This is a genomic window from Streptomyces kunmingensis (genome assembly GCF_039533535.1).
GTDB lineage: Bacteria > Actinomycetota > Actinomycetes > Streptomycetales > Streptomycetaceae > Streptomyces > Streptomyces kunmingensis.
The window spans coordinates 1-113,109 of the sequence record NZ_BAAATS010000028.1; the positions used below are offsets into that span (position 1 = coordinate 1).

The following is a 113,109-nucleotide window of genomic DNA, read 5'->3' on the forward strand; positions in this document are numbered from 1 at the left end:
TCCACACATCCAACATGCTCTTGATCAGCACAAACGGGAAGACCTAACGGAGTCCTAATAGTGCGTCACGTGGCAGGCCGGACCGTATGCCCCGGCTCACACAGCAGGCTCATTGATAAGGACTTGTCAGCAGTCCGACAGGTTCCCGACAGCTTCCGCCAGCCAAGCTCGGAACCCACCACTCGGAGTCCCCACCCCCGATCGAGGAGCTGCCGTCCTGTGACGACCGTCCAATCAGCCGCTGCGCCCCCCACGGCGATACGCCCCAGGGTGGTGGCCCGCACGGGCCTTTACGCGGTGCTCGCCGCCAACGTCGCCGTGGTCGCCTACTTCTTCGCCCAGGCGGGCTTCGCCTCCAACGCCCTGATCGTCATCGGCCGCCTCACCGGCCTGTCCAGCGCGCTGATCATGGCCTTCCAACTGGTCCTGGTGGCCCGGCTGCCCTGGCTCGACCGCCGCATCGGCATGGACCGGCTGACCAGCTGGCACCGCTGGACCGGCTTCAGCCTGCTGTGGACGCTGCTCGCGCACGTCGTCTTCATCAGCTTCGGCTACGCCGACGGCGCGGGCGTCGGTCCGGTCACCGAGCTCGTCGACCTCGCCGGGACGACGCAGGGTGTGCTGCGCGCGATCGTCGCGCTCGGCCTCATCCTCGTCATCGGCGCGGTCTCCGGCCGCTACGCCCGCCGCCGTCTCGCCTACGAGACCTGGCACTTCATCCACCTGTACGCCTACGTCGCCGTGGTGCTCGCCTTCACGCACCAGGTCGCGGTCGGTACGACCTTCACCTCGTCGTCCGCCGCGACGGCGTACTGGTACGGGGTGTGGGCCGTGGCCCTGGGCTCGGTCCTCCTCGGGCGCGTCGTCCTGCCGCTGTGGCGCAACACGCGGCACCAATTCAGGGTCTCGGCGGTCGTCCCGGAGTCCGACAACGTCGTCTCCGTCCACATCACCGGCCGTGACCTCGACAAACTGCCCGCCCAGGCCGGTCAGTTCTTCCTGTGGCGGTTCCTCACCAGGGACCGCTGGTGGCAGGCGAACCCCTTCTCCCTCTCCGCCGCCCCCGACGGCCGGAGCCTGCGCCTGACCGCCAAGGCGGCCGGGGAGGGCAGCGCGGCCCTGCGTCACTTGAAGGTCGGCACACGTGTGTTCGCGGAGGGCCCCTACGGCGCCTTCACCACCCTGCACCGCACGCGGGCCGAGTCACTGCTCATCGCGGGCGGCGTCGGCGTCACCCCGATCCGTGCGCTCCTGGAGGACCTCGACGGCCGCACGGTCGTCATCTACCGGGTCGCCTCCGAGCGCGACGCCGTCCTCTACGACGAACTCCGCGACCTCGCCCACGCCAAGGGCGCCGAGCTGCACCTGGTCACCGGCCCGCCCGTCCCCGACAAGCTGGCGCCGCACGAGCTGACCCGGCTGGTGCCGGACCTGGCGGACCGGGACGTCTTCCTGTGCGGGCCGCCGCCGATGATGAACGCCGTGCTGCGCACGCTGGGCGACCTCGACGTGCCCAAGCAGCAGATCCACTTCGAGCGCTTCAGCCTGGCGGGCTGAGCAGGACGAGGAAGACATCGTGAAGCGAGCCATCCCGCGAGCCGTACCCGTCGTCGCCCTCAGCATCGTGGGCCTGATCTCCGTCTGGCGCTACGAGCCGTCCAGCGGGGCCGTCGGCGATACGACGGCCACCGCCGAGCCGGCCCCGGCGCCCTCCGTATCCACGGGCGCCTCGGGCGGCTCCACCAGCACGGTCGTCAAGGGGCCGACCATCACGACGGAGAAGGGCCCGGTGCAGGTCCAGGTGGTCCTCGAGGGCGACGAGATCACCGCGGTGAAGCTGCTCCAGCAGCCGAACCATCCGCAGACGAAGGCGGCCGTGCCGAAGCTGGTCGCGCAGACACTGGAGACGCAGAACGCGGACGTCGACACGGTCACCGGCGCGACGATCACCAGCGACGCCTACAAGGAGTCCCTCCAGGCAGCCCTCGACGCGAAGGGAGCGTGACGTGCACCGCGTCGAGCACGTCATGGGGTTCCCGGTCTCCCTGCGTATCGACGACGACCTACCGCACCAGGCCGTGGAGCGGACCGGGGACGACGTATTCGCCTGGCTGCGGGAGGTCGACGAACGGTTCAGCCCCTTCAAGTCCCGCAGCGAGGTGTCGCGTCACGGCCGAGGCGAGCTGGCGCCGCACGAGCTGAGCACCGACCTCGTTGAGGTGCTCGACCTGTGTGAGCACTACCGGCTCGCCACGGGCGGCGCGTTCGACGTACGGCTGCCGGGGCGCGGGCTCGACCCCTGCGCGGTGGTCAAGGGCTGGTCGGTGCAGCGGGCCGCGCAGATGCTGCGGGCGGCCGGTGTCCGGCGGTTCTGCCTCAACGCCGGCGGGGACGTCGTCGCCTCCGGCGGACCCTGGCGGGTAGGAGTGCGGCATCCCGAACACGCCGACAAGCTGTGCGCCGCACTGGAGTTGACCGACGGCGCGGTCGCCACCTCCGCCCGTTACGAGCGCGGCGACCACATCATCGACGGGCGCACGGGGCGCCCGGCGACGGGACTCCTCAGCATGACGGTCGTGGCCGCGACCCTGACCGAGGCGGACTCGGTCGCCACCGCGGCGTTCGCGATGGGCCCCGAGGGCATCGAATGGGCCGCGTCCCTGGCAGGGTGCGAGGTGTTCGCGGTGGACGCCGGGGGCCGCGTGCTGCGGACGGACGGCTTCCCGCTCCTCGCGGAGTCCGCCGCCGTCCGGCCTCCCACCGAGGCGGAAGGCCGGACGGCGGCCGGGGGCGGTCAGACGCGGTCGGCCGCGATCAGCACGTACTGGAAGGAACCGTCCCTGTAGGAGTTGATGAACGCGTCCTCGATCCCCGTGACCAGCGACGAGGTGGCCCGCAGCTCCCAGTAGGGCAGCGTCTCGGGGGTGAGGTCGATGACGGTCTGCGGCACGAGACGGTTGTCGGCCATGGCGCGCAGGTACTCGCGGCGCGAGTGGATGTTGCACTCGAAGTGCGCGTTGATCTGGGAGACCCACTTCGAGGGCTGGCCGTACCGCGGGTTCCAGCAGCCGGTGATGGTCACATAGCGGCCGCCGACCGCGAGAACGCGGGAGTGCTCGGCGAAGAGGTCGTGCAGGTCGACGTACATGCTCGACTCGTTGTTCCACGAGGCGGCGGCCTGACCGGTCTCGAAAGGCGTGTCGAGCATGTTGCAGACGCGGGCGCGGACGTGGTCCTGGATGCCGAGTTCGGCGGCACGCTGGTTGGCGAAGTCGGCCTGCTTGGCCGACAGCGTGACTCCCTCGACCGTGCAGCCGAAGCGCTGGTGCGCCATCACCATCGAGCCGCCGCGGCCGCAGCCGGCGTCCATGAGGGTGTCGCCCCGGCCGATGTCGCCGAGGTTGCGCAGCAGGAGCTCGGCCTGCGCCGACTCCAGCCGGTGCAGCTCGGCGATCAGCTTCTGCTCGCTCTCGGCGCCGTCACCGTCGCCGAGAGCGGAGTGGTCCACCGCACCGATGCCGTAGTGGTGGTGGTACAGACCGTCGACATCGCCGAGCCGCAGGTTCACGGGCCTGGCCTCGCCGTCCCAGTACCGGGCGATGTCGCCCTGGTAGGGCGTGGCCGGGTTGGGGACGAACAAGGGGAGCTCGCTCGCGGGGGCGGTGAGTTCGGTGCTGGTCACTGATGAATCCAATCTCTTACCAGAAGTCGGGAAGGCTGTAGCGATAGGTGTTGTTCTGGTGCCAGTGGTGATTACCGTCGACCCACGCGGCGACGCCGCGCAGGAAGCGTTGGACGTTCGGCAGGGGACAGTTGCCGGCCAGGGCCGCGGCTTCGCTCTCGAAGGCGTGCATGAGGTCGTTGTGGACCTCGACCGACTTCAGATAGGCGTCCCGGTCGGAGAGGCCCTCGCGTTCCGCGATCACGACCGGCAGGTTCAAGTGCCTGCCGGGAGCGTCGAGTTCCTTCATGTACGAGTACAGGTCGTTGACGATGGTCGTCGCGTTGCCCGCCAGCGCGATGACCCTCTGCATGGCCGGGAGGGCGTGCAGATCCGCCGGCAGTTCGTAGCCGCCGACGGTGTCGGTGATGGTGGGGCAGGGGCGGAAGTTGTTGAACTGGCGCATCGCCAGGTACTCCCACACCTCGGGGACCTTGTCCTCCTGGGCCCAGGACGCCTCCGCGAGGTAGCCCATGTGCAGCCGGGCCATGTCGTGCCGGAACCGGTCGGCCTGGGACGGGCTGCTCGCCTCGGTGAAGTACTCCATGGCGGAGCGGTACGCCCGTCGCGGCGCGTCCGCGTGCAGCGACTTCGCCCAGTCCGGCTGGTACTCCTGCGTCGTGTGGAGGGGGTCGAGGGCGGTGTGCGCCAGCAGCAGACGCTCGCCGAGCCCGATGGGCGAGCCGCCGTGGTCCTCGCAGTAGCAGTCGTCCACCGCGTTCTCGGCCACCATCAGCCGGGTGGCGATCATCAGGTGGTCGACGGTGGGAGCGTCGGGATGGCAGCCGACCATGTAGCTGCCCACCAGGAAGCCGTCGAACTCCTCCTCCCAGTCGTCGGGGTAGAGGGAGACCTCGTCCAGCGCCCAGGACTTGATCCTGCGGCTGACCTCCTCGATCCGGACGGGATCGGGGTCGGGCACGGGGTGGTGGTACAGGCCGGGAATCGGCCTGCCCTTCCCGGAGGCGGCCGACTCCACGGTGGCCGAGGCCGCGGTGACCGGCGCCGCGGTGACCGGTGTCACAGGGGCCGACGCCACGGGTGCCGGCGGCTCCGCGTGCGGCGGTGGTTCCTGTCGCGGGCTCAGGCGCAGCCCCGACGTGCCGATGCCGCTGGGCCCGCTCAGAAGCCGCTCCAGGCCGGCGGCGGGCGGGGAAGGCTCGGGCGGATGCACGGGCGCGGGCGCGCAGAGCGGGCCACCGGTGGCGGCGCCGATGTCGCAGGCGCGGGCCGCGGCCTGGGTCAGTACGTGCTCCCCGAAGCGTGTGAGCGCTTCCGGCAGGCTCGACTGAGGAGGTGTCAGCTCAGGCGGGGGCATTCATGACTCCTTGCGGGCTCCTTGGTGGGGTGGGCGGCTGTCCCGAGGGGGCCGGACCCGCTACCTGGGCCAGTGGCTGATCTGCACGTTCTCCAGTACGCCGACCGCGTCCGGGACGAGGATGGCGGCGGAGTAGTAGGTGCTGACGAGGTAGGAGGTGATCGCCTTCTCGTCGAGGCCCATGAACCGGACGGAGAGCCCCGGTTCGTACTCGTCCGGCAGGCCGGTCTGCCGCAGGCCGATGACGCCCTGGTTCTCCTCGCCGGTACGCATCGCGAGGATCGAGCTGGTCCGTTCCTTCGTGATGGGGATCTTGTTGCAGGGCAGGATCGGGACCCCGCGCCAGGCCGGGACCTGCTGACCGCCTACGTCGACGTGGTCCGGATACAGCCCGCGCGCGTTGAACTCGCGCCCGATCGCCGCGATGGTCCGGGGGTGCGCGAGGTAGAACTTCGTCCCGCGCCGACGGCTGAGCAGGTTGTCCAGGTCGTCCGGCGTCGGCGGGCCGGAGTGCGTCTGGATGCGCTGCTTGAAGTCGGCGTTGTGGAGCAGACCGAACTCGCGGTCGTTGATGAGCTCGTGCTCCTGGCGCTCGCGCAACGCCTCGATGGTGAGCCTGAGCTGCTCCTTGGTCTGGTTCATCGGCTCGTTGTAGAGGTCGGCGACCCTGGTGTGGACCCGCAGGATCGTCTGCGCGACCGAGAGCTCGTACTGGCGCGGGTTCGACTCGTAGTCGACGAACGCGCCGGGCAGTTCGTGCTCGCCCTGGTGTCCGGCGGACATCGCGATCTCCGCCTCGCCGCGATGGTTCTGCCGCTGACGCGAGCGGGATTTGAACTTCTCGACGTGGTCCCGCAGGGCCGGCGCCGTGTCCAGGACGGCCGCGAAGTCGGCGCGCGACAGGGTGAGCAGGGTGCCCGGGGTCTCGGCGACCGCGGTCTGCTCCCAGTGGATACCGTCCTCCAGCAGGGCGTCGTCCCCGAACCGGTCGCCGTCGGCCAGGACGTCAAGAGTGATGTCGCCGCCGTACTCACCGACGGAGAGCTGGTTGACGCGTCCGTGGGCGATCAGATGAAGCTGTTCCGCCGGCGTTCCGCGCTCGACCAGCGTCTCGCCGGCCCGGAAGTCGCGTTGCACGCACCGGTCGGCGATGGCGGTCAGCACGTCCACGTCGTCGAAGCCGCGCAGCAGCGCCAGTTCACCGAGTTCACGGGGGACCACCCGGACGTCGGAGCCGTCCTGGATGAACTCCACGGTTCCGTCGCCGACGGTATAGGTCAGGCGGCGGTTCACCCGGTAGGTACCGCCCGTGGTCTCCACCCAGGGGAGCATCCGCAGCAGCCAGCGGGAGGTGATCTCCTGCATCTGCGGTGCGGACTTGGTCGTGGTGGAGAGGTTGCGGGCAGCCGCCGTCCCCAGGCTGGACTGCTGGGGCGGCTCCGGTCGAGCCTCCGGGGGCGTGTCAACGGTCATCGGGAGAGCTCTCCTTGGTCGGGCGGCAGCGCATGGGCCTGAGGGAGGGACGGGAGGAAATGCGGGTATACGGACGGGAATTCGTCCAGATGTCGTGAGAACAGTAGGGGTCGGCGTACCTGTCGGACCAAGCGAAGTCGGTGACATTAACTCGATCCGCTGATCACGGCCGTCGGATGTTTGCCGGGGCCACGGCGAAATTCGGCCCCGTTCTCGCCGGCCATGGCCGGGAGTCGGGCCCTCTCCCCGCTTGACGTGCGGGGGAGTCGTGAAGGGTTGGTGCACGGTTCTGGGGATCCGGTCGTGGGAGCGCGAAGGTCGGGAGTTCACCCGGTGCTCACGAACAGGTCGGGCGCCGGCCCATGCGACGGGAGACCCATCGACGATGTTCACTCTCATACCGCGCAGAGCGCGGACGGCCGCGCTCGCGTTCTCGGCCGCCGCGGCCCTCGCCCTCGGCACGACCGCCATGACCGGCGCTGCGGCCGCCCCCACCGCCGCCGAGGCGAAAGCGGGTCCGACCCCGGTGGCGTACGTCGAGGTGAACAACAACAGCATGCGCAACGTCGGCAAGTACACCCTCGCCAACGGCGGCGGCAATGTCTTCGACGTCGCCGTGATCTTCGCGGCGAACATCAACTACGACACGGGCACGAAGGCGGCCTATCTGCACTTCAACGAGAACGTGCAGCGCGTCCTCGACAACGCTGCCACCGAGATTCGCCCGTTGCAGCAGAAGGGCATCAAGGTCGTGCTCTCGGTGCTCGGCAACCACCAGGGCGCGGGCTTCGCCAACTTCCCCTCGCAGCAGGCGGCCGCCGGTTTCGCGAAGCAACTGTCGGACACCGTCGGCAAGTACGGCCTCGACGGCATCGACTTCGACGACGAGTACGCCGAGTACGGCAACAACGGCACCGGCCAGCCCAACAGCAGCTCGTTCGTGCACCTGGTGACGGCGCTGCGCGCGAACATGCCGGGCAAGATCATCAGCCTCTACAACATCGGCCCGGCCGCGTCACGCCTCTCGTACGGCGGCGTCGACGTCTCCTCCAAGTTCGACTATGCCTGGAACCCGTACTACGGCAGCTGGCAGGTCCCCGGCATCGGGCTGCCCAAGTCGAAGCTGTCGCCGGCGGCCGTCGAGATCGGCCGGACCTCGCAGAGCACGGCCGCCGACTTCGCCCGCCGCACCGTCAGTGAGGGGTACGGCGTCTATCTGACGTACAACCTGGACGGCGCCGACCGCAGCGGCGATGTCTCCGCGTTCACCAGGGAGCTGTACGGCAGCGACGCCGTGTACACGCCGTAGGGCGATCCGCCCCGGGTCGATCCGGCAGCTCACGCGGGGTGGTGTCCGGGTCGGGTGCGGACACCACCCCGCGGCTGTCAGAGGCAGGCTCTCAACCGCCCACCGTGTCCAGGGCGGTGCGCAGCGCCCACGGTGTGGCGGCCGCCCACGCCTGCGGGGAGCGGGAGTGCGGGTAGGGCACGGGCCCGGCCGAGTCCGTACGGGCATAGCCGCCCAGGACTTCGGGGAGCCGGTGGCCGTGCCGGGCCGCCGCGTCGAGGAGACCGGCGGCCACGCGGCGCAGTTCGCCGGCGAGGCCATGACGGGCCAGGCCGAGCGCGATGACCGCGTTGTCGTGCGGCCAGGCGCTGCCGCGGTGGTAGGACAACGGGTGGTAGGGCCGCTGGTCCGCGGCGAGCGTGCGGATCGCCCACCCGGAGAAGAAGTCCGGCTCCAGGAGGCGGCGGCCCACACGCCGGGCCCGGTCCTCGTCCAGGATGCCGGACCACAGCAGATGCCCCGCGTCGGAGGCGAGCGCGTCCACCTGGCGGCCGTCGCCGTCGAGGGCGAGGGCCGGGAAGTCGTCCCCGTCCATCCAGAAGTCCCGGGCGAACCGGGCCCGCAGCTCGTCGGCCAGCCGGTCCAACTCGCGGGCGTAGCCCGGGTCCTGCCACACCTAGTCGGCCAGGCGTGCCGTGCGGCGCAGCGCGTCGTAGGCGTAGCCCTGGGCCTCGGACACGGCGATGGGGCCGTGCGCCTGAGTGCCGTCCTTGTGGCAGACGGCGCCCGCGGAGTCCTTCCAGTTCTGGTTGACCAGGCCGCCCGGATCCGGCGTGTACACCAGGTATCCGTGTTCGGTGAGGCCGCCGTCGCCGCGCATCCAGTCGACCGCGGACCGTGCGTGCCGCTCAAGGCGGGCGGCCAGGGCCGGGTCCATGGTCGTCTCGTAGTGGGCGTGCAGCAGCACCAGGAACAGCGGCGTGGCGTCGATGGTCCGGTAGTAGCGGCCGTACGGGATCTGCCGGAAGTGGGCGAGTTCGCTGCCCCGGATCTCGTGCACGATGCGACCGGGCTGTTCGCCGCGGAAGGCGTCGTACCGCCGTCCCTGGGTGGCGGCGAGCGCGCTGAGCGTGCCGGAGGCGAGAGCGGGCCGGTAGGGAAGCATGAAGTACGAGGTGAGCAGCGAGTCCCGGCCGAACAGGGTCAGGAACCACGGCACACCGGCCGCCGGCACGGCGACGGCTTCGCCGTCCACTCCGGCGGCGGGGATCGTCAGCAGGCCGAGGTCGGTGAGGCCCTGGGCACAGGCCCGCCCCAAGTCGTCGTCGGCAGCGTTGAGTTCGGGCTCCTCTGTGCGGGGTGCGGCGGACTGCGGGCCGCCGTGCGGGTGCGCGGTGACGCGCAGCCGTACCTCGGCCCTGCCGTGCGGTGGGAGAGTCAGTCGCCACACCAGCCGGTGCGGGCCGTCGTCCGCGGCTCGTACGTCGTCGGGCGCGGGCTCGGCGACCACTGTGGTGCGGGAGTGCCAGTCGTCGCGGCGGTAGTCGAACTCCACGCCCGCGTCCGTGCGGCGGGTACGGCGTACCGCGCCGGGCTTGTCGTAGTGGCGGTCGTCCGTGCGCAGCTCGAAGGTGTCGGCGAAGTCGGCGTCCGCGGTGACGACGGCCTCGGCGACGAGCGGGTCGGGGCTGTTGCTGACCAGGCTCAGCACGTCGGTGAACTCGCCCGCTGTGACCGCCTGGTGGCGGAACACGGTGTACGCGGGTGGCGCGTCACGAGTGCCCTGAGGGGTCAGGACGCACTCGCCGGTACCGTCCCCGGCCGGTGTGAGCGGGGAGAGGACGGCGGGCGCGGTGCCGTCGACGGTGAGCTGCCAGCGGCTCAGGTGGCGGCCGTCCCGGACGAACAGGCCGTCGGGAGAGGTGCCGCGCGTGCCGGCGATGCCGCCGTCGGGATCGAGGTGCACGAAGGTGGCGTCGCGTACGAGTTGGACGCGCGGGGTGGTGCCGCTCATCGGTGTGCCTCCTCCTCGGGGGCTTCTTCGCGGGCGAGCAGGTCGAGGGCGAGCGCCGCCGTCCAGGAGAAGGCGCGGGCGCCGCGTCCCTCACCCGTGGTCGGATCGACGTACTCGGCGAATCCGGTCGTCCCGGCCGTCTCCAGGATCGCCGCGCGGATCCGGTCGGCATGGGTGTGCCGGCCGTGGGTACGCAGGCCGCGCTCGATCAGCCAGGCGGTGTTGAACCAGGCCGGGCCGCGCCAGTACCGCGTACGGTCGAAGGCCGGTCCCGTCAGGTCGTAACTGGGCACCAGCGTCGTGGAGTCGGCGTGGAAGCCGGGGCCGTCGAGGGTCGCGACCAGGGCGTCCACGACTGCCTCGGGCAGGCCGGGCACCAGCAGCGGCACGAGTCCGGCGACGCTGCGTTCCCGTACGAGGGCGCCGTCGACCAGGTCGCGGGCCAGGAACAGACCCGCTTCTTCGTCCCACAGCCGTGCCACGAGGGCTTTGGTGAGCCGGTCCGCCCTGGCCTCGTGCCGCGTCGCGTCCTCGCCGAGGTGGGCGGCGATCCCGGCGAGTGCCCGCTCGCCGGCGATCAGCAGGGCGTTGACACCGGGGTCCTCCAGGGCGAAGCGGTGGCTCGCGGTCCGGTCGTCATAGCCCGCGTCGCGGTAGTCGAGCGCGAGCTGGACGTAGCGGCCGTAGTCGAGGTCGGTGGGCCGGTCCGCGGGGTGTCCGTGGTCGAGGTCCGCGCGCCGGAAGCCGGTGGGGTCGGCGGGGGTGATCCGGGCCAGCGAGGCGTCCCAGCAGGGGCTGTTGTCCATGCCGGGCTCCCACGGGTGCACGACCGCCGTGAGGCCGCCGCCCAGGTCGCGGGCGGTCAGCAGATAGTCGTGCCAGGCGACGAGCCGCGGGTACAGCCGGTCGAGGAAGCCGCGGCGGCGTGACTCCCGTGGGTCGGCCCGGTGCGTGAGCCAGGCGGCGAGTGCGTGCACGGGCGGCTGGACGATGCCGGACGTCTCGCGTGCCCGGGGCGCCCCGGCGCCGCTGCCGGCCGTCGACGTCCGCCAGAAGTCGGGGCTCGGGAAGTAGGCGTCGTTGGGCACCGAGGGGTTGAAGACGATGTGCGGGACGCGCCCGTCGCCCCACTGGGCGGCGAACAGCGACTCCAGCTCGCGCTGTGCGCGGCGCGGAGACAGATGTCGCAGGCCGATCGCGATGAACGCGGAGTCCCAGCTCCACTGGTGCGGGTACAGCGTGCGCGAGGGCACGGTGCTGGTGCCCGTCCAGTTGCCGAAGAGGACGCGCGCCGCACCGCGCCGAAGGGTCAGGTCTTCGGCGACGGTGCGGGCGGGCCGGTCGAGGAGCGCCGTCACGCGCCGGACCCCCTGAGGAACGCGGGCACGGAGCGGACCGCCTCGACCGGGTCACCGGTCAGCCGGCACTCGGCGGCGAGGTATCCGTCGTAGCCGATGGTGTGCAGGGCGCCGAGCCAGGCGGGCCAGTCGAGGTGGCCGGCGCCGGGCTGGAACCGGTTGGAGTCCGACACCTGGGCGTGCCCGATGTAGGCGGCGTGGGCCACGATGGCGGCGGCCGGATCGCTCTCCTCGATGTTCATGTGGTAACTGTCGATGCCGATCTTCACGGAGTCGAGACCGACCTCCCGCAGCAGATCGGCCGCCTGGTCCAGGCGGTTGACCATGTGGTCCTCGTACCGGTTGAGCGGTTCGAGGTAGAGCGTGACACCTTCGGCGGCGGCGTGCTCGCCCAGCTCGGTGAGCCCGGCGAGGAGGATCTCGCGGTCCTGCTCCGGCGAGCGCGGCGGCTCGAACGGGGGCAGGCGGCGGGAGAACATGCCGTACGAGGCCGGGGTCTGGGCGCCGAGTCCGCCGAGTTCGCCGATAACGGTGAGCTGCGACTTCATCTGCTCGATGGCGTCGCGGCGCAGGTCGTCGTCGAAGGCGCCGAAGAAGTGCAGCATCTCGACGCAGACGGTCGGCATGACGACGCCGTCCTTTGCGGCCTGCTGCAACTCGGGGAGCCGGGAGGCGAAGTGGAGGTCGCCCTTGGCCCGCAGCTCGATGGCCGCGTAGCCGGCGGCCTGCGCGAAGTCCCACTTCTCCTGGAGGGTCTCGCCCGGCAGCAGCTGTTCTTGGGCAGCGGTCTTCAGCATGTTCGCGGTACCTCTCAGAATTCCAGGACGACCTGGAGGGCGTCGGCGGGGCGTTCGTCGAGCAGGACGTAGGCGTCGGCGGCGTCCGCCACCGGGACGACATGGCTGACCAGGCCGGCCACATCGACCTGGCCCTCGGCGACCAGGCGCAGGAACGTCTGCTGAAGCCGCTCCACCGTCCAACGGCCGGACAGCGGCGCGGGCACGCCACCGATCTGGGAGCAGACGATCTCCACGCGGTTGTGGTGGAACTCGTCGCCGAGCCGCAGGCCGATGCCGTCGCCCTGGTAGAAGCCGGAGGCGACGACGCGGCCGCCGACGGCCACCGAGCGGACGGCCTCGTGCAGCGCCGGGTAGGCGCCGGAGATCTCGATGGCGAGGTCCGCGCCGCGGCCCGCGGTGGCCTCGCGGATCCGGTCGGCCACCTCGCCGGAGCGGGCGTTCAGCGTGGTGTGCGCGCCGTACTTGCGGGCGGTCTCCAGGCGTACGTCCATCGCGTCGACCGCGGTGACGCGGGCGCCGCTGAGCTGGGCGAGGCGCGTGGCGATCAGGCCGATGACGCCCTGCCCGAAGACGGCGACGTCCTCGCCGAGGTTGATGTGCGCGGACAGGATCGCGTTGTAGGCGATGGCGCCGACCCGGGCGAACGCGCCGGCCAGCGGTTCGAGTCCGGCGGGCAGCGTGTGCCCGATCATGCGCTCGGCGGGGACGATGCCCTCGCTGCGGTGGCCCCAGATGCCCCAGACCAGGTCGCCGACGACGGGCATCCCCGGTGTGCCGGCCAACTCGGGGGAGAACTCGGTGACTTCGCCGACCTCGGAGTATCCCCAGCCGACCACGGGGTAGCTGATGCCGGCCTCGCCGTCGCGGAACAGCCGGGACCCGGCGTCCCAGGTGCGCGTCAGGTAGGGGTTCGTGCCGCGGTAGGCGGTGAGTTCGGTGCCCGCGGAGATGCCCGAGAAGCGGGTGCGGACCCGCAGGTGGCCGGCCGTCAGCTCGGCGCTCTCGTGCGGGGCCACCTCCACCTGGCGGGGACCTGTGAATTGAACGACGCGTTCCACGGACGACTCCGAAAAGGATGGTTCGGGTATTGGTTCCGTCGACAATATCCGCAACTTATGTCTTGTCAACATGCAAAAGTAGTGCTGAGATGCGTCTCGGATAGACGTAAGTCGGCGATGAGGCGATGAGGACAGGCAATGCGCACCAGGACCCGCTGGTCGAGGACGACCGCGGCCAGCGTCACGGCAGCTCTGGGCATGGGACTGCTCACCAGCTGCTCCGGCAGCACCGGACCGGGCACGCCGGACCGCGAGATCACCGTCTGGTCGCAGGAGAACCTGCCGGACCGGGTCGCCGCGACGCAGAAGATCATTGACAGGTTCGAGAAGAAGACGGGCGTCAAGGTCCATCTCGTCGGTGTCGACGAAGGGCAGATGCCGCAGCTCATCATGTCGGCCGCCGCCTCGGGACATCTGCCCGACGTGATCGGGGCCGCCCCGCTCGGCCAGACCTGGCAGATGTACACCAACGGTCTGCTGAACACGGACATACCTCAGCAGATCGTCAAGAAGTTGGGTGCCAAGACGTTCAACAAGAACGCTCTGGACCTGACCACCGACAACGGCGTGAACCTCGGCGTCCCGTCCGACGCCTGGCTCCAGCTCCTCGTCTACCGCAAGGACGACTTCGCCAAGGCCGGTCTCGGTACGCCGGACAGCTACGGCAAGCTGCTGAAAGCGGCGAAGAAGCTCAGCACGAAGGGCCACGACGGCATGTCCGCCGCGACGGACCCCTCCGACGTGTTCACCTCGCAGAGCTTCGAGAGCCTGGCCCTGGCCAACGACTGCCAGATGATCGACGACCGGCACGAGGTCACCCTGGACTCGCCGAAGTGCACAACCGCCTTCGACGCGTACGACAAGCTCGCCCGCCAGTACGGAGCGCCCGGCACCCAGACCGTCGACTCGACCCGCGCCACCTACTTCGCGGGCCGCTCCTCGATGATGATCTGGTCCTCGTTCCTCCTCGACGAGCTCGCGGGCCTGCGCAAGGACGCTCTGCCCAGCTGCGAGCAGTGCGGCAAGGACCGGCGGTTCCTCTCCGAGAACACCGGTGTCGTCACCGCCCTCAAGGGCACGGGCTCCGCCAAGGCCGCCCAGTTCGGCGAGGTCACCTCCTGGGTCACCACGAAGACCGCCGAGACCGCCGCCTCCCGCCAGTTCATCGAGTACATGATGGGCCGCGGCTACGAGTCCTGGTTCGGCCTGGCCCCCGAAGGCAAGATCCCGGTCCGCCGGGGCACGGCCCAGGACCCCGACAAGTACCTGGCGGCCTGGCGCCACAGCAGGATCGGCGTCGACACCCGCAAGCCGCTCGACGCGGTCTACTCGCCCGAACTCCTCGACCGGCTGGCCGACGGCGTCGGCGCCATCCGCCGCTGGGGTATCGAACAGGGCGAGGGCGCGCTCATCGGCGCCACCAACGGCGAACTGCCCGTCCCCAAGGCCATCGGCGCCATGACCAGCGGCCAGACCTCCGCCTCCGAAGCCGCCCGTGAGGCCCAGGACGAGGTCGCCGCCCTGAAGAAGTCCCAGCAGTAGCCGCGCGAGCAGCAGCCCCAGCCGTACGCCCCAGTTCTCACGAAAGCCGTGTCATGACAACCCCCACCACCAGCGCGGAGAAGCGCCCCAGCCCTCCGGACGGAGCGCCGGACCCGTCCGCGGGCAGCCGCCGCGCGCGCCGCCCGCTCACCATGAGCCGCCGCGAGGGCCGCGCGGGCCTCGCCTTCGTCAGCCCCACCTTCGTCGTCGTGCTCGTCGTCGTCGTGCTGCCGATCCTCTGGACGATCCTGCTCGCCTTCCAGCACGCGAAGCTCGTCGACATCCAGGGCATGGGCCTCTTCGGCAACTGGAGCCTGGCCAACTTCGAGCAGGTCTTCGACTCCGCCGGATTCTGGTCCAGCCTCGGGACCACGCTCCTCTACACCGCCGGCGCCACCTTCGGCTCCGTCGCGCTCGGTCTCGTCGCCGCGCTCGCCCTGCGCCGGCCGTTCCGCGGCCGTGGCCTGCTGCGCGCCGCGATGCTCCTGCCGTACGTGGCGCCCGTCGTGGCCGTCGCGTTCGTCTGGGAGACCGCGCTCAGCCCGCAGTACGGCATCGTCAACGACTGGGGGCAGCGCTTCTTCGGCTGGGACGACCCCATCGCCTTCCTGTCGACGCGCGAGTGCGAGGTCCACCTCCTGGGCCTGCACTTCGACATCCCCCTGGCGCTGCTGACCGTGATCGCCTTCGAATGCTGGCGGTACTTCCCGTTCGCCTTCCTGTTCATCCTGGCCCGCCTGCAGGCGGTGCCGGACAGCCTGGAGGAGGCCGCGCAGGTCGACGGTGCCACCCCGACCCAGCGCTTCCGGCACATCATGCTGCCGCAGCTGATGCCGGTGATCGCGCTGTTGTGCGTGCTGCGCTTCATCATGACGTTCAACAAGTTCGACGACGTCTACCTGCTGACCGGCGGCGGAGCGGGCACCGACGTCGCCGCCGTGCGCGTCTACGACTTCCTCACCTCGCGCTACGACATCGGCGCCGCGGCCGCCCAGGCCCTCGTCCTGGCGGTCGCCCTCATGGTCGTGCTCGGCCTGTACTTCAAGTTCTTCGGCAACAAGATGGAGGAGGAGTCGTGACCCGCAAGGCGGCCATGACGCGGGCCCAGTTCGAGGAGAGGTTCTTCGGCGCCGCGCGGTGGGTGGTCATCGCCTTCCTCGTACTGATCACCTGCGTGCCCTTCTACTACATGCTGCTGCTGTCGGTGAAACCCATCGACTCGCTGCTGCTCGACCCCGGCTCCCTGTGGGTGTCGGCCAAGCAGTTCACCCTCGCCACGTACAGCGAGGTGCTGCGCTCCACCGGCGACGGCGGCCAGGGATTCCTCCAACTCCTGCGCAACTCCGCCCTCGTGTCGCTCGGCACGGTCGCGCTGACCCTGCTCGCCGCCGTGCCCGGCGCGTACGCGATCAGTCGCCTGAAGTTCTTCGGCAACCGCCAGATCAGCGCCCTGTTCCTGGCCGTCTACCTGTTCCCGTCGACGCTGCTCGCCGTCCCGCTCTTCGTCATGTTCGCCAAGATGGGACTGTCCTCCAGCCTCGTCGGCCTGGCGATCGTCTACGTCGCGCAGACCGTCCCCGTGGCGATCTACATGCTCAAGAACTATCTGGTGACGATCCCTTACTCGATCGAGGAGGCCGCCGCCCTCGACGGCTGCAGCCGCCTGCAGACCCTGCGCAAGGTGATCCTGCCGGTGGCCCTGCCCTCGCTGATGGCGACCGGCCTGTACGTGCTGATGATCGCCTGGAACGAGTTCCTGTTCGCCCTGCTGTTCCTGGCCGCCGACCCGGACAAGTGGACGGTCTCCCTCGGCCTGGCCCAGCTGGCCAACGGCATCGAGGTCTCCAAGACCGTCCTCATGGCCGGATCCGTGGTGCTGACGATCCCCGTGGTAATCCTGTTCTTCGCCGCCGAACGCCTGCTCACCGAGGGGCTCACCGCCGGCGCGGACAAGAGCTGACCGACACGGAACAGCCGCACAGGGCACCAGGACCTCACGAGGGGAACGACGCGATGACGACGCCGAGTCCGGCGAGCGCCGGAGGGCTGCTGCAACTGATCCGCGGCGGCCGGGCCAACACCCGGACCGACCTCCAGCGCGCGACCGGCATGTCCCGGTCGACGGTGGGCCACCGACTCGACGAACTCAACCGGGCCGGCTGGCTGCGCCAGGACACCGGCACGTCGACCGGCGGCCGGCCCTCCCACCGGATCGTCTTCGACCCCGGCCACGCCGCCGTGATCGCGATCGACCTGGAGACCCGCTACGCCCGTATCGCCGTCCTCGACCTCGCGGGCACCATCCTGGCCGAGCACACCGGCGACCTGGACATCGGCGACGGCCCCGACCGGGTGCTCGACGAACTGGCCCGCCACTTCCCGGACCTGCTCGCCGCCGCGGGCACACCCGCGGAGAAGGTCTGCGGCATCGGCCTGTCCGTGCCGGGCCCGGTGGACTGGGACAAGGGCCAGATCATCCAGCCGCCGATCATGCCGGGCTGGGACAAGTTCCCGGTCCGGGAGCGGATGCAGGAGGCGTACGCACAGCATGTGGGCGCCTGCATGCAGGACACGCCCACCGGGGCCGTCCCCGTGTTCGTGGACAACGACGCCAACCTGATGGCGCTCGCCGAGCAGCAGGCGGGCCACCGCGACTGCTCCGCGTTCGTCCTCGTCAAGGTTTCCACCGGCATCGGCGCCGGCGTCGTCGTCAACGACGAGTCGTTCCGCGGCATCGACGGCGGCGCCGGCGACATCGGCCACATCCGCCTGCACGACCGGCCCGACGCCCTGTGCATGTGCGGCTCCTACGGCTGCCTCGCGGCCGTGGCCAGCGGCGGCGCCCTCGCCAGGGAACTGTCCGCCCAGGGACTGGACGTCACCTCCGCCACCGACGTCAAGGCGCTCCTGGAGCAGGGCCACCCCGACGCGGTCCGGCTCGCCCGGCAGGCGGGCCGCCGGGTCGGCGAGGTCCTCGCCACCGTCGTGACCCTGCTCAACCCCGGCGTCCTGATGCTCGCCGGGGACCTCGCCGGCATCCCCTTCATGACCGGCGTGCGCGAACTGCTCTATCAGCGCGCGATGCCACGTACCACCGCCCATCTGAACGTCGTCACCTCACGCCTCGGCGAACGCGCGGGCCTGATCGGCGCCGCCGCCATGGTGGTCGACGTCCTGTACGCGCCGCAGCGCGCCGACGCCCGGCTGCGGGCGCTCACCGAAGCGGCACCCACCGCCCCCACCGCACCGAAGCCCCAGGAAGACCAGTGACCGAAACCGCCGCATGGACCCACGACCCCGTCCGGGTCGGACTCGTCGGCGCCGGCCCGTGGGCCCGCGCCATGCACGCCCGGATGCTGGCCGCGGGACCCGAGACCCGGCTCACCGCCGTCTGGGCCCGCCGCGCCGAGGCCGCGCGGGAGACCGCCGCGCCCTACGGAGCACGAGCGGCGGCGAGCTTCGGCGAACTGCTCGACCACTGCGAGGCCGTGGCCTTCGCCGTGCCGCCGTCCGTCCAGGCCGAGTTGGCGCCGCTCGCGGCCAAGGCGGGCAAGGCGCTCCTGCTGGAGAAGCCGCTCGCGCTCGACCTCGCGGCGGCCGAGCGCCTGGTGGACGCCGTCGACGAGGTGGGCGTCGTCTCCCAGCTCGTCCTGACCAAGCGGTACCACCCGCAGACCCGGCGGTTCATCGAAGAGGCCCGCAAGCTCTCCGTCACGGGCGCACGCTCCTGCTACCTCCACGGGGCGTTCCTCGGCGGCGAGTTCGCGACCTCGTGGCGCCTGGAACACGGCGCCCTGTACGACCTCGGCCCGCACCTGCTCGACCTCCTCGACGCGGCCGTCGGTCCCGTCGTGGACCTTCGAGCCACCGGTGACTCGCGCCGCTGGATCGAGCTGACCTGCGAGCACGAGAACGGGGCCGTCAGCCAGGCGTCGCTGTCGGGCTCGGTCGCCCGCGAGCGGTCCCTGACCCGGGTCGAACTCTTCGGCCCCGGCCCCGAACTCGTCTACGACACGGCGGGGATCGACCACGACGAGTGCTGGCCCGTACTCCGCCGCGAATTCGCCGACGCGGTCAGGGCGGGCCGCTCGAGTGAGCTGGACGCCCACCGGGGCCTGCGGTTGCAACGGCTGCTGGCGCGGGCCGCGTAGGCGGGATCAAGGCCGGAGAACGCATGGGAACGCACGAGGAATTCCGGCAGTGGAAGCCTCGCCGCGGCGGGTGATTCCCGTTACCGGAGCGGCAGTTGACTACTCGTGTGCCCGCCGGACGGCACCCCTTGCTTGAAAGCTCAGCCATATGCCGCACCAGGGGGGTCGGCATATGCCAATCGCCCTTACGCTGACTATGTGTGATGTGCGGCACATCTAGACGCCGCCATGTGCCATGTGCCAGGTGCCAACGGGGGGCGCTGTGGAGTGGACGGTCGAATTCGAGGCGGACTGTGGCATCGACGAAGAGGAATGGGGAGGCATCCGCTCGGCGCTGTCGAACGTGCCCTCGGAAGGGGGCGTCGGGCACTGGCCGGGCGAGCTGCGGACGGTGTCGGTCGTACGCCGCCTCGCCGGCGGCCGGAGCGGGTCACAGGTTCTGGAACTGCGTCTGGAGCTGGCAGGTGCGCAGGACTCCCGGCAGCAGGTCGCCAAACTGTCCCCTCTGCAGGAAGCCGCGGAGGAGTGGCGCCGCGGGCGCGCCATGGACCCCGAGCGCGAGTACTCCACGCTCGTCCCGGTGGTGGCGGCCAGCCGTCAGGTTCTGGACCCGCCGCCGGACCAGGGCGGTTGGCCGCGCCAGGTCGTGGTGTACCAGCATGCGCAGGAGCGGGAGGGGGCCGGTCCGCGGGGGCTGCGGACGCTGGAGGACATCGTCCGTGCGGGCGTGCTGTCCGCCGACGCCACCGAGCAGTCGTGCCACACCCTGCGCAAGACGCTGGCCCGTCTGGCCGTCCATCTGCACCGCAACGCGCAGGCCCGTGACGCGAAGCTGGCCGGCAGCAATCGGTCGCTCGGCGTGGATGTCCACCTGCGTTATGAACGTGTCCGGCCCGACGACGTCGCGGTGGAACTCAGCGTGGGCTCTCCCGACGCGGAGGAACTCCGGCGGACGGAGCACGACGGTGAGAGTCTGCGCCGCGCGTCGACCGCTCCGCCGGGGCCGGCGAGGACTCTCGCCCCGGGTCAACGGATCGCCTTTCGCGTAGACCGTCCTGTCCTGACTCCGAAGGTGCTGGAAGGCACCGTGGACCATGTGGCCTCCGTGCGCGTGGTGGGGCACGGGGCCGGTGTGAACAGGGATCTGGCGCGTGAACTCGCCGACCTCGCCAGTGTTCGCCTGAGCGCCGAGGTGGTGCAGACGCGCTCGGCGCTGTGGTCACAGCGTCTGGTCGGCTTCCTGGACCTGTCGCAGGGCGACGAGACCGCCGAGCACCTGCGCCATCAAGGGCTCACGGTGGACCACCCGCTGCGCAGCCTGCACGGCATCCTCGCCGCTTCCCGGCGCAAGCGCGTCTTCAGCGTCCTGCACGGCGACCTGAACCCACGCAACATCCTCCTGGTCGACTCGCACGCCTACGTGATCGACTTCGCGAACGCGTTGAAGCAGGACGACGAGAACGCCCTCACGTTCAGCGATTACACCTGGCTCGAGGTCTGCCTGCTGCGCGAGCTGGAGGACGCGGGCCTGTCCTGGGAGCAACTGGTCGGCGTGCAGCGCAAACTGGCCGTGCTGTGCACACTCGCCGAGCACCAGGTCGCCCTGGACTGCCTGGACAAACTGGTGGCGTCCCTCGCCCACCAGGCCCAGGAATCCGACCGAGGCGCTCGCCTGCTGCTCGTGCTGTGGGAGGTGCGCCGGGCGGCGATGCAGCTGGCCGCCGGAAAAGACGCCGAACGCCCCGCGCGTCAACTGCTCGAGCACCTGACGCTCTCGGCGCTGCGGGCGCTGAAATTCCCCGACCGGGAGCAGAGCGCCCACCGCGTCCGGTCCTGCGCCGCCGTCGCCGGGGTGGCCGGCGAAGGACTACGGGAAGATCACCCCACCCTCTTCTCGACCTGGGACGACGAGCAACTGGCCCTGCTGCGGGCCGCTTTGCTGACTCCCCACACCCAGCATCACCCGCACGTCATAGATCTGCTCATCGCTGCCCAAGGCGCGCAGGAGGGCGAGACGGCGGGTTTTGATCCGCTGCTTCTGCAGGCCATCGTGGAGGGACCCGCGCGTGCGGAGCTGGCCGACCTGCGCCGGAAATGCTCGTTCACCTTCGCCTACATCCCGCTCACCGGCCGCTACCTGGAGGTGGGTGAGCCCCTGATCCCGCAGGGAGACGGGGCGCTGGACCCCACCCCGCGCGAAGCTCTGGACCTGCTGACGGGGCGGCGCCGGCACCTGGTTCTGGTGGGGGAGTGCGGGAGCGGGAAGACGACCGTCGTCTCCGAGCTCCGCGCCCGCCTGCTCAGCGGAGATCTGCACACCCGGGACGAGAACGGGGCCGGCGGCCCGAGCACACCCTGGCCGCTGCTGGTCAAAGCACTGAGTCTCCGTCAGCAGCTGCACACCGGCACAGGCCCGGCCGGGGAGGAGTTCACCCCGAGTGCCGTGGCGGAGTGCCTGCGCGCCTGCGGCAGCATCCCGGCCGAGATGTCGGACGCCGTGCTCACGTGTCTGCTCCAGGCGGGCGGCATCTTGCTCATCGTCGACGAGTTCCACCAGATCGACGCCGACGACAGACCGAGAGTCCTGGCCTGGATCAAGCAGGTGAGCCTGCGCTGCCCCTCCTTGCGGATCGTGCTGTGCCAGCGCGGACTGGACTACCAGCCCGACGCCCTGGGGTGGCAGGCGGTGGCCCTGCACAAGGTGCGCGCCGCTCAGGCGAGTGACTACATCGAGGACCACATCCGCCGGCAGAACCCGATCGGATGGCGACCCCGCGTGCGTGTGCTCTACGAAGCGATCTTCCAGGACGCGGGCGCGGTCAGCCTGCGCGACCTCGCCACCAAACCGCTCTTCCTGCACATGATGGTCAAGCACTACCTGGACGAGGACGACTTCCGCACCACCAACCCGGGGCGCCTCGTCGAGGAGTTCGTCCGCCGCCTGGTGCACAGCGACGAAGAGGGCGAGATCGACCGCCGTATGCGGTTCCTGCGCCGCCTCGCCTACGAGATGGACGAACACGGGGCGGCGCTCCCCTACGAACGGGCCCTCTCGCTCCTGAACAAGTTCAACCTGCACGACCCGGAGCGGACCTTGGACGCTCTGCTGCACTCCGAAGCCATCGTGCACGACCCCAACAAGGCCTGGGTCACCTTCGCCAACCCGATCATCCACGCCTACTGCGTGGCCGCCATGCTCCAGAAGAAGCAGCCGGACGACGTGTGCGACCGCATCCTGCACTTCCACTGCCGCGACGCGGCGCAACTGCTGGTCGCGAACCCCGACACCGACCAGCGAATCGTCAGCCAGGTGCTGGAGACGGCGCTGGACGTCAACATCGTCTACGGGACCTGGCTGTTGCAGGCAGCCCCGCCGAACTGCTTCGCCCCGCTGCGCGAACGGGTGCTGCAGACCCTGCGCGACACGCTCGGCGATCCCGGCACCGCCGCTCCGGTGCGACGGCAGACGATCTACGCGCTGGCCAAGAACGGCACACCGCAGGCGAAGGAGATCCTGGAATCGGCCGCCCTCGACGGCCCCGCGGCCGCCGACGCCCTCGACGGCCTGGTGATGATGCACCAGTGGTTCGTGCCGGAGGCCGCCGAGGCACTCAACCGCGTACTGACCGTCGTCTTCGACCGGCCGCCGTCCGAGGGCGACGACGAGGTGACGGTACGCGCCCTGCGCAGTGTCGCGGCCGTCGGACTGACCGGCCTTGCGGGCCACGTCTGGGACCGGGTCACGCCGGACGGACCCTGGGCGGTGGTCGCGCAGGCATGGCAGACACTCCGGCAACTGGACATCGTCCCCAGCCGGACACTGTCCACCGTCTACGCCGACGCCTGCGCGGAGCGACTGGCGCAGCTGGCCCGCCAACTGCGCGGCAGCAGCCATACCGAGACCGAGAGAGCGGCCGTTCTCCAACTCCACCGTGAACGCATGGATCTGCTGACGGCGCTGGCGGCCCACGGACGCGTGGACACCCTTCTCGAGCACCGCTTCGGTGCGGGATTCGCCGACGCCCCAGGATGGGACCGGCTCCTGGAGACGGCTGCCGAGCACTGCACCGCGCCCGACGAGCAGGGTGCGCGGGCCGCGCTGCTTCTCGCCGACGCACAGGACAACGACTGGCCGGCGCTGCTCGCCGGAGCCGGCGACCTCGACGCCGCCGTGGCAGCACACCGCATGCTCCAGCAGGGCGAGATGCCCGCCCGCGGAGACTGGCAGGACCTCGCCTCCGCGGCGAGCCCAAGGCGCCTGCTGACCCTGGCCAGCTTTGTCCACGGACTGCACAGGCACGAGCTCGCCGCCGTCGACGACGTCGTACGTATCCATGCTCCCGCCCTCGCGGACGGCTACCTCGAAGCGCTGTCCGCCCTGGTCGGCGCGGTCAGCAGCCTCGACACCCAGGCACGCCCCCGCGCGGCGCTCATGGTGGACGAGGAGCTGCGCAAGGGCGCCGCTCCGCACGCCCTCGCCTGGCCCTGGGCGCTCGCGTGGCGCCGTAGCGCACCCGACCACACCGAGAGCGCCCTCTTCCTCGACAGCCCCGGCCTCAGCACCGGCGAGAAACGGAAACTGATCAGCACGACCGACGTACTGATCGACGCGCCCTACTTCGAACCTGTTCCGCTCAGCGCCACCCACAGCGCGGCGCTGCAAGGCCTCAAGCCCCGGTCCACGGTCACCGGGATCGACGCGCACCGCTTCGTACTGATCGCCGCGAGCACCGGACTGCACCAGCAGAGCGACTACGTCCGTCAGGTCGCCTTCCACCCGGACAACGAGCACCACGTCATCCGGCACGCGCACCCCCTCCACGGGGCCGTCGACACCGTCGTCGCCGCACACGCCCTCGTCGCCCTGGCCTACCTGACGCGCCTGGAGGTCACCGAGCAACCCGACGCCGCGACCAAGGCCTACTCACTGCAGTACCAGCTCAAGGAAGTCACCTACGGCGCCGGCGCACACGAGAGCCTGCACCGGGCCCGGCTGATCGCCCTCGGAATCCTCGGCGACTGGAACACCCTCATGGAGCAACTCGACGCCGAGGAACCGCTGTTGCTGCATGCCGTGCTGAACATCGTGATGCACTGGCTCCCCGGCCCCTGCACGCCCGGCGGCCCCAAGCCCCGGCCAGGGGTGGTCACCGAGCCCGAGGCCATCGCAGCGGTGGCCGCATGGATCAACGACCGGCTCAGACAGCCGGGCATCGAAGCCCCGGCGCGAGCGGCACTCACCCACCTTCGCGACAGCGTCGAGACCAAGCTGGGCCGCTATGTGCGATGACATCGACGGCGTCAGAGGTCCTTCACCACAGACCCATCAGCTTCTGCGCGGCGGCCAGCACCGTACGCCGCCCCTGCGAAGCGCGTACCAACGCCTGATCCCGTACCGCCCCCACCCCGGCCTCCTGCACGGCGCGGTGCGCGCGCACCAGGGCCTCACCGGCCTTCACCACGTCCGCCCCGGCGAGGAGCCGCAGCCGGGTCAACTGCTGACGCATCTCCTCGTACTCCGCCGCCAACGCGGCGTGCTGCGCGTCCGACGCCTCGCCGCGCGCCGCGTCGGAATGCCGCCAACTGGACGCCAGAAACGCCACGAACGCCTCGGTCAGAGCCTCGCGCAGCCAGCGATGACGCTCCCGGCGGCCCCCCACCCACGTCGTCACGACCAGCGTCGCCGCACTGGTGACCGCGGCCGCCCACGCGGCCAGTCCACTTGCGTCCATAGAAGAGAAAGTGTGGACGGTTCACCGCTGTATCGCGCCCGAACGCGTAAATCGTCGCCACATGCCCTACCCAGCCACGGGTGCCGGCCCCACTATGGACCCGCACCGCGCCACGCACCGGCCGCCGACCCGCGGCGCACCGACCGGCTCCGCAGGAGTGATTCGTCATGACGGAACAGCAGCACACGACGGCCGGTACCGACCTCCTGGGCGACCCCGCCATTGCCGCGCTGATCAGAGCCATACAGCAGCGACTGGGCGCAAGCCCGCAGCTCAACACCCCCGAGGCCGCGCGCGACATGCTGTGGCGCGTCAAGAGCAGCCACCGCGACATCCGTCACGGCATCGACGCCTCGGCGTCCTACCGCACCCAGGTGCAGCAACTGCTCGAGCTGTGCGCCCGCGAGGTCTCCTGGGCGGAGGCGCTCGCGGGCGCCATCGAGCAGGTCACCCAGGATCCGGTGGCGGCCGCCCCCTTACGTACGCTCGCCGACTGGAGAGCCGCACAGAAATGGGTCACCGTCACGGAGCTGACCCATCTGCAACCTCTCGTCCAGGACATTCCCGAGGCCGACGCACTGTCCGCCGCCCGCGCCTGCCTGCCGCCCCTGTCGGCCGACCTCCCCCCGCACTGCACGCAGGCCTGGCCGACCGTCCTGCACCTGCTGCGGCGCAACATCCTGCCCAGCGGACTCCCGCCCTTCCTGGCCTTCCTGGAATACCTCGCGGCGTCCGCCCCGGACCAGCGCGGACGCCTTCAGCGATGGACCACCGGCAAGGCCGAGTCCTGGGGTCTCGGAAACCAGCTCCTCCAATGCCGGTCGGCGGCAGCCGACTTCGTCCTGCCCGAGCCGGGACACGCCCGCGTCATGTTCGTCCTCCTGCCCGACGGACTCAACGACGATCAGTACACCCTGCGCATGTGGCACCGGGACGGGATCGGCAGCACGTCCCCGGCGCTGCGCGACGAGGACTCCCGTGCCGTCAGGGGCGACGAACTGCGCGCCGCCGTCATCCAGCGGCTGAGCCAGTGGGTGTCGCAGACCACGCACACCGCCCAGCGTCCCCTCATCGAGTTCTGGCTTCCCCTGGCGCTCGTCAACCAGCCCGTCTGGGAATGGTGCACGGACTCCCGTCTTCCCGACCCGAACGCGCCGGTCGTCGTGCGCAGTCTGGACCGCCTCGAACTGCCCACCATCGAAGAGGCCTGGCGAGCACGCTGGGAGAGCCAGATCAACCAGCAGAGCGACGAGCCCGAGCCGCTCACACGTGTGACAGCGCCTCAACCAGCACCATCCGTACCCGTCACCGCGGAACCGGCCGCCCCGAGCGAGCCGGTCATCCTCCAGAACCCGCCCAGCAAGAGACAAGGACGCGCCGAGTTCATGGAAGCTCTGCGCACCGGCGCCCCGGCCATCCTCTGGCATCGCTACAACTGCTCCCCGGCCTTCCACACCCTCGCGCAACGCCTCATCGACGACGGCCCCCTGGACGAACTGCCCCTGCGCGTCAACGCGTTGCGTGCCGGCACGCTCTACGGCAGGCCGCCCAGCGACACCGCCCGCGACATCACTTTCATCTGGGACGATCCCGAGAACACCCTCCCCGCGGTGCACGATCTGGTGGCACCGGCCGAGGCCGGCCTCTCATGAGCGGCATCGCCGACACCGACTGGCTGATCACCACCACCCCGCAGGACAACCCCCACACGTCCTCCGACTTCCCCCTACGCGCCCTCCCGCCCCAGTCCATCTTCACGATGCCGCCCAAGGAATGGCCGAAACCGCAGGTCGAGCACGCCAGCCTGGCCGCTCGCGCCCTGCACACCCTGGACATCCTCGACGAGGACCAGCACTCGGCCAGGCCGCCCGCGCCCGTACCCAACGCACCGGGCGCCATGCCGCGCGCCCACCATCGCCGCTCCCACTGGGACCTCGTCCTCATCATCGACACCGGCGCCTCGATGGCCGCGTGGTACCCCACCGTCAACGCCTTCGTCACCAGCACCCACCGCATCCCGCTCTTCGCGGACATCCACGTCGTCAAGCTGCACAGCCAGGGCTACGACCCGCAGCGCTCCCTCTTCGACCAGGGCGCCCTCGCCAAGGCGGGACTCGGCAACGCCGAACGGCAGAAGATCGTGCTGCTCATCTCCGACACCGTGGGCCCCGCCTGGAACGCGGAGCCGCTCCACCGCCACCTCCGCGACTGGGCCCTGCACCACCCGGTCGCCATCCTCCACGTCCAGCCCCACGACGACTGGAAACGCTCCGCGCTGCGCACCACGACGCCCGTCGTCCTGCGCTCCTCGATCCTGGGCGGCCACAACCGCACCTTCGAGGTGAAGCCCACGGAGGCCGCGCCCCTCGACGCCTTGGACAGCACGCCGGAGCCCGCGGACGACGACGTGATCATCCCCGTCATGGAACTCAACAAGCGCTGGATCGAACCATGGTGCCGGCTGCTCTACTCCAGCGAATGGATCCACCAGCAGGCGTTACTCATACCTGCCACGCACCGGGCCAGACGCGATACGACCCCGCCCCAGGACATCCCGCAACGGCTCGTCGAGTTCCTCGGCACCACCCTCCCCGAAACGGCACGCCTGACAACGCTGCTCGCCGCCGCCCCGCTCAACCGCCACATCATGCAGCTCATAGCGGGCCTGCTCGCCCCCGGCACCGGCCCCCGGCACCTGGCGGACATCCTCAACAGCGGGCTCATCCAGGTCATCAACACCCACGACCCCGGCAACGCCCCGTACGACCAGGTGGTGTTCGACTTCCGCCCCGACGTACGCGCCGAACTCTTCTCCCGGCAGGGAAAAGGCCACAGCGACTGCGTCAACGTCGCCCGCATCGTCGAGGACCATCTGTCCCGCACCATTTCGGCGGTACAAGGTCTGACGCAGCGGATAGAAGACCTCAGCCCACCCGACCGCACCCAGGTCACCATCGAGAACCTGGCCTACTTGGAAGTGGAACGCGCCATCTTCGAGGCCCAGCCCCCGGGCGACCACAACCCGGCACTCAAACGAATGAGCGTCAACATCGACACATTCAAGAGCCGGCTCGGTACCAAACCCTTCCACGAATAAACCCCGCGACAACATCCACCCGGCGCGCGGAGCATAGGGGAGGACCCTGCAAGCCCGGCACGCGGACAACATCGTGCTGGCCGATCCCGAGGGCCATGAATTCTGCCTGTCCCCGGCAGGCTGTTGAGCACCGACGGATCGCCCCGGGCTCGCCGCCGAGGCCGTTGACGCTTCTCGGTGTTTCACCCCCTCGGGTGGCGGCACAGCGAACCGCACCTGTGCGGGGCCGGTGTGCGCGACTCTTCGTCGGGTGAACGATGTTGCCCCCAGGTCGCGCGTACGGCGGGCCGGGACGGTGTACCTGGTCCTGTTCGGCGGGGGCGTCCTCGGGGCGCTCCTGGTCGCCCCGAGGCTCGACGACCCGGCCACGGTCCTGGCCGCCCTGCTGCCGACCGGAGCCGGCGCCTACCTCGCCTGGTGCGCCTACCGGGCGGACCGGGCCGAAGCCGCGGTGGACGACCCCGGCGGCGTCGCCGACCGGCTCGCGATCGCCGTACACCGCCAATGGGAAAGCGAGGCACGGGTGCGACGGCTCGCGGAGCCGTATCCGCTGCCCGTCTCCTGGCGCTGCGCGGAGACGGACTTCGCCACCACCGCCGAGTCCGACCGGCTCGCCGGACACGGTGAGGAACTCGGCGCTCTCTTCACCGAGCACCTGCCCCACCGGCGGCTGCTCGTGCTCGGCGGGCCCGGCGCGGGCAAGACGGTCCTGCTCGTCCGGCTCCTCCTGGCCCTGACCGAGCGCCGCAACGCGGGCGAGCCCGTGCCGGTGCTCTTTCCGCTCGCGTCCTGGAATCCGGCCGACGAGGAACTGCCCGCGTGGATGGAGCGCAGACTCGTCCAGGACCATGCGGACCTGGCCGAAGCAGCCCCCGGCCCGTACGGGAACACCACCCTGGCCGGAATGCTGCTGGAGCGGCGGCTCGTCCTGCCGGTGCTCGACGGGTTCGACGAACTCCCCGCCAGATCCGGGGCCCTGGCCCTGCACCACATCGCCGCGGCCCTGCCGTACGGCTGCGGACTGGTGCTGTCGAGCCGCCCCCAGGAGTACCTGGCCGCACTGCGCCCGCCCACCGGAGTCCCGGCGCGACCGGCCGACCTGGCCGGCATCCATCTCGACCCCCTCGACGGCCGCAGCGTCGCGGACTACCTGGTGCACGACGCGGGCGGCGCAGGCACCCCCGCTGCGGAGCGCTGGACGCCGGTGGTGACCGCGCTCGGCAGCACCGACACCCCGGTGGCCCAGGCCCTCACCAGCCCGCTGATGGTGTCCCTGGCCCGGTCCGTCTACAACCCCCGCCCCGACGAGGGACACGGACAACTCCCCGACCCCGCCGACGTGCTGGGGCCTACGACACGGGCCGCGGTCGAGCACCATCTCCTCGACGCCTTCATTCCGGCCGCCTACCGGCGACATCCGCGCCGCCCCTGCCGGTGGACCGCGGACCAGGCCTTCGACACGCTGAGATTCCTGGCCCGACACATGGAGCACGGGCGCGACGGCGCGGCAGAAGTGGCCTGGTGGCGGCTGCACCACGCGGCCCCGGCGATGCTGCCCCGGGTGCTGGCCGGCGTCCTGCTCGGCGTACTCGGCTGGCTGGCCGAAGGCGTCACCATGGAACTGATCCACCACTTCGCCCCTCAACTGCCCGCTCCGGCCCGCTGGGACGAACGGGGCGGACTCGGCGTCGTCGCGGCGGGCATGTGCGGCGGCCTCGCGGGCGGACTCGTCGGAGGCCTCACGGTCACCATGCTCTGCGCGGCGGCCGCGGGCGCCGACGTCTCCGCCGAACTCGTGCTGCGCCGACTGGGCAACGGCGGTGCGCTGGCGCTCGTCGGCGTCATCATCGCCGGATTCGCCTACGGCCGACGGCCCGCGCCGCGTCGCCCCTCCGCCTGGAACCGGCGCGCCCTGGCCACCGGCATCGTGGCCGCGAGCTGCTACGCGCTGGCGTTCGGCAACGCCTGCGGCACGCTCCACGCGCTCCTCTACGGCGTCACGGCGGCAGCCACCGTCGGGGACGGACCGCGAAGCGAGACAGCCGCTCCGGCGGCCCGGGTGCGCTGGCACTGGAGCGCCGGGGGAGTGTGCCTGGGACTGCTGGGCGGAACGGTGCTGGGCGGCGGCGTACTGATCGAGGGCCTGTTGGCCGACGTACTTTCGGCCGGGTCGGACCGGATGTACATCGCGCCCGCCGATCCGGTCGCGGCGGCCTGGGCCGCAGGTCAGGTGGGTGCGGTCTTCGCGGTGGCCTGCCTGCTCCTGCACGCGCTGCGCACGGTGCCGGTCGACCTGGGCGCCGCCGTCGACGGGCGGGCGTTGCTGGCCAACGACCGCCGCATGATGGGTACATGTGTGGCGACGGCGGTGACCGTCGGCGCCGCCGTGATCGGCACCCAGGGCTGGTGCGCCGCGCTGTGGGGGTCGACGGGCGTATGGGGCGCGGACCCCGCCGAGGACCGGCTGTGGGTGTTCGCCGTCGGGCTGATGCCGGCCCTCCTGTCGGGCCTTGCGATCGGGATGCGGCAGGTCGCCTGGGGCCGGTACGCCGTCGCACGCTGCTATTTGACGGTCTGGGGCCGCCTGCCCCGCGATCTGATGGCCTTTCTCGCCGACGCGCACGAGCAGCGCGGGGTGCTGCGCCGGGTGGGGGCCGTCTACCAGTTCCGGCACATCGAGCTCCAGCACCGGCTGACGGAGTCGCCGGCTAGACCGGGCCCAGATCGGAGTACAGGAGGTGGTGGTCCGAGTACAGGCTGGGGCGCACGCGATGCGCGAGAGGAGTGATGCCACGCAGGAACACGTAGTCGAACTTGCTCTGCCAGTCGGTGGTCGTTTCGCAGGCGCCACCGGCGGGCGACGGGCGGCACTCCGGGTCGGTGTCCCTGGCCAGTGCCCACATCCCGCCGAGTTCGGGGGCGTCCGGCACGGCGTTGAAATCGCCGAGCACGATCGTACGGTCGTGCCGGGCGACCTCCGCGGCGAGTACGCGGACCTGCCGCGCCCGGACCTCCGGTTGCCGGCGCTCGGCGAGGTGGGTGTTGAAGACGCGGACGGGCCGGCCGCCCACCTCGGTGGTGACGGCCAGGTACCCGCGGTCCTCGGACCCGCCGTCGGGGTACTCCGTCTGCACGCGGTCCGTCATCGGTGCGGCCGAGAGAAGCGCCTGGCCGAACGCGCCGGGCCGCCACGGCAGTCCGCCGCAGCGGCTCCAGTTCCGCAGGACCGTCCCGTACTCGACGTGGTAGACGAGGCCGTAGAAGTTCTCCAGGTAGTCCCGGATCTTCTCGACATCACGTACGCAGGCCTCTTGCAGACCGAAGACCTGCGGCGCATACGTGGCGATCTCCGCGGCCCGGCCCACGTTGTGCCCGCTGCGGCCGCAGGGATTGCAGATGTTCCACGTCAGGACCCGGTTCGCAACGACCTTCTTCGCGGCGTACGACGGCAGCGCTACGGCGCTGGGGGCGCCGCTCGGGGCGCTCGGGCCGATGAGCACGATGCAAGCCGCGGTCATGAAGGCCGCGAGCAACCGCAACCGTGTGCCCCGTCCGAGCACCATCGCCTCCCCTGAAGTGGAGGGGCCTGCCCCTGTATGGGCAGGCCCTCACATGCCGTCTCCGTGCATGCCACACATGAGAGTAGAGCGTGCGCCCGGTCAGGGACGACTCAACCGCAGGGTCACGGCCGCCGTCCCGAGCGTCGGCACCTCGACCGGGATGACGCCGTCCGGTTCCGGGCGGAGTTCACTGGGGGCGAGGCCGAGGTAGTTGGTCCGCAAGGCCCCCGCGACGGCGAACGGGGTCGAAAGGCGGCAGGTGACAGGTGTGTCGGCCAGGGACTGGAGCCGGACCAGGAGTGTGTCCTCGTCCGGTGAGGTCAGCCCCACCAGACGTACCCGGGGGTCGTCCACCGTCAGGAACCGCAGCTCGGCCGGCGGTTCGGCTTCCCCGTGGGCGCGGGCGCGGACCGGCACGAGCGGGTGTGCGGTGACGGCCGCGGTACGCGCTGCCAAGTGCTCGCCGGTGACCGCGGATTGGGCTGCCTGCTCGGTGGCGGTGATGCCGACGCTGTAGCGGAAGACGTGCTCGAAGGCCTGCTGCGAGGGGAAGTTGGTGTCCCAGATGTTGTTGTGCACCCAGGAGAACACCGTGGCCGGTTCCTCCCGAGGCAGCGACGGCGGGTAGGGGACGTAGGGGATGGCGATGCCGCCGAGTTGGACGAGGGGTGCGTCGATGGTGGCCAGGGCGGCATGGTGGGCGCTGTCCGCGAGGCTGATCCAGCGCCGGACGGCGCGCATGTGCGGGGCGGACCCGGGCACGGTGTCGAGACCGGTGCCGGTGACGCCGCCGGTGGCCTCCATGCGCACGGCGGGGTCGTCCAGGGCGAAGGGGAAGGCGAAGAACGCGCTCTCCTTGGTCAGCGTCGCCGGCTTGTCGATGCGGTTCTCGATGTCGATACGTGCCGCGTCGTGCGGGAGGCGCACCGTCACACGGAGGCGGCGGGTGCCGGCCGGCGCGCACTCGTAGACCAGGGTGTGTCCGGTGGCGTCGGTGGTCCGGTCGACGAGCGCCGCCGGTGGTGCGGTGGTGCGCGAGGCGAGCAGGTGCATCGAGTCGTCGGCGACGGTCTTGCTGGACTGGTGGTTGAACCCGCCGGCCGTCGCGTACTCGTCGTACACGTAGCCGTTGAACCCGATGGCGGCGTCGTGCCGGACGAGTTCGCGGCCGGTCTGTTTGTCGACGATGGAGCCGATGCAGGCGCCCCGCAGGTCGACCGTGACGCGCAGGTGGTCGTTCTCCAGGACGGTCGGCTCCGGGACGGCCGGCTCCGCGGGCGCGTCGAAGCTGTCGGCGGTGGAGGAGTGCGCCGCGGGGACGATGTCCAGGCGCACGCTGCCGCACGCGGGCACCTCGGCCACGGGCACGTTCAGGAAACGGCCGGCGGCCCGGTGCCGTTCGTTGCTCTGGTCCTCCTGAGCGAAGGCCAGGCGGCTGCCGGTGCGGGCGTCGAGGACCTGGACCGGCGCGGTCAGCGCCACGGTGCTCTCGGGCAGGAAGAGACGGGCGGTCTCCGTCCGGTCCCAACTACAGGTGTTCACGACGTAGTAGGAGGCCAGGGCGGACGCGGCGGGTGCGAAAGCTTCGCCGAGCAGCGCGGCGGCGGAGTCCAGGAGGGCCTCCGCGTCGTCGTGGGCGCGCAGGGCCTGCGCGTACTTCCAGTGCCACTGCTTCTCGCCGGAACCGTGACCGTGTTCGCCGTGGGTCCAGGGGTCGCCCCCGCCCCAGGTGTGTTCGTTGAACAGGGAGGCGGCGCGGTAGACGGACGGCGCCGTCGTGGTGACGGCGGTGCTGCCGGGCACGCCGAGCAGGTGGGCGTAGCCCGCCACGGTCTGCGCCTCGGACAGGGCGGCCTGGCCGCGGCGCGTGGCGGCGAGCGGTACGGCGCCCGCGCCCACTCCGTCGACCCACCAGTCGGTCCAGTCGCCGTGATAGGTCTCGAGGCGGTCGCCGACCCGCTGTTCGGCGTCCTCGAAGAAGTCCTGGTTGCGGGAGGCCCGCAGTCGCGGGAACGCCCACTGCTCGTTCCAGCGGCGCACCGTGTCGGAGATGATCCTGCGCGGCGGGCCGTTGTCCGCGAACTTGCCGAGCACGCGCAGGTGCAGCACGTCCCACGGGTAGGGGTCGGCGGTGACGGTGTTGTCCAGGATGGGGAAGCCGGGGATCCCGCGCCCCTCGTGGGGGTAGGGGAACTCGGCCAGGGCGCTGAGGTAGGCGGGCAGCAGGTCGTCGACGCTGTCGTAGGACTCGTCGAAGCCGAGGACGGAGCCTTCCATGTAGGCCAGGCCGTGCGGGGTGTCGGTGCGCCAGACCAGGACGCTGTCGCCGCTGGGTGCCTGCCAGCGGAACAGGCGGGGGAGGTTCTCCCCGCCGACGAGGTGCGGTACGGCCCGCCCCGCCCAGTTGTGGGCGACGGAGAGGTAGCGGATGCCGTTGCCGGCCAGCACGTCGGGCAGACCGACGACCTGGCCGGGTACGTCCGTCTGCATGGCGGTGCGGATCTCGATGCCGTGGCGGTCCCGCAACTCGGTGACGGGGCGCAGGAGTTCATGCAGTTCGTCGGTGGAGCAGGTCTCCGTGTGGAGGTTGAAGGGCATCGCGGACAGTTCGATGCGGCCTTCGCGTACGCGGTCCAGGAAGGTGTCGATCTGCCGGCGGGGGCGGTTGGCCTGCCAGTCCTGGAAGGAGTGGAAGCCTTCGACGGCCCAGCGGAACCGGGCGTCGTCCGGCCAGTCGTCCGTGTCCCGGCACAGCTCGAGCAGGGAGTCGAGGTAGGCGCGGCTCTCGGCCATGACGCGGCCCTGCGGGTCGGTGTAGCCGATGTCGAGGTGGGAGTGCTGTACGAGGTGCAGGGTCCAGTGGCGCTGCGGGTGGGCCTCGAAGGGAAGCTGCGTGCCCTCCTGCAGGTCGGGGAGTTCGATCAGCAGGGGTGTGGGTGCGTCGACTTCCGGTATCAGGACGCGGGTGTCGTCGCCGGGGCCGGAGAGGATCTCGCAGTGCACGGGTGTGCCCCCGCCGGTCGTCACCCGGGCACGTGTGAGGCGCGGCTGCGGGTGTGCCGCGCCGGGGTGGTGGTGCACCCGCACCCGGATGGACTGGAGCAGTCCGCCCCGGCCGTCGCGGCGCAGCAGCGGTTCGCCCGCCAGCTGCACCCGCAGATCGCCGAGGCCGGCGGTGGTGGCCACCCGGTTCCGCAGAATGTCGCGCGCGAGGTCGGAGTCCCACCAGGAGGGCCGGGTCAGCGGTGGCTTGGGCATGGTGCGTGCGTGTCCTTTGCTTCGGGGGTGGGGCGGTGCGCGGCGCCCGGTCAGGAGGTGGCGTCGGCGAGGGTGGCGTAGATCTGGACCATGGCCGACTGCCCGAGGGTGGCGGCCGGTCGCGCGGCGTCGTAGTCACCGCCGCCGGAGGGCTGGAAGCGGTAGAGGCCGGTGGCCGGGTCCCGGTTGGACTTGTAGGTGCTGTCCGCGTAGGCGCTCATGGCCTTCAGGTAGGCCGGGTCGGGGCGGACCGCGTCCAGGGTGAGCAGGTCCTTGAAGTAGAAGGCGTTGAACACGGCCGGCTGGTCGTGCAGTCGGCTGCCCCGGGTCCAGTGGGCGAGGGAACCGTGGGCGTCCTCGACGGCCTTCTTCAGGTAGGCGCGGTCGCCGGTGCCGAGGTAGAGGGCGGCGGCGGTGCCGATCATGGCGCCCGAGTTGTAGGTCCACAGGGTCTCGTTGGTGCTGCCGTCGTCGCCGCGGTCGTTGGCGTACAGGCCCGGTGCCGTGCGCATGCAGGAGTACACCCAGCCGTACCACTTCTCGGCCTTGTCGAGGTAGGTGCGCTTGTGGGTGTGCGTGTAGAGGCGGGCGGCTAGCTGGGCGGAGAGCGCGGTGACATTGGTGGCGCGGACGGTGTTGTTCGGCGAGTCGAACCAGTCCATGCCGCCCGGGCACGCCTTGGCCGTGTCGTCGTCCCAGGCGCGGGAGACGATGGGGACGACCTGCTCGGCCTGCTTCAGGTAGCCGCGGTCCTTCGTCTGCTCGTACTGGTCGAGTTGGCTCAGGGCGACCACGGCGTTGTCGTCGTAGTACACGTCGCCGCCGGTGCCCAGCGGGGCGGGCAGGTAGGACTGGTAGCCCGGCCGGTCGGTGGCGCCGTTGTACAGGTCGACCGTGTCGAAGCGTTCCGCGGCGTCGCGCCGGTAGTGCGGACCGGTGCGGGGGAGTTGCTGCATGTCCACCGCGGCGGCGGCCGCCTCGCGCAGCGGCCACAGGAAGGAGTGCTCCAGGTCCGTGTCCTGGCGCGGGGTGTGTTCCAGGTAGAGGCCGTGGTGGTCGGCGCCCTCGTAGAGATGTGTCTGCAGGGCGTCGTACGCCTGGGTGGCGCGGTCGGCCCATCTACCGGAAGCAGAGGTCGAGTCGGTGGACTGTGCGTGGGCGGGAGTGACACTCCAGAGCAGGCCGGCGCAGACGGCGGTCACCGTGGCACGGCGGAGCAGCGATCGCATGGTTTTCCCTTCGCGGCGGTGGAGAGGGAGCGGAGCGCCCGCGGATCAGCGGGTGATTCGCAGGCTGCTGATGAAGAAGCGCTGGGCGGAGAAGAACAGCACCAGCGTCGGCAGGGACACCAGGAGGGCGCCGGCCAGCACGACCGGAGGGCCGACGTTGGAGTAGTTGCCCTGCAGGTCGGCGAGGGCGGCCATGACGGGCCGGATGTTGCGGCTCGTGGTGAGGGTGATGCCGAACATGAGGTCGTTCCAGACCGCCACGAACTGGAACACGAACACGGCGATCATGGCGGACCTGCTCAGCGGGACATGGATCTGCCAGAAGACGCGCCACCAGGACGCACCGTCCATGCGCGCCGCCTCGATCACTTCCCGCGGCAGCGTCAGGGCGTAGTTGCGCATGACGAAGAACGCGAAGGGGATCGCGATGGCCGTGTAGATGAGCACGAGGCCGAACTGCGTGTCGTACAGGGACGATTCGGCGTACGACAGGAAGAGCGGGCGGATGAAGACCTGGAGCGGCAGCAGCGTTCCGGAGTAGATCACCCAGAACCAGAGCACCCGCCGCTTCACCGGCATGATGATCGTGGCGAAGGCGGCGAACGTGGCGACCACCACGGCGGCCACCGCACTGGCGACGGAGTACACGAGGCTGTTGCCGAGCGCCGGTCCGAGGTGGGCCTTGTCCCAGGCCTGCGCCATGTTGGCGAACAGTCCGAAGTCCTGGGGCAGCCAGTGCGGGCTGCCGGAGTAACTCCCGGCGGGCACCAGGGCGTTGACCACGAGGAGCCAGGTCGGGACGAGCCACAGTGCGGCGAGCACCGCGACGGTGCCGTTGCGTACCACTCGGCCAAGGGTCATGGTCATTCGCCTTTCACGTCGAGCTGACGGCGCAGGTAGAGCCAGGACGCCGCCAGCACGATCACGGTGAGCACGACGGCGATCGCGGCTCCCGCGCCGGGCCGCAGCTCCAGGAAGGTCTCGTTGTACATGGACACCGCGAGGGTCTCCGTGGCCCGTCCGGGGCCTCCTTGGGTGAGCACCCAGATCAGGTCGAAGGACTTGAGCCCGTTGACCAGGCTCATGCCGATGACGATGATCGACACGGGTCGCAGCTGCGGCAGCACGATGTGGCGGAACTGCTGCCAGCCCCCCGCGCCGTCCAGCGCGCCGGCCTCGAGGGTCTCCGGCGGGATGGACTGCAGTCCCACCAGGAAGAGGATGACGGCGACCCCGGTGGCCTGCCAGGCGTTGGCGAGGATCATCACGACGCTGTTGCCGGGCCAGGTCAGCAGCCAGCCATGGGCCAGCGAGTCCAGGTTGAGGGCCATGAGGACCTGGTTGACGGCGCCGTCGGTGGTGAGCATGAAGTTCCACACCACCGCCACCGCCGAGCCCGACAGTGCGTAGGGCAGTACGACGCAGAGCCGGGCCAGGCGCGAGAAGCGCGAGGCGTTGGTCATGCAGGCGATGGCGAGGCCGAGCACGAAGGGCAGCAGAACCGTGCCCGCCACCCACATCAGCGTGTTCTGGATCGAGCGGAACAGCGCCGGATCGGAAGCGAACAGCGTGTAGTTGTCGAACCAGCTGAACGGCGAGGTCCGGGTGTCCCCGAAGAAGCTGCGGTAGACGGTCCAGGCGAACGGGGCCAGCAGGAAGACCGCGACCAGGAGCACGGCCGGAGCCATGAACCCGCCGGCCGTCAGCCGTTCCCGCTGCACGCGCCATGAGGGGGTCATGGGCGTACGCCGTCCGTCGCGCGGGGGAGTGGGGGCGCTGCCGCCGTCGGGTGCGGCGGTGCGTGCGTCGGTCGTTGAAGTGCTCATGCTTCGTCGCGCCTCCAGGCCGCCCATTCGTCTTGAGCCCGCTCCTGCATCCGGCGCAGGGTGGTGGCGGGCGAGGTCTGCCCGGCCATGAAGCCGCCCAGGTCATCGGTGTTGCCCTGGATGAGGCTCGGCGGGCTGGATTCCCAGTAGCGGATCAGCGGGAGCCGCCGTTCCTGTGCGACGTCGCGCTGCAACTGGGCCACGACCGGATTGCCCGAGCGCACCTTCGGGTTGGCGGAGCTGTCCTGAAGGAAATCGCTCCAGGTGCGCTGGACGGGCGGCGCGAGCCAGGACCCGACATTGGCCATGGCTGCCTCGTGCGAGGAGGCACGGCTGGGAACGGTGAAGACGCCCGACTCGGCGATCACACTCTTCGGGGTGGAGTCCCGCACGGTCGGCAGGATGAACGCGCCGTAGTCGACGTCCGGTTTCATGCCGGCGGCGGCGATCCCCTGGGCCTGCCAGGTGCCGTGGAGGAACATGCCGACGGTGCCCTCCTTCAGCGCGCCGGGCCCGCGCGCCTGGTCGAAGTCGGGTGACGTCATCCAGCCCTTGCGGATGAAGTCGTGCCAGATGTCCATCGCCCGGCGGGCCGCGTCGTCGGTGTAGGAGGCCTTGCCCGCGATCAGCTTCTGGTAGAAGTGCGGGTCGACCTTGGTGACCAGCTCCTGGAACCACTCGGTCGCGGGCCAGCCACCGCTCTGGCTGCCGAGAAACGGCGTGATCTTGTTGCGCTTGAGGACTTCGGCGCAGTCCAGCAACTGCGCCCAGCTGCGCGGGACGGACAGCCCCAGCCTCTTGAACACCGGCTTGCTGTAGAAGAGCACGTAGTACGACTCGTAGAGCGGGATGCCGTAGACCTTTCCGCGGTACGACACCGCGGAGCGCGAGGCGCCGCGCACCCAGCCCTTGGCCGCGTACGTGTCCCAGACGCCGGACAGATCGGTGAGCCCGCCCGCCCGCGCCAGGCGTTTGAGCTGGTACCCGGAGGCCCACTTGACCAGGTCGGTGGCTTTAGACGTCTGCAGAGTCATCTGCACGACCTGCTGGTACGAGGTCACCGAGGGGTTCGACAACGGCCGCAGCGCATAGCCGGTGATCTTCTCCAGTTCACGGCCGGCCGAGCGGTACCCGTCGTCCCAGGTCGCGTTGTCGTTGGAGATGCTCGTGGTCCCCGGCTGCGCGGACGTACTGTCCCCGCGCGCACATCCCGCCGCCGTCAGGGCGGCCGCACCGGCGGCCGCTCCGGCGAGGAAGCGGCGCCGAGCGAGCGCCGTGGCGGCGCTGCCGGTCCTGCCCGATGCTGCTGACATTGATCACCTTCACGAGCTCGGGCCACCTGCATTGCATGGCCGGATGTGAACCAGAGGGCACACGTGGACCCAGAAGGCACCCGGTATCGCCGAGTGCGCTTGGCGTGGAGGTTAACGACACCATCCGAGCGGTATCAAGGGTCGCGCGCGAAAACATCGCGGCCGTGGATGCAGATGCAATTGAATGCGCAGGTCAGAGGCGCAAAATCGGGCATATGTTGAGGACGTACAGAGGGCTGGACCGCTTCGGACAGGCGCTGTTATCGTTAACTAACCCGGAGCCGAGCAAGGAGCAGATGTGCCCGCGACGCGTACGTACGACCGCCACCCCAGCTATCAGCCCGCAGCGGGACAGGTGTCCGCCGACTGGCCGGCCGCGGTGGGCACACTGCCGCCCGGCCCGCTCGTCCTGTCCGTGGACGGTCCCGCCGCGCTGGACTGGGACGCCCTGGCCGGCGGTGTCACCGCCGCGCTGCGTGGGGCGGGCCGCCGGGCCGAGGTGCTGGACGTGCGCGAGCACTACGCGCCGTCGGCCGGCGAGCGGATGGCCGCCGAGCCCGTCCCGGCCGGCGATCCGTTCTTCACCCCGCTGTCCGAGGCACAGGTCGCGGACCTCTTCGACGCCGTCCCGCAGCCCGAACGGCCCCTGGGCGACACTGTGTTGCTGGTGTACGGGCCGGGCGCGTCCCTGTGCGGCCCCGATCTGCTGTGGTACGCCGACCTGCCGAAGCGATACGCCGAAGCCGCCGTGGCCCGGGGAGAGCTGCCGACGGGCGTCAATCTGGGCAGCCCCCGCGAGCCCGGCCGGCTGGTGCGCCTGTTCTACACCGACTGGCCGGTCCTGGACCGGCACCGCGACGCGATCGCGGGCCGCGTGGACCGGTGGATCGATGTGCAGGACCCGGCGGCGCCGGCCTCGCTGGACGGCGCCGCACTGCGCGCCACCCTGGCACACCTCGCCCGGGGCCCGGTGCGCACACGCCCGTACTTCAACTCCACCCCCTGGGGCGGACAGTGGGCGGCGAGCGAACTGGGCTTCACGCCCCAGGCCGGCAACACCGCACTGGGCTACGAGCTGATCGCCCCGGAGGCGGGCGTCCTCGTCGGCGGGGAGGGCGGGCCGCACATCGAGGTCCCGTTCCAGTTGCTGTGCGTGCAACACCCCCAGGACATGCTCGGCGAGGAGGTGCACCGCCGGTTCGGCACGTCCTTCCCGATCCGGTTCGACTACCTCGACACCATGGGCGGCGGCAATCTGTCCCTCCATCTCCACCCGCAGGAGCGGTACATACGGGAGGTGTTCGGCTGGCCGTACACGCAGCACGAGACGTACTACGTCACGGCCGCCGAGGAGGGCGCCCGGGTGCTCCTCGGCCTCACCGAGCACGCGGATGCCGACATCCTGCGCGGCCAGGTGGAGGATGCCATCACCGAGGGAACCCCCCTGCCGGTCGAGGACCATGTCCAGTCCCACGACTCCACGGTCGGCCAACTGTTCATGATCCCCGCGGGCACTCCGCACGCCTCCGGCGCGGGGAACCTGGTGCTGGAGGTGAGCGCGACGCCCTACCTGTACTCCCTGCGGCTCTACGACTGGCTGCGCAAGGACGCCTCCGGCGCCTCCCGGCCCCTGCCCTACGAGCACGGCTTCGCCAACCTGGACACCGCCCGGCGCGGCGACGACGTGACCAAGGACCTGGTCCAGCAGCCCCGCACGCTGCGCGAGGGGGAAGGCTGGCGCGAAGAGGTCATCGGCGCGCTGCCGGAGATGTTCTACGCGGTGCACCGCCTGGTCCTGGACCCGGACACGAGCGCCCCCGACGACACCGCCGGCCGCTTCCACATCCTCAACGTCGCCGCGGGCCGGGGCGCGGTCATCGAGACCCATGACGGCCGCACCCACTTCCTGGCGTACGCCGAGACCCTCACGGTGCCCGCCGCGGTCGGCGCCTACCGCATCCGGGCCGCGGGCTCCGACGAGGTGCACATCGTCAAGGCCCTGGTGGTCGAACAGTGACCACAGGCCACCCACCGGGGGACCGCACCCCCGTCCCGGTGCTCGACATCGGAGGCACGCACGTCACCGCCGCCCTCGTCGATCCCGTAGCGGGCCGCCCCCTCCCGTCCTCCGTGATCCGGCGGCGCCTGGAGTCGGACGCCGAGGCTCCGCACATCCTCGACACCGTCGCGCGGGCGGCTCTCGAACTGCCCGCCGGACACCGGCCGCACTGGGGCGTGGCCGTGCCCGGCCCCTTCGACTACGCCACCGGGATCGGCCGCTTCACCGGCGTCGGCAAGTTCGACTCCCTCGACGGCGTCGACGTAGGGGCCGGTCTGCGGCAGAGAATGGCGGACCGGGCCGAGCGGTTGTGCTTCCTCAACGACGCCACCGCCTTCGCCCTCGGCGAGTACCGCGCGGGCGCCGCCGCCGGTCACGACCGGGCCGTCTGTCTGACGCTGGGCACCGGGGTGGGGTCCGCGTTCCTGTCGGCCGGCCGGCCCGTCGACGACGGCCCGGACATACCGCCGAGCGGACACGTGCACCGGCTGACCCTGCGGGGGAGGCCGCTCGAGGACACCGTGTCGCGCCAGGCCATCCGCGCCCATTACGCCCGCCTCGCGTCGCTGACGCAGGATCACGAGCGGCCCGACGTCGACCGGATCGCCGCGCTGGCCACGGAAGGCGACGCAGCGGCGCGCGAGGCTTTCCGCTACGCTTTCGACGCCCTCGGCCGGGCCCTGGCCCCGTGGATCGACCGCTTCGAAGCCACCGCGGTGGTCATCGGGGGCTCCATGGCCCAGTCGTGGAACCTGATCCACCCCGCGCTCGGCACAGGGCTGACGCTGACCGACAGGACGCATGTGTCGCTCCTGCCGGCCCGGCAGCCCGCGGAGGCCCCGTTGATCGGGGCCGCCCATTGGGCCCAGCACACACCGGGCGCGCCACGAGGACCGGCGCACCGGCGCAGACCGGCACAGGAAGGAAGAGGCGCATGACCGCTCGCCGAGGCGGCGGGCCGACCATGCAGGACGTCGGGAGACTCGCACAGGTCAGCGCCATGACCGTCTCACGGGTGCTCAAGGACGATCCCGGCGTGTCCGAAGCCACCCGCGAACGGGTCTTCGCCGCGGTCGACCGGCTCGGGTACCGCCGCAACCAGACCGCGCGCAGCCTGCGCCTGGGCGGCAGCGGAATGATCGGACTCGTCGTCACCAACCTGGCCAACCCCTTCTATTCGCGCCTCGCGCTCGGAGTCCAGGAAGTCGCCACGGAGTACGGCTTCCGCATGCTGCTCAGCAACTCCGACGAACAGGCCGATAGAGAACCCGGCCTCATCGACGGCCTCATCGACCACCAGGTCGAGGGGCTCATCGTCGTCCCCTCCGGAAGCCGGCAGCAGCATCTGGCCGCGGCCATGCGCCACGTCCCGGTCGTCCTCGCGGCCCGGCCGCCCGCCGGCCTGGAGACCGACTGTGTGCTGGTCGAGGACTTCCACGGAGCCCGGGGGGCCACCGCCTGCCTCCTGGCGGAAGGGCACACCCGCATCGCCTTCCTCGGCAACCCGCCCGCGCTCTACACCGGGGCGGAGCGGCTGCGCGGGTTCTGGGCCGCCCATGAAGAGGCCGGGATCGAGCCGGAGAACGCCCTGATCCGGCAGGGCCTCGTCGACGCCGCGACGGCGGAGGCGGCGACCCTCGACCTCCTGCGCGGATCCGCGGGCCCCACCGCGCTGTTCTGCACCAACAACCGCATCAGCCAGGGTGCGATCCGTGCGCTCTACAAAACGGGCACCACCCTGCCCCTGGCGGGCTTCGACGACTTCGACCTGTCCGACGTCCTCGGGCTGCCCCTGACCCTCGTCTCCTACGACGCCGACGAGATCGGCCGCCAGGCCGCACGCCTGCTGCTCGATCGCCTCGGCCTCCAGGACGGCGATCCTCCCGCCCCGCGCCGCGTCACGGTCCCGACCCGCATCCTGCGCCACGGCATCGCGTAGGACGGGCGCCGAGCGCCCCAAGGCCGGCCGGACCGGCCGACGAAAGGCTGACGATGCAGTTTCCCACCAGCGTCGAAGCGAACCCGATCGTCCGGCAGGCGGTCCAGCGCCTGGACCGGCTCGGCGATCCACGATTCGGGCAGACACTCGTGCGCTGCCTCGACGACACCCTGGCCCGCACCATCCGCGCGATGCCCGACGGCACCGCGTTCGTCGTGACGGGCGACATCCCCGCCATGTGGCTGCGCGACTCGACGACACAGCTGATGCCCTACCTGGCACTCATGCGGCACGACATACCCCTGCAAGAACTCGTGCTCGCCGTGCTGCGGCGCCAGTTCCGGCAGATCGGCCACAACCCGTACGCCAACGCGTTCAACGCCGAGCCCTCCGGCCGGGCACACGATCCAGACGACCTGTGCGACGACCCTTGGGTGTGGGAGGAGAAGTACGAGGTCGACTCCCTCGCCTTCCCGCTCCTGCTCGCCCACCGCTTCTGGCGGGCCACCGGACGCACCGAACACCTCGCACGGGCGGCCGGCACAGCGCGTACGGCCATCGCGACATGGCGCACCGAGCAGGACCACGAACACTCCTCGTCCTACCGCTTCGTCCGGCTCACCGGCCCCGAGAGCGACACGCTGCCCGACGCGGGACGAGGAACTCCCGTCGCCCGGACCGGGATGACCTGGAGCGGCTTCAGGCCGAGCGACGACGCCTGCGCCTACGGATACAACGTGCCCGCGAACCTGTGCGCGGCCGCCGCCCTGGAGGGCGCCGCCGAACTCGCACACCAGATTGAGGACACGGCGCTGGCCAAGGACGCCCTCGAACTGGCGGCGGAACTACGCGCGGCGGTCGCACTCCACGGAACGGTCCGACACCCCGAGTTCGGCACGATCTACGCCTACGAGGTGGACGGGCGCGGCAACACGCTCCTCATGGACGACGCCAACATGCCCGGCCTGCTCTCGCTGCCTCTGGTCGCGAACATCCCCACCACCGACCCGCGGTACCTGGCGACCCGCAGCTTCGTCCTCTCCCCGTCCAACCCGACCTGGTACAGCGGGTCCGCGGCCACCGGGATCGGGAGCCCGCACACCCCCGCGGACCACATCTGGCCGATCGCGATCGCCGTACAGGCCCTCACCGGGAACGACGCCGGGGAACGGTTCACCGCCCTGCGCACCCTGACCGACACCACCGCCGGGACCGGCGCCATGCACGAGTCCTTCCACAAGGACGACCCGGGCCGCTTCACCCGCCCCTGGTTCTCCTGGGCCAACGCGATGTACGCCGAACTGGCCCTGGACGTGGCCGAATTGGGCACGCGCTCGCTGTGGAGCTCTCAGCCGTAGGGATCGCGGGGGTGAGCTCGTGCGGACCGCGCCGCCCCGAACGATCGACGGTGGCCGTGGCACCGGCGCACGGAGTACCGCACATGCTGACCCCCGCCTGCGTCGCGACACAGGCGGGGGCGGTTTCACGGTGCTCAGTGCGCGCCGTGGCGTACCGGCTTGGCGTTGACCAGCAGGGCCGCCGCGCAGCCGGCGAGGAGCATGGCGATGACCGCGTAGCCGATCGCGTGGGTGTAGCCGTGGACCACACCGGAGGCGACGACCTCCGCCCTCTTCGACGGGTCGGTCAGGTGGCTGGCGATGTACGTCGACGTGGCCGAGGTGGCGATGGTGTTCAGCAGGGCCGTGCCCAGCGAACCGCCGACCTGCTGCGAGGTGTTCACCATGGCCGAGGTGACGCCGGCGTCCTGCGGGCGCACGCCGTGCGTGGCCGTGGAGAAGACCGGCATGAACGTCAGCCCCATGCCGAGGCCCATGATGAGCTCGGCCGGCAGGATGTGCGTCGCGTACGCCGAGTCGACGTCGAGCCGGGTCAGGATCAGCAGACCGCACGCGGCGAGCAGCATGCCGGGCACCATCAGGGCACGGGCCTGGACGCGGGGCAGCAGCCGGGCCGAGACCTGCGTCGAACCGAAGATGATCGCGACGGACATCGGCAGGAACGCCAGGCCCGTCTTGACCGGCGAGTACCCGAGGATGCCCTGCAGGTAGTAGGTCATGAACAGGAACAGGCCGAACATGCCGATCGTGGCGAGGCCCATCGTGAGGAAGCAGCCGACGCGGTTGCGGTCACGCAGGATGCGCAGCGGCAGCAGCGGCGACTTCGCCCGGGCCTGCCACAGGAGGAACGCCACCAGCGCCGCGACGCCACCGATCAGCAGCGAGACGACGAGCGAGTCGCTCCAGCCGCGCGGCTCGGCCTCGGAGAAGCCGTACACGATGGCGACCAGACCGCCGCAGCCCAGGATGACGCCGGGCACGTCCAGCCGGACGTCCTTGTGGCCCGGACGGTCGTGCAGCAGGATCTTGGCGCCGATGACCGCGATGATCGCGATCGGGATGTTGACGTACAGGCACCAGCGCCAGTTCAGGTACGAGGTGAGGATGCCGCCGAGGAGCAGACCGACGGCGCCGCCCGCGCCGGCCAGCGCGCCGTAGATGCCGAACGCCTTGCCGCGCTCGCGCGGGTCGGTGAACGTCGTCGTCATCAGGGACAGCGCGGACGGCGCGAGCAGCGCGCCGAAGACGCCCTGGGCCGCGCGGGCGGAGAAGAGCATGCCGGAACCGGTCGCGGCGCCGCCGACCGCGGACGCGAGGGCGAAGCCGACCAGGCCGATCATGAAGGTGCGCTTGCGGCCGACGAGGTCGGCGACGCGGCCGCCGAGCAGCAGCAGGCCGCCGAAGGCCAGGGTGTAGGCGGTGATCACCCACTGGCGGTTGCCGTCCGTCATGCCCAGGTCGGTCTGGGCGGAGGGCAGCGCGATGTTCACGATGGTCGCGTCGAGCACCACCATGAGCTGGGCCAGGGCGATGATGACCAGCCCCCACCAGCGCCGGGGGTCGGGTGCCTCCACCGCGGCGGGGGAGTGGGAGGCCGGCGCCGTCCGCGTGGCGCCGGTGGATATGGAGTCGCTCATGTCGAGGACGTCGCTTCCTTGCTAAGTGTGTGGTGTGTGCTGAGTGATGCCTGAAGCGTGTGCTGCGTGTGCCGCGTCCTGCGGGACGGAGCCGGGCGCCGTACTGCGGCAGGTCGGGCCGCGGGCGCGATGGCGATGCAGACGAGAAGCTGAGGGAGGTGAAGTGCGGGGCCGGGGCGTCGGTGGCCCGGCGAGGAATCGTCAGTGGTGCTGATTATCAGGTAGAGGATACGCTATCAGGCATGACGGACGAAGTCGGACTGGCCGACCTGCTCACCCGACGGCTCGGTTACCTGATGAAGCACGCGTATCTGCGCCTGGCCGACCTGCTGGGCGAGGCGCTGGCCCCGTACGACGTGCACCCCAAGGAGCTGGGCGTGCTCTCCGTGATCGCGGCGGACGGCGCCGAGCGGTCGCAGAACGAGCTGGCGGCGGCGATCGGCATGGACCGGACGACGATGGTCGCCGTCATCGACGGGCTTCAGGGCAAGGGTCTCGTGGAGCGACACCGCAGCGTCCGGGACCGCCGCCGGAACGTCGTGACCCTCACCGAAGCCGGCAGCACCTGTCTGCGCGACGCCGACCGGGCCCGCGTCGAGGCGGAGGCGGCGTTCCTCGCACCGCTCGACGCGGACACCGCCGCGCGGCTGACCGCGGCGCTGCGCACCTTGTACGACGCGCACGAGACGGGTTCCGCAGCCGCGCGCGCCGTCGTCCCGGGGCAGGACGCGGCCGTCTGCTTCGGCGATCGGACGGGTGGCACGACACCGTCGGCTAAGCCCTGAAGCCCTGGATCCCTGAAGCCCGAAGTTTTGAAGTCCGAAGCCTTGGGGGCCTGAAGCTCGGGCGGTCGGGCCGCTTCCGCGAGGTCCTCAGGGTGCCGGATCGGTCTCCGGTGCCGGCGCGTCCGCGGTGTTCGGGGTCGCTGCGCGGGCATAGCGGGCGGCGAGTTCTGCGCATGCCGTGCGCAGTTGGGGCGGACCGATGATGTCGATGTCGGTGTCGAAGTGGCCGAGGGCGGCGGCGAGTCCGGTCCAGGACCAGGAACCGAGGGTGAGCCGGCAGCGCTGGGGCCCGAGTTCCTCGACGATCCCGTCCTGGGCGTAGGGCGCGACGTCGGCGGCCGGGAGCCGGAGGACGACTTCGCCCCGGCACGGCCAGTCGGTGGTGGTGCCGTCGTTGCCACGGAATCGGCTGGTGAGGAAGGCGGAGACGCTGTCGCCGGGGAGTTCGCGGGGCTCGAAGCGGGGGCCGGTGGGCGTGCGGGGCCGGAGGCGGTCGACGCGGAAGGTGCGCCAGTCCTCGCGGTCGAGGTCCCAGGCCACGAGGTACCAGCGGCTGGACCGGGTGACCAGGTGGTGCGGGTGTACGCGGCGGGGGCTGCCGGCCGAAGTGCCGCCCGGCCCCGGGGCGTAGTCGAAACGCAGTTCCTCGCGGGCGTGGATGACGCGGCTCAGGTCCACCAGGAGCTGCGTGTCGACCTGGGATGCGCCCTGGGCCGCGGGCGGTCGGACGGCGGTGATGCGCAGCGAGTCGATGCGGTGGCGCAGGCGGGAGGGCATGACCTGGCGGAGGGTGGCCAGGGCGCGGGCGGCGTCCTCGGCGACGGTGGCGTCGGCGGCCGCGGTCCGCAGTGCGACGGCCAGCGCGACCGCCTGACCGTCGTCGAACAGCAGGGGAGGCATGTGGGTACCGGCGTCCAGACGGTAGCCGCCGGCCGGTCCTTTGACGGTCGCGATCAGGTAGCCGAGTTCGCGCAGGCGGTCGATGTCGCGGCGCACGGTGCGCGAGGTGACGTCGAGACGTTCGGCGAGGTGTTCGCCGGACCAGTCACGGTGTGTCTGCAGCAGCGAAAGCAGCGCGAGCAACCTGGAGGACGTCTTCTGCACAGGGCCTCCCGAGTCTCCGGATCGCCGGGTCTCCGCTCGCCGAAGCTCCACGTCCCGCGGCGCAGTACAGGACACAACCTGTCCTTTACTCCCGCCATAGTGGCACACACGCCGACCGGGAGACCCGACGGCGAAGGCATCACCCCGACCGATCTGCCGCACACGGGCAAGGAGCACATCATGGCCGTCACGACCACCACCCACCTGAACTTCCGGGGCACCGCGCGGGAGGCGCTGGACTTCTACGGGTCCGTCTTCGGCGGACGCACAGTCGCTGTCACCTACAAGGACGCGGGTGCCGTGCAGAACGAGGACGAGGCGGACCGGGTGATGTGGGGCGAGGTGGCCGGCGACAACGGCTTCCACGTCATGGCCTACGACGTGCCCTCGCATCTGCCGTGGAACCAGGGCGAGAACCCGTTCTTCGTCTCCGTACGCGGTGACGACGCCGAGGAGATCAGCGCCCTGTGGGGCAGGCTCGCCGAGGGGTCGACCGTCGCCCGTCCGCTGGAGCCCGCGCAGTGGGCGCCGCTGTACGGGATGCTCACCGACCGCTTCGGCGTGACCTGGGTCCTCGACGTCACCGCCCCCTACAACGGCTGACCGGCGACCGGGACCTGAGGACGCCATGACCGTACTCGACAGCCGCGCTCTCAACCGCGCCACGCTCGCCCGCCAGCACTTGCTCACACGCTGCGACGTACGCGGTGGGGCGGGCGGCGACACACACGGCGGCACCTCCGTGCCCGGGATGGTGACCCACCTGTGCGGTCTGCAGGCGCAAGAGCCCCAGGAACCGTTCATCGGACTCTGGTCCCGCCTCGCCGGCTTCGAGCCCGGGCGACTGGACGCGGCGCTGACCGACCGCACCGTGGTGCGCACCCACCTCATGCGCCGCACCGTCCACCTCGTCGCTTCCGACGACGCGCTCGCCTGGCGAGCCCGCCACGACACCATGCTGCGCCGGCGCGTGCTGGGCACCTACCGGAGTGAACTGGCCGGCATCGACCTGGAGGAGGTCGCCGCCGCCGGCCGCGCGGCCATGGCCGACGAGAAGCCCCGCACCATGCGCGAACTCGTCCAGGTCCTCGAGGACCGCTGGCCCGGCCCACCGCGCCGGGTCCTGGGCGAACTGCTCGTCGCGGCCCTCGTCCCCATGGCCCAGCTCCCGCCGCGCGGCCTCTGGCAACGGACCGCCGGTGTGCGCAACCTGCCCCTGACCACCTGGCTGGGCCGGGACCTCGACCCCCTGCCCGCGCAGGCCGACGACCCCGTGGGGCAACAAATGCTGCGTCGCTACCTCGCCGCCTACGGGCCCGCCTCCACCGCGGACCTGCGCGCCTGGTGCGGCCTCGCCGGTCTTCCCGCCGCGGTCGGAGCGGTCCGGGAAGAACTCGTCGTCTTCCGTGACGAACGCGGCCGCGAACTGCTCGACCTGCCCGGGGCACCCCGCCCCGATCCGGACACCCCGGCACCCGTCCGCTTCCTGCCGGCCTTCGACAACGCCATCCTCGGCTACCGCGACCGCAGCCGAATCATCGACGACGCACACCTCGGCCTGTCCGTCGCGGGCCACCGTACGGTCCTCGTCGACGGCCGCGTCACCGCTTCCTGGACGGTACGCGACGACCGGCTACGCATCAGCCCCCTACGCCCGCTCACCCCACAGGAACAGGAGGCCGTCCACGCAGAAGCCCAGAACCTGACCGGCTTCCTGGACGAAGGCATCGAACACGTACACCTCGATCCGGCACTCTGACCCGCAGCCGGTCCTGCGCAGGCCGACGACGAGGTGGCTGTCCCTGACGGGGACGATGCGGAAGCTGCCCGGATCGGACGGGCTCGGCCCCAGGATCCGGCGTTGGGCCGGATCGGTCTTGTCGCACTTGATCTGCTGAAGACGGGCGCCGGGCCTCGTCGTAACCGGGATCGCCCCCGCCCCAGGCCTTGACGAGCCAGGTCGTCGCCGACCAGTTGTCCGGCAGCAGGCGGTCCGACGGGTCCGAGGCACGCGACGGTGATTGCGTCCGGCATTCCGCCAGGCGCATGTAAAGGCTGTCGCCGCAGCTGGAAATCCTCAATGGAGTGCGCGGTGTTCGTACGAGATGACTTCCCGGCGGGCGGCGGTGGCGTTCCCGCTGGGTAAATAGGCCATGTGGACCAGAAGAGATGCGGCCCCGCGCGTGGCGTTCTTTTGTGTAAGGGATCACCCGCTTTTTCCCCAGAAGGAGAGAACAGTGCTGCATCGCATCGCATCCGCCCTCGCACTCGCCACCGTCGCCGGATTCCTGGCGGCCGGCCCTGTCGCGGCCGCCGACGAACCCGACTTCAGCGGCGAGGGCAGCTACCACAGCGAGGGCCACCAGGCCGGGATGGCCAGCTCCAACGTGGGTGGCCCGCTGGGCGTCTCGCACCTCGCCGCGATGGAGAGTGACTACAGCGCGGGCGGCGCCTACCGCTTCGACCGTGACTTCGACCACGACTTCGGTTTCGATCACTGACGAAGAGCGCGCACGAAGTCCTTGGGCGGCTGATCACTCCGAACTACCCACAGCGGTAGTCGTGGTGACGGCCGCTCAGGCCGTTAGGGCCACCGGCGTACACGACAGCGCTTACGGGCGTCGAACCGTCCGGGCCGTCGGCGTGGCGGCGGGGAACCGTGACCAACCCGAAGCCCAGGGGGTTGAGCAGGCGACGTTCCGTCGTCCTCGAAGCAGGGAGAACCCCCACATGCGCATCCGTACCGCCACCGCCCGTGCCACCGGCGCCGTCGTCCTGGTCCTGGCCGCGTCCGTCGTCTCGTCCGCTCCGGCCCTGGCCGCCGACCCCGCACCGGCCACCGGCACGGTCGTGCTGTCGGACGAGGCATACGACCGCTTCGCCCACGCCGACCCGGGCGAGCAGGAGCTGATCATGACGAACCGGTCCTATCTCGAGGCGTGGCTCTTCTGCCTGCGCTCCGCGGAACCCAGCCACGTCGAACCGAACGCGTGGGGCCACGGGTACGTGTGCATCCCGGACGGGGCGGTGCAGTAGGCGGCGATACAGTCCAGGGAGCACTGGTCGGCAGGGGAGGGACCGATGACGGCGGCGGATGCAGGAGTTCCCATGGTCTTCGTCCACGGGACGCGCTTCAGCGCGGGCCAGTGGAGTGCGCAGCTCGCCGCGCTCCGGGACGAATTCCCGGTGGCCGCCGTCGACTTGCCCGGTCACGGTGAGCGCTCCGCCGAACCCTGGAGCCTGAGCGCCGCGACGGAGATCATCGCTTCCGCGGTGGACTCGCTCGACCGCGGACCGGCCCTGATCGTCGGGCACTCACTCGGCGGATATGCCTCCCTGGAGTTCGCCCGGCGCCGCCCCGGCCACCTGCGCGGGCTGGTCCTCGCGGGAGCCAGCGCCTCCACCCGCGGCCTTCGGGCGGCGCCCTACCGGTGGGGCGCCACGCTGGTCCCGCGCATCCCGGCCGAGCGCCTGACCCGGTGGAACGACCGGCTGCTGCGCCGGCTCTACCCCCGCGAAGTGGTGGAGGCGACCATCCGCTCCGGCTACGCCTTCCACACCCTGCCGGCGGCCTGGAACGAGGTGCTCGGCCGTTTCGACGCGAACGCGATGCGTCATGTGAAGGCCCCCGTCCTGATCCTGAACGGCGAGAAGGACACCGTCTTCCGGGCCGACGAGGCGGACTTCGCCCGCGCGCATCCGCAGGCGCGCGTCGAACTGATCCCGCGAGCACGACACCTCGCGAACTTCGACGACCCGGATGCCTTCACCGACGCCGTCCGCCGTTTCGCCCGTCACCTTCCCGCCGTCGACTGAGCGCGCCGCGGCCCCACACGCCGCCTGAGGTACGTGTCGGTCAGGACGCCTCGGCACCGCTGCGCAGGTATGCGCCGAGCCGCTCGATCGCCGACGGATTGCGCGGGCTCTCGACGAGATCGGCGTAGTCCAGCGTGTAGATCCGCTTGTGTTTGATCGCGGAGACGTTCCGCAGCGGCGGGTAGGAGAGCAGGAACTTCTTCTTCTGCTCCGCGCTCGTCGAGCCGTAGTCGTTGATGACGACGACGTCCGGGTTCCTCTTCACGACCGTCTCCCAGCCGATCGTCGTCCACGAGTCCTTGAGGTCGTGCAGGAGGTTGACGCCCCCGGCCTCGCTGATGATCTGCTCGGGCGCGGCGTAGCGGCCCGAGGTGAAGGGCTGGTCCTGTCCGCTGTCGTAGAGGAAGACCGAGGGCCTCTTTGCGCCCTTGGCCTTCGCGCGCACGTCGGCGACCCTCGCCTTGTACTGCTTGATCAGTTTCCGCGCGCGGTCCTCGACGCCGAAGATCCTGCCGAGGTTCTCCAGGTCCGTGTAGAGCGCGTCGAGCGGTGGCATGATGCCGCGCGAGGTGCTGGTGCGGGCATTGCGGCAGGATTCGGTGAGCAGATACGTGTCGATGCCCGAGGCGTGCAGCTCGTCGGGTGTGAGCGCGTTCTCGTTGAAGCCGTAGTTCCAGCCGGCGAAGACGAGGTCGGCGTGCGCGGCGAGGGCCACCTCCTTGGTGACGCGGTCCTTGGAGAGCCACTTCACCTCTTTGTACGCGTCCTTGTACGGCAGGCCTTCGAGGGAACCCTTGTCGGCGGGCATGACGTACCCGGCCATGCGGTTCTCCAGGCGGAGCGCGAACATGAGCTCGGTGATGCCGACATCGTTGGTGACGACCCGCTCGGGGCGTGTGTCGTAGGTGACCTTCTTGCCGCAGTTGGTGACGGTCACCGCCTGCGACTTCGCGGTCTTGTTGTCGGATGCGACCTCGGCGCCGCAGCCGGTCAGGGTGAGGGCGGCGGCGAGGCCGAGCGGGACGGCGGGCAGGAGCTTGCGCACGGGTGGCCTTTCAGGAGGGGTCGGGGCTCGGGGGTGTCAGGGGCTCAGGGGGTCGAAGAGGAACTGCGTGGTGCCGGTCCCGGGGTGGCGCACCCGATGGGCCCGGACGCCGAAGACGTCGGCGAGGAGTTCGGGGGAGAGGACCTCGTCCGGGCGGCCCGAGGCGATGACCCGGCCGCCGTGCAGCACGTGCAGCCGGTCGCAGTGGGCGGCGGCGAGGTTGAGGTCGTGCAGCGCCGCGAGCACGGTCGGCCCGCTGGTGCGGACCCGGCGCAGCACGTCGAGCTGGTGGGCTATGTCGAGGTGGTTGGTGGGCTCGTCCAGGACGAGGACGCGCGGCTCCTGGGTGAGGGCGCGGGCGATGAGCACACGCTGCTTCTCACCGCCCGAGAGCGACAGGAAGCCGCGCTCGGCGAGGTGCGCGACACCGGCCTGTTCCAGCGCTGTCCGGCAGATCCGCCGGTCGCGCGCGGCGTTGCGTTCGCGGTGCGGCAGGCGGCCCATCGCGACGACCTCGGTGACGGTGAAGTCGAAGTCCGCCGCTGTCTCCTGCGGCAGCGCGGCGAGCACGCGCGCCGCGGCCCGGGGCGTCATGCGGTGGACGTCCTCGCCCTCGACCCTGACGACTCCCGCGTCGGGGCGTCGCGCGCGGTAGACGCATCGCAGCAGCGTCGACTTCCCGCTGCCGTTGGGGCCGACGAGCCCCACGAAGGAGCCGGTGGGCGCGTCGAGCGTGACCTCGTCGACGAGCCGTGCGCCCGCCACCTCGACCGAAACACCTTCGACATCGAGTCGCACGTGTCTTCCTCTCAAGCCGGACTTCGGTACGTGTACGGGGCAGGTGATGCGGCGCGCGAACTCGGCGGCCGTGAACTCGGCGGCCGTGCATTCAGCGGCCCGTGAGCGCGAGTCCGCCGCGCCTCATGAGCAGCAGGAACGCGGGTACGCCGAGGGCGGCCGTGATCACGCCCACGGGAAGTTCCGTCGGCGCGAGCAGCATCCGCGACAGCACGTCGGCCCACACGAGGAGCACGGCCCCGGCGAACGGCGCGACCGCGAGCACCCGCGCGTGCGAGGCGCCCACGAGCATGCGCACGAGGTGGGGAACCATCAGCCCGACGAAACCGATCGCCCCGCTCACCGCGACGACCGTGCCCGTCACGGCCGCCGTCACGACGAACAGTTCACGCCGCAGCCGGTCGGGCGGCACGCCCAGCGCCGCCGCCGTCTCGTCCCCCATCGACAGCGCGTCCAGCGAGCCGGCCCGCAGCCGGAGCCACAGCCAGCCCGCGAGTACCGTCACGGCGGCGAGCGGCACCTTCGGCCAGGTCGCCCCGCCCAGGCTGCCGAGCAGCCACATCATCGCCGCGCGAGCTGCCTCACCCCGCTCGGCGCCGAAGACCATGACGGTCGTGACCGCCTGGAACCCGTAGGCGAGCGCGGTACCGGTCAGGACGAGCCGCAGCGGGCTGAGCCCGAGCGGGGACCGGGCCACCACGTAGACGACGAGAGTCGCGACGAGTGCGGACAGGAAGGCGGAGAGGGACAGCGCCCATACGCCGAGAGAGGCGAGGGCGCCGAACAGGATGACCGCGTTGGCGCCGACGGCGGCGCCCGAGGAGATGCCGAGGACGAAGGGATCGGCGAGGGCGTTGCGCACCAGCGCCTGTACCGCGACGCCGACCGCGGCGAGTCCGGCGCCCACCACGGCCGCGAGCACGACACGGGGGAAGCGGATCTCCCACACGATGGTGTACGCCGCGGCGTCGTCGGGAGCGAGACTCCCTCCGCTCAGGCCCGCCCACATGAGCCGCAGTACGTGCCCCCAGCCCATGCCCGTGGCTCCGAGTGCGACGCCGCAGGCGAGCGAGACGAGCAGGACGAGTGCGAGCCCGACGGCCAGTGGGGTGGTGGGTATGCGCCCGCGAGTGACACCCGCGGGGGCGGAGAGAGCGGTGGTCAAGGCGGGCGCACATCCTGCGGGCTGTGCCGCCGGCGGAACGTGCAGGGTGCCGGCAGGGCCCGGAGGCTCTGGGGTCCCTGCTCGCAGTCCACGGCGAGCGGTTGACGGGTTGCACGCCTGCCGTGGGTGATCGGACTTGGCGTGGCTCTGGACGAGCCACGTACACCGTTGCGGGACAGCGCCGGATTCGCACCGGCTTCCCCCACGGGAGGCATGCGCAGCGTAGCAAGCCGGAGTTGAGGGCTGCGGCCGGTGCTCGGCCACGACTTCTTGTCGTCCCCTTGACGACAAGAAGGCTCCTATTTAAAGTCATGATGACTCTAATCGAGGGGGTTCCCATGGCCGACATCACCAAGCGCTTCGGCTGGCGTCATCTGCGGACGGCGCCCACGTCCCACGTACGGCACCACCGCTCGGGGCGGCTCGCGCACGACGGTTCGGGGCTGAGCTTCTGGTTCCGTCCCCTGACGGCCGCGTTGTCGGAAGTGCCGGTGGACGACCGGGAGTTGGCGATGACCTTCCACGCCCGCACCGCCGATTTCCAGGACGTCGCCGTGCAGGCCACGGTCACGTACCGGATCGCCGATCCCGCCGTCGCGGCCGAGCGCCTCGACTTCTCCGTGGACCCGGACACGGGCGTGTGGCGCGGCGCCCCTCTGGAGCAGCTCGCCACGCTCCTGACCGAGAGCGCCCAGCAGCACGCCCTCGAAGTGCTCGCCCGCACCCCGCTGGCCGCTGCCCTCGCCGACGGCGTGCCCGCGGTGCGCGAGCGCGTCACCCAGGGCCTGGGCGAGGAGCCGCGGCTGCCCGCCACCGGCATCGAGATCGTCGCGGTACGGGTCATGGCGGTGCGCCCCGAACCGGAGGTGGAGCGCGCGCTGCGCACCCCCGCCCGCGAACTCATCCAGCAGGAGGCGGACCGCGCCACCTACGAGCGGCGCGCGGTCGCCGTGGAGCGCGAGCGCGCCATCGCCGAGAACGAACTGGCCAGCCAGATCGAACTGGCCCGGCGCGAGGAGCAGTTGGTCGAGCAGCGCGGTGCCAACAGCCGGCGCGAGGCCGAGGAGAAGGCGGCCGCCGACGCGGTACGGGTCGGCGCGGAGGCCGACCGGGCCGTCCGGCTCGCCCGCGCGGAGGCCGAGGGCGCCCGTGAGGTCGGCGAGGCCAGGGCCCAGGCACAGGCGGCCTGGCTGCGCGTGCACGGCGAGGCCGACGTGGCGACCCTGCACGCCCTGACCGGCACCCGGCTGGCCGAGAACCTGCCCCGCATCGACAGCGTCACCGTCTCCCCGGACGTGCTGACCGGGCTGCTCGCGCGCTTCGGGGCACAGCAGGAGCCGGGAGCATGAGCCTCGCGCCCCGCGCCGTCCTGGTCCATCGCACCACGGAGTACGAGGAGTTGGTCGCCCGGCACGGCACGCACGGGCAGGCCGCCTTCTTCCTCTCCTCGCGGGGCCGCTCCATCGACGAGGTCGTCGAACGGCACCACCGGGCCCGGCGCGCGCTCGCGCAGGTGTCGGCCGCGGTGCCGCTGAACTGGCGGCGCGCGCAGGTGGAGCGGGCGGATCTGGACCGCTTCCTGTTCGGTCCGCAGGACGCCGTGGTGGTGGTCGGGCAGGACGGGCTCGTGGCCAACGTCGCGCAGTACGCCGGGGATCAGCCGGTGCTCGGGGTCGACGCCGACCCCGGCCGCAACCCGGGCGTCCTGGTGCGCCACCGCCCGGAGGCCGTGGCCCGGCTGCTGCCCGCCGCCTTCTCCGCGTCGGCCGGCGCGGACGAGCTGACCATGGTCGAGGCCGTCACCGACGACAGTCAGCGTCTGGTGGCGCTCAACGAGATCTATGTCGGTGCGGCAGGCCACCGCACCGCCCGCTACCGCCTGGGCCTCGACGACGACAGGGGTGCCGTCGAGGCCCAGGCCTCCTCCGGGGTGTTGATCGGGACGGGAACCGGCGCCACCGGCTGGCTGCGGTCGGTGTGGCAGGAGCGCGCCGCGCAACCGCGGCTGCCGGGGCCGACGGACGACCGGCTCGCCTGGTTCGTACGGGAAGCGTGGCCGTCGCCTGTCACCGGGACGCAACTGAACGCGGGTGAACTCACCGCCGGCGCACGGCTGTCGGTGACCGTGGAGTCCGAGCGGCTAGTCGCCTTCGGGGACGGCATGGAGAGCGACGCGATCGAGCTGACCTGGGGCCAGACGATCCGCCTCGGCCTGTGCCCCACGAAGCTGCGGCTCATCGGCTGAAGGCGCACGCGGACCCGGAGCGTGCGGTCATGCCGTGCTTCCTTCAAGGGACACAGGGGGGTTGAAGCGGGAGAACTCCGGGGCGCTCCAGCGCAGGGGCGAGGCATGGTCGACGCGAACGGCCCGCTCGACGGTGAAGTCGACGACGCGCTGGGCCCCGGGCAGGGCTGCCGCGCGGTCCGGGTCCCAGTCCACGGTGGCCGTACCGGTGAGGTGGAGCAGGGTGCCCGTCGCCCAGTCGGGGAGCAGCAGGCCCGCCTTGGGATTGACCTCGAGGTTGCCGAGAGTGTTGAACATCGAGTTGCCGAGGTAGTCCGGCCAGCGCAGATGGGTCGGATCCACGGCGGTGAGAAAACCGGGGTGACCGCCGCGGTGGGAGGCGTCCGCGTTGCCCTCGAGGTCCGCCGTGGCGACGAAGAAGGTGTCCGTCGCATGGACGAACGCCATGTCCTCGGAGGTGAGTTCGCCGGCGTGCCGAGGCCGGCCGGGTGTGGCCGACTGCCATCGCGGCTCCCGTTTCTGGATGTACTTCGGGCAGTTGGCGTAGACCTGCTGAAGTTCGATGTCCAGCGTGTTCTCCGCGGTGCGGTGTGCGGTGCCGTTCATCCGCATGCGGCGTCGGGTGCCGGGGTCGATGGCGATCACGCCGACGCGGGCCGTGCCGGCGAGCGCCGCATGGAGGGGGTCGTACGGTCCAGGCGCGGCCCGCACGGTCAGCGACGAGGGGCCGGTGACGGTGATGAAGCCGGCCTCGCCGGTCAGGACCGAGGCCCAGAGGTCACCGCGGCTGTCGGCCGCCCCGATGACGATCATGGGCTGCGCCGCCAGGAACAGTCGGGCCGCGTCGGGGATGTCGGTTCTGACGATCGCGGCGACAGTGCCGGCCGCGTGACGCGAACCTGCCCGCTCCTGCACCGCCAGTTCGCCGTCGTGGTAGATGGCCATGATCTGCCTCGCTTTCTCACACGTCCGGTCGGGGGCGCGGTACGGGAGGTGTGCCGGGCATGACTCGCGGTCCAGCGGTCTAGAAGAAGCCGCAGGTGGGTTCGGCCCCGGCCGGGGCGGGTGCGCCTTCCGCGCCGGAGGGGACGTAGACCTCCAGGCGGATGCCGTCGGGGTCGTGGAAGAAGATCCCGCCGGACGCGGCGCCCTCGGCGTGCGCGACGACCCCGTCGTGGGCGAACTCGGCTCCGAGTTCGCGCAGCACGGCTTCCGTCGCGGCGAGGTCGGCTAGCGACTCGACCTGGAAGGAGAGGTGATGCAGGCCCGCCGCTGCGGTGGCGAACCCTCCCTCGCTCTGCTGCCACAGGGTGACGACGATCTCGCCGTCGCGGCCGAGGAAGGCCCAGCGCCGGTCGTCCGACGTGCCCTCGGCCAGGGTCTCGAAGCCGAAGGCCTTGGAGTAGAAGGGCAGCGACCGGTCGAGGTCGGTGACGCTGAGGCCGACGTGGCCCGTCCGGAGTGCGAGAGGGGCGGTGGAGGTGGTCATGCGGGGTCCTTCCGGAGAGCCGGCACCGGAGGCCGATCGGCCTAACCGGTGAAATGAACTTTAGGGGTTTGGTCCTGCAGGTGCAACCGGCTAAACTGATTTAGGCGGTTGTGGGTCGATCATGTGATGCCATGGACGCCGACACGAAGGGGCGCAGAGCATGAGCACACATCCCGTCCAGGCCGCCGGTGCGGACCCCCGCCCCCTCCTCGGGGAGCCCCTGCCGCTCGACCTGCTGAACACACGCTGGGTCGACGACGACGGCGCTCATGACCTGCTGGAACACCCCGACGGGCTCACGATCTGGCTCACCTCGGCCGGCCTCGCGGGGACCGCGCCGGACACCCGCGAGACGCTGGACGCGCTCCTGGTCACCCGGGACGCCCTCAGCGCGCTCACGCGGAGCGAGGGGCCCGACCCGGACCGGGCGCGGCAGATGCTCAACGAGACGCTCGGCCACGGAAGGATCCGCCGCCTCCTCGGGCCCGCGGGACCGGAGACCGTCATCGAGACCGACACCCCCGGCTGGCTCGCGGCCTGGCGCGCCGCCGAGCACTACCTGCGGCTGCTCGACGAAGGCCCTGCCCGCATCCGCGAGTGCGCCAACCCCGTGTGCGTCCTGCGGTTCTACGACATCTCCAAGAACGGCGGCCGCCGTTGGTGCTCGATGGCCGCCTGCGGCAACCGGGCCAAGTCCCGCCGCCACTACGCCCGGCACCAGGAACAGTCCCCGCCGCAGGGATAGTCCGGGGTGCCGTACCGGCCTCGTCCCGGATTCGTCACGGCCCTCTCCGGCCCCGCCCGGCCTGCACATACGGTGGAGCCCGTAAATTCGCCACCTCGAGAGGTTTCTGATGCCCGAGCTCCCCTCGGATCCCGCCGTCGCCCAGTTCGGACCGCAGGGGCTGCGCCGCATCAGCGTGCCTGCCTCGTACGGAACCGTGCCCGCCTCGGCCCGCACCCACCTCGCGCAGGTCGGTGTGCCGCTGCACGTCGGCCCGTACTTCATCGCGGCGGACGACACCGACGGGCCCACCCTCGGCATGTACACCGGACACCGCGGCGTCACGCTGGACGGCGACTGGGCGGAGTGGGTGCGGATCGGCACCGACCGGCTCGCGAGCCTGTGTGTCCGCACCGACGGCTCTGTACAGGCACTCTTCCTCGGCCGCGGCGAAGCCGCCCTGTTCGTCAACTCGGATATCGCCGCCTTCACCCACTGCGCCGCCGCCCTGGACCGCGCCCTCCCCGAGATCGCCGCGTCCGACGGACTCCAGGCCGCCGCCGAGGCGTTCGGCGCGCTGGTCCAGGAGATCCGGCAGATCGACCCGGAGGCCGTCGCCGACCGGGAGAACTGGTGGTCGCGGGTGCTCGACGACGTCCGTCACACCCTCAACTTCCCCTTCTCGTCGGCCTTCGAGTACGTCGGCAAGGACGGCGCGAAGCAGATCGTCACAGCCCAGGCCGGTCCCGGCCGGATGCACCCCGAGGAGCAGCTGTGGCAGCAGCTCTCCTCCACCGGGGTGGAGCCCGAGCAGGTCCGCCGCGTCTACTGCGAACTCGAACCGTGCATGATGCCGGGCCACTACTGCTCCGCCTGGCTCCAGGCCGTCCTCCCGCACGCCGAGTTCACGCACAGCTTCGACTACGGCGACACCGCGGAGTCCCGCGAAGAAGGCCTCAAGGAACTCATCACCCACGCCGCGCAGCAGGACCGTCAGTGACCGCCCGAACACCGCATCGACGAGGCACTGGACCTCATCGGGGTCAACTGGCCCAACGTCGACGAGGACGACTACTTCGAGATGGCGACGTCCCTGCGGGACTTCGCCGAGCAGTTCGAGGGCCGCGGCGGTGACGCGGACAAGGCCGTGACCCGGATTCTCAACTCCTCCGAGGGCTGGGCCGTCGAGTCCATGCAGAAGCACTGGTCGCACGTGAAGACCGGGCACCTGGACAAGATCCCGTAGGTGACGCGGCTGTTCGCGACCGCCTGCGACGGGGTCGGTGAGATCATCCGCGGCCTGAAGGTCAAGGCGGGCATCGAACTCGGTGTGCTCGCCGCCACCATCGTCGCCGAACTGGCCGCCGCCCCCTTCACCCTGGGGCTCTCCGCCGCGGCCGCCGCCGGTGAGATCGCGCTGATGCGCACCGTCGTGAAGCGGCTCATCGACGAGGCGGTCGAGCAGATCGTCGACGCGCTCATCACGAAGGTCACCGAGCCCGTCACCGGCAAACTCGCCGAACTCGTCTCGGACATGACCCTCGACCTGGCCGAGGGCGCCTTCAACCCCGGTGACAAGCCGGGTGGTGGCATGCACCTGGCCTCCGCGGGCGACGAGGCCGGCGGCTCCGGCCCCGGCGGCGCCGGCAAGAGGACGGTCATAGACCACCTCGAGTTCGAGGACGGCGCAGGCAAGGTCTCCCGGCACGGCACCGACCTGGGCAGCCAGTCCGGGATCCACCTCGGCAAGTCCAAGGGCGCCTTCGGCAAGACCAAGGGCAAGGACGCGGTGACCGAGTCCTTCGACAGCATCCTGGAGGGTGCGATCGACGGTCTGGAGAAGGCGTCGTTGAAGGTGACCAAGCACGTCACCGAGACCGTGCCGGACCGCGTGAAGGCAGCCTCCCGCCACCAGAAGCGCAAGGACCGCGGCGTGGGCGACGACGCCGAGCGGGTCGACGTCAAGAAGGTCAAGCGCGACGAAGGTACGCCCATGTACCTGCTCAGCGACGACGGTTCGATCAAGCAGCTGCATCACAACGGAACGACCAGCCCGGTCCCCTCCACCGACAAGTCCGGAGTCAACGACGTACTCGGTGACAAGGCCTGGTACCCGTGGAACAACACGGACAAGCAGAGCAAGATCAAGAACAAGAAGGGCGCCAAGAACGCAAAGGTCACGTCCACGAAGGTCGCCCCCGGCAAGACCGAACTGGCCCGCGCGGCCCAGCTCGGCCGCTACACCAACCGCACCGAGGGCCGCCCCTACGTCCCCGGAGGCAACTACGCCTCAGCCATGTACGACGACGGCAAGGGGAAGAAGTTCATCCTGGTCGGTGCCAGCGGCAAGGCCCGCTCCGAACGCTCCATCGGGCACCCGCTGATCAAGAAGGGGTATCAGGACCACGTCAGCGAGCTCTATGCGGAACGTGAGCCCTGCCAGAAGAATCCGAAATGCGACAAGTATCTGGCGAAGGCGTTCCCCGACCACCTGGACGTCACGCACAGCCAGAAGTACGACCAGCACGAGAAGAACCCCGACGGCACCGATGTCAGCGATTACAAGAAGGACCGCGAACACCGCGCCTACATCAAGTGGCTGCATGCCGAATGGGACAAGAAGGGGGTCGAGGGCGGGCGCACTGATACCGTGATGGACCTCTCTCCCTCGGACAACAAGTTCGTCCCCTAGAAGTCCCGCGGCGCGTATGCCGCCGCTGAGTTCGGAGTTCCGGCAGTGCTTTTCGACGTCACCCGCGGCGAACTCGTCGACATCTTCGGCGAGGACCGTCTCGTGACCTTGCCCGCCACCGCCTTCCCGCCCACCGCGGCGGACACGGAGGGCGCCCGTCGTCTGCAGACCGTCGGGGTCCCCACGGGGACGCTGCTGCTGCGTGAGCCCGATGAGGAGACCGGGCGGCTGCCGCTCGTCCAGGACGTCGTCGACACCGAGGACTTCGAGGACGCCCCGGGGGACGCCGGCGGATGGCCCGTCATCGGCTGGCTGCTCAACGACCACCTCGCCCTCGACCCCGCCTCCGGCAAGGTGTACGCCTTCGACGACGACGAGGAGACCGTGCAGGAACTGCACACGGACGTCTCCTCCCTCGTCCAGGTCACCGTCCGGTTCCAGCGCCTGCTGGAGGAGTTCACCTTCAACGGCGACGAGGACGACGAGGAAGCCGAGTTCGAGCGGCTGGCGGGTGAGGTGGAGCGGATCGCCGAGGAGACGACCGGCGTCGACCCGCTCCCGTTCCAGGACGACGAGACGATCTGGTCGGTGGTGGGCGAGGAGATCGCCGCGGGCCGGCGTTTCGAGAGCGACAGCCCGGGGGCGCGCTCGCTCTACGGGTGACCCGCCGGATTCCCGCCGGACCTCAGAGCCGGGTTCCCGCCGGACCTCAGAGCTGGGTGGCGGCCGACCAGAGAGTCACTGCCGCGAGGGCGGTGAGCGCGATGTTGAGGGCGATCCGGCGGTCCTCGCCGGTCAGATGAACGGCGATCGCGCCCAGTTGCAGGAGGACGAATCCGGCGGCAGCGGCAGCCGCCAGCCAGGGTGCGATGCCCGTCAGCGGGGGCAGGACCAGGCCGGCGGCGCCGAGTATCTCGACGAGGCCCAGTGCCCTGGTGGCGGGCAGCGGCAGGCGGTCGACCCAGGCCATCATCGGCCGGAGCTGATCGCGGCTGCGGATCACTTTCAGGACGCCCGAGTACAGGTAGAAGAGGGCGAGCAGTCCCGCGAGGACCCAATAGGCGATGTTCATGGTTCCCGTTCGTGGAGCTTGGCCCGGGCCGGGTGGCTTCAGGCGAGGTCGGAGGCGGGCTCGGTCGCATAGCGGCCCATGGCGTCGATGTTGGCCTGCGGCGACAGCGGCCGGCCCTCGGCGAGCACCTGTTGCAGGTCCCGGAAGTACTGCACGTAGAAATCCGGCGTGAAGGTGCTGAGCATGACGGCGGGCTCGTCCGTCGGGTTGGCAAAGGTGTGCGGAGTACCCGGCGGAACCATCACGAGCGTGCCCGTGGTGGCGTCGTGCTCCTCCTCTCCGACGGTGAAGCGGACCGTGCCGGACAGGATGTAGAACCCTTCGTCGTGTTCGGCGTGGCGGTGCTGCGGCGGTCCCTGGGTGTGCGGGGCGAGGACGGACTCGGCGATGGCGAGGCGGTGCCCGGTGCGGCTGCCGTCCTCCAGGACGCGCATACGTGTGGTGCCCAGCACGATCGTCTCCCCGGCGCCGGGGCCCACCACCGAGACGGCGGGGCCGGTCCGCGGATCGCCGCCCTTCGCCTCTACGCCGCTCGCCACTTCTGCTCTGCTCTGCACTTCTTCGGTACTCTTCGCCTCTTCGGTCATGTCCACGAGTCCACCGCCGCGACCACGCCCCTGTCCAAGACTTGTCCCACAGCGCCGATACCTCATGGGTATCGTTGCAGCGTGGAGCTACGAACCCTGCGCTACTTCATGGCTGTCGCCGAAGAACTGCACTTCGGCCGGGCCGCCAACCGGCTGCACATGAGCCAGCCGCCGCTGAGCCGGGCGATCAAGCAGCTGGAGGCCGACGTCGGGGCCCTGCTCTTCATCCGCGCCCCCACCGGCGTCACGCTCACCGCGGTGGGCACCGTGCTGTTCGAGGAGGCGCGGGCGCTGCTCGACCACGCCGACCGCGTCCGGATACGTGTGAGCGCGGCGGCCGGTGCCTCGACCATCACCGTCGGCATCCTGGGCGACGCCACCGACCCGGGTGTGTTCAGGCTGGCCGCCGCCTTCCGCCGCAGCCACCCCGGCATCGACATCCGCATCCGCGACGCCGACCTGACCGATCCGACGTGCGGGCTGCGGGCCCAACTCGTCGACGTCGCACTGACCAGGGCGCCGTTCGACGAGACCGCCCTGACGGTGCGGGCGCTGCGCACCGACCCCGTCGGCGTCGTCCTGCGGGCCGACGACCCGCTGGCCCGTCAAGGCCGGTTGCGGCTGGCCGAGTTGAGCGACCGCCGCTGGTTCCAGTTCCCGCAGGGCACCGACCCCGTCTGGCAGTCGTACTGGAACGGCGGCAGACCGCGCGAGGGGCCGGTGGTGCGCGCCGTCCAGGAATGTCTGCAAGCCGTGCTCTGGAACGGCACGATCGGCCTGGCCCCGCTCGGACACGACCTGCCCGCGGAGTTCGCCCTGGTACCGCTGACCGACATGGCGCCGAGCCGGGTGGTGGCGGTGTGGAACGAAGGGGACACCAACCCGTTGATCCGCTCGTTCGTCGAGACGGCTACAGCCGCGTACGGCCACTGAGCAACGGCTGCCTCCAGACTCGGCCGTCATCAACGGGACACCTCCTTGCGGGCCCCGCTCCCGCGCTCAGCAGCTCGCCTCGCCGCTGTGCACGTAGGAGTCGACATTGACCGAGTAGCCGGCTCCGGAGGGGAGGTCGGGGCGGCTCCCGTCGCCGTCCTCGGCACGGTCCTCCGCGAGGTCCTCGGCGAGGTCCTTCGCGAGGTCCTCCGCGGTCAGGAAGGCGACTCGCAGGGACATCTCCTCCTTGACGAAGCACAGGTCACCGGACGAGCCCCCGGGGTCCGGATCCCATCCGTCTCGCTTCGCCACCGTCCGGTAATGCGCGGCGACTTCGGCCCGCGTACCGGGGGAGACGTAGGTCCGGCCGGCGTACAGCGAGACATCGCCGCTGTCCGCCCAGCAGCCGGCGTCGACCTTTTCGGAACCTGGGGCGACGGTGGCGCCCGCGGGCCGGGAGTCGAGGATGTCGAGCGCCGCGATCTCCTTCACCCGGTCATCGGTCCCCTCGCAGTCATGGGCGAGTTCCTGCAGTCCGCAGCCTGTGAGCATGCCGGCCGCGGCCAAGGCCGCCAGGAGCAGGGATATCGGGCGGGCGATACCTGACCGTAAGAGCAAGACAGTCTCCAGGATGAAGTCCCTGGCGGAACGGGTCCGCCAGGCAGGACAGTTGTCCGTGCCGCTCTGGCGACCCGGCCCGGTTCGACCCGGGAGCCGTCATCCTCGCATCAGCCCGGCGCGGCTGACCGTTCGCGGCTGTTCGGCCTCGTGACCGACCCGCCCGAGAACCCGAATCGACGGTCGCTTCGTCTTGTTGATCGTGAAAGGCATGGCAGACCTCGACGAGGCAGAACTTGTGCGTCGCATCGCCCGCGGTGACCGGGTGGCGTTCGACGCGTTGTACCGGCGTACTTCGCCCTGGATGGCGGTGCGGCTGCGCCGCCGCTGCGCCGACGACGATGTCGTCGCCGACGTGCTCCAGGAGACCTATCTGGCCGTCTGGCGGGCGGCCGGCAGCTACGCAGGCTCCGTGACCGGAGGCAGCGCGGTCGGCTGGCTCTGGACGATCGCCGCCAACCGGCTCGTCGACGCGCTTCGCAAGCGGGCCCGCCACGAGCGGGTGCCGACCATCCCCCTGGTCGCGACGACCGCGCCCGCCGCCGAGGACGAGGTACTGGCGAACCGCGTCGACCAGGACCTCGAACAGGCGCTGCTGCGGCTGCCGGTCGAACTGCGGCAGGTGCTACAGGCGATGGTGCTCGACGGCCTGTCGGTCCGCCAGACATCAGTGCTGCTCAGCATGCCGGAGGGCACAGTGAAGACCCGCGCGCGGCGGGCCCGGATCGCGCTGCGGGAGGCGCTCTCATGACTCACCCCACCACCCTGGTGCTGGCTCGCTACGCGGACGGCGGGCACGGGCTCGACGACGCCGCGCTGTGGTCGATCGAGGTCCACCTCGACACGTGCGCGCACTGCCGTGAGCAACTGGCCGAGCACGCCGCACCCGCCACCACGGAGCTGCTCGACCGTGTCGCCCTCTCGCTCGACGAGGCGATCACAACGAGCCCGCTCCCGGCCCGGCGGCCCGCACGCACACGGACCGTGCACCGGCGCCGGCTGGTCCTGACGCTGCTGCCCTGGCTCGCGATGACCGTCGCGGTGCTGGGCTGCGGCGTGCTCCTCGACTCCGCCGAGCCGGACCTGCCCTCGCTCGTGCTGCTCCTGGCCCCGGTGGCTCCACTGCCCGGCGTCGCGGTGGCCTGGAGCCGACGCTTCGACCCGGCCGGGGAACTGATCGCCACCACACCCGCGGCCGGACTGGCCATGGTGCTGCGGCGCACGCTCGCGGTGCTCGTCGTCGTCCTGCCGGCGTTGCTGGTCGCGGGCGTGAGCACCGGAACGTCCCTGGCCCTCACCCTGCTGCCGTGCCTGGCCTTCACCGCGGCCGCCCTCGCGCTCGGCGCCTTCATCGGCGTACGGCGCGCGGCGATCGGACTCGGAGCGGCCTGGTCCGCTGCCGTTCTGCTGCCGAGCGTGGCGGCCCAGTCGCTGTCGCCGGTACTGCGGCCGGGCAGCGTCGCGGTCTGGGCGGTGGCCACCGTGGCGCTGGCCGCGGTCACCCCGCTTGTCGCCCCCTATTTCCGCCGCCTGACCAGCGGCCACTGAACCCCCACCCACAGGAGAGACTCATGCGAGCGGTGCGTACTGCCGAAACGGCCCCCACCCTTCATCCCTGGCTTGTCCACGCGGAAGGACTGCGCGTCCGGGCCGGCCGCCATCTGGCCGTCGACGGCCTCGACCTGTCGCTGCGGCCCGGCGTGCACGGAGTACTCGGCCCGAACGGCGCCGGCAAGACCACGCTGATGCGGGCGCTGTCCACCGTCGTCAAGCCGGCCGGCGGCTCGTTGACGCTGCTCGGCGCACCCGTGGAAGGCCGCGCCGACCTGCGCGCCGTGCGCCGCCGACTGGGCTATCTGCCGCAGCAGTTCGGCTTCTACCCACGGTTCAGCGTCCGCGAGTTCGTCGAGTACATGGCCTGGCTCAAGGAGATGCCCCCAACCGCCACAGCCGACGCCGTACAACGCGCGATCGACCGGGTCGGTCTCACCGCCAAGGCCGACGCCAGGATGAAGACACTGTCCGGCGGCATGCTGCGCCGGGCCGGCATCGCGCAGGCCATCGTCAACGACCCCGAACTGCTGCTGCTCGACGAGCCCACCGTCGGGCTCGACCCCGAACAGCGTCTCGACTTCCGCGACTTGTTGCGTGAACTCGGCGCCGACAGCTGTGTGATGGTCTCCACCCACCTTGTCGAGGACGTCGTCGCAGCCTGCACAGACGTCATCCTCATGAACGAAGGCCGGCTCCTCTTCCAGGGCACGCCCGACGACCTGATCGCGCGCGGCGGGCAGAGCGACGCGGGCGACAGCCCCGCGGAGCGCGGCTACTCCGCACTCCTTCGCCGACACCGGAGCAACGCATGAACCGTATCCTCGGCATCGAACTGCGACGGTCGGCCGCCGCGGGCGCCGCGCTGCTGATCGTCCTCGCGGGCTCGATCGTCCTCTACGCGACCGGCGGGCGATGGTCCTCCGGGTGGATGGCGCTGGCCATGACACAGCGCGAATACCTCGCGGTCCTCGCACCTCTCGCGATGGCGGCCGGCGCCTGGCAGTCCTATCGCGAGCACCGGGCGAACGTCGCCGAACTCTTCGGCAGCGCGCCCCGCCCGCGACCGCAGCGCATCGTGCCGATCCTGGCCACGACCGCGCTGGCGGTTCTCGTCGCGTACGCGGTCACGCTCCTCGTGGCGGCGCCACGGATCGCGGGCACGGCGCGGTACCTGCCGCCTGCCGCGTTCGCCGTCGTGGCCGTCGGGCTGGTCGCGATGGTCGCCTCGGTCTGGATCGGCCTCGCCGTCGGACGTCTGGTGCCGGCGCTCGCCACCGCACCCGCGCTGGCCGTGACCGGTTTCGCACTGCTGGTCTTCGCGCCCCACGCCCTCCCGGACGGCGGAATCGCGACGGCGTTCTCCCCGATGGGGACGAGCATGTTCAGCGACTACGACACCGTCGGCGGCCGGGTCAGTCTCGCCCAGGCGCTCTGGGTGGCCGCGGTCGCGGCGGCCGGTGTCGTGCTGCTGGCCGTCCACAACCGCAGGTTCGCCCTCGCCGCGCTGCTGCCCCTGGCGATCGGGGCAACGGCCACTGCTGTGGTCGTGCCCACCGGTGACGCCTACGCCCGCGGGACGCTCGATCCAATCGCCCAGGAACTCGTGTGCGCGGACGGCTCCCCTCGGGTCTGTGTCAGCAGGGCGCACGAAGGGCTGCTGCCCGAAGTGACCCCCAGGGCCCGGCACGCGCTGGGACTCCTGTCGATAACACCGGTCGTCGAGGCACACGAGGACACCACCACCTTCTCTCCTCCCACCTCACCCGCGCCGCGCTCCGACACCGCGCTGATGACGATCACGGTCGGCAAAGACGGTCACCTCGCCAACCCGGACCGATTCGAACTCACCCTGCTCATCAACGCCTTCACCGGTCCTGTGAACTGCGAAGTCAGCCCGGACTTCGATGTCGCCACCGCCGCGGCCTACTGGCTGCTCGACCGGGAGCCGACCATCGGCCTCGACGGCCTCGCACTCGAGAACCCGGATCCCGTCACACTCTGGAAGAGCCTGCGGACACTGCCACGGGCCGAGGCCGACGCCCGGGTGACGGCCGTCCACGAGGCCGCCCAGAAGTGCCAGGACACCACCGATCTGCTGACCCGGAGCAGCCGATGAGAGGGCTGACGCTCTACGTCCGCTCGCGCCGGGCGCCGGCAGCGTTCGGCGCGGCGCTCGCGGGCACCGTCCTCGCATGGCTGCCGGCGACCGTCTTCAGTGACAGGGGCGAGGTGGGCGGCCCCGTACTCGTCCTGACGGTGCTGCTCCTCGTCGCCGTCTCCACCACCACGCTCGGTGGCCCCGACGACACCCTGGACCGCACGGCGGCGAGGCCGTGGACCTGGCTGCGGATGTCCCATCTGGCCACGGTCCTGGGATGCGTGGTGATCCTCCTGGCGGCCACGCTGCTCACCGGCACACGGTTCGGCCCGTTCGGCTGCGTCGTCCGCGACGCGGCCGGACTGCTGGGCCTGACCGCCCTGGGGGCGGTCACGGTCGGTACCGCTCGGTCGTGGTTCCTGCCCCTCGGATGGACGCTCGGCGCGGCAGCGTTCCCGGGCACGGGCACCGTGGGGGCAGTGCTGACCTGGCAGACGCAGGCGCCCGACAGCCGGCCCGCGGTGGTCGTCGCGGCCGTGCTCGCCGCCGCCGGACTCGCCGCCTACGTGAGCCGCGGCCCGCGTCGTGCCTGACCGGCGCGGCGTGCCTGACCTGCGGAAAGACTGGTATCGACTGATACGGTTGCGAATGGATCGAACGCGGTAGTGTGGCTCCATGACCCCTGACGTTCCTCGTCCGCCCGCCCACGCCACCGACCGTCCCGGGGATGAATCACCCTTCGCCCTCGGCCTGTTGCTGCGCCGGGCGCACTGGCGGGCGGCCTCCGTGATGTCCGAGGCGCTGCGACCGCTCGGCATCGAACTGCGGCATTTCGCCGTGCTGCTCGTACTGGTCAACCGCGGCCCCACGGTGCAGCGAGACCTCGCGTCGGAGACGGGGACGGACAAGGCGGGGATCATGCGAGTCGTGGACGATCTGGAGCGCAAGGGGCTGGCCGTACGCAAGGCCGTCCCGGGGGACAGGCGGGTACGGGCCGTGGAGATCACGGCCGAGGGGCGGGAACTCTTCGACGCGGCACATGTGGCGGCGGAACCGCTGGCCGACCGGCTGGCCGCCGGACTGGGCCCGGACGGCTCGAAGCAACTGACAGCTCTGCTGACGCAGATGGCTCACGCGGCTGACAGCGGCGACATGTAAGGGTCGCGCCACTGCCGGAGGCGCGCGTGAAGGAGTTGTCAGGCGGCGCGGCAGCCGCCACGGGCATCGTCGTCCCCGCCGCGTCGGGCGTGACCGATGTCGATGCGGTCGTCGCGCGCCCTTCCGGGCGTGGACCAACTGGTGATCTGCCCACCCGCAGCGGCGCTCAGGGGATGCCCATGCCCGAAGAAGGTATCGAATGTGATGGTCGCGAGTGATACTATCGACTTCGTAACGAACTCAAGTTGTGGGAAGTCGGGAGGCGAGCGACTTGGACGTCTACGAGGCGGTCAAGAGCCGCAAGGCGGTACGTGGGTTTGCCGAACAGGCCGTTCCGCGTGGGGTGTTGGAGCGTGTGCTGGAGGCGGCAGCATGGTCGCCGTCCGCCTCGAACATCCAGCCGTGGCATGCGTTCGTGGTGACCGGTGAGCCGCTGGCGACGCTCAAGAAGCGTGCCAGTGCGCGCCTGGCCGCGGGGGAGCCCTGGGACGAGGCGGAGTACCAGCAGTATCCGCCGGTGCTGAAGTCCCCCTACCAGGAGCGCCGGTCGGCGTTCGGCGAGCAGCGGTACGGCTCGCTCGGCATAGCCAGGGGCGACCTGGAGGCGCGCCACAGGGCCGCCTCCGGCAACTGGGAGTGCTTCGGGGCGCCGGCCGCCCTGTTCTGCTACATCGACCGTGACATGGGCGTGGCCCAGTGGGCCGACGTCGGCATGTATCTGCAGACCGTCATGTTGCTGCTGCGCGGCGAAGGGCTGCACAGCTGTACGCAGATGGCGTGGGCGAAGTACCACAGGACCGTCGCGGAGGTCGTGTCACCGCCGGACGAACTCATGCTCTTCTGCGGCATGTCGATCGGGTTCGAGGATGTCGGGGTGGACCACACCCGCACGGGGAGGGCGTCGCTCGCGGAGACCGTCACCTTTGTCGGCTGAGCGACTGAGCGGCGAGCGGCTCACCGGCTGACGGGCGGCGCCCACACGTGTCACAGCCACATGGGTTGTCCGGTCCTTCTCGTGTAGACGGCATCATGACATCGACACGCTGCTGGAGCACACCGTGGACGCGAGCACGGAGGCCGCACGCGGCCTGACCGATATCGAGACGTTCCTGTACCGGGAGGCTCACCTTCGGGCAGCTCGCCGTCGCGTGACGGACTTCACCGCGCGGGCGCCCGGGCTGACCGAGGAACAGAAGAGCGGTATCGAACGGTGGTACCTCGAAGAGCAGATATACGTGGCCCGGATGGTCACGGACCATATCGCCGACAGCATCAGTGTCATGGAGGAGCAGCATCGGGGCCGCTTCGGCCGATGGCTGCGCGGAACGATGATCGCGATGGCCCTGATCACGGTGGTGGCAGGGCTGTGCGTCACGGTGGTCATCGGGTCGTTGCGCTGAACGCGGGCGGGTGTGTGCCCGCTCGCAGGAGGTTGCTCAAGTTCCGTCTTGCTGTGCGGAGTTCGGGAAAGGCACGGCCATGAGCCCCGTTGATGCCGCAGAAGCGAGACCACCCGACAGGGGGCCCCGCTTCTGCGGTGTGGGACGGCGCCTCCGTAGGCCCGTGACCCGGGAGGTCAGCCCTTGGCCTGCTGGCCCGCCTGGACGAGAAGCGCCTCCGCGTCATCGGCGGGCGGGTAGATCCACAGAGTGTTGATGTTCTGCTTCATGGCCTTGGCCTCGGGACCGGTCATCTGCACGGTCCTCTCCCAGCCCGCGGTGACCACGGCACCGGCGGACCCGAGGTCCAGGCATGTGCCGTAGGGGTCGGGACCGAAAGGCACCAGGTCCGTTCCCAGCAGCTCGGCGGCCGCGTTGTAACCGGCACACTTGCCCATGGGCTGCGCGTGCTGACAGCTCTGCGTGGTGTAGTGCTCGCCCTCCACGAGAGCCGCGGCCGTGTCACCGGCGGCGTAGACATCGGGAACACCCGGCACCCGAAGGTGCTTGTCGACCGGAAGGCGGCCCAGACGGTCCCGCTCCGCCGGTATCTGCGCGGTCAGGGGGCTGGCGATCATTCCCGCCGTCCAGACCACCGTGGCCGTGGAGATCACTTCACCGTCGGACAGCCGCACCTCGTCCGGAGTCACCGAGGCGACGGTGGTCCCCAGCCGGCGCTCGATCTTCAACTCGTCGGCCACAGCGTCGACGTGCGGACGCAGCCCCGAACCGAGTTCGGGGCCGAGGACGTCGGCACGGTCGACCAGGACGATCCGTATCTCGCCCGTGCTCTCCGGGCCGGCGATCACCCGGAGCCGGCTGTGCAGTTCCGTAGCCGCTTCGAGACCGGTGAACCCGGCGCCCACCACCACGACGGTGTACCGGCCGGCGGCAGAGGACCGCCGGGGCAGCTGACGAAGGTGGTGATCCAGGGCCGTCGCCGCGGGGAGGGTGTCGATGTCGAAGACGTGCTCGACACCGGGGAAGGCAGGGCGCACCAGCCGGCTGCCGGTGGCAAGGACGAGCTTGTCGTAGGAGACCGTCTGCCGGTCACCGGTCCGGTCGACGACCTGTACGGTGCGCGCGTCGGTGTCGATGCCGGTGGCCGTCGCCGCGACCCGGTGGACACCGATGGGGCCGAGGATGCGGTCCAACGGGATCCGCTTCCGCTCGGGGTCCTTCTCGTACAGGCGGGGGCGCACCACCAGATCGTCGCCGCCGCTCACCAGGGTGACACGCAGTTCCTCACCCGCACTGTCGGCGTCACGTGCGGCTCGGACCGCGCCCGCCGCGCTCCAGACACCGGCGAAGCCTCCGCCGAGGACCACTATGTGCTTCATTCGTACTCCCGCTCTCGTTCCTCATGCGTTCCCACTGACGACCGAGAAGCAGGCCCAGTTGTGACACGGTGTCGGAAAGAGAGTCGGTTTCGTGTTCCGCCGGTCGACCACCGGTCAGCGGCCGGTGATCTCCCCGCCGACCGGCGTCGCCCGGTCCAGGAGCGCAAGGGCGGTCTTCAACTCCGTGCGTCTCTTGATGTCGAGCTTCACGAAGACCTTGCGCAGGTGGTACTCGGCGGTGTGGGCGCTGATGAAGAGCCGGGCGCCGATGTCCCGGTTGGTGAGCCCTTCGCGGGCGAGACGCGCCACGTTGAGTTCCTGGTCGGTCAGCTGCGCCGTAGCCCCCCGCGCCTGCCTGCGCGGAGTTCCACCGCTTGCGCGCAGCTTGTCGGCGGCCCGCTGGGCGAAACCGTTCAGGCCGCAGGACGACAGCACCTCGTGCGCGTCCCGCAACTGCTCGCGCGCTTCGGCGTGCCGGCCCCGGCGGTTCAACTCCTCGCCGTACAGCAGGCGGCAGCGTCCCACCATGATCGGGATCCGTTCATGCTCGAAGCGTGTGATGGCGTCCTGGTAGAGGGCGCCGGCCTTGTCCCCTTCATGCAACTGCGCCTCGGCCATGGTCAGTACGGCACTCGCCCAGTTGGTTCCCACCGGACGTGTGACACTCGCCAGCTTCTCGACCGCGTGCTCGGCGAGGGCACGTTCCCCGGTGTGCGAGGCCGCTTCCACGAGTTCGAGCAGCGAGCGCATCGCGTGATTGAGCTCGTGCGTGTACGGCAGCTCGCGGCCGGCGGCGGCCACCGCCTCGGGGAAGCGCCCCAGACCGTTGTAGAGGACGGCCTCCGAGAAGTTGGCCGCGCTGAGTCCGTACCCCTCGCCACGGGCGTGCGAATCGGCCCGGATCCGCTGCGCCCACTCCTTGGTCTCCTCGACCCGGGCCTTGTGCGCCGCCAGGAAAAGGCGCCCGTACTGCGGCATCGGATGCCCGGTGACCTCCTTGATGGCGTCGATCTCGTCGCAGGACGCCTCGACCAGGTCCACTCGGCCGTCGACGGTCTGAGCCAGCATCAGCAGGCTCAGCGCGATCGGCAGAACCGTGACGACCCCCTGCGCACGGGCCATCTCGACCTGCCGCGCGGCCAGAGCCCGCAGCGCGCGGGCGTCCCAGAGGTCCTGCGCGGCGCGGGAGGCGAACCACATCCAGTGCAGGCCGAGCGAGTCCGGCGCGTCCTCGATCAGCGCCCGCTGGGCCCGGCGCAGCGTGTCGAGCGCGGCCTCCTGCCCTCGGGCGGCCAGCAGCGCCTGGCCGCGCAGGATCAGATCGCGCGCGGTGTCGGACTCCTCCGCGGAGGTCGCCTCCAGGATCGCGTTCGAGACGGCGGTCACCTGCTCGGCATCACCGAGCCGACCGCCGTAGACGGCGGCCTGCAACGCCTCGATGTAGGTCTCGCGAGCGAGGACAGGGTCGAGCCCTTCGAGACCCTGCGCCGCGGCGAGCAGGAGCCGCGGCCCGCTGCTGTCGCGCCGCAGCGCGTAACCGGCGCGGGCTCGCAACCGGGCGACCAGCGCTTTCTGCAACGGGGTGAGGGGCAGGCCCTGCGTGTTGTCGAGCAGCCGCAGGGCCGCTTCGGGAGCGCCCGCGTCGTGCTTGGCCTCGGCGGCCGCGATCAGCCGCTCTCCGCGGCCGACCGGAGCGGGCGTGAGCTCCGCCGCCCGTTCCAGGTAGGCGCCCGCGGCGGCGGCCCCACCGCGGGTCCGCGCCCGCGCCGCGGACCGTTCGAGATCGGTGGCGACCTCGTCGTCGGGCCGCAGTGTCGCACTGGCGCGGTGCCATGCCCGGCGGTCCGGGTCGTGCTCGGCGCTGGTCGCGTCCGCCAGCGCGGCGTGCACCCGCCGCCGGTCCTCGGGCGACGCCGCCCGGTACACCGCCGACCGCACCAGGGGATGGCGGAAGCCGACACGGGTGCCGATGACGAGGGCGTCCGCGTCCTTCGCCGCGTCGAAGGCCTCCGGTCCGAGCCCGAGCGCGGCGCTGGCACGCCACAGCAGTCCGGGGTCACCGGTCGGGTCGGCAGCGGCCAGGAGCAGCAGGAGGTGGGCCGGTCCGGGCAGCGGCCGGAGCTGGGCGGTCAGGCTCTGCTCGATCCGTTTCTCCAGCGGCGCAAGACCGCTGGACGCGCCGCCGTCGGCGACCTCGGCCGGGCCCATGGCCCGGGGGAACTCGCGCAGCGCCAGCGGGTTTCCGCGCGCCTCCGCGATGATCTGGTCGCGTACCCGCTGGTCGAGACCGCTGGGGACCGCGTGTCGCAGAAGCGCGCACGAGTCGTCGTGATCCAGCCCGTCGACGACCAGTTGCCGGAGCCCGGCGAACATCTCGTCGACCTCACGCATCGCCAGCACGACGGCGACGCCCTCCGTGTCCAGCCGCCGGGCGGCGAACGCGACGGCGCGGGCGGATGCCTGGTCGAGCCACTGCGCGTCGTCGACGACGCAGAGCAGCGCCCGGTCGCCCGCCGCCTCGGTGAGCAGACCGAGCAGCGCGAGCCCGACGAGGAAGGGGTCGGGCGCGGCTGCCTGGCGCAGGCCGAACGCCGTCTCGATCGCTTCGCGTTGAGGGGCGGGCAGGTGTCCGATCGCATCCATCATGTGGCTGCACAGCTGCTGCAGTCCTGCGTAGGCCAGTTCCATCTCGGACTGCGACGCGACGATGCGCTCGACGCGGATGCCTGCCGCGGAGCGCGCGATCACGTGGTGCAGAAGCGCCGTCTTGCCCACGCCCGCCTCGCCGGAGACGACGACGGCGCCGCTGTGACCTGCGCGGGCGCCGCTCACCAGCGTGTCGAGGAGCGCCGATTCGCGATGCCGTCCTCGGAACGGCGCGGTCTCGGTCACGGCGTCCGCCTCCGTCAGGTTCCAGCGCGTCATGTCCTACGGTTCCGGATCATATCGGGGGGCCGGAATCGAGCCACCGGGAGAACGGCCGCATCCGTCGGCGCGGAGGTCCGGAACTCCGACACGTGAGCCGGCCGTGACCGGAGTACGCGGCTGGACAACCGCGGCCGGAAATCCGCGCCCGGGATCCGCGCCCGGGATCCGCGACAAACATCCGTCAAACGCATGGGTCGGATGCACACGGTGTCACAACCGGTGCTCCCGTCCGGTCTTGGTCGGTATATCGAGGACCGCATCGGAGGTCGGCTTGTGAGCACCATCGCGTTTCTCAACATCGGCATGCACGGGCACGTCAATCCCACCCTGCCGGTCGTGGCCGAGCTGGCCCGGCGCGGCCACACGGTCACGTATCACACCTCGCCGGCGTTCCGTGCGGAGATCGAGGCCGCCGGCGCGACGGTCCACCTCTACCCCGGCGGCGACCAGCCGCTGCCCGAGCCGCTGATGCCGCTCACGCTGATGGAGGCGCTCGCCCGCACCGCCGTCCGGCTGCTGCCCGCCGTCCTGGCCGACCTCCGTGGGATCGGACCCGATCTGATCGTCCACGACAGCGCCTGCCCGTGGGGTGCGGTTGCCGCCCGTGAACTCGGGGTGCCGGCGGCGTCGTCGTACACGACGTTCGCCTACAACCGGCACGTACCCAGCCCCACCGGCGCCTCGCTGGACCTGCTGGCCGCGGCGACGGCCAGACCGCGCACCCTCCTGAACCATCTGCGCCGGCGCCTGGAACTGAGCCGTCGTTTCGACGCGCGCGGCGTGCCGTCGCTCGACCTGGGCAACACCCGGGAGCCGCTCAACCTCGTGTACACCTCGCGAGCGTTCCAGCCCGCCGCCCAGGACCTCGACGGGTCCTACCGGTTCGTCGGCCCGAGCCTCGGAGCCCGCCCGAAGGACCCGTCGTTCCCCGCCGGCATGTTGCGGGAGCCGGTGCTGTACGCCTCTCTGGGCACGGTCTTCGACGCGGATCCGCGGCTGCTGCGCTGCTTCGCCGCCGCGCTCGCGCCCTTGGGAGGCACGGTGGTCGTCTCCACCGGGCACACCGACCCCGCCGCGCTGGGACCGCTGCCCGCCAATGTCATCGCCCGCCGCTCCGTACCGCAGACCGAAGTCCTGGACCGTGCCGCGCTGTTCGTCACCCACGGCGGCATGAACAGCGTGAACGAGGCTCTGTACGCCGGGGTGCCGCTGCTGGTGGTCCCGCAGGGCGCCGACCAGCCGCTGGTGGCCCGGCGCGTCCGCGAACTCGGCGCCGGCCTCTCTCTCCGCACACGGGAGGTCACCGAGGAGTCCGTACGCGCTCTGGCCCGGCGTCTGCTGGGCGAGGCCAGATTCCGCGAGGCCGCGGCCACCCTGGCGGACGCGCAGCGAGCAGCGGGCGGGTACCGGCGTGCCGCCGACGAACTGGAGCGCCATCTGCGTACGGCCCGGCCGGTCGGCCGTCCGGCTGCCACCGGCCCGTCTCGGCGAGGTTGAGTCATGTCACCTGTCGTCGCTGTACTGCTGCTGCTCGCCGGGCTGTCGGAGGCCGCCGGGCGCATCATGCCGTTGCTGGTACGCCGGTCCGGCGTGGCACGGGGTCGTGCGGCCGGACCGTTGCTGATCGGTGCCGTCGTCGAGGGCACGGTGCTCGCGCTGTGGCCGCTGAGCGCGCTGACCCTCGCCGAACTGCTGCTGTCCCCACGACCGGGCGGCGAACTGGTGTGGAGCCCCGGCACGGTCGCCCCGCTCCTGCTGGCCGCCGTCCTTGCGTTTCCGCTGCTCGGCCCCCTGCTCCATCTGCTGCTCTTCCTCGGCGTCGGCGCCGGACTGGCCGGCCCGCTGGCCACGGCGACGGGGCTGGACCGGTGGACCGCCGCCGCGTGCGTGGCCGTGGCCGGGGTAGCGCTCGGGGTGACCGTGGAGGGCGTGCGGCGGCTGGCCGTACGGCTCACGGCGACCGGGACGGCGGAGGGGATCGTATGAACGACTTCCTGCTCTGGGCCGGTGTGCTGGGGCCGGTACTGCTCGCCGAGGGTCTGCTGGCCCGTTACGAGGTGATGGCCTATGGCGCGGGATGGCGCAGGCCTGCCACCGAACTCCCGGAAGGTGTGCCCTATGCGCGGGGCGCGGCCCCTGACGCTCCTCCGGAGGCCTATCTGGTGTACCTGGACGGCATCGGGAAACGCCGGTTCGGGGACAGCCGGGACGGCGGCCAACTGGTACGGGCCGTACTCGCCGGGGCTCCCGAACTGCGGGTGCTGGGGCAGGTGTTGCCCTACTCGCCGCTCGCCGACCCGCTCGCCGACCGTCCGGTGTGGGCGTGGCTGCGCCGGCGTGCCGGGCTGCTGCTGTTCCTGCACAACGTCATGCAGATCTTCGTGGCGGCCGACCGCCGGTACCGGCCGTTGTACAACCGGGCGGTCGGCTCCCAGATCGCCAACCAACTCCAACTGGCCGGCTACCGGCCCGGCAGCGGGATTCCCGTCGTGCTGCTCAGCTACAGCGGCGGGGCCCAGACAGCCACCGGGGCGGCCGAGGCACTGCACACCCGGCTGGGCTGTCCCCTCGAGGTCATCATGTTCGGCGCGTTCCACAGCGGCGCCAACGACCTCGCCCGTGTCGAGCACGTGCACCTGCTCACCAGCGCGAGCGACCGCGTCGAGCGGGTCGGTACCTGGATCTTCCCCCAGCGCTGGCGGCTGTCGCGGCGCAGCGCCTGGAACCGGGCCCTGCGTGCCGGGAAGATCACCGTGCACCGGCTCGACCCGGCGACCCATGTCGGTCCGCGCAGTTACATCAGCCCGAGCACGCGGCTGCCGGACGGCCGCAGCCACCTGGACCGGACCGCCGACACCGTGATCGCGCTCGTCCGCGCCCGCCGTGGCGTCGCCGGCGTGACGGAGGACCCCCGGCCTTGAGACCCTGAGCCGGCGGTTTCAGCACCCGATGAGGTCGACAGGCGCCGCCGGACAGTTGTCTTCAGCGCACCAGGAGACAGACGGCTGTCTTCAGCCGTTCGAGGTAGGCCTCCCGTGAGGTGACCTGGTGTTTGAGACCGATCGACGCGCTGATCATCGTCTGTGCGACAGGGGTGGCCGCGTCTCGTCCTGAAGCAGAGACGGCGATCGCGTCCGTGACCAGTTCCTCGAACCGTCGCCGCGTGGTCGCGGCGATCTCTCCGAGGAGGTGGGGGTTGTCCTCGATGACCCCCGAGACGTCGCCCGACAGAGGGCCGACATAGCGCCCCGCCCACTGGTCGAACGCTTCGACGAGGCGCCTTCGAAGAGGGCGGCCGGTGTCGGCCAGGATCTGTTCGACGGCTTCGATGTCCCGCTCCAGGGCCTGGGTGGCCGCGGCGCGGAACAGGGTCTCTTTGGACGAGAAGAGGAAGTAGAGCCCGGGCCGCGAGATGCGCGCCGCCCGCGCCACCTCCTCCATGGAGGTCTTCCGGTAGCCGAATCGCGTGAACGTGGCCATCGCGGAGTCCAGAACCATGGTCCGGCGGTCGGGATCGGCGACGGTCGGCGACGGACGGCCGGCATCGGGGCTGCTCATGGCACGAGCATACGAGCGTGCACCGCGCCACCAGACGCACTATGCAAATTGCGTCTGATCTGTATAGTCCGCGTCATGGTCACCCGCACACGCATCACCACACCCTTCACCGCCTCCAGCGCCGCGGACGAAGTGCTGCGAGGTGTCGACCTCGCCGGTCTCCGCGCGATCGTGACGGGAGGCTCCTCCGGCCTCGGAGTCGAGACGGCTCGCGCGTTGGTCTCCGCAGGGGCGGAGGTGACGCTCGCTGTCCGGAACCCGACCGCGGGAGACGCCGTCGCCGAGGGGATCGCGAAGTCGACCGGAGGGATCCGGCCTCGCGTCGTCCCGCTCGACCTCGCCGACAGGGCCACCGTCACGCGCTTCGTCGACGCGTGGGAGGGCCCGCTCCACCTGCTGGTCAACAACGCGGGCGTGGTCACCGGCGGCCTCGAACGCACGCGTGAGGGCTGGGAGTTGCAGTTCGCCACGAACCACCTCGGCCACTTCGCCCTGGCCACCGGCCTGCACGACGCGCTCGCCCGGGGAGCGGCCGACCGCGGCGGAGCCCGGATCGTCTCGGTCAGTTCGACAGCGCACATGCGTTCCGGCATCGACTTCGACGATCTCCACTTCGAGCGTCGCGGCTACGATCCGCAGATCGCCTACGCCCAGTCGAAGACCGCCAACTCGCTCTTCGCCGTCGAGGCGACCCGCCTCTGGGCGTCCGACGGCATCATCGCGAACGCGGTGAACCCCGGCGGTGTCGCGACGGGACTGCAACGGAACTTCACAGCACAGCAGAAGGCGTCGCTCGACGCGGCCGAGGCCGCCGGGGTCTTCACGTACAAGACGGTCGGGCAGGGGGCTGCCACCAGCCTCGTCGCGGCCGTGGCCCCGCAGTTCGCCCACTCCGGGGGCCACTACCTCGACGACGGACAAGAGGCCTACACCGTGCCGAACGACGCCGACCTCGCGCAGCACCCGCACGGTGTCAAAGAATGGGCGCTCGATCCGGGCACCGCCGAGCGCCTCTGGACGGTCTCCGCCGAGCTGCTCCGCGTCTGATCTTTCGGGCGGCGCCGGAAAGCACTGTCGGGGGAGTACTTACCCGGCGTCGGCCCCGCCTGCGCTCAGTCGGTGCTGCGGCGCAGGAGCTCGAAGAACGTATCGCCCCGGACGATCTCGAACGGGTCGCCGAGGAGCTCGGCCAGCTCCGCGATGTCGCTCGGGGTCCAGTTCCACGCGTTGATCGCGGCCGCGATGAACATCGGCTTCGATGCGTCGCGCCCCTCGATGTGCTTCACCAACCCGTCGCGGAACTCCGCCGCCTTGCCCTGCGGGTAGAAGTTGCCGATCACCGGGATCCCGGCCGGCCGGATCTGGAGGTCGCCGCTCTCCCAGGACTGGATGATCCCGCGCACTGGTGTGTTCTTGCGGTACGACGCCACGACCCGCTCGTCGAACGGGATCCAGCCGTCGTTGTCGGCGTTGCGCGGATTGTAGGCGTAGACCAGGTTCAGGCCGGTGCGGCGCAGGAACCGTCCGCTGAGCTCGGTGTACGCGTCGAGGTCCTTCTCCGGCCACGAACCCGGATACGTGTACCCGGCCCCGGACGGACCGGAGATGAGCAGGTCGTTGGGTGTGGCGGTGCGCTGGTAGTGGGCCAGGAGCGCAGGTCCGATGTCGGCGAGCAGGGGGCTGACGGTCCAGTTGACGGGCACAGTGCCGCGCTCGGGGTCGTCCCAGATGTCACGCATCCGCCGCTGGCAGTACTGGACGTTGTCGCCCTCGCCGACGGTCAGCGTGAGGTAGACGCGGTTGCGCAGGTCAGCCTCGGGCCGTGGGCGCACCGTGCCGGAGATCTTCGCCGGGACGCCGGCGTGCACGGTCGCGTTCATGTAGAAGTCGGCCGGGACGACCTCGATCCCGTGCTGCGACGCCCGGTCGACGCCGCCCCACTCGCCGGCCACGTCGTTGGAGAACCAGCCGGTGTACGGAGTGGTGGGCCGCAGGCCGGCGAAGACCTCGTCGAGCAGCTCACCGGTCTCGCCCGCGGGCGGCAGCCACAGCACCATGGCCCGGCTCGCCGTGACGTAGTCGCGGAAGTAGGGGAACGGCTCGACGCGGGTCGGCGCGGTCGTGGTGGCGGTGACCAGGTACTGGTTCCACAGGTCGACGTCGGCCGTGAGCTGCCGCGTGCCGTCGGGAGCGGTGAAGCGGTAGACGAAGTAGCCGCCGCCGTCGCTGAAGCGGTTGGACTTGTCGCCGACGGAGGAGTTGAGGCCGTCGAACAGGTACGGCTTCTCGGCGTCCGTGCCGGGCGTGAAGGAGGCGATCTCCCGGCCGTCCGCCTTCACCGTCACGGAGGCGACGGACGCGCCCCATCCGTCGTCGCCGAAGGAGTCCTGGAAGCGCAGGTAGACATCGTTGTCGTCGGCGGTCTCCGGGCTGAGGTCGAGGGTGCGTACCGCGCGGTTGGAGGTGTCGCGTATCCGTTCGGTCTCCCGGGCGACCTCGCGCCACCGCACGCCGTCGACGCGGACCGTGCGGGTGGGCGGGAGTCCGGCCAGCAGGGTGTGCGCGCAGTGCGGGAAGAGATGGTCGAACTGCCAGCGGTAGGTGGCCACGACGTCGTCCGGGTCGAAGCGGCCGCGCAGGTCCGCCACGGTCCGCAGGTTGTGTGCGCGGGCCTGCTCGGCGGTGGCGGCGACGGCGTTCTTCAGGCCGGCGAGCGTGGTGGCGACGTTCACCGAGTCGGGGACGTCGGGGTCGATCAGTACGGCGCCGCGCACTTCGCGGTGGTACTTGGCCACGAGGTCGAGGGCGTCGGTGTGCTGGGTGACGCGGGCGCCGGTGCTGGGCAGCCACCGCTGGTCGGTCTTGCTGGAGTCGAAGGTGAAGTAGAGGCGCGGGTCGCGCCGGTTCACGATGCCCTGGAGCGTTGTCAGGAGCAGTTGGTCGTGGCCGTCGAGGGCGCTGACGTCGGCGACATCGAGCCGGGCGGGGCGGCCGAAGGCCGGTAACAGGCGGGCCGCCTCCCCGGGTTGAGCGGCATCGGCCCGGCCCGGCAGGGCGAGCCCGAGGCCTCCGGCGGCGAGCGCCGCGCTGCCCGCCTGCAAGATGTTTCTTCGTGACACCATCGATGATCACTGCCCCTCGTCGAAAGCCAGACATCGTTGTCAACAGTCGGCGAAACTAGCGAGGGCGGTGCCGTGGTGTCCATGGGGCGTGCACGGTTTTCTCTGCGGAAGGGCTGATTCGGAGTGGTTGTACGGGTGAGGTGCCCTGCCCCGATTCCGGTGGTCGGCCGGGCCGGATGGCGCTTCGGCGGAACCGTCCAGCGGCCGTTCTGCTTGATGTTGCTGGATCGTCGCGTCCCGCAGGGCTGGGCGGTACGGATCGACGGTTCGAGCACCAACACCGCGCACATCAGCAACAAGGCCACGGCGCCGCAGGACCCGACCTCTCCCACTCTGACCGTCGTCGGACACCCGCGAGCCGGCCGCATCAAGATCAAGCAGACCAAAGGCAGATCAGTATCGTGGCCCGATGCCTGAACTGATCGCTCCCACCGCCCGCCTGCACACTGCTTGGATCGAGGCCCACGACGAGTGGGGCCCGGGCCTCCACGAGGACGGCTTCGGGCTGGCGCCGTCGGACGAGGTCGACTCGCCGTCCGGGTTCGCGGCCTGGGTGACGCGGCTGGCTGAGGAAGAGGAAGAGGACCGGGGAAAACCGGTCGGGGCCGGCCGGACCGCTCGTGTGTATCGATGGATCGTCGAGCGCGACCGCGTGCTCGGCGGCATCGCACTGCGAAACGAACTCAGCGACTACGTAATGCAGTTCGGCCACATCGGCTATGGCGTACGGCCCTCCGCGCGGCGGCGTGGGCTGGGTACGTGGGCGCTCGGCCGGATGCTCGACGAGGCGCGGGCACTCGGCCTGGACCGGGTACTCCTCGTCTGCGCGGCCGACAACCGGGCCTCAGTGAGGACGATGGAACAGCAAGGCGGCGTCTTCGAATCGGTTCGGGACACCGAGCACGGGCCGGTGCGGCGCTACTGGATCAAACTCTGAGCGGGCCAGGTGTGCGCGGAGTCGAGCGGCGCCCGGGCCGTTCTGAAAGTCGGCTCGCGGACCCGGGCGTGACGCGGGCGACGGCGACCGGGAATCGGCCTGGCCGAACCGTCGAAGCGCACTTACGTTGCGCCTATGGATGAGCTGCGCAAGCGCAAGTACGAGCGGTGGTTCCGCGCCGCGGACGTCGACGGCGACGACGCGATCACGCGGCAGGACGTCGTCATGATGAGCGAACGCTACCTCCAGGCCAGGGGCATCCTCCCCGACTCCTCTCAGGCACGGCAGATGCACGAGACCATGACCCGCTTCTGGGAGTCCGTGATCGCCCCCGGCGACGCCGACAAGGACGGCAGGGTGACCTCGGCGGAGGTGACGCAGGTGTTCGCCGCCACCTTCACCGACCGGGGACGCTACCCCGAGGAGCTTGCGCCGGTGGCCGACAACTTCTTCGATCTGGCGGACAGCAACGGCGACGACGCGATCAGCCGCACCGAGTTCACCCACATCTTCGGAAGCACGGGACGGGCCGCCGACGCCGAGTGTGCCGAGGTGTTCAACGCGCTCGACCTCGACGCCTCCGGAGCCCTGTCACGGGCCGAGTACCACAAAGCCGCGTCCGAGTTCTTCTACGGAGACGACCCGGAGTCTCCGGCCAACCACCTCTTCGGCCGTCTCGCGTAAGCGAGTTGTCCGCGCGGGCCGGTTGAGTACCCGTACTCACGAGGGGCGCGGGGTGCTCGCCGGAGACTACGCGTATGACACGAATCCGCGCCTCGGTCAGCGCGTTCGCCCCAATCCGGCGCACCCTCGTCACTGCCGCGCTGGCAGCTTTGGTGCTCACCGGCTGCGGAGGCGGCGAGCCGAGTGGCAGCCGAGCGGCCAGGGACGACGCCGACTCCAACGTGAGCGCCGCGCCGTCGACCCCGGAACAGGTGGCGTTCGCCGCGATGCTCGACAAGCTTGCGCAGCCGTGTTCTCCGACCGGTGCGGCCGCGTCCGGACCGACTGACCAGAAGCCGACCGGTGCGGAGGGAGAGCAGCAGACCCTCGCCCCTGGTGAGAGCCCTCCGACCGGCCCGATCGAGCCCGGCGCTCCTACCGAACCGGCGGCACAGTTGAACGACCGCGACCTGTGCGCGAGCGTCCAGCACGAACAACGCCTCATTGAGGCCCTGCAGACGGTTCCGGAGCCGACCCCGGCCGAGGTCCGCAGGATCCTGAACGGTCTCGGCTACATCGACGAACGCATCCATGGTCTCGAGCGGGACGGCAAGGCCACGCGCTTCTACCTGGACCTGCGCGAGAAGGGCGGCCGACTCTGCGAAGCGGGTCTGGCAGCGGGCGAGAAGACGGACGTCACCGTATGTACAGTCCCGGCCGACGGACCGTTCGCGGCTGAGGAGGTGAGGAGGTGAGGGGCGAGGAGTTCAGGGGCGAGGCGCCGCTCAAGTGATCAGTCCCGTAGTGCGTATGCACCAGGACGTGTGAGCGGCTGGTGCGGGTGCACTATGGGAAGCCGGATCCCGTGGACGATGCCCGGCGAGGCGCCGAAGGGAAGTGTGAGGGGAGCATGGTCCCGCGTATCTACCCGACCGACCCGAGCTGCCCGACCGCCCTTACCGGCCTTACCGCCCTCACCGGCCTTACCGACCGTGTCTGGAGCGATCACAGATGACGGCGCCCGACCGACCCGGACGGCGAGCCTTCCGGCGCCCCACGTGGTGGCGCGAAGGAGCGATCACAACGACGGCGTTCGCGCTCTGTCTGCTCGGCGGAGTGGTGCAGGTCGACAACACGCTCCAACCACCCCCTGCCGCCGCCTACTTCATTGCTGCGGCATCCTGCGCCATGCTGCCGCTGCGACACCGAACGCCCCTGACCGTCATGGCGGTCACGACGGCCGGCGGCCTCCTGGCGCCGCTCCTGGGCCTCCTGCTGAGCCCGCTCACCGTGGCCCCCACCGCGATCACCGCCTATTCCTGCTCGCTCACCGCGCGCACCGAACGGCGTGCGGCAAGCATGGTGCTGCTCGCCTCCGCGGCGCTGCTGGCCGTCGGTACACCCTTGTCCGGGGACCTCTCGTGGCAGGACGCGAGCAGAATGGGAGCGGTGGCGGCGTTCCCGCTGATGGCCGGTGTACTCGGGCACTCGGTGCGCAACCGGCGTGCATACCTGGCAGCCGTGGAGGAACGGGCGCAACGGGCCGAGGAGAGCCGGGACAGCGAGGCGCGTCAGCGCGTGGCCGAGGAACGGGTGCGCATAGCCCGGGAACTGCACGACCTCGTGGCGCACCAGATCACCCTCGCCAACGCGCAGGCCACGGTCGCCGCCCACCTCTTCGACGTCCGTCCGCAGCAGACCCGTAAGAGCCTGGACGAACTCGTCGAAACCACCGGCCACGCGCTCGACGAACTGCGGGCCACGGTCGGCCTGTTGCGCCAGTCCGGGGACGCGCCGGCGCCCGCGGAACCGGCGCCCGGACTGTCCCGGCTTCCCACGCTCCTCGAGTCGTTCCGCCGCGCGGGCCTGGAGGTGTCGGCGCACCACGAGGGCACGGCCAGGCCGCTGCCGCCAGGGGTGGACCTCACCGCCTACCGCATCATCCAGGAGGCTCTGACCAACGTGACCAAGCACGCCGCCACCGACAGCGCCCAGGTGCGCCTCGCCTGGAACCGCGATCGCGTGACCATCACCGTCACCGACGACGGAGGGGACGCCCGCACAGGACGGACCACACCCCAGGGCCCGGACGCCCCCGCCCCCGGGAACCGCCCGCCCGGTTACGGTCTGATCGGCATGCGTGAACGTGCCACCGCGGTCGGGGGACACCTTTCCACGGGCAGACGCCCGGAAGGGGGCTTCGTGGTCTCGGCCCACCTGCCCTTCCCGCCCACCAAGGATCCGGCTCCCACGGCCGACCGGGCAACGAACACCGACACAGAGGCCGGGGGCACTCCGTGACGCTCCGGGTGCTCCTCGCCGACGACCAGGCCTTGCTGCGCGACGCCTTCCGTATCCTTCTCGACAGCGCCGACGACATCACCGTGGTCGGCGAGGCCGCCGACGGCGCGGAGGCGGTGAGACTCACCCGGGAGCTGCGCCCGGACGTGGTGATCATGGACATTCGGATGCCCGGGACGGACGGTCTCACCGCCACGACACAGATCTGCGCGGACCCGGAACTGCGTGCCAGCCGCATCCTGATCCTCACCACGTACGAAACCGACGAGTACGTCGCTCAGGCGCTGCGCGCGGGGGCCGGCGGGTTCATCGGCAAGGGGATCGGGGCCGAGGACCTGCTGAACGCGGTACGCACGATCGCCGAAGGCGACACCCTTCTCTCCCCGGCCGCGACCCGTTCCCTGGTCGCCCGATTCCTGGCCACACCGGACGCCGCTCCGGCGCTCCGCTCCGAACAGCTCGACGTACTCACCCCACGCGAACGCGAGATGGTGGCCCTGGTCGCGACCGGCCTGTCCAACCCGGAGATCGCCGAGCGGATGTTCCTCAGCCCGTTCACCGTCCGCGCCCACGTGCAGCGCGCCATGACGAAACTTGAGGCCCGCGACCGGGCGCAACTCGTCGTCATCGCCTACCGGACGGGCCTGGCCCGAGCCGCCCCGGACGGTGACAGCGACCGCCCGTCGTAGCCCGCCCGTCGTAGCCCGCCACGGAAGGCGTGCACAGCCGGCGCCGCTTACGGCATCGGGGAGACATCGGGCAGCACCAGGGCCGTATGAGCCGGCCGGGCCGGGGCGGAGGGCAGGGTGCGGAGGCCGCGCAGCATGGTGTTGCGCTGCTCCAAGGCCCGCGCCGTGGTGGGAAAGAGCGTGGCCGCACCGTGATCGACCAATGCCTGGTTCATGGCTACGAAATCGCCCACGCCGCGTTCGTAGGCGGTGAAGGCCGCAGTGTGGTCCCGGCCCGTGGCAAGGGCGTCGGCGAGCATGTAGGCGCCGACGAGCGCGAGGCTCGAGCCCTGTCCTGTGAGGAACGAGGGTGCGTACGCGGCGTCTCCGACGAGCGCGACGCGGCCACTGGACCAATGGGGCATGCGGATCTGACCGGCCGTGTCGAAGAACAGGTCATCCGCGTCACGCAGGGCGGCGACCATGCCGGGGACCTCCCATCCCGCGTCCGCGAAAACCGCGGCGACCAGGTCGCGCTGACGGTCTGGATCCCGTAGGGCGTCGAACGGCGGTTCCGGTTGGTGGAAGTTGAGGAAGGCGTGCAGCTTGTCGTTGTCCCCGACGGCGTAGAGGGCCGCGGCCCTCCCCGGGGCGTTCCACATCAAGAGCTCGCGGGACAGGCCGAAGGTGTTCGGCATGGTGAAGAGGGCGAAGCAGTAGCCGAGGTAGCGGTGGAACTGTTCTTCGGGACCGAACACCAACTCCCTGGTACGAGAGTGCATCCCGTCGGCGCCGACCACCAGGTCATACGTGTGCTGGTGCCCACTGTGGAACGTGACGTCGACACCTTGCCCGGACTGGACGAGGGTGTCGATGGAGTCGTCGAACAGGAACTCCACGTCGTCGCGGACCTGTGCGTAGAGGGCCGCGGCCAGATCCCCCCGACGCACTTCGAGGTCCTGCCCCTCGACACTGCCGGCCACGGCGCTCGCGTCGACCACGGCCACTTCGCTGCCATCGGCGTTGAGGAACGTGAAACGACGCGAGTCGATGTGCGCGTCCCGCAGTTGCGGCAATATCCCCATCCGCCGGACCACTTCGATCGCGGTACCGCGGACGTCGATCGGGTAGCCACCGTCGCGCAGTGCGCCCGCCTTCTCCACCACGGTGACCGCGCATCCTGACCGGTGCAGCCAGTACGCCAGCGCGGGTCCGGAGATACTGGCCCCGGAGATCAGAACCCTGCGCTTCACCGGACCACGCCCGATTTCGCGGAGCGGACCACGAGCAGGGATATCGCGGAGATGAGGCCGGCGACGGCGAAGCCTGTGACGAAAGCAGACTCGGCGGGCAGGCCCGTCGCAGAGCCGGTCCCGGCGGCAAGGATCGCGCCGCCGATCTGGACGCCCAGGGCGACGCCGATCACGCGGGTCACCACGAGCAGGCTGGTCGCGATGCCGGTGTCCTCGGCCTCGACGGCGGTGGCGGTACGCGCAAGGAGCGCGGTGGTACCGACACCCGCGGCGAACGCGGTCAGCACCTTCGCGAGGACGAGCTGCCATGCGGCCGTGTGCAGCGATGCCAGGGCGAACATCGTGACCGCCGTGACGAGGGTGCCCACGAGGATCACGGCCCGTGAACCGAAACGCCGCGCCGCGATCCCGCCGACCGAGTCGCTCAGCGCGCCGGCGATGGCGCCGGGCAGCAGGAACAGCCCGATGTCAGTGGTGCTTGCTCCGAAGCCGTACCCGTCGCCCGGTATCGCGAACAGCTGGGGGAGGAGAAACAGCACCATGCCGAGGCTGACAGTGATGACGAGGGTGAGCACGCAGGCCTGCCACATGGCAGGCTTCGCCAGCATGCGCAGATCGACCATCGGCGAGGCCGCCCGGCGCTCCACGACAACCCATGCGGTCGCCAGAGCAACCGCGACCGCCGCGAGGGCACCGACCGCGAACGGGGGCAGGCCGCCGCTCGTCGCCGTGACGAGCCCGAGCATGAACGCGAGCAACGTGCCGCTCAGCAGAACCGCGCCGGCCCAGTCGATCCTGTCGACCGACCGGATCGGCGGATCATGCGGCATCAGTCGCGTCACGACCGACGTCGCCGCGATGATCGCGATCGTCGGCAACGCGAACATCCAGTGCCAGGACATTCCTTCCGCGATCGGTCCGGCAACCGCCGTTCCCACGATGCCGCCGCCGGTGAACAGCGCGACGACCAGCCCGATCGCCACCTGTGACGCACCGGTCGTGAGGTGTTTGCGCACCAGGATGAAAGACAGGGGCAGTGCGCCCACCATGACGCCCTGCAACACCTGACCGAGCAACAACACCGGCAGGTTCGGTGCGAGGCCCGCCAACAGACCACCGGCGGAAACCACGGCCATCAGCCAGACCAGTACCCGCTTCCCGCCGTAGCGGTCGCCGAGTTTGCCTGCGACAGGTGTGACGACCGCGCCCGTGATGAGCAACGTGTTGGCGACCAAGGCGCCTTCGGCTGGACTGACCCCCAACTCACGTTGCAGCAGCGGTAAGGCGGGTTCCACGACTGACTGCAGGGTGCCGAGGGCCAGCGCCAAGAAGCCGAGGGCGCCGATCGACAGCTTTCCGAGGCGGACGGAAGGTACGTGGGGTGCGGGTGACACTGGAGACAGAACAGCTTCGGACATAGACGTCCAATCCTGGCGAGGGTCGAAGAGGGTCGATGTAGGTCGACGAAAGGGCTGCGCGGGATCTGCGCGCCTCCAACACTTCCCTCTGGCGCCCCTCCGGGCATCGTCCCTCGTCGCTGTCTTCCTCTGGTGCACCCGGACCAGCCGCACACGTGCCCTGGTGCCGGCGCACCACAGGTGTGACCCCGGACAGCACAACACCCCACGGCCCTCTTGAGGGCCGTGGGGTGTCGAGTGGTCGTTCCTGGGCCGGGAGAGGCCGGAAGACCTGCTGACTGATCAGCTGTTGGGCTTGACCCAGCCCTTCTTGACCAGTTGGTCGCAGTGCCACTTACCGTAGGACGGGGACTCGCCCTTCGCCTTGGTGGCGGCCAGGCAGTCCTTGTAGGGGAACGGCGGTCCGTCCTTGGAGACGGGGGCAGCGCTCGCCATCGAAGTGGCCAGGCCGACGGCCGCGACGGCCGTGCCCAGGACAATGCTCATTCGACGCATGGAACTTCATCTCTCGCTCGGTACGGAACGTGCACAAGGGCCAACGATGTTGGTCGTCCTACGGCACGCTCTCGCTCCGGACGCCCACCCGGATGCAGGAACCGATCCCCTCTGTGAAGTGCCGCAACGCCAGATCGGCCACCTCGGCGGGCCGTTCGAGGATGACGAGATGGTCCGCGGAGTCGATGACGGTGAACTGACAGCCGTCGACGGACTCGGCGAAGGCGCGTTGCTGCGGCACGGGGGTGAGCGTGTCGTGCACGCCGCTGAAGACGAGGGTGGGCACCGACGGGAGGCGGTCCTGCGTGACGGCGATCTCGGCGTTCAGTGAACGCTGAAGTCCGACCATGGCATGGGGACTGTGCAGGTGTCGCAGCAGCGTGCGCCGCAGGCAGCGGTAGACCAGATCGCGGTGCGGTACCTCGACGTCGGGGTCCATGCACAGCATGATCTCCACCAGCAGGGTTGCGACCTTCGCCTTGTCTCCCTCCGCGATGGTCGCGGCGATCGCCTGTGCGTAGGGCTGTTGTTCCGGGGTGGCGCCCGTGGGCACGCCGCCGAGCATCAGGCGCGCGATCCGCTCGGGGTGGCGCAGCGCGTACTGGTGGGCGATGACGGAGCCGTAGGAGTAGCCGAGAAGGTTGATCCGGTCCGCCCCGAGGTCGTCCACGGCCTGCGCCACCGCCCGGCTCGCCTGAGCCGGTGAGATGTACTGGGCGGAGGCGCGGGTGCCGTCGCCGAGGTAGTCCAGGGTGATGACGTCGGCCTTCTCGTTCAAGGTCGTGTCGATGGGATGCCATCCGTGCAGCCCCTGGAACACACCGCCCAGAAGCACGATGGGTTCGGTCTCCGGTGCGGGCCGGCACAGCCTGCGGTACGCGTACTGGACGCCGTCTACGGTCAGGGTGCGGACCACCTCGTCCGGCATGGTTTTCCTGTTCTGTCGCGGGTTCGGGTGCGGCGGGGGCCGGTTCAGCCTGCGGTGGCCGGCCCGCCGGGTGAGGGAGGGCGCGATGGCTGCCTCATGCGGGGGTGCCTGCTCGGCTCATGCGCGGGTGAGCATGAGGGCGGCGTTGTGCCCGCCGAAGCCGAGGGAGGTGCTCGCCGCGCAGTCGAACCGGGCCGGCCGGGCCGTCCTGGTCACCGTCTGGATCGGTACGCGAGGGTCCTGCTGTCGCAGGTTCACCGTCGCGGGGACGACCTGGTCCTGGAGGGCCAGCGCGGTGAGGGCGGCTTCGATGCCGCCCGCGGCTCCCAGGGCGTGCCCGGTCATGGGCTTGGTGGACGTGACGAGCGGGCTGTCGCCGAAGACGCGGTGCAGGGCGGCGCTCTCCACGAGGTCGTTGAGGATCGTCGAGGTGCCGTGCGCGTTGACGTGCCCGATGTCGGCGGCGCTCAGGTCGGCGTCGGCCAGCGCGGCGCGCAGTGCCGTCTCGATGCCCGCGCCGTTCTCGTCGGGGGCGACGGAGGACGACGCGTCGTTGGACGACCCGTATCCGGCCACGTGGGCTCGGACTGCGGCGCCCCGGGCGCGGGCGTGGTCGGGGTGCTCCAGTACGAGGAGCCCGGACCCTTCGCCGACGACGAAGCCGTCCCGGTCGATATCGAACGGCCGGCAGGCGGTCGCGGGATCGTCCACGCGGGTGGAGAGCGCCCTCATCTGGCAGGCGCTGGCGAGGATGACGCGGGAGGTGAGGGACTCCGCGCCACCGGCCACCGCGATGTCGCAGCGTCCGGCGCGCAGCCAGGCCAGCGCGGTGCCGATCGCGTCGGTGCCCGAGGCGCAGGCCGTGCTGACGGCGAGGCTCGGGCCGCGGGCACCGAGATCCATGCAGACGCTGCTGACGGCGTTGTTCGGAACGCTCAGCACAGCGACCTTCGGGGAGACCCTGCGGGCGCCGCGCTCGTGAAGGATGGCCTGCTGTTCGTCGTAGAACCGCAGACCCCCGTGCGCCGAGCCGATCACCACGGCGACCCGGCTGCCGTCCCAGGTGTCGGGGTCGAGCCCGGCGTCGGCGACGGCTTCGCGTGCCGCGATCACCGCCAGCTGGGCGAAACGGTCCATCAGCCGGATCGCTCCGCCCAGGTGGGCGTCGACGTCCAGGCCGTCGACGGCGTACGCGAAGTCGCAGGGCAGTCCCTGCATGGACTCGGGCCGGCGCACGGACGACGGGACGGTGGCGCCGGTGATCTCGCTCCACGTCTCCTTGGTGTCCCGGCCGGCCGCCGTGACCAGGCCGATCCCGGTCACCGCCATCGGGGATTGTGCTGGTGCCGTACTCATCACCGCACCGCCGCTTTCTCACTCACCGCGGCCACCAGACGTCCCACGGTGTCCCGGGAGGTGAGCGGCACGTCCTCCAGATCGACGTTCAGCTCGTCCTCGAGTGCCAGTCTCACCTCCTCCAACGCCAGGCTGTCGATGCGCAGTTGATACAGCGGAACGTCCGGCTGCACCGTTTGCGCCGGGATCCGGAACATGTCGGTGAGCAAGCCGGTCACCTGTCCAAAGACGTCCACCCTGCTGCTCCTCAGTCAATACATGCTGAATGTTTCTATGACTGAACAACGGCGCCTCAGGTGGGGAGTTACGCCCACGCAAAGGTTTGTCTACCGGACGAACGAGCGAGCGTGCAGGGGCTCCGATGCCGGGTCTAGTCGCCGGTCGTGCCGTCGAGCAGCTCGCGCAGGATGTCCAAGTGGCCGTTGTGGCGGGCCGTTTCCTCGGTGAGGTGGAGGAGGATCCAGCGCAGGTCGACGTGCAGGCCGTTGCGGACGGCTCGCTCGGCTCGCCTGTCCAGGTCGTTCCGGGCGACGAGTTCGCGGTAGCGGGCGCTTTGTCCGGCGTATTCGTCGAGCAGTCGCGGGAGCGGGAAGTCGACGGCGATACGCATCTCGCGGTCGGGGTCCTCGTCGGTCCAGGGGCCCAGGTCCTCCTCGCCGAGGAGGACCACCTGGAACCAGTAGTACTCGACCCAGCGGAGGTGGTTGATCACCCCGCTCATGGTCATCAGCGGTGAGCCCGGCAGGAGCGCCTTGCGGGCGTTCTCCGCGGAGACGCCGTCGCACTTGGCGCGGGCGGTGTCACGTGCGTAGTCGAGAAACGTGGTGAGCTGGGTGCGCTCGTCCCACGCGGTGGGTGTGTCGTCGATTCTGGTCATCGCGCGAAGCGTCCCCGATCACCGCGGCCGGTGTCGAGGGATTTGTTCACGGACCGGAGCAGGTCAGATCAGGTCAGATCGGATCAGGTCAGATCGGGTCATGGGCCCGTCCGGGCGAGGACATCGGCCACGAGCGAGCGCGCGTACGCGGCGTCCAGTCCCTCCGGGCGGAAGAGGATGCGGTACATGATGGGCGCGACGACTCGGTCCATGACGGTCTCGACGTCGGGTGTCTCGTCCCCGTGTTCGGTCGCCCGGGTGAGGACGAGGCCGATCTGGTCGGCGGCGTAGGCCGAGCACTGTCCGGCGTTGCCGCCGTCCGGGTCGCCGAGCAGCGCGTCCCGGATGTAGGCGCGGCCCGCGGGAGAGGCCATCTCGTCGAGGAACTGTTCGGCCCAGGCCGTCAGATCGGCCGACATGTCACCGTGGACCCTGGGCGCGGTGTCGGGCCGCAGACGCTCGACCGCGACATCCGACAACAGCTCCTGGAGGTCCCCCCAGCGGCGGTAGATCGTCGACGGAGTCACGCCCGCACGCTGGGCGACCATCGGAACCGTCAGAGCGTCCCGGCCGACCTCCGACGCCAGTTCGCGTACGGCGGTGTGGACCGATTCCTGGACCCGGGCGCTGCGCCCGCCGGGGCGCACCATCTGCCTGCTCATGAGAGATATGTTAAAGCAAAATTATTGCGTCTAGCGAGGCGCGTGCGGGCGTCGGCCGGTGTTTGCTTCATGCCGCGCGCGCGAGCCGGCGGGCGGGCTGGGTCTGCTCGTAGGCGTGGCCGGTCCGCAGGAGCCGGCGCTCTTCGAGCGGTCGCCCGATGAGCTGCATGCCGATCGGCAGGCCCGCCGCATCGTGGCCCACCGGGACGGACAGGGACGGCAGCCCGGTGATGTTGGCGGGGGACGAGAGGCGTACGTAGGCGTCGGAGACACCCTCGACGGTGCCGTCGGCCCAGGTGATCGTGGACTGTCCGGCCCGGACCGCGGTGGTCGGGACGGTGGGGGCGGCGATCAGGTCGACCTCCCGCAGCAGGTGCGCCCATTCCTGCCGCATCCGGGTGCGGGCGCGCTGGGCACGAAGGTAGTCCCCTGCGGGCATGAGTTCGCCGGCTTCGAGGAGGATGCGGACGTCGTCCTGGTAGAGCTCGGGGGCCGTGCGCAGGGTGCTCTCGTGGTAGGCGGTCGCCTCGGGCACCATCAGGCCCCACTGGGTCGCCTGGATGTAGCGCGTCATGGGGATGTCGACGTCGACGAGCCGTGCGCCGAGGGCCTCGAGCCGGCCGATGGCGCGCCGGACGGCGCTCTCCACCTCGGCGTCGACGTGGTCGAAGTAGTAGGTGCGCGGCACGCCCACGCGCAGCCCCGTCAGGTCCGTGTCCGCGCCCGGCCGGTAGTCCACCGGGGGAGTCGTGAGGGACGCGGGGTCGTGCGGGTCGTGTCCGGTCAGGGCGGACAGGACCAGGGCCGCGTCCTCGACGGTGCGGGTGATCGGGCCCACGTGGTCCAGCGACCAGGACAGCGAGGTGACGCCGTGGCGGGGGACGAGGCCGTACGTCGGCTTGAGGCCGATGACGCCGTTGAGCGCGGCGGGCACCCGGATCGATCCGCCGGTGTCGGTGCCCAGGGCGAAGGTCGCGGTGCCCGCGGCGACGGCGACGGCGGACCCGCCGCTGGAGCCGCCGGCGACCCGGTCCGGGTCCCAGGCGTTGCTGGTCTGCGGGGTGGTCAGCCCGTAGGCGAACTCATGGGTGTGGGTCTTGCCGACCAGAAGCGCGCCGGCGGCGGCGAGCCGGGCGGCGACGGTGCTGTCGGCCTGCGCGCGGTGGTCGGCCCGGACGCGGGAGCTGGCCGAGGTCGCCACGCCGGCGACGTCGATCAGGTCCTTGAGGCCCATCGGGATGCCGTGCAGCGGCCCGCGGTAGCGGCCGGCCGCGATGTCGCTCTCGGCTTCGCGTGCGGCTCGGCGGGTCCGCTCGGCGGTGACGGTGACGTAGGCCTGAAGCTCCGGTTCGACCTGTCCGATGCGCTCCAGGACGGAGTCGGTCAGCTCTACGGGGGACAGCTGCCGGGTCCGGATGGCATCGGCGGCCAGGGCGAGGGGCAGTTCATACGGCTGCATCGTGGTTCTCCTGTTCGGCGCGGTAGGCGGAGGCGGGCGGGGTGTCTCCGAAGTCCAGTTCGCGCAGGACCGCGACGACGGAGTGGATGTGGTTGGCGGTGGCCGCGACCGCGGCGTGGCGCTCGGTGGGCAGGGGGAGCCCGGCGCGGGCGGCCCAGTGGGCCGCTTGCGGTGGGGTCAGTTCGGCGGAGGGCATCGATGGTTCCCTTCGAAGGCAAAAGCTAACCGTTTGCTTTAGGTGACTGTAGAGCCTACGGTGGCTTAAAGCAAACAGATTGCGTTTAGCGCTTGGACGCTAGTGGGTCACGTCCGCCACGAGACCGAAGGAACGAACGAGCATGAGCAATGCGCCGATGACCGACCCGATCGCCATCCCCGCCTGGACCGTGGGCGACGTCGCCGTCCATCGCGTCGACGAGGTCCCTCTGCCGCCCGCCACCGGCCCGTGGCTGCTGCCCGGCGCCACCCCGGATGTCGTCGCAGGACAGGACTGGCTGCGGCCCCATTTCGCCGACGACGATGGCGTCCTGCGTATCGACAGCCACAGCTTCGCGTTCACGGTCGACGGCCTGCGTGTTCTGGTGGACACCGGTATCGGCAACGGCAAGGAGCGGGCCAACCCCGCCTGGCACGACCTGGACACCGACTACATCGAGCGCCTCACCGCCGCCGGATTCCCCCCGGACTCCGTCGACCTGGTGATCCTCACCCACCTGCACGCCGACCACGTCGGCTGGAACACGCGGAGGGTGAACGGCGCGTGGGTGCCCACCTTCCCCCACGCCCGTTACCTCACCTCGCGCGTCGAGCGGGAGTTCTGGGCCGGGTACGACATGGAAGAGGCCCGCCGGCAGATGTTCCGCGACTCCGTGATCCCCGTGGAGGAGGCAGGGCTGCTCGACCTCGTCGACGTCCCCGCGGACGGCGTGGAGATCGTCCCGGGCCTGCGCATGATCCCGACCCCCGGGCACACTCCCGGCCATATCGCCCTCGAGCTGACCAGCCGCGGGGAGACGGCTGTGATCACCGGCGACTGCATCCACCACCCGGTCCAGTTCGCGCACCCGGCCATCGGGGCCTGCGTCGATATCGACCCCGAGCGGTCCGAGGCCTCACGCCGCGCACTGCTCGGCTCGCTCGCCGGCACGGACACCCTCGTCCTCGGCACCCACTTCGCACCGCCCACCGCCGGCCGTGTCGCCGCTCACCAGGGCGCTTACCGGCTCTCGCCCGTCGCCGCCGACTGAGCGCGCGAAGGCCGATATGTTGCGCCGCGGCACGCCTGCGCCCCCGGACCTGGTGACCCATGCGCATCTGGAGATCGCTGCTTTGCCACAATCCTTGCTACCCGGTCTCCACGGACGGGTGCACTCAGGAGCCGTCAGCCCGGGAGGATCGCCATGACCGCAGCATCCACGCAGGACGAACTCGCCGCCGTCCATTCCGAACTCGTCCGCCGCAACCCCGCACAGCCCGAGTTCCACCAGGCGGCGCGCGAGGTGCTGCAGTCGCTGGCGCCGGTCCTCGCGGCCCGGCCGGAGCTGGCGGAGGCCGCGCTGATCGAGCGGCTCTGCGAACCCGAGCGCCAGGTGGTGTTCCGGGTGCCGTGGCAGGACGACAAGGGCCGTACCCACGTCAACCGCGGGTTCCGTGTGGAGTTCAACAGCGCGCTCGGCCCGTACAAGGGCGGTCTGCGCTTCCACCCGTCGGTCAATCTGAGCGTCGTGAAGTTCCTCGGCTTCGAGCAGATATTCAAGAACGCGCTGACGGGCCTCGGCATCGGCGGCGGCAAGGGCGGCAGCGACTTCGACCCGCAGGGACGGTCGGACGCCGAGGTGATGCGGTTCTGCCAGTCGTTCATGACCGAGCTGTACCGGCACATCGGCGAGGGCACGGACGTGCCGGCCGGTGACATAGGCGTCGGCGGCCGCGAGATCGGTTACCTGTTCGGCCAGTACCGCCGGATCACCAACCGCTGGGAGTCGGGCGCGCTGACCGGCAAGGGCATCGGCTGGGGCGGCTCGGCCGGACGCACCGAGGCCACCGGCTACGGCAACGTCCTCTTCCTCGCCGAGATGCTCCGGCGGCGCGGCGAGGACCTGGCCGGGCGCCAGGCGCTGGTGTCGGGCTCGGGCAACGTGTCGATCTACACGGTGGAGAAGCTGCACGAACTGGGCGCGCTGCCCCTGACCGTGTCGGACTCCGGCGGCTACGTCGTCGACGAGAAGGGCATCGACCTCGAACTGCTCAAGCAGATCAAGGAGGTGGAGCGCGGCCGGGTGAGCGACTACGCGGAGCGCCGCGGCCGCTCGGCGGTCTATGTGCCGGGCGGGTCGGTGTGGGAGGTGCCCGCCGACGTCGCGCTGCCGTCGGCGACGCAGAACGAGCTGGACGCCGCCGACGCCACGGCCCTCGTACGGGGTGGAGTACGCGCCGTGTCGGAGGGGGCGAACATGCCCGTCACCCCGGAGGCGGTCCGGATCCTTCAGGACGCCGGGGTCGCGTACGGGCCCGGCAAGGCGGCCAACGCGGGCGGTGTCGCGGTCAGCGCGCTGGAGATGCGCCAGAACAGCGGCCGGGAGACCTGGCCGCGGGAGCGGGTGGACAACGAACTCGCCGCGGTGATGCGGAACATCCACGATGTCTGCTGGGAGACCGCGGAGCGGTACGGAAATCCCGGGGACTACGTGAGCGGTGCCAACATCGCCGGGTTCGAGCGGGTGGCCGAAGCGATGCTCGCGCAGGGGTTGATCTGATCCGCCGCAGAGTTGCGACTCCCTGAACCCGGGGGTCACGCCGACGAAGAACAGCACCTCACCGTGGGCCGAACAGGCCGTTGACGTCCGGGAAGGGGATGCCTTCGGCGAGCTCGTCGTAGCTGCCGGTGCCGTAGAGGGCTTCGGCGGCGCGGCGGGCCGCGGCGTAGGCGGCCTGGGCCACTCCTGGGCCGAGGCTGACGCGGGCCGCGCCGAGGGCGCCCAGTTCGCTCACTGTCGGTGCGCCGGGGCCGGCCATGAGGTTCAGGGGGACGGACAGCTCCGCCGCCAGCGCCGTGATGACGGCGGGGTCGGTGACGCCGGGGACGAAGATGCCGTCGGCGCCGGCCTCCACGTAGGTGCGGGCCCGCTCCAGGGTGTCCTTGAGGCGGGTGGCGGGCTCGCCCAGGCCGAACAGGTACGTGTCGATGCGGGCGTTGAGGAACAGGTCCACGCCCGCTCGCTCCGCCGCACCCCGGGCGGCCGCCAACCGGGCCGCGACATCGGCCGGCGGCCGAGTGCCGTCCTCGATGTTCACCCCCGCCGCGCCGGCCCCGATGACTGCGGTGACGGTCTCGGCGACGGCTGCCGGGTCCTGGCCGTAGCCGCCCTCTATGTCGGCGGTGACCGGTACCGCGACCGCGTCGACGATCCGTCCGACCAGGTCCAGCGCCTGCTCGCGGGAGAGAACGTCGCCGTCCGGGGCGCCCACCGACCACGAGTGGCCTGCGCTGGTGGTGGCGATCGCGGGCGCGCCCGCGGACTCGATGACGCGGGCGCTCGCGACGTCCCAGGCGTTGGCGAGCGCCAGGGGGCGGGCGGTGGTGTGGAGAGAACGAAAGAGCCGGACCCTGTCCGTCTGTGTGGTGCTCATGCGCTCAGCGAACCATGCACCAGGGGGAGTTGTCCGGCAGAAATCCGACATGGATGGCTGCCCCACCGAGCATGCACGCCTTCAGTAGGAACGCAGTCACGCGGTCAGGCGGTCGCGGGTGGGGCGTCCTTGACGGGCTCTGGCTCCTCTTCTGGCTCCTCTTCGTGGAGGGCCGGTTCGCGCAGAGCGGTGGAGAGCAGGATCGCGAGGATCGGCACGGTGGCGAGGACCATGAGCGCGCCCCGGGGTCCGTAGTGGGTGGCGACGATGCCCAGCAGCGGCATGAACAGTCCTCCGGCGCTGAGGGCGAGACCGAGGGTGACCCCGGCCGCGGTCCCGGGCCGGCTGGGCAGATAGTCCTGGCCGAGCTTGATGAGTACGGCGAACGGGATGTTCGAGATCAGTCCGACCAGCAACGCCAGCGGCAGCGCGTAGTACCTGTCGTCGCAGATCAGCATCAGCCACAGGGCGGGCAGCATGGCCGCGTTGCCGATCTGCACCGTGCGGACCATGCCGAGGCGGTCCGCGAGCCGCCCGCCGAGCAGCGTGCCGAGCACGCCGCCGCCGAGTTCGAGGGTCAGAGCGACACCGCCGAGGCCACTGCTCGCCTCCAAGTGGCGGATCCAGTACAGGGAGATGAACGTGTTGAGGCCGGTCGAGATGGTGGACCGCACGATCTCGACGGCGGTCAGCGCCGCGAACAGGCCGGGCCGGTCCCTGCCCCGGCGACGCACCTTCGTGGCCGTCGCGTCGGCGGTGCGGTGGTGGTGGCGCAGCAGGACGAAGCCCATGAGCACGGCCGGCGGGACGAACAGCGCGGTCGCGCCCATCCCGAGGGTGTCCAGGGCCGGGGTGACGAGCGCCGGGGCGACGAAGAAGCCGACGCTGCCCCCGGCGGCGAAGTAGCTCATCGCGGTCGCGCTGCCCCCGGCCGCGCGGCGCGCGTCGCGCCCGGCCGGCGGATGGAACATCGCGATGCCGACGCCCGCCAGCAGCAGGAGCGCGAACACCAGCGGGTAGGAGGGCACGAGCCCGGACAGGCCCGCACCGGTCCCGGCCAGGCTGATGCCCAGCGGCGACATCCACCGCATCCGGTACCGGTCGGCCAGCAGCCCGATCGGCACCTGCGGCAGCGCACTGCCCAGCGTCGCGGCGAGCGCGAGGCCGGACGCCTGTACGTAGCTGAAGTCGCGTTGCAGCACGAAGTACGGGACGGCGGCGGGCACGAGGCCCTGGTAGAAGTCGTCGACGGCATGGGCAGTGGCCCAGATCCGCATCCGGCGCCAGTGCCCCGGCGGGTCACAGGACAGGTGCGGAGCGCTCGTTCCCCGGATCGATGTCACTCCTCCACGATGGCCAGGAACACCTGTGCGCGCTTCCCGTATTCTGCCTGGTCATGTCGCAGATCCGCCATACGCCCGTCGCGCCGACCAGCACCCAGTTCCGCGACGGCGGCGACACCATCGACCGGCACCGCCACGACGACCACCAGCTCATCTACGTCAGCTCCGGCGTGCTCGCGATCACCACGGAACACGGCTCCTGGATCGCCTCGAACGACCGGGCCCTGTGGATCCCGGCGGACACCTGGCACGAACACCGCTTCTACGGACAGAGCCGCTTCCACACCGTCGGCTTTCCCGCCCGGGGCAAGGCGCCCCTGCTCGACACCGAGCGTCCGACGGTCATCGCGGTGGACCCTCTGGTTCGCGAACTCCTCATCGCCCTGACCAGCACCTCCCTCGCACCGCCCGAGACCCGGCACATCGAAGCGGTACTGCGCGACCGGCTGCGGCGCGTCACGGCCGAACCGGTCGCTCTGCCCGCGGCCCACGACCGACGGCTCGCCGACGCCTGCCGCCTCGTCGAGGACGACCTGCGCCGGCCCCGCACCCTCGCCCAGCTCGCCGTCCGGGTCCACACCAGCGAACGCACCCTCTCGCGGCTGTACCGCGACGAATTCGGGATGACCTACCCCCAGTGGCGCACCCGCGCCCGCCTCTTCACCGCGCTGGTCATGCTGGCCGAAGGCGCCGCCGTCACCGACACCGCGCACGCCTGCGGCTGGGCGACCACCAGCGCCTTCGTCCACACCTTCGCCCAGGCCACAGGCACCACACCCGGCGCGTACCGGGCCGGCGTACGGAGCCCGTAAGATCCAATTCCCGTGAGCAGCAACCTGATCCGGTTACCCGAGAGCACCCGCCGCACCGCCCTGGCCGTCCGTTGCCGTGCCGTCGTCGAGGCGCGCTGGTTCTCCGTCACCGTCTTCGCCCTGATCCTCGCCAACGCGGCCGTGCTCGGTATCGAGACGTACAGCGGGGTCATCGACCGCTTCGACGACGAACTGAAGCTGCTGGAGCACGCCTTCCTCGCCTTCTTCACCACGGAGATCCTGTTGCGCGCGGGTGCGCACGCCGATCGCTCGCGCGACTTCTGGCGCGACCCGTGGAACCTCTTCGACCTCGCCGTGGTCGCCTGCGCGTTCCTGCCCGTCGTGCGCGAGAACGTCACCGTGCTGCGGCTGCTGCGCCTGGCCCGGGTGCTGCGCGCCGCCCGCTTCCTGCCCCAACTGCGCATCGTGCTGGTCGCGGTGGGCCGCAGTCTGCCCGGTACCGTCAGCTTCCTCCTCGTGGGCGGACTGCTGCTGTACGTGTACGCGATGGTGGGCTGGGTCTTCTTCGGCACCGCCGACCCCGAGCACTTCGGCTCGATCGGCCGCGCCGTGCTCACCCTCTTCCTGCTCATGACCCTCGACGGACTCGGCGACGCGGTCCGCGCGGGCCTGGAGATCTCCCGCTGGAGCATCGTCTTCTACGCCTCCTACGTGCTCATCGCCTCCTTCGTCCTCGTCAACGTCCTCATCGGCGTCGTCATCACCTCGCTCGACGAGGCACGCGCCATGGAGGAGCGCGAGGAGCAGGACGCCCTGCCCGTGCCGGTCGAGGCCGTGCGTGTGCCGGAGGAGGACGTGCGGATCCGGATCGCTACGGCGCGCAGGGCGCTCGACGAACTGGAGGACAGCCTGGCGCGCGCCACTGTTCCGCCGGCGCCTCGCTAGCTGCCCGGACTACTCCCACGGCCGTATGCGAAGCCGATACGGGGCGCCTACGGTGAAGTCGTGACGACCTTCGACCGCTTACCGGCCCGTGTGCGGAAGCTGCCGCCGCAGTGGGTGGACGTGGGGGTCGTGGCCGTCGTGGGGGTGTTCACGGGGGCCGACCTGGCGGTGAACGAGCCCGGGTACCGGCAGGCCGACTGGTTCTCCTGGACGCTGTTCGCCCTGTCCCTGTGCGCGCTGCTGGGGCGCCGACGGTGGCCGGCCGCCGTGGCCGCGGCGACCGGGGCCGCGTGCGCGGCCTGGGCGCTGTACCAGCACATCGGTGAGCTGCTGAACCTGCCGGTGATCGTCGCGCTGTACACCGTCGCGGTCCGGGGCAGCCGGCGCCGCAGCGCCTGGGCGGCGTTGATCGCCGCGAGTGTGTCCGGGGTCGTCGCCCTGGCCGTGGGCAAGGACGTGGTCAATCCGCAGGGGCTGCCGGTCCTGGAGATGGTGTGGCCCCTCGTTCCCCTGCTGCTGGGCGAAGTGGTGCGCATGCGGCGGGAGTTGCTGGCCGAGTACGCGGCACGAGCCGTCCGCGCCGAGACCGACCGCGAGCGCGAGGCGGCACGCCGCGTACAGGAGGAGCGGACGCGCATCGCCCGCGAGTTGCACGACGTGGTGGCGCACACGGTGGCGGCCATGACGGTGCAGGCCGGTGTCGCACTGGACGCCTTCGACCGCAGACCCGAGATGGCGCGGACGGCGATGCGCACCGTGCGCGACGCGGGCAAGGAGGCCGTACGGGAACTGCGCGCCACGGTTTCCGTGCTGCGCGAACCGGACGGCGAGAACACCGCCCCGGCGCCCGGAGTCGACCGCATCGCGGACCTGGTGAACACGTTCGCGGGCGGCGGGACCGAGATCACCCTGCATCAGGACGTGCCGGATCCGACGGCCGTCCCGCGCATGGTCGATCTCGCCGCGTACCGGATCGTGCAGGAGGCGCTCACCAATGTGGTGAGACACGCGAACGCGCGGCATACGGCCGTCTCGGTCGGCAGGCGGGAGCGATGGCTGATCGTCGAGATCGTGGACGACGGCAACGGCCGGAGTCATGACGGCCAGGCAACGGGCGGCGGTTTCGGACTCGTCGGCATGCGCGAGCGGGCGTCCGCGGTCGGCGGCAGTATCGAGTACGGGCCCCTGCCCGGCGGCGGTTTCCGGGTGCGGGCCCGGCTGCCGGCCGACCCGACATCCGCAGAGGAGGACCGTCCATGACCGTGCGGGTGGTGCTCGCCGACGACCAGACCGTCGTACGTGCGGGCTTTCGCGCCCTGCTCGACCTCACCGACGACCTGGTCGTGGTCGCAGAGGCGGCGGACGGTCTGCGGGCCGTCGAAGCGGTCCGCAGCACACGCCCCGACGTGGTCCTCATGGACATCCGCATGCCCGGCGTCGACGGCATCGAGGCCACCCGCCGGATCGCCGCCGACCGCACCCTCGACCACGTCCGCGTCGTCATGCTCACCACGTACCGCGTCGACGCGTACGTCTTCGAGGCGCTGCGGCACGGGGCGGCGGGCTTCCTCGTCAAGGACCTGGAACCGGACGAGCTGCGCGCGGCGATCCGTACGGTCGCGGCCGGTCAGAACCTGCTGGCGCCGGCGGTGACCCGGGCGGTGGTGGAGGAGTTCGCCCGCCTCAAGGCCCCCGAGGCGGCCGGGGCCGAGCGGCTGGCGCCGCTGACGGAGCGGGAGCGCGAGGTCATGGCCCTGGTCGCGGCGGGTCTGACCAACGAGGAGATCGGCAAGGAGCTGATCATGAGCCCGCTGACCGCGAAGACGCACGTCAGCCGCGCCATGATCAAGCTGGGCGCCCGGGACCGGGCCCAGCTGGTGGTCCTCGCGTACGAGACGGGACTCGTGCGGCCCGGCGAACGGTAGGGGGTACTCCCGCGGGAGTATCGGCCGACTCCGCGCGGCGGATGTCCGAGGTGTCCGCGGTTCGTAGCGTCGAAGACATGATCGAAGCAACCGAACTGACCAAGCGATACGGCGACAGGACCGCCGTGGACGGCCTGTCCTTCACCGTGCGGCCCGGCCGCGTGACGGGCTTCCTCGGCCCCAACGGCGCGGGCAAGTCCACCACCATGCGGCTCGTCCTCGGCCTGGACCGCCCGACCGGGGGCCGCGTGACGGTGGCCGGCCGCCCGTACGCCGAACTGCGCGCACCTCTGTGCACCGTCGGCTCCCTGCTGGACGCCGGGGGAGTGCACGGCGGCCGGAGCGCCTACCAGCACCTGGCCGCTCTCGCGGCGAGCAACGGGCTTCCGCGCCGCCGTGTCGGGGACGTCCTGGACCTGGTCGGGCTGCCGCCCGCGACCGCCCGTAAACGCGCCAAAGGGTTCTCGCTCGGCATGGGCCAACGCCTGGGCATCGCCGCCGCGCTGCTCGGCGACCCGGAAGTCCTCCTCCTCGACGAGCCGGTCAACGGACTCGACACCGAAGGCGTCCGCTGGATCCGCGACCTGATGAAATCCCTTGCCGCGCAAGGCCGTACGGTCTTTCTCTCCAGCCACCTGATGAGCGAGATGGAACTGACCGCCGACCATCTCATCGTGATCGGCAAGGGCCGGCTCCTCGCCGACACCACGGTCCGCGACTTCATCGCCTCCCACTCCCGCGTCCACACCCGCGTCCGCGCCCCGGAGGCCGAGAAGCTACGCGCCCTGCTGGAGGCCAAGGGAGCCGACGTGAGCCTCGACCCGCGCGGCGGCTGGCGCGTGGACGGGCCCGACACCGCCGCCATCGGGGATCTGGCCCGTGATCACGGCCTCGCCCTGCACGAACTCGCCCCCGCCCACTCCTCGTTGGAGGAGGTCTACACGGCCCTCTCCCAGGACGCCCAGGAGTACACCGCGCACGCGACCACGGAGGTCCCGCGATGAGCACGACGGACAGCCTGTGCACCGAGCCGCCGGCCCGCACCCCGCGCGCCGCCCTGCCCGAGCAGACCACCTCCGAGTGGATCAAGTTCCGCAGCGTGCGCTCCACGGTGTGGACGACGCTCGCCTCGGGCCTGGTGCCCGTCCTGGGCGCCGTGTTCGTGGCGGCGAGCGGCAGCCTCCAGGCCGACGACACCGTGCTCGGCGGCAGCCTCACCCTCACCGTCGTCGCGCAGATGCTCGCTGCCGTGGCCGGCGCACTCGTCGTCACCGGCGAGTACAGCAGTGGCACTCTTCGCGCCACGCTGGCAGCCGGCCCTCGCCGCACCACGGTCCTGGCCGCCAAGGCGACGGTCCTCGCGCTCGTCACGTACGGTCTCGCCCTGCTGTCCTGCACCCTCGCCTACGGTGTCGGCGGCGCGCTGCTGCCCGACGGCAAGTACGCCCCCGGGGAGCCCTGGCCGGCCCTCTTCGGGATCGCCGCGTCGTTCTCGGTGGCGGCGTTGCTCGGTCTCGCCATCGGCACGTTGGTGAGGCACTCGGCGGGTTCCGTCGCCACGGTGATCGGAGTGCTGTTGCTGCCTTCGCTCTTCGGCCCGTTGTTGGGGGACGCCCGGCGGTGGGTCGCCGGGGTGTCGCCGACCGCCGCCCTGGAGAAGCTGACCCAGTCGTCGGACGCGAGCGCGGAGGCCGTCGGAAGCCTCGGCGCCTGGCCGTCGCTCGGACTTGTCGCCGGCTGCACCGTGGTGCTGCTCCTGCTCGCGGGGGCGGTGTTCCACCGGCGGGACGTGTGACACGGCTGAGACAGGGAGCCCACGTCAAGAGCGAGATCTCGACGCTCGCCGGTGGCTTTTGGCCCTTCTGCCGCCCGGGGGGTCGAAGCCGCCCGTGGGCGCCGGCCTCGACCATATTCTTCTACACGCTTGTAGAAGAATCTCGGCTCAGGAGGAATGCATGGCGACGATCGATCTCGACAAGGTGCTGGACAAGGCGTGGGTGGAGAAGAGCCTGCCGGAGATTCTGACCGCCCCGGTAGCGGCACTGAAGGGGGTCTCGGACCGGGACGGGGAGCTCCTCGACGAGGCGTTCGGGGTCAAGACCGTCGCCGACCTCGCCCAGCTCAAGTACGTGCGCTGGGCCCAGGCGCTGGCGGCGCTGGACGCCACTGCCAAGTAGAGCCGCCCTGCCCCGGTGCCGCGGACTCCGCCCCGGGACCGCGGCACCGGGGCACGGGTTCCGCTGCCCCGAAGCCGGACCAGTTCAACTGTGAAAGAAGGCCGGTGCATGTTCGACGCACTGAAGAATCTGAAGGACAAGGCGGAGGATCTCGCCGAGGAGCACGGGGACAAGATCTCCGGCGGGTTGGAGAAAGTGGGCAACTTCATCGACGACAAGACCGACGGCAAGCACAGCGACAAGATCGACGCGGCCGTGGACAAGGCCCAGGACTACGTCGGGAAGTTGGGCGAGCAGAAGGACTGAACGCCCTGTCCGCGCAATGGTGTCAGCGCAGGGGCGGTCGGCAGCGTTGGAGCTCGGAGGCCGGCCTGCCGGTCACGAGTTCGTCCGCGACCAGTCGTCCGACGGTGGGCGCCAGGGCGATCGCGGAGTGCATGGCCGCGACATAGACGGACCGGTCGTGGGTCACGTGGCCGATGAGGGGGCCGTTCGCGGGCATGGGGCGTCTGCCGACGCTGTAGCCCCGCAAGCGGCAACTGTCGCCCCCTCGGAAGTTCGTCCGCACGTGCTGGAGCGCGCTCTGAGCGGCCTGCTCGAACGATGCCGCTGGGCCCTCTACATGCGGCACGACCATCAGGAGGTCGCCGTCCCGAACCTCGCGGACCTCGAAATCCGGGAGGGCCACGATGGTCCTGACCAGGCCGGGCGGTGCTGCGATCCGTACGAGGGTGGCCGGGGAAGCGGCAATGGGCAGGTCCGCCGACAGCGGTGCGCAGAGCTCGGGGATGTCGGTCCCGGCCGTGAGCACGACGGTGGTGGCGGTGTGCAGGCCGGCCGAGGACAGCACACCCGTGACGCGTCCGCGGGTCACCTGGAGAGAGGTGACGGCGGTGTTGTACAGCACGGTCGCTCCGTGAGCGCGGGCGGCCGCAACGAGTGCGCGGGTGAGTGCTGTCGGGTCGACACCTGCGTCGCTCGGGATGTGGAGGGCCTGGCCGGGCGGGTTACGGAGGTTGGGTTCCAGGGCCGCGATGTCACCGCGTCCGACACGGAACCGGCCAGGCCCCGGCCGCGCGTCCTGAACCGGTGAGTCGGACCAGTTCAGTGACCCGGTCCGGCGGACGGTGACATGCGGCAGTTCGGCCTCCAGACGCCGGTGGTCCGTCAGGACGTACTCGCGCAGGTCCTGCGCTCCACCGGGCCAGTGCCCTCCCGAGCTGCTGATCCAGGCGAAGGCGGCTCCTGTGGCACCGCAGGCCGGAGCGAGTCCCTGTTCGAGCAGGGTGACGGGTCCGCCCCGACGGGCCAAGTGATAGGCCACCGAGGAGCCGACGATTCCCGCTCCGACGACGACAACGCCTGACATGAGGTCCTTTCGTGGCCGGAGACGGGGGGAGTGGTCATGGAGCGACGGCGGCTTCCACGGGTTTCGCTCGTAGCGCGAGGATCGTCGGGAGCAGGATGGTCACGAACGTCAGCGCCACCGCGGCGGCGACGATCGTCACGTAGATCCACCCGGGCCCGCTGGGCAGCAACGTACCGTCCAGAGCCAGCCCGAACGGGAGCAGTGAGCCGGCGGCGACGCCGGTGCCGAGCACGATCCCGATCACCGCGGTCACCAGGGCCTCGACGGACATCATCCACAGTACTTGTCGGCGGGTGGAGCCGATCAGCCGTTGCAGCGCGAACTCGCCCCGCCGCTCGGCGGTCGCCACGATCAGCGAGTTGACCAGTGCGATCACCGCGTAGCCGACCACCACGGCGGCCAGCAGGAAGCTCGCCACCCGGCCGGTCTCATCGCCCTGCGCGTGTGCCGCCTTCGCCTCCGAGCGGTTCGCGACCACGGCTCCGGGTACGCCGTCGGCCCGCTCGCGCAGCGCCGCCGTCAGCTCCCGGGCCGACACCCCCGGCTTCGCCTTCACCAGGATCTGCGACAGTGTGCCGCTCGTGGTGCGGGGCAGCAGCTCGGCCGCGGGCACCATCGCGTAACCGAACCCGCGCGGCGGGGTGAACGATCCGACCACCGTCATCGAGCTCACGTCGCCGTTGCCCCAGCGCAGTCGCACCCGGTCGCCGACCTTTCTGCCGCTGTCGCGCAGTACGTCCGTGGGCAGCACGATGCTGTCGCCGGTCAGCTTCCCGTAGTCGCCCTGCACCGCCGTGCGCGCGATGGTCTGCCGCGCCCCGGCGGCGGTGACCCCCTGAAGGTCGATCCGGGCCGGTCTGACGCGCGGCCCCGTCTTCGAGCCGCCGTCGCCCCCGCCCGAGTCGAGGAGGGTCTCCAGGCGGGCGTCACCGGACACCGAAGCGGACGCCCCGGCGACCTGGGGCAGCCGGGCGAGCGTGTCCACGAGCGACGGCGGGAGAGCGGCACCCCGGGTACTGACGATCGCGTCCGCCTTCAGTCCTTCGGCGAACATCCGGCTGGCGGCGTCGTCTTGACTGGTCTGCAGGTAGATCAGAGCCGTCGCGAGGCCGGTCGCCAGCATGATCGGGATGACCGCCGCGGCCAGCCGGACCCGGCGCACGGACGCGTTCAGCATCGCCAACTGCCCGGAGAGGCCGGTGAACCAGCCGACCGGCCACCGCAGCAGGGCCGCGAGCCAGCGGCACAGGGCCGGGGCCACCAGGGCGATCCCCACCGCCCACAGCATCGCGGCCGGCGCGGACGTGCTCGCCGCGACGGGCCCCGTCATCACCGTCCCCGTCACGATCGCGAGCGCGGTCGCGCCGCCGAGGAACAGGAACGCCAGGATCAGGCGGACGGGGCTGACCCAGCGGGTCTGCAGCGAGGCCTCCGCCATCGCCTCGGTCGGCCGGACCTTCGACACCCGGCGGGACGCGATGAACGCCGCGGCCAGCGCCGCGAACAGCGTGGCGCCGAAGCCCGCGAGCCGGGGGACGAACCCCTGACGGAAGACCATCTCCCCGGGGACCAGGTCCTGGTCGACCAGGACGTCGTACAGGAAGTGACCGAACGCGAGTCCGGGTACGAGGGACAGACCGGCCGCGAGCACCGCGGCCACCGCCGTCTCCGCCATCACCATGCGGCGCAACTGCCCCGGCGTGACCCCGGTCGTGCGGAGCAACGCCATCTCCCGGCGGCGTTGTTGCACCAGCATGCCCACGGTGCTGCCCACCACGAAGATCGCGACCATGGTGGCCAGACCGCCGAACGCGCCCGCGACCGGAATCAGGTTCTGTCTGCCGGCGATCGTGGCAGGGAACTCGGCGACCCCCCGGTCGTCGCCGTGCAGCACCCGCGCGCCGCGGCCCGCGACAGCGTCGCCGACCGCGTCGGCGAGCCGGACCGGATCGGTGCCCGGAGCGACGAGCACTCCGATGTCGTCGATCTTCCCGGGCCGGTCGTACAGGCGGAACGCCTCCTCGTCGGAGAAGAGCAGAACGGCCCGAGCGGACCGCCGGCTCTCGGCGATCCCGCTGACACGGAAGACGTGCGGGACACCGCGCACCGACGCCTTCAGTCGCGCGCCCGGCCGCACACCGGTCTTCCTCGCGGTGGCACTGTCGACCACGACGTCGCCGGACGCGGCCGGTTCGGCACCCGCCACCAGTTCGTACGGCGAGAGCGACGCACTGGACCAGCTGTGCCCGGAGGCCTCGGCCGGCCGGCCGGCCAGTGCGGTGACCGGCATGGACACGTCCGGCACCGCCTCGGCCACACCGGGTACCGCGGCCACCGCGTCCACCAGGTCCTCGTCCAGCAGCACCCGCTCGGTCATCCCATCGGTCGCGGTGCCGACCGCGGTGCCGGGATAGTCCTGGCTGCCGGTCACCACGACGGGCGCCCCGGCCAGCCGCTCGGCCTTGACGTCGGCCCGGATACCGGTCTCCAGCAGGCTGCCGCAGCCCTGCACGACGACGGCGCCGACGAAGAGCGCGATCAGCGACGCGAGGAAGCCGCCCTTGCGGAACCGCAAAGTCTTGAGCGCGAGACGCAGCACTAGATCCCCCGCTCCGCGCCTACGGGCCGCTGCGCCCGGGCCCACGCGCCGAGCTGGGTCATCCGGCTCGCCACCTGCTCGACGGTGGGCCGTTCGAGTTCGGCGCTCACCCGGCCGTCGACGAGGAACACCACACGGTCGGCATGGGAGGCGGCCACCGGGTCGTGCGTCACCATCACCGCGGTCTGCTCACCGGAATCCACGGCCTCGCGCAGCAGCCCCAGGATCTCCAGCGCGGTCTCGGTGTCCAGGGCGCCGGTCGGCTCGTCCCCGAACAGCAGGTCCGGCCTGGTGACCAGGGCGCGGGCGATCGCTACGCGCTGCTGCTGACCGCCGGAGAGCTCGCCCGGCCGGTGCTTTCGGCGGTCCGTCAGCCCGGTGCGCTCGATGACGTCCGCCACCAGTCTGCGGTCGGGCCGTCTGCCCGCCAGTCGCAGCGGCAGCGTCACGTTGTCCACCACGGTCAGCGCGGGCAGCAGATTGAAGCTCTGGAAGACGAACCCGATCCGGTTCCTGCGCAGCTTGGTCAGCGACCGTTCGTTCATCGCCGTCAGATCCTGGCCGTCCAGGAACACGCTGCCGGACGTCGGACGGTCCAGGAGGGCGGCGCAGTGCAGGAAGGTGCTCTTGCCCGAGCCGGAGGGGCCCATGACAGCGGTGAAGGTGCGGCGTCGGAAGCCGAGCGACACTCCGGCGAGTGCTGCCACTTGATTGCGTGAGCGCCCGTACACCTTGTGGACGTCCTGTAAGCGCAGCAGTTCGTCGGACTCGGGCCGCTCTCGCCTCGGACGCATGACATCTCCTGATCTCGGGGCTCCATGGGTTCGACCCCGCACACGGAAGGCGTCGACACGCGGGAGAGTACGAACACGCTGTGCTGCGGATCAGTACTTTATGGACGCTCCCCGCTCCGCGACATGGGGCTACCCCCACCTTCGATACGGTGGAAAACCCCTGACAGCCCGGCACCCATCAAGGAAGACCGGGGGGATTGACCCGGGATTCGGTCACGGCTTCTCCCGTCAGGTGCCAGCGTTTGACGGCTTTGCCGTAAGTGCCGTTGCCGATCAGTTCGTTGACCGCCCGGGCCAGAGGGGCGGCGAGCCCGTTGTCCTTCTTCATGGTGGCGGCGATCCAGCCTTCGCGGTCGGGGCCCGCCCCGGAGTAGGTACCGACGATGTCGGTCTGTCCGGCGTCGGCGACGTGGTAGGCGACCGACGGGTTGGAGCCGAGGTAGAGGTCGATGCGGCGCGAGCGCAGGGCCAGATAGACGTCGCTCTGGGTCTGGTAGTACTTGACGGCGACCGGCTTCCTGCCCGCCCGTTCGTTCTCCTCGCTCCACTGCGTGATCAGCTTTTCCTGGTTGGTTCCGGGGTGCACGGCGACGGTGAGACCCGCCACGTCCTTGGGGCCCCTGACCGTCAGACTGCTGCCCTGCAACGCCTCGAAGGCCACCTTGTCCTGGCGGTAGGAGGCGAAGTCGTACTTGCGTTTGCGCTCTTCGGTGTCGGTGATGTTGGCGATGGCCACGTCGTACTTGCCGCTGTCCAGGCCGACGAACATGTTCTCCCAGGAGACGGTGTGCAGTCGGGGCTCGAGGCCCAGGACGTCGGCGACGAGGCGGGCGAGATCGGGCTCCATGCCGATGACGGTCTTGTTGTCGGTCGCGTAGAAGCTCAACGGCGGTGCCAGACCGGCGAACGTCACGACCTCCAGCGTTCCTCGGTCCCGGACGGCCTGCGGGACCTGCGCGGCGATCTCGGCGACCCGCTTCGCACGTACGCGGTTCTGGCCGGCTTCCTTGCTGATGCCGCCCGCGCCGTCGGACGCCGTACCGGCGGGGGAGCCGGCGTCCGGCGGGTTGGCGCAGGCGGACAGGGTGAGTGCCGCGACGCAGAGCGACAGAGATACGGCCAGTGAGCGTACGGGGCGGTGACGGGACACACGTATTCCTTGGGGGTGTGAGTGAGTGGTACGGGGGTGGGGAGTACAGGGGTGGGAAGTGCAGGGCGGGGGATCACAGGACTTTGGAGAGGAAGGCGCGGGCTCGCGGGTGTTTCGGGTGGTCCAGGACCTCGGAGGGCGGCCCCTGTTCGACGATCACGCCGTCGTCCATGAAGACGACCGTGTCGGCGACCTCGCGGGCGAACTCCATCTCATGCGTGACCACGATCATCGTGGTGCCGGCGCGGGCCAAGTCCCTGATGACGTCCAGTACTTCGTCGACCAGTTCGGGATCGAGCGCCGAGGTGGGCTCGTCGAAGAGCAGGACCTTCGGTTTCAGGGCGAGCGCCCGTGCGATCGCCACCCGTTGCTGCTGCCCGCCGGACAACTGGCGTGGATACGCGTCGGCCTTGTCCGAGAGGCCGACCCGCGCCAGCAGGGTGTGCGCCTGCGCCAGCAGTTCTCCGCGAGGTGCCCGTCTGGCGGCGAGGGGCGCCTCGACGAGGTTCTCCAGGACCGTCAGATGCGGGAAGAGGTTGAAGTTCTGGAAGACGAAGCCCACCTGCGTGCGCTGGCGCAGGACTTCCTTCTCCTTGAGCTCGTGGAGTCGCGTACCGGACCTGCGGTAGCCGATCAGTTCGCCGTCGATGGTGATCCAGCCACGATCGGCCCGCTCGAGCTGGTTCACCACCCGTAGCAGGGTCGATTTGCCCGATCCGGACGGGCCGAGTAAGGCGGCCACCTCCCCGGTGCGTACCTGGAGGTCCACACCGCGCAGGACCTGGAGCGGGCCGAAGCTCTTGTGGATGCCGCGTACGTCCACGGTCACGTCACTCATCGGGCACTCCCGGCCGGCAGGGCGCTCTCGCGGTTCTGCCGGGAGGAGAGGTCGCGCAGCACGCGCCGGGCGCGTTGCAGGGGCGTGGGTGGCGGGGTGCGGTCGAGGCCGCGGGCCAGGCGTCGTTCCGCGTAGTACTGGGCCACCGACAGGACGGACGTCAGGGCCACGTACCAGGCGGTGGCGACGAGCAGGAGCGGGATCACCCGGCTGTTGCGGCTGTAGATCACCTGCACCTGGTAGAACAGCTCGCCGATGGCCATGACATAGACCACCGAGGTGCCCTTGAGGAGGCTGACGATCTCGCTGACAGCGGTGGGGAGCAGGGAGCGCATGGCCTGCGGCAGGATGATCCGGCGTATCTGCCGCAGCCGGGGTATCCCCAGGGCGGCAGCGGCCTCCCACTGTCCGCGGTCCACGGCGAGGACGCCGCCCCGCACGATCTCCGCGCAGTAGGCGGCCTGGTGCAGGGAGAGTCCGATGATGGCGGCTCCCATCGTTCCGATGAGCGTGTTGCTGTCCACCGAGGCGAACACCGGGCCGAAGGG

The 113,109-nt window shown here is 70.8% G+C and carries 105 protein-coding genes, 1 pseudogene and 1 riboswitch (1 of these 107 only partly in view); of the genes and pseudogenes, 60 read left to right on the forward strand and 46 right to left on the reverse strand.

Annotation, left to right across the window (positions count from 1 at the left end):
- Positions 1-219 precede the first annotated feature (219 nt).
- The 3 genes from ABD366_RS30845 to ABD366_RS30855 are packed head-to-tail and all read left to right on the forward strand — an operon-like array spanning position 220 to position 2,846.
- On the forward strand, positions 220-1,557 hold the full coding sequence (locus tag ABD366_RS30845; protein WP_324773278.1) for a ferredoxin reductase family protein: 1,338 nt from the start codon (positions 220-222) through the stop codon (positions 1,555-1,557).
- A gap of 31 nt (positions 1,558-1,588) precedes the next feature.
- The gene (locus tag ABD366_RS30850) at positions 1,589-2,005 is read left to right on the forward strand and encodes an FMN-binding protein (RefSeq protein ID WP_324773286.1); all 417 of its coding nucleotides are present in this window, start codon (positions 1,589-1,591) and stop codon (positions 2,003-2,005) included.
- 1 nt (position 2,006) lies between these two features.
- On the forward strand, positions 2,007-2,846 hold the full coding sequence (locus ABD366_RS30855; RefSeq protein ID WP_324773276.1) for an FAD:protein FMN transferase: 840 nt from the start codon (positions 2,007-2,009) through the stop codon (positions 2,844-2,846).
- On the opposite strand, the gene ABD366_RS30860 is transcribed toward ABD366_RS30855, so the two are convergent.
- Genes ABD366_RS30860 through ABD366_RS30870 form a run of 3 tightly spaced genes read right to left on the reverse strand, consistent with a single transcriptional unit; the run spans position 2,795 to position 6,512 of the window.
- A complete protein-coding gene (locus ABD366_RS30860) occupies positions 2,795-3,682 on the reverse strand; it encodes a geranyl diphosphate 2-C-methyltransferase (RefSeq protein ID WP_324773274.1) in 888 nt (295 codons plus the stop codon). The genes ABD366_RS30855 and ABD366_RS30860 overlap by 52 nt on opposite strands.
- Positions 3,683-3,698: 16 nt before the next feature.
- Entirely contained in the window at positions 3,699-5,039 is a 1,341-nt protein-coding gene (locus ABD366_RS30865) for a family 2 encapsulin nanocompartment cargo protein terpene cyclase (RefSeq protein ID WP_324773271.1), read from the reverse strand.
- Between the two features lie 60 nt (positions 5,040-5,099).
- Positions 5,100-6,512, reverse strand: a complete 1,413-nt coding sequence (locus ABD366_RS30870; protein WP_324773269.1) for a family 2B encapsulin nanocompartment shell protein — start codon at positions 6,510-6,512, stop codon at positions 5,100-5,102.
- Positions 6,513-6,897: 385 nt separating this feature from the next.
- Here ABD366_RS30870 and ABD366_RS30875 point away from each other — a divergent pair, with 385 nt between their 5' ends.
- Positions 6,898-7,821 (forward strand): endo-beta-N-acetylglucosaminidase H, encoded by a 924-nt coding sequence (locus ABD366_RS30875; RefSeq protein WP_324773266.1) that lies wholly within the window; start codon positions 6,898-6,900, stop codon positions 7,819-7,821.
- 91 nt (positions 7,822-7,912) lie between these two features.
- Here ABD366_RS30875 and ABD366_RS30880 read toward each other — a convergent pair.
- From ABD366_RS30880 to ABD366_RS30895, 4 genes and pseudogenes are all read right to left on the reverse strand, one after another.
- A pseudogene (locus ABD366_RS30880) lies at positions 7,913-9,814 on the reverse strand (amylo-alpha-1,6-glucosidase).
- Positions 9,811-11,172, reverse strand: a complete 1,362-nt coding sequence (locus tag ABD366_RS30885; RefSeq protein WP_324773264.1) for an MGH1-like glycoside hydrolase domain-containing protein — start codon at positions 11,170-11,172, stop codon at positions 9,811-9,813. Before ABD366_RS30885 ends, ABD366_RS30880 begins: the two are co-directional and overlap by 4 nt.
- Positions 11,169-11,969 (reverse strand): sugar phosphate isomerase/epimerase family protein, encoded by an 801-nt coding sequence (locus tag ABD366_RS30890; RefSeq protein ID WP_324773262.1) that lies wholly within the window; start codon positions 11,967-11,969, stop codon positions 11,169-11,171. Before ABD366_RS30890 ends, ABD366_RS30885 begins: the two co-directional genes overlap by 4 nt.
- A 14-nt stretch (positions 11,970-11,983) precedes the next feature.
- Positions 11,984-13,030, reverse strand: a complete 1,047-nt coding sequence (locus ABD366_RS30895) for a zinc-dependent alcohol dehydrogenase (RefSeq protein ID WP_324773260.1) — start codon at positions 13,028-13,030, stop codon at positions 11,984-11,986.
- 138 nt (positions 13,031-13,168) lie between these two features.
- Here ABD366_RS30895 and ABD366_RS30900 point away from each other — a divergent pair, with 138 nt between their 5' ends.
- From ABD366_RS30900 to ABD366_RS30925, 6 genes are all read left to right on the forward strand, one after another.
- The gene (locus ABD366_RS30900; RefSeq protein WP_324773258.1) at positions 13,169-14,572 is read left to right on the forward strand and encodes an ABC transporter substrate-binding protein; all 1,404 of its coding nucleotides are present in this window, start codon (positions 13,169-13,171) and stop codon (positions 14,570-14,572) included.
- A 53-nt stretch (positions 14,573-14,625) separates the two neighbouring features.
- Positions 14,626-15,651, forward strand: a complete 1,026-nt coding sequence (locus ABD366_RS30905; protein WP_324773255.1) for a carbohydrate ABC transporter permease — start codon at positions 14,626-14,628, stop codon at positions 15,649-15,651.
- A 14-nt stretch (positions 15,652-15,665) separates the two neighbouring features.
- On the forward strand, positions 15,666-16,532 hold the full coding sequence (locus ABD366_RS30910) for a carbohydrate ABC transporter permease (protein ID WP_324773284.1): 867 nt from the start codon (positions 15,666-15,668) through the stop codon (positions 16,530-16,532).
- A gap of 53 nt (positions 16,533-16,585) precedes the next feature.
- Positions 16,586-17,842 carry an ROK family transcriptional regulator gene (locus ABD366_RS30915; protein ID WP_324773253.1) on the forward strand — a complete coding sequence of 419 codons (1,257 nt, stop codon included), beginning with the start codon at positions 16,586-16,588 and terminating at the stop codon, positions 17,840-17,842.
- Positions 17,839-18,723, forward strand: coding sequence for a Gfo/Idh/MocA family protein (locus ABD366_RS30920; protein WP_324773251.1), 885 nt, complete (start codon positions 17,839-17,841; stop codon positions 18,721-18,723). The genes ABD366_RS30915 and ABD366_RS30920 overlap by 4 nt, the downstream gene beginning before the upstream one ends.
- A gap of 262 nt (positions 18,724-18,985) precedes the next feature.
- Positions 18,986-24,013, forward strand: coding sequence for an AAA family ATPase (locus ABD366_RS30925; protein ID WP_324773249.1), 5,028 nt, complete (start codon positions 18,986-18,988; stop codon positions 24,011-24,013).
- Positions 24,014-24,035: 22 nt separating this feature from the next.
- Here the strand turns inward: ABD366_RS30925 and ABD366_RS30930 are convergent, their stop codons facing one another.
- Positions 24,036-24,455, reverse strand: coding sequence for a hypothetical protein (locus ABD366_RS30930; protein WP_324773247.1), 420 nt, complete (start codon positions 24,453-24,455; stop codon positions 24,036-24,038).
- A 167-nt stretch (positions 24,456-24,622) separates the two neighbouring features.
- Here ABD366_RS30930 and ABD366_RS30935 point away from each other — a divergent pair, with 167 nt between their 5' ends.
- The 3 genes from ABD366_RS30935 to ABD366_RS30945 all read left to right on the forward strand — a co-directional run bounded on the left by ABD366_RS30935 (position 24,623) and on the right by ABD366_RS30945 (position 30,340).
- Positions 24,623-26,107: a VMAP-C domain-containing protein gene (locus ABD366_RS30935; protein WP_324773245.1), complete on the forward strand. Its 1,485-nt coding sequence runs from the start codon at positions 24,623-24,625 to the stop codon at positions 26,105-26,107.
- Positions 26,104-27,552, forward strand: a complete 1,449-nt coding sequence (locus ABD366_RS30940) for an SAV_2336 N-terminal domain-related protein (protein WP_324773243.1) — start codon at positions 26,104-26,106, stop codon at positions 27,550-27,552. Before ABD366_RS30935 ends, ABD366_RS30940 begins: the two co-directional genes overlap by 4 nt.
- A gap of 250 nt (positions 27,553-27,802) precedes the next feature.
- Entirely contained in the window at positions 27,803-30,340 is a 2,538-nt protein-coding gene (locus ABD366_RS30945; RefSeq protein WP_324773241.1) for an NACHT domain-containing protein, read from the forward strand.
- On the opposite strand, the gene ABD366_RS30950 is transcribed toward ABD366_RS30945, so the two are convergent.
- The 6 genes from ABD366_RS30950 to ABD366_RS30975 all read right to left on the reverse strand — a co-directional run bounded on the left by ABD366_RS30950 (position 30,261) and on the right by ABD366_RS30975 (position 38,738).
- Entirely contained in the window at positions 30,261-31,115 is an 855-nt protein-coding gene (locus ABD366_RS30950; RefSeq protein WP_324773238.1) for an endonuclease/exonuclease/phosphatase family protein, read from the reverse strand. The two genes, ABD366_RS30945 and ABD366_RS30950, sit on opposite strands and share 80 nt — an antisense overlap.
- Before the next feature lie 96 nt (positions 31,116-31,211).
- Positions 31,212-34,370 (reverse strand): glycoside hydrolase family 38 N-terminal domain-containing protein, encoded by a 3,159-nt coding sequence (locus ABD366_RS30955; protein ID WP_324773236.1) that lies wholly within the window; start codon positions 34,368-34,370, stop codon positions 31,212-31,214.
- Positions 34,371-34,420: 50 nt separating this feature from the next.
- On the reverse strand, positions 34,421-35,599 hold the full coding sequence (locus tag ABD366_RS30960; protein WP_324773234.1) for a glycoside hydrolase family 76 protein: 1,179 nt from the start codon (positions 35,597-35,599) through the stop codon (positions 34,421-34,423).
- 45 nt (positions 35,600-35,644) lie between these two features.
- Positions 35,645-36,466, reverse strand: coding sequence for a carbohydrate ABC transporter permease (locus ABD366_RS30965; RefSeq protein ID WP_411293835.1), 822 nt, complete (start codon positions 36,464-36,466; stop codon positions 35,645-35,647).
- Positions 36,463-37,425, reverse strand: coding sequence for a carbohydrate ABC transporter permease (locus ABD366_RS30970; RefSeq protein ID WP_324773229.1), 963 nt, complete (start codon positions 37,423-37,425; stop codon positions 36,463-36,465). Before ABD366_RS30970 ends, ABD366_RS30965 begins: the two co-directional genes overlap by 4 nt.
- On the reverse strand, positions 37,422-38,738 hold the full coding sequence (locus ABD366_RS30975) for an ABC transporter substrate-binding protein (RefSeq protein WP_324773226.1): 1,317 nt from the start codon (positions 38,736-38,738) through the stop codon (positions 37,422-37,424). Before ABD366_RS30975 ends, ABD366_RS30970 begins: the two co-directional genes overlap by 4 nt.
- 298 nt (positions 38,739-39,036) lie before the next feature.
- Between ABD366_RS30975 and ABD366_RS30980 the strand changes: the two genes are divergently transcribed.
- Genes ABD366_RS30980 through ABD366_RS30995 form a run of 4 tightly spaced genes read left to right on the forward strand, consistent with a single transcriptional unit; the run spans position 39,037 to position 44,094 of the window.
- Positions 39,037-40,755 (forward strand): class I mannose-6-phosphate isomerase, encoded by a 1,719-nt coding sequence (locus ABD366_RS30980; protein WP_324773224.1) that lies wholly within the window; start codon positions 39,037-39,039, stop codon positions 40,753-40,755.
- Positions 40,752-41,735: an ROK family protein gene (locus tag ABD366_RS30985; protein WP_324773222.1), complete on the forward strand. Its 984-nt coding sequence runs from the start codon at positions 40,752-40,754 to the stop codon at positions 41,733-41,735. Before ABD366_RS30980 ends, ABD366_RS30985 begins: the two co-directional genes overlap by 4 nt.
- Positions 41,732-42,736, forward strand: a complete 1,005-nt coding sequence (locus tag ABD366_RS30990; RefSeq protein WP_324773220.1) for a LacI family DNA-binding transcriptional regulator — start codon at positions 41,732-41,734, stop codon at positions 42,734-42,736. The genes ABD366_RS30985 and ABD366_RS30990 overlap by 4 nt, the downstream gene beginning before the upstream one ends.
- A gap of 53 nt (positions 42,737-42,789) precedes the next feature.
- Entirely contained in the window at positions 42,790-44,094 is a 1,305-nt protein-coding gene (locus ABD366_RS30995) for a glycoside hydrolase family 125 protein (RefSeq protein WP_324773218.1), read from the forward strand.
- A gap of 134 nt (positions 44,095-44,228) precedes the next feature.
- Here the strand turns inward: ABD366_RS30995 and ABD366_RS31000 are convergent, their stop codons facing one another.
- A complete protein-coding gene (locus ABD366_RS31000) occupies positions 44,229-45,731 on the reverse strand; it encodes an MFS transporter (RefSeq protein WP_324773216.1) in 1,503 nt (500 codons plus the stop codon).
- 242 nt (positions 45,732-45,973) lie between these two features.
- Between ABD366_RS31000 and ABD366_RS31005 the strand changes: the two genes are divergently transcribed.
- Positions 45,974-46,516 (forward strand): MarR family winged helix-turn-helix transcriptional regulator, encoded by a 543-nt coding sequence (locus ABD366_RS31005; protein ID WP_324773214.1) that lies wholly within the window; start codon positions 45,974-45,976, stop codon positions 46,514-46,516.
- An 87-nt stretch (positions 46,517-46,603) separates the two neighbouring features.
- On the opposite strand, the gene ABD366_RS31010 is transcribed toward ABD366_RS31005, so the two are convergent.
- Positions 46,604-47,620 carry a helix-turn-helix transcriptional regulator gene (locus ABD366_RS31010; protein WP_324773212.1) on the reverse strand — a complete coding sequence of 339 codons (1,017 nt, stop codon included), beginning with the start codon at positions 47,618-47,620 and terminating at the stop codon, positions 46,604-46,606.
- Positions 47,621-47,800: 180 nt separating this feature from the next.
- On the opposite strand from ABD366_RS31010, the gene ABD366_RS31015 reads away from it, so the two are divergent.
- The 5 genes from ABD366_RS31015 (at position 47,801) to ABD366_RS31035 (ending at position 51,436) form a co-directional block, all read left to right on the forward strand.
- On the forward strand, positions 47,801-48,223 hold the full coding sequence (locus ABD366_RS31015) for a VOC family protein (RefSeq protein ID WP_324773282.1): 423 nt from the start codon (positions 47,801-47,803) through the stop codon (positions 48,221-48,223).
- A gap of 25 nt (positions 48,224-48,248) precedes the next feature.
- Entirely contained in the window at positions 48,249-49,379 is a 1,131-nt protein-coding gene (locus ABD366_RS31020) for a winged helix DNA-binding domain-containing protein (RefSeq protein WP_324773211.1), read from the forward strand.
- Positions 49,380-49,857: 478 nt separating this feature from the next.
- The gene (locus ABD366_RS31025) at positions 49,858-50,121 is read left to right on the forward strand and encodes a hypothetical protein (protein ID WP_324773209.1); all 264 of its coding nucleotides are present in this window, start codon (positions 49,858-49,860) and stop codon (positions 50,119-50,121) included.
- Between the two features lie 229 nt (positions 50,122-50,350).
- Positions 50,351-50,656, forward strand: coding sequence for a hypothetical protein (locus tag ABD366_RS31030; RefSeq protein WP_324773207.1), 306 nt, complete (start codon positions 50,351-50,353; stop codon positions 50,654-50,656).
- A gap of 45 nt (positions 50,657-50,701) precedes the next feature.
- Positions 50,702-51,436: an alpha/beta fold hydrolase gene (locus ABD366_RS31035; protein ID WP_324773205.1), complete on the forward strand. Its 735-nt coding sequence runs from the start codon at positions 50,702-50,704 to the stop codon at positions 51,434-51,436.
- Between the two features lie 40 nt (positions 51,437-51,476).
- Here ABD366_RS31035 and ABD366_RS31040 read toward each other — a convergent pair whose 3' ends face one another.
- The 3 genes from ABD366_RS31040 to ABD366_RS31050 form a co-directional block, all read right to left on the reverse strand.
- A complete protein-coding gene (locus ABD366_RS31040; RefSeq protein ID WP_324773203.1) occupies positions 51,477-52,481 on the reverse strand; it encodes an ABC transporter substrate-binding protein in 1,005 nt (334 codons plus the stop codon).
- Positions 52,482-52,517: 36 nt separating this feature from the next.
- A complete protein-coding gene (locus tag ABD366_RS31045) occupies positions 52,518-53,279 on the reverse strand; it encodes an ABC transporter ATP-binding protein (RefSeq protein ID WP_324773201.1) in 762 nt (253 codons plus the stop codon).
- Between the two features lie 91 nt (positions 53,280-53,370).
- Positions 53,371-54,444: a FecCD family ABC transporter permease gene (locus tag ABD366_RS31050; protein ID WP_458860728.1), complete on the reverse strand. Its 1,074-nt coding sequence runs from the start codon at positions 54,442-54,444 to the stop codon at positions 53,371-53,373.
- 104 nt (positions 54,445-54,548) lie between these two features.
- A riboswitch (cobalamin riboswitch) is annotated at positions 54,549-54,669 on the reverse strand.
- 113 nt (positions 54,670-54,782) lie between these two features.
- Between ABD366_RS31050 and ABD366_RS31055 the strand changes: the two genes are divergently transcribed.
- Together ABD366_RS31055 and ABD366_RS31060 are read left to right on the forward strand one after the other, a co-directional pair.
- Positions 54,783-55,793, forward strand: a complete 1,011-nt coding sequence (locus ABD366_RS31055) for an SPFH domain-containing protein (protein ID WP_344442887.1) — start codon at positions 54,783-54,785, stop codon at positions 55,791-55,793.
- A complete protein-coding gene (locus tag ABD366_RS31060; protein WP_324767994.1) occupies positions 55,790-56,689 on the forward strand; it encodes an NAD(+)/NADH kinase in 900 nt (299 codons plus the stop codon). Before ABD366_RS31055 ends, ABD366_RS31060 begins: the two co-directional genes overlap by 4 nt.
- Before the next feature lie 27 nt (positions 56,690-56,716).
- Here the strand turns inward: ABD366_RS31060 and ABD366_RS31065 are convergent, their stop codons facing one another.
- A complete protein-coding gene (locus ABD366_RS31065) occupies positions 56,717-57,634 on the reverse strand; it encodes a pyridoxamine 5'-phosphate oxidase family protein (RefSeq protein ID WP_324767995.1) in 918 nt (305 codons plus the stop codon).
- A 79-nt stretch (positions 57,635-57,713) separates the two neighbouring features.
- The gene (locus ABD366_RS31070) at positions 57,714-58,178 is read right to left on the reverse strand and encodes a VOC family protein (protein ID WP_324767996.1); all 465 of its coding nucleotides are present in this window, start codon (positions 58,176-58,178) and stop codon (positions 57,714-57,716) included.
- A 160-nt stretch (positions 58,179-58,338) separates the two neighbouring features.
- Between ABD366_RS31070 and ABD366_RS31075 the strand changes: the two genes are divergently transcribed.
- The 5 genes from ABD366_RS31075 (at position 58,339) to ABD366_RS31095 (ending at position 62,257) form a co-directional block, all read left to right on the forward strand.
- A complete protein-coding gene (locus ABD366_RS31075; RefSeq protein WP_324767997.1) occupies positions 58,339-58,923 on the forward strand; it encodes a CGNR zinc finger domain-containing protein in 585 nt (194 codons plus the stop codon).
- A 109-nt stretch (positions 58,924-59,032) separates the two neighbouring features.
- The gene (locus ABD366_RS31080) at positions 59,033-59,902 is read left to right on the forward strand and encodes a nucleic acid/nucleotide deaminase domain-containing protein (RefSeq protein ID WP_324767998.1); all 870 of its coding nucleotides are present in this window, start codon (positions 59,033-59,035) and stop codon (positions 59,900-59,902) included.
- A 27-nt stretch (positions 59,903-59,929) separates the two neighbouring features.
- Positions 59,930-60,148 carry a WXG100-like domain-containing protein gene (locus ABD366_RS31085; RefSeq protein WP_486388820.1) on the forward strand — a complete coding sequence of 73 codons (219 nt, stop codon included), beginning with the start codon at positions 59,930-59,932 and terminating at the stop codon, positions 60,146-60,148.
- Complete coding sequence (locus ABD366_RS31090; protein ID WP_324768001.1) at positions 60,149-61,594, forward strand: nucleic acid/nucleotide deaminase domain-containing protein; 1,446 nt, start codon at positions 60,149-60,151, stop codon at positions 61,592-61,594.
- Positions 61,595-61,639: 45 nt separating this feature from the next.
- Entirely contained in the window at positions 61,640-62,257 is a 618-nt protein-coding gene (locus ABD366_RS31095; protein ID WP_324768002.1) for an SUKH-4 family immunity protein, read from the forward strand.
- A 46-nt stretch (positions 62,258-62,303) separates the two neighbouring features.
- Here the strand turns inward: ABD366_RS31095 and ABD366_RS31100 are convergent, their stop codons facing one another.
- On the reverse strand, positions 62,304-62,666 hold the full coding sequence (locus ABD366_RS31100) for a DoxX family protein (RefSeq protein ID WP_324768003.1): 363 nt from the start codon (positions 62,664-62,666) through the stop codon (positions 62,304-62,306).
- A gap of 38 nt (positions 62,667-62,704) precedes the next feature.
- Positions 62,705-63,253, reverse strand: coding sequence for a cupin domain-containing protein (locus tag ABD366_RS31105; protein ID WP_324768004.1), 549 nt, complete (start codon positions 63,251-63,253; stop codon positions 62,705-62,707).
- 81 nt (positions 63,254-63,334) lie between these two features.
- Between ABD366_RS31105 and ABD366_RS31110 the strand changes: the two genes are divergently transcribed.
- Positions 63,335-64,186: a LysR family transcriptional regulator gene (locus ABD366_RS31110; protein ID WP_324768005.1), complete on the forward strand. Its 852-nt coding sequence runs from the start codon at positions 63,335-63,337 to the stop codon at positions 64,184-64,186.
- Positions 64,187-64,252: 66 nt separating this feature from the next.
- On the opposite strand, the gene ABD366_RS31115 is transcribed toward ABD366_RS31110, so the two are convergent.
- Positions 64,253-64,804 (reverse strand): hypothetical protein, encoded by a 552-nt coding sequence (locus ABD366_RS31115; protein WP_324768006.1) that lies wholly within the window; start codon positions 64,802-64,804, stop codon positions 64,253-64,255.
- A 211-nt stretch (positions 64,805-65,015) separates the two neighbouring features.
- Here ABD366_RS31115 and ABD366_RS31120 point away from each other — a divergent pair, with 211 nt between their 5' ends.
- The 9 genes from ABD366_RS31120 (at position 65,016) to ABD366_RS31160 (ending at position 71,014) form a co-directional block, all read left to right on the forward strand.
- Entirely contained in the window at positions 65,016-65,555 is a 540-nt protein-coding gene (locus tag ABD366_RS31120) for an RNA polymerase sigma factor (RefSeq protein WP_324768007.1), read from the forward strand.
- Positions 65,552-66,352, forward strand: a complete 801-nt coding sequence (locus ABD366_RS31125) for a hypothetical protein (protein ID WP_324768008.1) — start codon at positions 65,552-65,554, stop codon at positions 66,350-66,352. The genes ABD366_RS31120 and ABD366_RS31125 overlap by 4 nt, the downstream gene beginning before the upstream one ends.
- Positions 66,353-66,375: 23 nt before the next feature.
- The gene (locus ABD366_RS31130) at positions 66,376-67,170 is read left to right on the forward strand and encodes an ABC transporter ATP-binding protein (RefSeq protein ID WP_324768010.1); all 795 of its coding nucleotides are present in this window, start codon (positions 66,376-66,378) and stop codon (positions 67,168-67,170) included.
- Positions 67,167-68,474, forward strand: a complete 1,308-nt coding sequence (locus tag ABD366_RS31135; protein ID WP_324768011.1) for a hypothetical protein — start codon at positions 67,167-67,169, stop codon at positions 68,472-68,474. Before ABD366_RS31130 ends, ABD366_RS31135 begins: the two co-directional genes overlap by 4 nt.
- The gene (locus ABD366_RS31140; RefSeq protein ID WP_324768012.1) at positions 68,471-69,049 is read left to right on the forward strand and encodes a hypothetical protein; all 579 of its coding nucleotides are present in this window, start codon (positions 68,471-68,473) and stop codon (positions 69,047-69,049) included. Before ABD366_RS31135 ends, ABD366_RS31140 begins: the two co-directional genes overlap by 4 nt.
- A gap of 82 nt (positions 69,050-69,131) precedes the next feature.
- A complete protein-coding gene (locus ABD366_RS31145) occupies positions 69,132-69,614 on the forward strand; it encodes a MarR family winged helix-turn-helix transcriptional regulator (protein WP_324768013.1) in 483 nt (160 codons plus the stop codon).
- 26 nt (positions 69,615-69,640) lie between these two features.
- On the forward strand, positions 69,641-69,832 hold the full coding sequence (locus ABD366_RS31150) for a hypothetical protein (protein ID WP_324768014.1): 192 nt from the start codon (positions 69,641-69,643) through the stop codon (positions 69,830-69,832).
- Between the two features lie 53 nt (positions 69,833-69,885).
- On the forward strand, positions 69,886-70,548 hold the full coding sequence (locus ABD366_RS31155) for a nitroreductase (RefSeq protein WP_324768015.1): 663 nt from the start codon (positions 69,886-69,888) through the stop codon (positions 70,546-70,548).
- 124 nt (positions 70,549-70,672) lie between these two features.
- Complete coding sequence (locus tag ABD366_RS31160; protein ID WP_324768016.1) at positions 70,673-71,014, forward strand: hypothetical protein; 342 nt, start codon at positions 70,673-70,675, stop codon at positions 71,012-71,014.
- 176 nt (positions 71,015-71,190) lie between these two features.
- On the opposite strand, the gene ABD366_RS31165 is transcribed toward ABD366_RS31160, so the two are convergent.
- Together ABD366_RS31165 and ABD366_RS31170 are read right to left on the reverse strand one after the other, a co-directional pair.
- Complete coding sequence (locus tag ABD366_RS31165) at positions 71,191-72,393, reverse strand: NAD(P)/FAD-dependent oxidoreductase (RefSeq protein WP_324768017.1); 1,203 nt, start codon at positions 72,391-72,393, stop codon at positions 71,191-71,193.
- 114 nt (positions 72,394-72,507) lie between these two features.
- Positions 72,508-75,318, reverse strand: a complete 2,811-nt coding sequence (locus tag ABD366_RS31170; protein WP_324768018.1) for a LuxR family transcriptional regulator — start codon at positions 75,316-75,318, stop codon at positions 72,508-72,510.
- Between the two features lie 276 nt (positions 75,319-75,594).
- Between ABD366_RS31170 and ABD366_RS31175 the strand changes: the two genes are divergently transcribed.
- The 3 genes from ABD366_RS31175 to ABD366_RS31185 are packed head-to-tail and all read left to right on the forward strand — an operon-like array spanning position 75,595 to position 78,242.
- The gene (locus tag ABD366_RS31175; protein ID WP_324768019.1) at positions 75,595-76,818 is read left to right on the forward strand and encodes a macrolide family glycosyltransferase; all 1,224 of its coding nucleotides are present in this window, start codon (positions 75,595-75,597) and stop codon (positions 76,816-76,818) included.
- Between the two features lie 3 nt (positions 76,819-76,821).
- Positions 76,822-77,307, forward strand: coding sequence for a hypothetical protein (locus ABD366_RS31180; RefSeq protein ID WP_324768020.1), 486 nt, complete (start codon positions 76,822-76,824; stop codon positions 77,305-77,307).
- The gene (locus ABD366_RS31185) at positions 77,304-78,242 is read left to right on the forward strand and encodes a hypothetical protein (protein ID WP_324768021.1); all 939 of its coding nucleotides are present in this window, start codon (positions 77,304-77,306) and stop codon (positions 78,240-78,242) included. The genes ABD366_RS31180 and ABD366_RS31185 overlap by 4 nt, the downstream gene beginning before the upstream one ends.
- A gap of 61 nt (positions 78,243-78,303) precedes the next feature.
- On the opposite strand, the gene ABD366_RS31190 is transcribed toward ABD366_RS31185, so the two are convergent.
- Positions 78,304-78,879, reverse strand: coding sequence for a TetR/AcrR family transcriptional regulator (locus tag ABD366_RS31190; protein WP_324768022.1), 576 nt, complete (start codon positions 78,877-78,879; stop codon positions 78,304-78,306).
- Positions 78,880-78,954: 75 nt separating this feature from the next.
- Here ABD366_RS31190 and ABD366_RS31195 point away from each other — a divergent pair, with 75 nt between their 5' ends.
- Positions 78,955-79,926 carry an SDR family NAD(P)-dependent oxidoreductase gene (locus ABD366_RS31195; protein WP_324768024.1) on the forward strand — a complete coding sequence of 324 codons (972 nt, stop codon included), beginning with the start codon at positions 78,955-78,957 and terminating at the stop codon, positions 79,924-79,926.
- A gap of 65 nt (positions 79,927-79,991) precedes the next feature.
- Here the strand turns inward: ABD366_RS31195 and ABD366_RS31200 are convergent, their stop codons facing one another.
- Entirely contained in the window at positions 79,992-82,001 is a 2,010-nt protein-coding gene (locus ABD366_RS31200; protein WP_324768025.1) for a GxGYxYP domain-containing protein, read from the reverse strand.
- Positions 82,002-82,217: 216 nt separating this feature from the next.
- On the opposite strand from ABD366_RS31200, the gene ABD366_RS31205 reads away from it, so the two are divergent.
- The 6 genes from ABD366_RS31205 to ABD366_RS31230 all read left to right on the forward strand — a co-directional run bounded on the left by ABD366_RS31205 (position 82,218) and on the right by ABD366_RS31230 (position 86,591).
- The gene (locus tag ABD366_RS31205) at positions 82,218-82,418 is read left to right on the forward strand and encodes a hypothetical protein (protein WP_324768026.1); all 201 of its coding nucleotides are present in this window, start codon (positions 82,218-82,220) and stop codon (positions 82,416-82,418) included.
- Complete coding sequence (locus ABD366_RS31210; RefSeq protein WP_324768027.1) at positions 82,411-82,938, forward strand: GNAT family N-acetyltransferase; 528 nt, start codon at positions 82,411-82,413, stop codon at positions 82,936-82,938. The genes ABD366_RS31205 and ABD366_RS31210 overlap by 8 nt, the downstream gene beginning before the upstream one ends.
- A gap of 135 nt (positions 82,939-83,073) precedes the next feature.
- The gene (locus ABD366_RS31215; protein WP_324768028.1) at positions 83,074-83,622 is read left to right on the forward strand and encodes an EF-hand domain-containing protein; all 549 of its coding nucleotides are present in this window, start codon (positions 83,074-83,076) and stop codon (positions 83,620-83,622) included.
- A gap of 74 nt (positions 83,623-83,696) precedes the next feature.
- Positions 83,697-84,356 (forward strand): hypothetical protein, encoded by a 660-nt coding sequence (locus tag ABD366_RS31220; RefSeq protein ID WP_324768029.1) that lies wholly within the window; start codon positions 83,697-83,699, stop codon positions 84,354-84,356.
- Positions 84,357-84,612: 256 nt separating this feature from the next.
- Entirely contained in the window at positions 84,613-85,902 is a 1,290-nt protein-coding gene (locus tag ABD366_RS31225; protein WP_324768030.1) for a sensor histidine kinase, read from the forward strand.
- Positions 85,899-86,591, forward strand: coding sequence for a response regulator transcription factor (locus ABD366_RS31230; protein ID WP_324768032.1), 693 nt, complete (start codon positions 85,899-85,901; stop codon positions 86,589-86,591). Before ABD366_RS31225 ends, ABD366_RS31230 begins: the two co-directional genes overlap by 4 nt.
- Before the next feature lie 47 nt (positions 86,592-86,638).
- On the opposite strand, the gene ABD366_RS31235 is transcribed toward ABD366_RS31230, so the two are convergent.
- The 10 genes from ABD366_RS31235 to ABD366_RS31280 all read right to left on the reverse strand — a co-directional run bounded on the left by ABD366_RS31235 (position 86,639) and on the right by ABD366_RS31280 (position 95,214).
- A complete protein-coding gene (locus ABD366_RS31235) occupies positions 86,639-87,823 on the reverse strand; it encodes an FAD-dependent monooxygenase (RefSeq protein WP_324768033.1) in 1,185 nt (394 codons plus the stop codon).
- Positions 87,820-89,241, reverse strand: a complete 1,422-nt coding sequence (locus ABD366_RS31240) for an MFS transporter (RefSeq protein WP_324768120.1) — start codon at positions 89,239-89,241, stop codon at positions 87,820-87,822. The genes ABD366_RS31235 and ABD366_RS31240 overlap by 4 nt, the downstream gene beginning before the upstream one ends.
- A gap of 282 nt (positions 89,242-89,523) precedes the next feature.
- On the reverse strand, positions 89,524-89,727 hold the full coding sequence (locus ABD366_RS31245; protein WP_324768034.1) for a hypothetical protein: 204 nt from the start codon (positions 89,725-89,727) through the stop codon (positions 89,524-89,526).
- A gap of 67 nt (positions 89,728-89,794) precedes the next feature.
- On the reverse strand, positions 89,795-90,664 hold the full coding sequence (locus ABD366_RS31250; protein WP_324768035.1) for an alpha/beta fold hydrolase: 870 nt from the start codon (positions 90,662-90,664) through the stop codon (positions 89,795-89,797).
- Positions 90,665-90,781: 117 nt separating this feature from the next.
- Entirely contained in the window at positions 90,782-92,020 is a 1,239-nt protein-coding gene (locus ABD366_RS31255; RefSeq protein WP_324768037.1) for a beta-ketoacyl-[acyl-carrier-protein] synthase family protein, read from the reverse strand.
- Positions 92,020-92,229: an acyl carrier protein gene (locus ABD366_RS31260; RefSeq protein ID WP_411293673.1), complete on the reverse strand. Its 210-nt coding sequence runs from the start codon at positions 92,227-92,229 to the stop codon at positions 92,020-92,022. The genes ABD366_RS31255 and ABD366_RS31260 overlap by 1 nt, the downstream gene beginning before the upstream one ends.
- A gap of 161 nt (positions 92,230-92,390) precedes the next feature.
- Entirely contained in the window at positions 92,391-92,897 is a 507-nt protein-coding gene (locus ABD366_RS31265; RefSeq protein ID WP_324768038.1) for a DinB family protein, read from the reverse strand.
- A gap of 98 nt (positions 92,898-92,995) precedes the next feature.
- Positions 92,996-93,559, reverse strand: a complete 564-nt coding sequence (locus tag ABD366_RS31270) for a TetR/AcrR family transcriptional regulator (protein ID WP_324768040.1) — start codon at positions 93,557-93,559, stop codon at positions 92,996-92,998.
- A gap of 67 nt (positions 93,560-93,626) precedes the next feature.
- On the reverse strand, positions 93,627-95,018 hold the full coding sequence (locus ABD366_RS31275; protein ID WP_324768041.1) for an amidase: 1,392 nt from the start codon (positions 95,016-95,018) through the stop codon (positions 93,627-93,629).
- Entirely contained in the window at positions 95,005-95,214 is a 210-nt protein-coding gene (locus tag ABD366_RS31280) for a hypothetical protein (protein ID WP_324768043.1), read from the reverse strand. The genes ABD366_RS31275 and ABD366_RS31280 overlap by 14 nt, the downstream gene beginning before the upstream one ends.
- Positions 95,215-95,356: 142 nt before the next feature.
- Between ABD366_RS31280 and ABD366_RS31285 the strand changes: the two genes are divergently transcribed.
- Both ABD366_RS31285 and gdhA read left to right on the forward strand, forming a co-directional pair.
- A complete protein-coding gene (locus ABD366_RS31285; RefSeq protein ID WP_324768044.1) occupies positions 95,357-96,265 on the forward strand; it encodes an MBL fold metallo-hydrolase in 909 nt (302 codons plus the stop codon).
- A gap of 153 nt (positions 96,266-96,418) precedes the next feature.
- Positions 96,419-97,774 (forward strand): NADP-specific glutamate dehydrogenase, encoded by a 1,356-nt coding sequence (gdhA, locus tag ABD366_RS31290; RefSeq protein WP_324768045.1) that lies wholly within the window; start codon positions 96,419-96,421, stop codon positions 97,772-97,774.
- Positions 97,775-97,832: 58 nt separating this feature from the next.
- Here gdhA and ABD366_RS31295 read toward each other — a convergent pair whose 3' ends face one another.
- The gene (locus ABD366_RS31295) at positions 97,833-98,648 is read right to left on the reverse strand and encodes an isocitrate lyase/PEP mutase family protein (protein ID WP_324768046.1); all 816 of its coding nucleotides are present in this window, start codon (positions 98,646-98,648) and stop codon (positions 97,833-97,835) included.
- Between the two features lie 104 nt (positions 98,649-98,752).
- Positions 98,753-99,925, reverse strand: coding sequence for an MFS transporter (locus tag ABD366_RS31300; RefSeq protein ID WP_324768123.1), 1,173 nt, complete (start codon positions 99,923-99,925; stop codon positions 98,753-98,755).
- Positions 99,926-100,044: 119 nt separating this feature from the next.
- Between ABD366_RS31300 and ABD366_RS31305 the strand changes: the two genes are divergently transcribed.
- The 8 genes from ABD366_RS31305 (at position 100,045) to ABD366_RS31340 (ending at position 106,117) form a co-directional block, all read left to right on the forward strand.
- Positions 100,045-100,803 carry an AraC family transcriptional regulator gene (locus ABD366_RS31305; RefSeq protein ID WP_324768047.1) on the forward strand — a complete coding sequence of 253 codons (759 nt, stop codon included), beginning with the start codon at positions 100,045-100,047 and terminating at the stop codon, positions 100,801-100,803.
- A gap of 12 nt (positions 100,804-100,815) precedes the next feature.
- Positions 100,816-101,709 (forward strand): ion transporter, encoded by an 894-nt coding sequence (locus ABD366_RS31310; RefSeq protein WP_324768049.1) that lies wholly within the window; start codon positions 100,816-100,818, stop codon positions 101,707-101,709.
- Positions 101,710-101,769: 60 nt separating this feature from the next.
- On the forward strand, positions 101,770-102,969 hold the full coding sequence (locus ABD366_RS31315) for a sensor histidine kinase (protein WP_324768050.1): 1,200 nt from the start codon (positions 101,770-101,772) through the stop codon (positions 102,967-102,969).
- A complete protein-coding gene (locus tag ABD366_RS31320) occupies positions 102,966-103,634 on the forward strand; it encodes a response regulator transcription factor (protein WP_324768052.1) in 669 nt (222 codons plus the stop codon). Before ABD366_RS31315 ends, ABD366_RS31320 begins: the two co-directional genes overlap by 4 nt.
- A 77-nt stretch (positions 103,635-103,711) precedes the next feature.
- The gene (locus ABD366_RS31325; protein WP_324768054.1) at positions 103,712-104,638 is read left to right on the forward strand and encodes an ABC transporter ATP-binding protein; all 927 of its coding nucleotides are present in this window, start codon (positions 103,712-103,714) and stop codon (positions 104,636-104,638) included.
- Positions 104,635-105,429 carry an ABC transporter permease subunit gene (locus tag ABD366_RS31330; protein WP_324768056.1) on the forward strand — a complete coding sequence of 265 codons (795 nt, stop codon included), beginning with the start codon at positions 104,635-104,637 and terminating at the stop codon, positions 105,427-105,429. The genes ABD366_RS31325 and ABD366_RS31330 overlap by 4 nt, the downstream gene beginning before the upstream one ends.
- 160 nt (positions 105,430-105,589) lie before the next feature.
- Positions 105,590-105,811: a hypothetical protein gene (locus ABD366_RS31335; RefSeq protein WP_324768057.1), complete on the forward strand. Its 222-nt coding sequence runs from the start codon at positions 105,590-105,592 to the stop codon at positions 105,809-105,811.
- A 108-nt stretch (positions 105,812-105,919) separates the two neighbouring features.
- Entirely contained in the window at positions 105,920-106,117 is a 198-nt protein-coding gene (locus tag ABD366_RS31340; protein ID WP_324768058.1) for an antitoxin, read from the forward strand.
- A 22-nt stretch (positions 106,118-106,139) separates the two neighbouring features.
- Here ABD366_RS31340 and ABD366_RS31345 read toward each other — a convergent pair whose 3' ends face one another.
- The 6 genes from ABD366_RS31345 to ABD366_RS31370 all read right to left on the reverse strand — a co-directional run.
- On the reverse strand, positions 106,140-107,180 hold the full coding sequence (locus ABD366_RS31345; protein ID WP_324768060.1) for an NAD(P)/FAD-dependent oxidoreductase: 1,041 nt from the start codon (positions 107,178-107,180) through the stop codon (positions 106,140-106,142).
- A gap of 34 nt (positions 107,181-107,214) precedes the next feature.
- Positions 107,215-109,779 (reverse strand): ABC transporter permease, encoded by a 2,565-nt coding sequence (locus tag ABD366_RS31350; RefSeq protein WP_324768061.1) that lies wholly within the window; start codon positions 109,777-109,779, stop codon positions 107,215-107,217.
- Positions 109,779-110,573: an ABC transporter ATP-binding protein gene (locus ABD366_RS31355; protein ID WP_324768063.1), complete on the reverse strand. Its 795-nt coding sequence runs from the start codon at positions 110,571-110,573 to the stop codon at positions 109,779-109,781. The genes ABD366_RS31350 and ABD366_RS31355 overlap by 1 nt, the downstream gene beginning before the upstream one ends.
- 178 nt (positions 110,574-110,751) lie before the next feature.
- Positions 110,752-111,723: an ABC transporter substrate-binding protein gene (locus ABD366_RS31360; protein ID WP_324768064.1), complete on the reverse strand. Its 972-nt coding sequence runs from the start codon at positions 111,721-111,723 to the stop codon at positions 110,752-110,754.
- Between the two features lie 73 nt (positions 111,724-111,796).
- The gene (locus ABD366_RS31365) at positions 111,797-112,561 is read right to left on the reverse strand and encodes an amino acid ABC transporter ATP-binding protein (RefSeq protein WP_324768065.1); all 765 of its coding nucleotides are present in this window, start codon (positions 112,559-112,561) and stop codon (positions 111,797-111,799) included.
- On the reverse strand, positions 112,558-113,109 hold the 3' portion of the coding sequence (locus ABD366_RS31370; RefSeq protein WP_324768066.1) for an amino acid ABC transporter permease. Its footprint extends 468 nt past the window's final position; 552 of the gene's 1,020 nt are visible here — the last part of the coding sequence; the start codon falls outside the window, past its right edge — the gene reads right to left on this strand; it ends in the stop codon at positions 112,558-112,560. Before ABD366_RS31370 ends, ABD366_RS31365 begins: the two co-directional genes overlap by 4 nt.

Bases quoted from the DNA above. Each gene is read 5' to 3' on its own strand.
- ABD366_RS30990 (WP_324773220.1), top strand. From the start codon at position 41,732: ATGACCGCTCGCCGAGGCGGCGGGCCGACCATGCAGGACGTCGGGAGA.
- ABD366_RS31335 (WP_324768057.1), top strand. From the start codon at position 105,590: ATGGCGACGATCGATCTCGACAAGGTGCTGGACAAGGCGTGGGTGGAG.
- ABD366_RS31100 (WP_324768003.1), bottom strand. From the start codon at position 62,666: ATGAACATCGCCTATTGGGTCCTCGCGGGACTGCTCGCCCTCTTCTAC.
- ABD366_RS31275 (WP_324768041.1), bottom strand. From the start codon at position 95,018: ATGCAGCCGTATGAACTGCCCCTCGCCCTGGCCGCCGATGCCATCCGG.
- ABD366_RS31135 (WP_324768011.1), top strand. From the start codon at position 67,167: ATGAACCGTATCCTCGGCATCGAACTGCGACGGTCGGCCGCCGCGGGC.
- ABD366_RS31345 (WP_324768060.1), bottom strand. From the start codon at position 107,180: ATGTCAGGCGTTGTCGTCGTCGGAGCGGGAATCGTCGGCTCCTCGGTG.
- ABD366_RS31285 (WP_324768044.1), top strand. From the start codon at position 95,357: ATGAGCAATGCGCCGATGACCGACCCGATCGCCATCCCCGCCTGGACC.
- ABD366_RS31295 (WP_324768046.1), bottom strand. From the start codon at position 98,648: ATGAGCACCACACAGACGGACAGGGTCCGGCTCTTTCGTTCTCTCCAC.
- ABD366_RS31020 (WP_324773211.1), top strand. From the start codon at position 48,249: ATGACCGTACTCGACAGCCGCGCTCTCAACCGCGCCACGCTCGCCCGC.
- ABD366_RS30975 (WP_324773226.1), bottom strand. From the start codon at position 38,738: ATGTCAGCAGCATCGGGCAGGACCGGCAGCGCCGCCACGGCGCTCGCT.
- ABD366_RS30900 (WP_324773258.1), top strand. From the start codon at position 13,169: ATGCGCACCAGGACCCGCTGGTCGAGGACGACCGCGGCCAGCGTCACG.
- ABD366_RS31070 (WP_324767996.1), bottom strand. From the start codon at position 58,178: ATGACCACCTCCACCGCCCCTCTCGCACTCCGGACGGGCCACGTCGGC.
- ABD366_RS31245 (WP_324768034.1), bottom strand. From the start codon at position 89,727: ATGAGCATTGTCCTGGGCACGGCCGTCGCGGCCGTCGGCCTGGCCACT.
- ABD366_RS31340 (WP_324768058.1), top strand. From the start codon at position 105,920: ATGTTCGACGCACTGAAGAATCTGAAGGACAAGGCGGAGGATCTCGCC.
- gdhA (WP_324768045.1), top strand. From the start codon at position 96,419: ATGACCGCAGCATCCACGCAGGACGAACTCGCCGCCGTCCATTCCGAA.
- ABD366_RS31305 (WP_324768047.1), top strand. From the start codon at position 100,045: ATGTCGCAGATCCGCCATACGCCCGTCGCGCCGACCAGCACCCAGTTC.
- ABD366_RS30960 (WP_324773234.1), bottom strand. From the start codon at position 35,599: ATGCGATCGCTGCTCCGCCGTGCCACGGTGACCGCCGTCTGCGCCGGC.
- ABD366_RS31240 (WP_324768120.1), bottom strand. From the start codon at position 89,241: ATGTCCGAAGCTGTTCTGTCTCCAGTGTCACCCGCACCCCACGTACCT.
- ABD366_RS31355 (WP_324768063.1), bottom strand. From the start codon at position 110,573: ATGCGTCCGAGGCGAGAGCGGCCCGAGTCCGACGAACTGCTGCGCTTA.
- ABD366_RS31220 (WP_324768029.1), top strand. From the start codon at position 83,697: ATGACACGAATCCGCGCCTCGGTCAGCGCGTTCGCCCCAATCCGGCGC.
- ABD366_RS31200 (WP_324768025.1), bottom strand. From the start codon at position 82,001: ATGGTGTCACGAAGAAACATCTTGCAGGCGGGCAGCGCGGCGCTCGCC.
- ABD366_RS31250 (WP_324768035.1), bottom strand. From the start codon at position 90,664: ATGCCGGACGAGGTGGTCCGCACCCTGACCGTAGACGGCGTCCAGTAC.
- ABD366_RS30865 (WP_324773271.1), bottom strand. From the start codon at position 5,039: ATGCCCCCGCCTGAGCTGACACCTCCTCAGTCGAGCCTGCCGGAAGCG.
- ABD366_RS30905 (WP_324773255.1), top strand. From the start codon at position 14,626: ATGACAACCCCCACCACCAGCGCGGAGAAGCGCCCCAGCCCTCCGGAC.
- ABD366_RS31055 (WP_344442887.1), top strand. From the start codon at position 54,783: ATGGCCGACATCACCAAGCGCTTCGGCTGGCGTCATCTGCGGACGGCG.
- ABD366_RS31065 (WP_324767995.1), bottom strand. From the start codon at position 57,634: ATGGCCATCTACCACGACGGCGAACTGGCGGTGCAGGAGCGGGCAGGT.
- ABD366_RS31365 (WP_324768065.1), bottom strand. From the start codon at position 112,561: ATGAGTGACGTGACCGTGGACGTACGCGGCATCCACAAGAGCTTCGGC.
- ABD366_RS30955 (WP_324773236.1), bottom strand. From the start codon at position 34,370: ATGCCCAAGCCACCGCTGACCCGGCCCTCCTGGTGGGACTCCGACCTC.
- ABD366_RS31120 (WP_324768007.1), top strand. From the start codon at position 65,016: ATGGCAGACCTCGACGAGGCAGAACTTGTGCGTCGCATCGCCCGCGGT.
- ABD366_RS31280 (WP_324768043.1), bottom strand. From the start codon at position 95,214: ATGCCCTCCGCCGAACTGACCCCACCGCAAGCGGCCCACTGGGCCGCC.
- ABD366_RS31265 (WP_324768038.1), bottom strand. From the start codon at position 92,897: ATGACCAGAATCGACGACACACCCACCGCGTGGGACGAGCGCACCCAG.
- ABD366_RS30995 (WP_324773218.1), top strand. From the start codon at position 42,790: ATGCAGTTTCCCACCAGCGTCGAAGCGAACCCGATCGTCCGGCAGGCG.
- ABD366_RS30910 (WP_324773284.1), top strand. From the start codon at position 15,666: ATGACGCGGGCCCAGTTCGAGGAGAGGTTCTTCGGCGCCGCGCGGTGG.
- ABD366_RS30870 (WP_324773269.1), bottom strand. From the start codon at position 6,512: ATGACCGTTGACACGCCCCCGGAGGCTCGACCGGAGCCGCCCCAGCAG.
- ABD366_RS31215 (WP_324768028.1), top strand. From the start codon at position 83,074: ATGGATGAGCTGCGCAAGCGCAAGTACGAGCGGTGGTTCCGCGCCGCG.
- ABD366_RS30970 (WP_324773229.1), bottom strand. From the start codon at position 37,425: ATGAGCACTTCAACGACCGACGCACGCACCGCCGCACCCGACGGCGGC.
- ABD366_RS31130 (WP_324768010.1), top strand. From the start codon at position 66,376: ATGCGAGCGGTGCGTACTGCCGAAACGGCCCCCACCCTTCATCCCTGG.
- ABD366_RS31190 (WP_324768022.1), bottom strand. From the start codon at position 78,879: ATGAGCAGCCCCGATGCCGGCCGTCCGTCGCCGACCGTCGCCGATCCC.
- ABD366_RS30935 (WP_324773245.1), top strand. From the start codon at position 24,623: ATGACGGAACAGCAGCACACGACGGCCGGTACCGACCTCCTGGGCGAC.
- ABD366_RS30875 (WP_324773266.1), top strand. From the start codon at position 6,898: ATGTTCACTCTCATACCGCGCAGAGCGCGGACGGCCGCGCTCGCGTTC.
- ABD366_RS31300 (WP_324768123.1), bottom strand. From the start codon at position 99,925: ATGCGGATCTGGGCCACTGCCCATGCCGTCGACGACTTCTACCAGGGC.
- ABD366_RS31185 (WP_324768021.1), top strand. From the start codon at position 77,304: ATGAACGACTTCCTGCTCTGGGCCGGTGTGCTGGGGCCGGTACTGCTC.
- ABD366_RS31015 (WP_324773282.1), top strand. From the start codon at position 47,801: ATGGCCGTCACGACCACCACCCACCTGAACTTCCGGGGCACCGCGCGG.
- ABD366_RS31000 (WP_324773216.1), bottom strand. From the start codon at position 45,731: ATGAGCGACTCCATATCCACCGGCGCCACGCGGACGGCGCCGGCCTCC.
- ABD366_RS31075 (WP_324767997.1), top strand. From the start codon at position 58,339: ATGAGCACACATCCCGTCCAGGCCGCCGGTGCGGACCCCCGCCCCCTC.
- ABD366_RS31005 (WP_324773214.1), top strand. From the start codon at position 45,974: ATGACGGACGAAGTCGGACTGGCCGACCTGCTCACCCGACGGCTCGGT.
- ABD366_RS31080 (WP_324767998.1), top strand. From the start codon at position 59,033: ATGCCCGAGCTCCCCTCGGATCCCGCCGTCGCCCAGTTCGGACCGCAG.
- ABD366_RS31320 (WP_324768052.1), top strand. From the start codon at position 102,966: ATGACCGTGCGGGTGGTGCTCGCCGACGACCAGACCGTCGTACGTGCG.
- ABD366_RS31140 (WP_324768012.1), top strand. From the start codon at position 68,471: ATGAGAGGGCTGACGCTCTACGTCCGCTCGCGCCGGGCGCCGGCAGCG.
- ABD366_RS31210 (WP_324768027.1), top strand. From the start codon at position 82,411: ATGCCTGAACTGATCGCTCCCACCGCCCGCCTGCACACTGCTTGGATC.
- ABD366_RS31330 (WP_324768056.1), top strand. From the start codon at position 104,635: ATGAGCACGACGGACAGCCTGTGCACCGAGCCGCCGGCCCGCACCCCG.
- ABD366_RS30965 (WP_411293835.1), bottom strand. From the start codon at position 36,466: ATGACCATGACCCTTGGCCGAGTGGTACGCAACGGCACCGTCGCGGTG.
- ABD366_RS31255 (WP_324768037.1), bottom strand. From the start codon at position 92,020: ATGAGTACGGCACCAGCACAATCCCCGATGGCGGTGACCGGGATCGGC.
- ABD366_RS30930 (WP_324773247.1), bottom strand. From the start codon at position 24,455: ATGGACGCAAGTGGACTGGCCGCGTGGGCGGCCGCGGTCACCAGTGCG.
- ABD366_RS30940 (WP_324773243.1), top strand. From the start codon at position 26,104: ATGAGCGGCATCGCCGACACCGACTGGCTGATCACCACCACCCCGCAG.
- ABD366_RS31325 (WP_324768054.1), top strand. From the start codon at position 103,712: ATGATCGAAGCAACCGAACTGACCAAGCGATACGGCGACAGGACCGCC.
- ABD366_RS31105 (WP_324768004.1), bottom strand. From the start codon at position 63,253: ATGACCGAAGAGGCGAAGAGTACCGAAGAAGTGCAGAGCAGAGCAGAA.
- ABD366_RS31030 (WP_324773207.1), top strand. From the start codon at position 50,351: ATGCGCATCCGTACCGCCACCGCCCGTGCCACCGGCGCCGTCGTCCTG.
- ABD366_RS30915 (WP_324773253.1), top strand. From the start codon at position 16,586: ATGACGACGCCGAGTCCGGCGAGCGCCGGAGGGCTGCTGCAACTGATC.
- ABD366_RS31035 (WP_324773205.1), top strand. From the start codon at position 50,702: ATGACGGCGGCGGATGCAGGAGTTCCCATGGTCTTCGTCCACGGGACG.
- ABD366_RS31270 (WP_324768040.1), bottom strand. From the start codon at position 93,559: ATGAGCAGGCAGATGGTGCGCCCCGGCGGGCGCAGCGCCCGGGTCCAG.
- ABD366_RS31180 (WP_324768020.1), top strand. From the start codon at position 76,822: ATGTCACCTGTCGTCGCTGTACTGCTGCTGCTCGCCGGGCTGTCGGAG.
- ABD366_RS31060 (WP_324767994.1), top strand. From the start codon at position 55,790: ATGAGCCTCGCGCCCCGCGCCGTCCTGGTCCATCGCACCACGGAGTAC.
- ABD366_RS30950 (WP_324773238.1), bottom strand. From the start codon at position 31,115: ATGGTGCTCGGACGGGGCACACGGTTGCGGTTGCTCGCGGCCTTCATG.
- ABD366_RS31165 (WP_324768017.1), bottom strand. From the start codon at position 72,393: ATGAAGCACATAGTGGTCCTCGGCGGAGGCTTCGCCGGTGTCTGGAGC.
- ABD366_RS31170 (WP_324768018.1), bottom strand. From the start codon at position 75,318: ATGACGCGCTGGAACCTGACGGAGGCGGACGCCGTGACCGAGACCGCG.
- ABD366_RS31195 (WP_324768024.1), top strand. From the start codon at position 78,955: ATGGTCACCCGCACACGCATCACCACACCCTTCACCGCCTCCAGCGCC.
- ABD366_RS31145 (WP_324768013.1), top strand. From the start codon at position 69,132: ATGACCCCTGACGTTCCTCGTCCGCCCGCCCACGCCACCGACCGTCCC.
- ABD366_RS31205 (WP_324768026.1), top strand. From the start codon at position 82,218: ATGTTGCTGGATCGTCGCGTCCCGCAGGGCTGGGCGGTACGGATCGAC.
- ABD366_RS31225 (WP_324768030.1), top strand. From the start codon at position 84,613: ATGACGGCGCCCGACCGACCCGGACGGCGAGCCTTCCGGCGCCCCACG.
- ABD366_RS31125 (WP_324768008.1), top strand. From the start codon at position 65,552: ATGACTCACCCCACCACCCTGGTGCTGGCTCGCTACGCGGACGGCGGG.
- ABD366_RS30890 (WP_324773262.1), bottom strand. From the start codon at position 11,969: ATGCTGAAGACCGCTGCCCAAGAACAGCTGCTGCCGGGCGAGACCCTC.